This window comes from Alkaliphilus flagellatus, assembly GCF_018919215.1.
Classification (GTDB): Bacteria; Bacillota; Clostridia; order Peptostreptococcales; family Natronincolaceae; genus Alkaliphilus_B; species Alkaliphilus_B flagellatus.
In genome coordinates this window covers 1-104,832 of record NZ_JAHLQK010000007.1, presented here as the reverse complement: position 1 = coordinate 104,832, position 104,832 = coordinate 1, and the positions used below count along the sequence as shown (strand labels likewise).

At 32.0% G+C, this 104,832-nt stretch carries 101 protein-coding genes, 8 tRNA genes, 1 pseudogene and 4 riboswitches; of the genes and pseudogenes, 18 read left to right on the top strand and 92 right to left on the bottom strand.

All coding sequences use genetic code 11. The features are described from left to right. Positions 1-33: 33 nt before the first annotated feature. On the top strand, positions 34-492 hold the full coding sequence (locus KQI88_RS16885) for a hypothetical protein (RefSeq protein ID WP_216419391.1): 459 nt from the start codon (positions 34-36) through the stop codon (positions 490-492). Between the two features lie 230 nt (positions 493-722). Here KQI88_RS16885 and KQI88_RS16880 read toward each other — a convergent pair whose 3' ends face one another. Both KQI88_RS16880 and KQI88_RS16875 read right to left on the bottom strand, forming a co-directional pair. After that, complete coding sequence (locus tag KQI88_RS16880) at positions 723-932, bottom strand: hypothetical protein (RefSeq protein ID WP_216419389.1); 210 nt, start codon at positions 930-932, stop codon at positions 723-725. A gap of 232 nt (positions 933-1,164) precedes the next feature. Continuing rightward, a complete protein-coding gene (locus tag KQI88_RS16875) occupies positions 1,165-3,153 on the bottom strand; it encodes a methyl-accepting chemotaxis protein (protein ID WP_216419387.1) in 1,989 nt (662 codons plus the stop codon). 235 nt (positions 3,154-3,388) lie between these two features. On the opposite strand from KQI88_RS16875, the gene KQI88_RS16870 reads away from it, so the two are divergent. Continuing rightward, on the top strand, positions 3,389-3,658 hold the full coding sequence (locus tag KQI88_RS16870; protein ID WP_246579357.1) for a cysteine-rich small domain-containing protein: 270 nt from the start codon (positions 3,389-3,391) through the stop codon (positions 3,656-3,658). A 91-nt stretch (positions 3,659-3,749) separates the two neighbouring features. On the opposite strand, the gene KQI88_RS16865 is transcribed toward KQI88_RS16870, so the two are convergent. From KQI88_RS16865 to eutH, 16 genes are all read right to left on the bottom strand, one after another. Beyond that, positions 3,750-4,946 (bottom strand): sensor histidine kinase, encoded by a 1,197-nt coding sequence (locus KQI88_RS16865; protein WP_216419384.1) that lies wholly within the window; start codon positions 4,944-4,946, stop codon positions 3,750-3,752. A gap of 214 nt (positions 4,947-5,160) precedes the next feature. Continuing rightward, the gene (locus tag KQI88_RS16860; protein ID WP_216419382.1) at positions 5,161-5,802 is read right to left on the bottom strand and encodes a response regulator transcription factor; all 642 of its coding nucleotides are present in this window, start codon (positions 5,800-5,802) and stop codon (positions 5,161-5,163) included. Between the two features lie 177 nt (positions 5,803-5,979). After that, positions 5,980-6,720, bottom strand: a complete 741-nt coding sequence (locus KQI88_RS16855; RefSeq protein WP_216419380.1) for an AIR synthase related protein — start codon at positions 6,718-6,720, stop codon at positions 5,980-5,982. Between the two features lie 10 nt (positions 6,721-6,730). Next, the gene (locus KQI88_RS16850) at positions 6,731-7,243 is read right to left on the bottom strand and encodes an ECF transporter S component (RefSeq protein WP_216419378.1); all 513 of its coding nucleotides are present in this window, start codon (positions 7,241-7,243) and stop codon (positions 6,731-6,733) included. Positions 7,244-7,259: 16 nt separating this feature from the next. Next, positions 7,260-7,850 carry an alpha-ribazole phosphatase gene (gene cobC, locus KQI88_RS16845; protein WP_216419376.1) on the bottom strand — a complete coding sequence of 197 codons (591 nt, stop codon included), beginning with the start codon at positions 7,848-7,850 and terminating at the stop codon, positions 7,260-7,262. Between the two features lie 59 nt (positions 7,851-7,909). Then, the gene (cobS, locus tag KQI88_RS16840) at positions 7,910-8,644 is read right to left on the bottom strand and encodes an adenosylcobinamide-GDP ribazoletransferase (RefSeq protein WP_216419374.1); all 735 of its coding nucleotides are present in this window, start codon (positions 8,642-8,644) and stop codon (positions 7,910-7,912) included. Positions 8,645-8,651: 7 nt separating this feature from the next. Then, entirely contained in the window at positions 8,652-9,212 is a 561-nt protein-coding gene (cobU, locus tag KQI88_RS16835; RefSeq protein WP_216419372.1) for a bifunctional adenosylcobinamide kinase/adenosylcobinamide-phosphate guanylyltransferase, read from the bottom strand. 32 nt (positions 9,213-9,244) lie between these two features. Further along, a complete protein-coding gene (locus KQI88_RS16830) occupies positions 9,245-10,030 on the bottom strand; it encodes a heme ABC transporter ATP-binding protein (protein WP_216419370.1) in 786 nt (261 codons plus the stop codon). Between the two features lie 11 nt (positions 10,031-10,041). Beyond that, the gene (locus KQI88_RS16825) at positions 10,042-11,082 is read right to left on the bottom strand and encodes a FecCD family ABC transporter permease (RefSeq protein WP_216419369.1); all 1,041 of its coding nucleotides are present in this window, start codon (positions 11,080-11,082) and stop codon (positions 10,042-10,044) included. Between the two features lie 38 nt (positions 11,083-11,120). Continuing rightward, positions 11,121-12,362: a helical backbone metal receptor gene (locus KQI88_RS16820; protein ID WP_216419366.1), complete on the bottom strand. Its 1,242-nt coding sequence runs from the start codon at positions 12,360-12,362 to the stop codon at positions 11,121-11,123. A gap of 29 nt (positions 12,363-12,391) precedes the next feature. Further along, positions 12,392-13,432 carry a threonine-phosphate decarboxylase CobD gene (cobD, locus tag KQI88_RS16815; protein ID WP_216419365.1) on the bottom strand — a complete coding sequence of 347 codons (1,041 nt, stop codon included), beginning with the start codon at positions 13,430-13,432 and terminating at the stop codon, positions 12,392-12,394. A 46-nt stretch (positions 13,433-13,478) separates the two neighbouring features. After that, positions 13,479-14,429 carry an adenosylcobinamide-phosphate synthase CbiB gene (cbiB, locus tag KQI88_RS16810; RefSeq protein WP_216419362.1) on the bottom strand — a complete coding sequence of 317 codons (951 nt, stop codon included), beginning with the start codon at positions 14,427-14,429 and terminating at the stop codon, positions 13,479-13,481. Beyond that, positions 14,419-15,297 (bottom strand): cobyric acid synthase, encoded by an 879-nt coding sequence (locus tag KQI88_RS16805; protein WP_330656261.1) that lies wholly within the window; start codon positions 15,295-15,297, stop codon positions 14,419-14,421. The genes cbiB and KQI88_RS16805 overlap by 11 nt, the downstream gene beginning before the upstream one ends. 144 nt (positions 15,298-15,441) lie before the next feature. Further along, positions 15,442-15,620, bottom strand: a riboswitch (cobalamin riboswitch). Between the two features lie 149 nt (positions 15,621-15,769). Next, complete coding sequence (locus KQI88_RS16800; protein WP_216419360.1) at positions 15,770-16,480, bottom strand: ATP-binding cassette domain-containing protein; 711 nt, start codon at positions 16,478-16,480, stop codon at positions 15,770-15,772. Between the two features lie 2 nt (positions 16,481-16,482). Further along, positions 16,483-17,172, bottom strand: a complete 690-nt coding sequence (locus KQI88_RS16795) for an ABC transporter permease (RefSeq protein ID WP_216419358.1) — start codon at positions 17,170-17,172, stop codon at positions 16,483-16,485. A 25-nt stretch (positions 17,173-17,197) separates the two neighbouring features. Continuing rightward, positions 17,198-18,319, bottom strand: coding sequence for an ethanolamine utilization protein EutH (gene eutH, locus KQI88_RS16790; RefSeq protein WP_216419356.1), 1,122 nt, complete (start codon positions 18,317-18,319; stop codon positions 17,198-17,200). A 238-nt stretch (positions 18,320-18,557) separates the two neighbouring features. On the opposite strand from eutH, the gene KQI88_RS16785 reads away from it, so the two are divergent. Further along, complete coding sequence (locus KQI88_RS16785; RefSeq protein ID WP_216419354.1) at positions 18,558-19,286, top strand: N-acetylmuramoyl-L-alanine amidase family protein; 729 nt, start codon at positions 18,558-18,560, stop codon at positions 19,284-19,286. A 101-nt stretch (positions 19,287-19,387) separates the two neighbouring features. Here KQI88_RS16785 and KQI88_RS16780 read toward each other — a convergent pair whose 3' ends face one another. Both KQI88_RS16780 and KQI88_RS16775 read right to left on the bottom strand, forming a co-directional pair. Beyond that, complete coding sequence (locus KQI88_RS16780; protein ID WP_216419352.1) at positions 19,388-21,040, bottom strand: methyl-accepting chemotaxis protein; 1,653 nt, start codon at positions 21,038-21,040, stop codon at positions 19,388-19,390. A 144-nt stretch (positions 21,041-21,184) separates the two neighbouring features. Further along, complete coding sequence (locus tag KQI88_RS16775) at positions 21,185-22,042, bottom strand: Gmad2 immunoglobulin-like domain-containing protein (protein ID WP_216419351.1); 858 nt, start codon at positions 22,040-22,042, stop codon at positions 21,185-21,187. A gap of 267 nt (positions 22,043-22,309) precedes the next feature. Here KQI88_RS16775 and KQI88_RS16770 point away from each other — a divergent pair, with 267 nt between their 5' ends. Continuing rightward, the gene (locus tag KQI88_RS16770) at positions 22,310-23,131 is read left to right on the top strand and encodes a CsxC family protein (protein WP_216419348.1); all 822 of its coding nucleotides are present in this window, start codon (positions 22,310-22,312) and stop codon (positions 23,129-23,131) included. 150 nt (positions 23,132-23,281) lie between these two features. Here the strand turns inward: KQI88_RS16770 and mobB are convergent, their stop codons facing one another. The 17 genes and pseudogenes from mobB to KQI88_RS16690 all read right to left on the bottom strand — a co-directional run bounded on the left by mobB (position 23,282) and on the right by KQI88_RS16690 (position 38,955). Continuing rightward, positions 23,282-23,773 (bottom strand): molybdopterin-guanine dinucleotide biosynthesis protein B, encoded by a 492-nt coding sequence (gene mobB / locus KQI88_RS16765; protein ID WP_216419346.1) that lies wholly within the window; start codon positions 23,771-23,773, stop codon positions 23,282-23,284. Further along, positions 23,770-25,005 (bottom strand): molybdopterin molybdotransferase MoeA, encoded by a 1,236-nt coding sequence (locus KQI88_RS16760; protein WP_216419344.1) that lies wholly within the window; start codon positions 25,003-25,005, stop codon positions 23,770-23,772. Before KQI88_RS16760 ends, mobB begins: the two co-directional genes overlap by 4 nt. Before the next feature lie 86 nt (positions 25,006-25,091). Then, entirely contained in the window at positions 25,092-25,709 is a 618-nt protein-coding gene (locus KQI88_RS16755) for a molybdenum cofactor guanylyltransferase (protein ID WP_246579356.1), read from the bottom strand. 123 nt (positions 25,710-25,832) lie between these two features. Then, positions 25,833-26,003 carry a twin-arginine translocase TatA/TatE family subunit gene (locus KQI88_RS16750; protein ID WP_212375875.1) on the bottom strand — a complete coding sequence of 57 codons (171 nt, stop codon included), beginning with the start codon at positions 26,001-26,003 and terminating at the stop codon, positions 25,833-25,835. A gap of 37 nt (positions 26,004-26,040) precedes the next feature. Continuing rightward, positions 26,041-26,610, bottom strand: coding sequence for a 4Fe-4S dicluster domain-containing protein (locus KQI88_RS16745; RefSeq protein ID WP_216419340.1), 570 nt, complete (start codon positions 26,608-26,610; stop codon positions 26,041-26,043). 12 nt (positions 26,611-26,622) lie between these two features. Continuing rightward, positions 26,623-27,354 carry a TorD/DmsD family molecular chaperone gene (locus tag KQI88_RS16740; protein ID WP_216419339.1) on the bottom strand — a complete coding sequence of 244 codons (732 nt, stop codon included), beginning with the start codon at positions 27,352-27,354 and terminating at the stop codon, positions 26,623-26,625. Between the two features lie 19 nt (positions 27,355-27,373). Continuing rightward, positions 27,374-27,769, bottom strand: a complete 396-nt coding sequence (locus KQI88_RS18390) for a molybdopterin dinucleotide binding domain-containing protein (protein WP_281417671.1) — start codon at positions 27,767-27,769, stop codon at positions 27,374-27,376. Positions 27,770-28,405: 636 nt separating this feature from the next. After that, positions 28,406-29,590: pseudogene (locus KQI88_RS18385) on the bottom strand (molybdopterin-dependent oxidoreductase); the annotation flags it as partial. Between the two features lie 78 nt (positions 29,591-29,668). After that, on the bottom strand, positions 29,669-30,439 hold the full coding sequence (locus KQI88_RS16730; protein ID WP_216419324.1) for a twin-arginine translocation signal domain-containing protein: 771 nt from the start codon (positions 30,437-30,439) through the stop codon (positions 29,669-29,671). A gap of 277 nt (positions 30,440-30,716) precedes the next feature. Further along, entirely contained in the window at positions 30,717-32,039 is a 1,323-nt protein-coding gene (locus KQI88_RS16725; RefSeq protein WP_216419322.1) for a sigma-54-dependent transcriptional regulator, read from the bottom strand. Then, on the bottom strand, positions 32,026-33,780 hold the full coding sequence (locus KQI88_RS16720) for a sensor histidine kinase (RefSeq protein WP_216419320.1): 1,755 nt from the start codon (positions 33,778-33,780) through the stop codon (positions 32,026-32,028). The genes KQI88_RS16725 and KQI88_RS16720 overlap by 14 nt, the downstream gene beginning before the upstream one ends. Before the next feature lie 114 nt (positions 33,781-33,894). Beyond that, positions 33,895-34,920 carry an ABC transporter substrate-binding protein gene (locus KQI88_RS16715; RefSeq protein WP_216419319.1) on the bottom strand — a complete coding sequence of 342 codons (1,026 nt, stop codon included), beginning with the start codon at positions 34,918-34,920 and terminating at the stop codon, positions 33,895-33,897. Positions 34,921-35,176: 256 nt separating this feature from the next. Next, positions 35,177-35,608 (bottom strand): flavodoxin, encoded by a 432-nt coding sequence (locus KQI88_RS16710; protein ID WP_216419318.1) that lies wholly within the window; start codon positions 35,606-35,608, stop codon positions 35,177-35,179. Between the two features lie 103 nt (positions 35,609-35,711). After that, positions 35,712-36,302 carry a DUF3793 family protein gene (locus KQI88_RS16705; RefSeq protein WP_216419316.1) on the bottom strand — a complete coding sequence of 197 codons (591 nt, stop codon included), beginning with the start codon at positions 36,300-36,302 and terminating at the stop codon, positions 35,712-35,714. 212 nt (positions 36,303-36,514) lie between these two features. Continuing rightward, a complete protein-coding gene (locus tag KQI88_RS16700; protein ID WP_212375847.1) occupies positions 36,515-36,655 on the bottom strand; it encodes a FeoB-associated Cys-rich membrane protein in 141 nt (46 codons plus the stop codon). Next, positions 36,655-38,610, bottom strand: a complete 1,956-nt coding sequence (gene feoB, locus KQI88_RS16695; RefSeq protein ID WP_216419314.1) for a ferrous iron transport protein B — start codon at positions 38,608-38,610, stop codon at positions 36,655-36,657. Before feoB ends, KQI88_RS16700 begins: the two co-directional genes overlap by 1 nt. 129 nt (positions 38,611-38,739) lie before the next feature. Beyond that, a complete protein-coding gene (locus KQI88_RS16690; RefSeq protein WP_216419404.1) occupies positions 38,740-38,955 on the bottom strand; it encodes a FeoA family protein in 216 nt (71 codons plus the stop codon). Between the two features lie 259 nt (positions 38,956-39,214). Between KQI88_RS16690 and KQI88_RS18735 the strand changes: the two genes are divergently transcribed. Beyond that, a complete protein-coding gene (locus KQI88_RS18735; protein WP_216419312.1) occupies positions 39,215-39,382 on the top strand; it encodes a Spo0E family sporulation regulatory protein-aspartic acid phosphatase in 168 nt (55 codons plus the stop codon). 276 nt (positions 39,383-39,658) lie between these two features. Here KQI88_RS18735 and KQI88_RS16680 read toward each other — a convergent pair. The 21 genes from KQI88_RS16680 to KQI88_RS16580 form a co-directional block, all read right to left on the bottom strand. Further along, positions 39,659-39,735 (bottom strand) — tRNA-Arg (locus KQI88_RS16680). 292 nt (positions 39,736-40,027) lie between these two features. After that, positions 40,028-40,104, bottom strand: a tRNA-Arg gene (locus KQI88_RS16675). An 8-nt stretch (positions 40,105-40,112) separates the two neighbouring features. Further along, a tRNA-Gly gene (locus KQI88_RS16670) sits at positions 40,113-40,187 on the bottom strand. 3 nt (positions 40,188-40,190) lie between these two features. Next, positions 40,191-40,273: transfer RNA gene (locus KQI88_RS16665), tRNA-Leu, on the bottom strand. Positions 40,274-40,306: 33 nt separating this feature from the next. Continuing rightward, positions 40,307-40,383 (bottom strand) — tRNA-Gln (locus tag KQI88_RS16660). Between the two features lie 5 nt (positions 40,384-40,388). Beyond that, a tRNA-His gene (locus tag KQI88_RS16655) sits at positions 40,389-40,464 on the bottom strand. Positions 40,465-40,472: 8 nt separating this feature from the next. Next, positions 40,473-40,549: transfer RNA gene (locus tag KQI88_RS16650), tRNA-Arg, on the bottom strand. A gap of 8 nt (positions 40,550-40,557) precedes the next feature. After that, positions 40,558-40,631: transfer RNA gene (locus tag KQI88_RS16645), tRNA-Gly, on the bottom strand. 417 nt (positions 40,632-41,048) lie between these two features. Next, a complete protein-coding gene (locus tag KQI88_RS16640) occupies positions 41,049-41,522 on the bottom strand; it encodes a metallophosphoesterase (RefSeq protein WP_334300614.1) in 474 nt (157 codons plus the stop codon). After that, positions 41,515-42,147: an XTP/dITP diphosphatase gene (locus KQI88_RS18730; RefSeq protein WP_216419307.1), complete on the bottom strand. Its 633-nt coding sequence runs from the start codon at positions 42,145-42,147 to the stop codon at positions 41,515-41,517. The genes KQI88_RS16640 and KQI88_RS18730 overlap by 8 nt, the downstream gene beginning before the upstream one ends. Beyond that, positions 42,137-42,934 carry a ribonuclease PH gene (gene rph, locus KQI88_RS18725; protein ID WP_246579355.1) on the bottom strand — a complete coding sequence of 266 codons (798 nt, stop codon included), beginning with the start codon at positions 42,932-42,934 and terminating at the stop codon, positions 42,137-42,139. Before rph ends, KQI88_RS18730 begins: the two co-directional genes overlap by 11 nt. 145 nt (positions 42,935-43,079) lie before the next feature. Then, entirely contained in the window at positions 43,080-44,051 is a 972-nt protein-coding gene (locus KQI88_RS16625; protein WP_216419306.1) for a GerMN domain-containing protein, read from the bottom strand. A gap of 98 nt (positions 44,052-44,149) precedes the next feature. After that, the gene (locus tag KQI88_RS16620) at positions 44,150-44,671 is read right to left on the bottom strand and encodes a DUF2179 domain-containing protein (RefSeq protein WP_212375797.1); all 522 of its coding nucleotides are present in this window, start codon (positions 44,669-44,671) and stop codon (positions 44,150-44,152) included. Between the two features lie 161 nt (positions 44,672-44,832). Further along, positions 44,833-46,986, bottom strand: a complete 2,154-nt coding sequence (locus KQI88_RS16615; protein WP_216419304.1) for an N-acetylmuramoyl-L-alanine amidase family protein — start codon at positions 46,984-46,986, stop codon at positions 44,833-44,835. Between the two features lie 253 nt (positions 46,987-47,239). Continuing rightward, complete coding sequence (locus tag KQI88_RS16610; RefSeq protein ID WP_216419302.1) at positions 47,240-48,229, bottom strand: AIR synthase family protein; 990 nt, start codon at positions 48,227-48,229, stop codon at positions 47,240-47,242. 57 nt (positions 48,230-48,286) lie between these two features. Further along, on the bottom strand, positions 48,287-48,877 hold the full coding sequence (locus tag KQI88_RS16605) for a hypothetical protein (protein WP_216419300.1): 591 nt from the start codon (positions 48,875-48,877) through the stop codon (positions 48,287-48,289). Between the two features lie 145 nt (positions 48,878-49,022). Beyond that, positions 49,023-50,414, bottom strand: coding sequence for a dihydrolipoyl dehydrogenase (gene lpdA / locus KQI88_RS16600; RefSeq protein ID WP_216419297.1), 1,392 nt, complete (start codon positions 50,412-50,414; stop codon positions 49,023-49,025). A gap of 11 nt (positions 50,415-50,425) precedes the next feature. Then, a complete protein-coding gene (locus KQI88_RS16595) occupies positions 50,426-51,730 on the bottom strand; it encodes a dihydrolipoamide acetyltransferase family protein (protein WP_216419296.1) in 1,305 nt (434 codons plus the stop codon). 174 nt (positions 51,731-51,904) lie between these two features. Further along, the gene (locus KQI88_RS16590; RefSeq protein WP_216419294.1) at positions 51,905-52,876 is read right to left on the bottom strand and encodes an alpha-ketoacid dehydrogenase subunit beta; all 972 of its coding nucleotides are present in this window, start codon (positions 52,874-52,876) and stop codon (positions 51,905-51,907) included. Further along, positions 52,876-53,859: a pyruvate dehydrogenase (acetyl-transferring) E1 component subunit alpha gene (gene pdhA / locus KQI88_RS16585; RefSeq protein WP_281417668.1), complete on the bottom strand. Its 984-nt coding sequence runs from the start codon at positions 53,857-53,859 to the stop codon at positions 52,876-52,878. The genes KQI88_RS16590 and pdhA overlap by 1 nt, the downstream gene beginning before the upstream one ends. Positions 53,860-54,249: 390 nt before the next feature. Next, on the bottom strand, positions 54,250-56,202 hold the full coding sequence (locus KQI88_RS16580; RefSeq protein ID WP_216419292.1) for a sigma-54-dependent Fis family transcriptional regulator: 1,953 nt from the start codon (positions 56,200-56,202) through the stop codon (positions 54,250-54,252). Positions 56,203-56,378: 176 nt separating this feature from the next. Here KQI88_RS16580 and KQI88_RS16575 point away from each other — a divergent pair, with 176 nt between their 5' ends. Beyond that, positions 56,379-56,540: a hypothetical protein gene (locus KQI88_RS16575; protein WP_216419290.1), complete on the top strand. Its 162-nt coding sequence runs from the start codon at positions 56,379-56,381 to the stop codon at positions 56,538-56,540. Between the two features lie 114 nt (positions 56,541-56,654). Here the strand turns inward: KQI88_RS16575 and KQI88_RS16570 are convergent, their stop codons facing one another. The 8 genes from KQI88_RS16570 to gatC all read right to left on the bottom strand — a co-directional run bounded on the left by KQI88_RS16570 (position 56,655) and on the right by gatC (position 64,046). After that, positions 56,655-58,040 carry a hypothetical protein gene (locus tag KQI88_RS16570; RefSeq protein ID WP_216419288.1) on the bottom strand — a complete coding sequence of 462 codons (1,386 nt, stop codon included), beginning with the start codon at positions 58,038-58,040 and terminating at the stop codon, positions 56,655-56,657. Between the two features lie 243 nt (positions 58,041-58,283). Continuing rightward, complete coding sequence (locus KQI88_RS16565; RefSeq protein ID WP_216419286.1) at positions 58,284-58,646, bottom strand: spore coat protein; 363 nt, start codon at positions 58,644-58,646, stop codon at positions 58,284-58,286. Between the two features lie 160 nt (positions 58,647-58,806). Then, positions 58,807-59,022: a hypothetical protein gene (locus tag KQI88_RS16560; RefSeq protein ID WP_216419285.1), complete on the bottom strand. Its 216-nt coding sequence runs from the start codon at positions 59,020-59,022 to the stop codon at positions 58,807-58,809. Positions 59,023-59,213: 191 nt separating this feature from the next. Further along, on the bottom strand, positions 59,214-59,372 hold the full coding sequence (locus KQI88_RS16555) for a hypothetical protein (RefSeq protein WP_216419283.1): 159 nt from the start codon (positions 59,370-59,372) through the stop codon (positions 59,214-59,216). A 394-nt stretch (positions 59,373-59,766) separates the two neighbouring features. Then, the gene (locus KQI88_RS16550) at positions 59,767-60,738 is read right to left on the bottom strand and encodes an ABC transporter substrate-binding protein (RefSeq protein ID WP_216419281.1); all 972 of its coding nucleotides are present in this window, start codon (positions 60,736-60,738) and stop codon (positions 59,767-59,769) included. 127 nt (positions 60,739-60,865) lie between these two features. Then, on the bottom strand, positions 60,866-62,293 hold the full coding sequence (gene gatB, locus KQI88_RS16545; protein ID WP_216419279.1) for an Asp-tRNA(Asn)/Glu-tRNA(Gln) amidotransferase subunit GatB: 1,428 nt from the start codon (positions 62,291-62,293) through the stop codon (positions 60,866-60,868). A gap of 15 nt (positions 62,294-62,308) precedes the next feature. Continuing rightward, positions 62,309-63,769, bottom strand: coding sequence for an Asp-tRNA(Asn)/Glu-tRNA(Gln) amidotransferase subunit GatA (gene gatA / locus KQI88_RS16540; RefSeq protein ID WP_334300613.1), 1,461 nt, complete (start codon positions 63,767-63,769; stop codon positions 62,309-62,311). A 10-nt stretch (positions 63,770-63,779) separates the two neighbouring features. Further along, entirely contained in the window at positions 63,780-64,046 is a 267-nt protein-coding gene (gene gatC / locus KQI88_RS16535; RefSeq protein WP_216419275.1) for an Asp-tRNA(Asn)/Glu-tRNA(Gln) amidotransferase subunit GatC, read from the bottom strand. Positions 64,047-64,206: 160 nt separating this feature from the next. Between gatC and KQI88_RS16530 the strand changes: the two genes are divergently transcribed. After that, on the top strand, positions 64,207-64,602 hold the full coding sequence (locus KQI88_RS16530) for a rubrerythrin family protein (protein ID WP_216419273.1): 396 nt from the start codon (positions 64,207-64,209) through the stop codon (positions 64,600-64,602). Positions 64,603-64,635: 33 nt separating this feature from the next. On the opposite strand, the gene KQI88_RS16525 is transcribed toward KQI88_RS16530, so the two are convergent. The 9 genes from KQI88_RS16525 to KQI88_RS16485 form a co-directional block, all read right to left on the bottom strand. Beyond that, entirely contained in the window at positions 64,636-65,325 is a 690-nt protein-coding gene (locus tag KQI88_RS16525; RefSeq protein ID WP_216419271.1) for a TIGR01906 family membrane protein, read from the bottom strand. A 157-nt stretch (positions 65,326-65,482) separates the two neighbouring features. Next, positions 65,483-67,450 (bottom strand): NAD-dependent DNA ligase LigA, encoded by a 1,968-nt coding sequence (gene ligA / locus KQI88_RS16520; protein WP_216419397.1) that lies wholly within the window; start codon positions 67,448-67,450, stop codon positions 65,483-65,485. A gap of 89 nt (positions 67,451-67,539) precedes the next feature. Continuing rightward, positions 67,540-69,768 carry a DNA helicase PcrA gene (pcrA, locus tag KQI88_RS16515; RefSeq protein WP_216419269.1) on the bottom strand — a complete coding sequence of 743 codons (2,229 nt, stop codon included), beginning with the start codon at positions 69,766-69,768 and terminating at the stop codon, positions 67,540-67,542. 219 nt (positions 69,769-69,987) lie between these two features. Beyond that, on the bottom strand, positions 69,988-71,247 hold the full coding sequence (locus tag KQI88_RS16510; RefSeq protein ID WP_216419267.1) for an NAD(P)-dependent oxidoreductase: 1,260 nt from the start codon (positions 71,245-71,247) through the stop codon (positions 69,988-69,990). A 408-nt stretch (positions 71,248-71,655) separates the two neighbouring features. Beyond that, positions 71,656-71,847 carry a twin-arginine translocase TatA/TatE family subunit gene (locus KQI88_RS16505; protein WP_216419265.1) on the bottom strand — a complete coding sequence of 64 codons (192 nt, stop codon included), beginning with the start codon at positions 71,845-71,847 and terminating at the stop codon, positions 71,656-71,658. A gap of 507 nt (positions 71,848-72,354) precedes the next feature. Beyond that, the gene (gene fdhD, locus KQI88_RS16500; RefSeq protein ID WP_216419263.1) at positions 72,355-73,068 is read right to left on the bottom strand and encodes a formate dehydrogenase accessory sulfurtransferase FdhD; all 714 of its coding nucleotides are present in this window, start codon (positions 73,066-73,068) and stop codon (positions 72,355-72,357) included. A 328-nt stretch (positions 73,069-73,396) separates the two neighbouring features. Continuing rightward, positions 73,397-74,614 carry a dicarboxylate/amino acid:cation symporter gene (locus KQI88_RS16495; RefSeq protein WP_216419261.1) on the bottom strand — a complete coding sequence of 406 codons (1,218 nt, stop codon included), beginning with the start codon at positions 74,612-74,614 and terminating at the stop codon, positions 73,397-73,399. A gap of 377 nt (positions 74,615-74,991) precedes the next feature. After that, complete coding sequence (gene brnQ, locus KQI88_RS16490; RefSeq protein WP_246579354.1) at positions 74,992-76,299, bottom strand: branched-chain amino acid transport system II carrier protein; 1,308 nt, start codon at positions 76,297-76,299, stop codon at positions 74,992-74,994. 423 nt (positions 76,300-76,722) lie between these two features. After that, a complete protein-coding gene (locus tag KQI88_RS16485) occupies positions 76,723-76,905 on the bottom strand; it encodes a hypothetical protein (protein ID WP_216419258.1) in 183 nt (60 codons plus the stop codon). A 197-nt stretch (positions 76,906-77,102) separates the two neighbouring features. Between KQI88_RS16485 and dapG the strand changes: the two genes are divergently transcribed. The 4 genes from dapG (at position 77,103) to KQI88_RS16465 (ending at position 80,882) form a co-directional block, all read left to right on the top strand. Continuing rightward, positions 77,103-78,326, top strand: coding sequence for an aspartate kinase (gene dapG, locus KQI88_RS16480; protein WP_216419256.1), 1,224 nt, complete (start codon positions 77,103-77,105; stop codon positions 78,324-78,326). Between the two features lie 69 nt (positions 78,327-78,395). Next, a riboswitch (SAM riboswitch) is annotated at positions 78,396-78,499 on the top strand. A 92-nt stretch (positions 78,500-78,591) separates the two neighbouring features. Then, on the top strand, positions 78,592-79,389 hold the full coding sequence (locus KQI88_RS16475) for a methionine ABC transporter ATP-binding protein (RefSeq protein ID WP_216419254.1): 798 nt from the start codon (positions 78,592-78,594) through the stop codon (positions 79,387-79,389). Further along, the gene (locus KQI88_RS16470; RefSeq protein ID WP_216419252.1) at positions 79,389-80,039 is read left to right on the top strand and encodes a methionine ABC transporter permease; all 651 of its coding nucleotides are present in this window, start codon (positions 79,389-79,391) and stop codon (positions 80,037-80,039) included. The genes KQI88_RS16475 and KQI88_RS16470 overlap by 1 nt, the downstream gene beginning before the upstream one ends. A 6-nt stretch (positions 80,040-80,045) precedes the next feature. Next, positions 80,046-80,882: a MetQ/NlpA family ABC transporter substrate-binding protein gene (locus KQI88_RS16465; protein ID WP_216419250.1), complete on the top strand. Its 837-nt coding sequence runs from the start codon at positions 80,046-80,048 to the stop codon at positions 80,880-80,882. Positions 80,883-80,941: 59 nt separating this feature from the next. Here the strand turns inward: KQI88_RS16465 and KQI88_RS16460 are convergent, their stop codons facing one another. Then, positions 80,942-81,733 carry a methyl-accepting chemotaxis protein gene (locus KQI88_RS16460; RefSeq protein ID WP_216419248.1) on the bottom strand — a complete coding sequence of 264 codons (792 nt, stop codon included), beginning with the start codon at positions 81,731-81,733 and terminating at the stop codon, positions 80,942-80,944. Positions 81,734-81,915: 182 nt separating this feature from the next. On the opposite strand from KQI88_RS16460, the gene KQI88_RS16455 reads away from it, so the two are divergent. Further along, entirely contained in the window at positions 81,916-82,119 is a 204-nt protein-coding gene (locus KQI88_RS16455; RefSeq protein ID WP_216419246.1) for a hypothetical protein, read from the top strand. Positions 82,120-82,210: 91 nt separating this feature from the next. Here KQI88_RS16455 and purD read toward each other — a convergent pair whose 3' ends face one another. The 9 genes from purD to KQI88_RS16410 all read right to left on the bottom strand — a co-directional run bounded on the left by purD (position 82,211) and on the right by KQI88_RS16410 (position 93,418). Continuing rightward, positions 82,211-83,464 (bottom strand): phosphoribosylamine--glycine ligase, encoded by a 1,254-nt coding sequence (gene purD / locus KQI88_RS16450; RefSeq protein WP_216419244.1) that lies wholly within the window; start codon positions 83,462-83,464, stop codon positions 82,211-82,213. Between the two features lie 20 nt (positions 83,465-83,484). Next, a complete protein-coding gene (gene purH, locus KQI88_RS16445; protein ID WP_216419242.1) occupies positions 83,485-85,014 on the bottom strand; it encodes a bifunctional phosphoribosylaminoimidazolecarboxamide formyltransferase/IMP cyclohydrolase in 1,530 nt (509 codons plus the stop codon). A gap of 29 nt (positions 85,015-85,043) precedes the next feature. Then, a complete protein-coding gene (purN, locus tag KQI88_RS16440; RefSeq protein ID WP_216419240.1) occupies positions 85,044-85,667 on the bottom strand; it encodes a phosphoribosylglycinamide formyltransferase in 624 nt (207 codons plus the stop codon). Continuing rightward, on the bottom strand, positions 85,664-86,689 hold the full coding sequence (gene purM, locus KQI88_RS16435; RefSeq protein ID WP_216419238.1) for a phosphoribosylformylglycinamidine cyclo-ligase: 1,026 nt from the start codon (positions 86,687-86,689) through the stop codon (positions 85,664-85,666). The genes purN and purM overlap by 4 nt, the downstream gene beginning before the upstream one ends. A gap of 22 nt (positions 86,690-86,711) precedes the next feature. After that, a complete protein-coding gene (purF, locus tag KQI88_RS16430; RefSeq protein WP_216419236.1) occupies positions 86,712-88,109 on the bottom strand; it encodes an amidophosphoribosyltransferase in 1,398 nt (465 codons plus the stop codon). Further along, complete coding sequence (purL, locus tag KQI88_RS16425; RefSeq protein ID WP_216419234.1) at positions 88,076-90,268, bottom strand: phosphoribosylformylglycinamidine synthase subunit PurL; 2,193 nt, start codon at positions 90,266-90,268, stop codon at positions 88,076-88,078. Before purL ends, purF begins: the two co-directional genes overlap by 34 nt. Positions 90,269-90,296: 28 nt before the next feature. Then, the gene (gene purE, locus KQI88_RS16420; protein WP_216419232.1) at positions 90,297-90,803 is read right to left on the bottom strand and encodes a 5-(carboxyamino)imidazole ribonucleotide mutase; all 507 of its coding nucleotides are present in this window, start codon (positions 90,801-90,803) and stop codon (positions 90,297-90,299) included. Positions 90,804-90,813: 10 nt separating this feature from the next. Beyond that, positions 90,814-91,992, bottom strand: coding sequence for a 5-(carboxyamino)imidazole ribonucleotide synthase (locus KQI88_RS16415; RefSeq protein ID WP_216419230.1), 1,179 nt, complete (start codon positions 91,990-91,992; stop codon positions 90,814-90,816). A 67-nt stretch (positions 91,993-92,059) separates the two neighbouring features. Next, positions 92,060-93,418, bottom strand: coding sequence for an NCS2 family permease (locus KQI88_RS16410; protein WP_216419228.1), 1,359 nt, complete (start codon positions 93,416-93,418; stop codon positions 92,060-92,062). Between the two features lie 193 nt (positions 93,419-93,611). After that, positions 93,612-93,713: riboswitch (purine riboswitch) on the bottom strand. Between the two features lie 318 nt (positions 93,714-94,031). On the opposite strand from KQI88_RS16410, the gene KQI88_RS16405 reads away from it, so the two are divergent. Further along, entirely contained in the window at positions 94,032-94,520 is a 489-nt protein-coding gene (locus KQI88_RS16405; protein WP_216419227.1) for a DUF2975 domain-containing protein, read from the top strand. 14 nt (positions 94,521-94,534) lie between these two features. Then, positions 94,535-94,762 (top strand): helix-turn-helix domain-containing protein, encoded by a 228-nt coding sequence (locus KQI88_RS16400; RefSeq protein WP_216419225.1) that lies wholly within the window; start codon positions 94,535-94,537, stop codon positions 94,760-94,762. A gap of 116 nt (positions 94,763-94,878) precedes the next feature. On the opposite strand, the gene guaA is transcribed toward KQI88_RS16400, so the two are convergent. From guaA to KQI88_RS16385, 3 genes are all read right to left on the bottom strand, one after another. Beyond that, on the bottom strand, positions 94,879-96,411 hold the full coding sequence (guaA, locus tag KQI88_RS16395; protein WP_216419224.1) for a glutamine-hydrolyzing GMP synthase: 1,533 nt from the start codon (positions 96,409-96,411) through the stop codon (positions 94,879-94,881). A 16-nt stretch (positions 96,412-96,427) separates the two neighbouring features. Further along, a complete protein-coding gene (guaB, locus tag KQI88_RS16390; RefSeq protein ID WP_216419221.1) occupies positions 96,428-97,885 on the bottom strand; it encodes an IMP dehydrogenase in 1,458 nt (485 codons plus the stop codon). 204 nt (positions 97,886-98,089) lie between these two features. Continuing rightward, positions 98,090-98,191: riboswitch (purine riboswitch) on the bottom strand. Between the two features lie 129 nt (positions 98,192-98,320). Then, positions 98,321-99,415, bottom strand: a complete 1,095-nt coding sequence (locus KQI88_RS16385) for an aldo/keto reductase (RefSeq protein WP_216419219.1) — start codon at positions 99,413-99,415, stop codon at positions 98,321-98,323. A gap of 188 nt (positions 99,416-99,603) precedes the next feature. Here KQI88_RS16385 and KQI88_RS16380 point away from each other — a divergent pair, with 188 nt between their 5' ends. Both KQI88_RS16380 and KQI88_RS16375 read left to right on the top strand, forming a co-directional pair. Then, positions 99,604-99,846, top strand: a complete 243-nt coding sequence (locus tag KQI88_RS16380) for a hypothetical protein (protein ID WP_246579353.1) — start codon at positions 99,604-99,606, stop codon at positions 99,844-99,846. 47 nt (positions 99,847-99,893) lie between these two features. After that, positions 99,894-100,175 (top strand): spore coat protein, encoded by a 282-nt coding sequence (locus KQI88_RS16375; RefSeq protein WP_212375699.1) that lies wholly within the window; start codon positions 99,894-99,896, stop codon positions 100,173-100,175. Between the two features lie 213 nt (positions 100,176-100,388). On the opposite strand, the gene KQI88_RS16370 is transcribed toward KQI88_RS16375, so the two are convergent. Then, positions 100,389-100,913 (bottom strand): GNAT family N-acetyltransferase, encoded by a 525-nt coding sequence (locus KQI88_RS16370; protein ID WP_216419216.1) that lies wholly within the window; start codon positions 100,911-100,913, stop codon positions 100,389-100,391. 225 nt (positions 100,914-101,138) lie between these two features. After that, positions 101,139-101,966, bottom strand: a complete 828-nt coding sequence (locus KQI88_RS16365; protein WP_216419214.1) for an Mrp/NBP35 family ATP-binding protein — start codon at positions 101,964-101,966, stop codon at positions 101,139-101,141. A 189-nt stretch (positions 101,967-102,155) separates the two neighbouring features. Between KQI88_RS16365 and KQI88_RS16360 the strand changes: the two genes are divergently transcribed. After that, a complete protein-coding gene (locus tag KQI88_RS16360) occupies positions 102,156-102,530 on the top strand; it encodes a phage holin family protein (protein ID WP_216419212.1) in 375 nt (124 codons plus the stop codon). On the opposite strand, the gene cwlD is transcribed toward KQI88_RS16360, so the two are convergent. Next, a complete protein-coding gene (cwlD, locus tag KQI88_RS16355) occupies positions 102,508-103,227 on the bottom strand; it encodes an N-acetylmuramoyl-L-alanine amidase CwlD (protein WP_281417648.1) in 720 nt (239 codons plus the stop codon). The two genes, KQI88_RS16360 and cwlD, sit on opposite strands and share 23 nt — an antisense overlap. A gap of 163 nt (positions 103,228-103,390) precedes the next feature. Between cwlD and KQI88_RS16350 the strand changes: the two genes are divergently transcribed. Next, positions 103,391-103,615 (top strand): hypothetical protein, encoded by a 225-nt coding sequence (locus KQI88_RS16350; protein WP_216419210.1) that lies wholly within the window; start codon positions 103,391-103,393, stop codon positions 103,613-103,615. A 596-nt stretch (positions 103,616-104,211) separates the two neighbouring features. On the opposite strand, the gene KQI88_RS16345 is transcribed toward KQI88_RS16350, so the two are convergent. After that, on the bottom strand, positions 104,212-104,832 hold a 621-nt coding region (locus KQI88_RS16345; RefSeq protein WP_408629730.1), incomplete at its 5' end, for a CsxC family protein.

Genomic DNA, 104,832 nt, shown 5'->3' with positions numbered 1-104,832 from the left:
CAAACATTATTATTAATTAGAGGAGGGTTATTAATGCGTGAAGTAGAAACTTCTAAAATGTTAACACCTGAAATGATCGAAGCAGTAGCTGATAATTGGGATAAATTAAGAGAATTATTTAATTTTCAAGAAGAAATAATACCATTAAATCGTCATTGCAGATGTAAGCATCATAGAAAACATAAAGATTGTAAAGAATGTTGTTGTCCTGAGTTTTTAAAATTTAATTTCTGGTTTTCTGATGTGAAAATTGAAAATGAAAATGCTGAGTGTAAAGATGAAGACAAAGATCATAGATGTAAAGATGATGACAAACATCATAGATGTAAAGATGATGACAAACATCATAGATGTAAAGATGAACATAAACGTCATAGATGCGAAGATGACCACAGACATCATAGATGTGAAGACGAACGCAAACATCATAGATGTGAACATGAGAACAAACGTCATAAATGTAAACACCATAGATATAGCGACGAATATTAATCTGTACTAACTATTATATTTCAACTATCTATGAAATGTGATTACTTTATTATCGGAAAACTATAAAAATTAACTTATTTTGTTAATATATTGTTTGCTATAACTCCTGCTTTAAATATAATATATAGCCATAAACAATGTTCTGAATACTGTATTATTAGGACATATGCTTGTGGCAAGGAGTAAAAAAATGTTAGGGTAGCTTAAGCTACCCTTATTCATCTATCTTTTTAGCATCCAAAAAGCCCACGTCCACAAAATAGTACAACAAGTAATAGGAAGAAGAAAAGTAAGCTATCTCCTGATCCTTTAAAAATACCACAGTTACAGAAAATTATCACCAATATCAGGAAGAAGAAAAGCAAACTATTTCTATTCTTTCCAAAAATACCACCAATACCGCCGTCACAGCCTATACCATTTTCAATAATTTCACTCATATATTACACCTACCTTTTCGAATTTTAAATATTACTAAACACACAACTTTTTTATGTTTTAATGCTATAAGTAGTTATAATATATATTATGAAATTACATATAAACCGTTCTATATTTTTATATTAAAATATAAAAAAAACAATCCATAATTTTCAAAACATTATCAATATTAGTTAATAACCTTTTCCAATAAAAAATGCCTATATTTCAAAGAAATATAGGCATTTTTCCTTAAATATTAAATTTATTTACCAAATTTATCATTTCCTGAGCTAAATGACTTAACCCTTCACTAGAATTAGCTATTTCTTGAATAGAAGCACTTTGCTCTTCTGATGCAGCTGATACTTCCTCAGTACTAGCTGCATTTTCTTCAGCTATTTCAGATAAATGGTGTAGTATCGCAATAACATCATCTTGACTTTGATTTATTATTTCACTAGCATCATCTAACTGGTTAATCATTTCTTTTATTCTGTCCACAGCATGAGTGATTCCTAAAAATTTATTCTCTGTTTCTTTAAGACTTTTCTGTTGAATGTCTACTACTCTTATTACATCATTAATTGTGGATTCAGAATCCCCTGTACTTTGTTGAAGTTGACTAACTATATTCTCAATAACTATAGTAGATCTTTTGGATTCCTCTGCTAGCTTTCGAATTTCTTCAGCTACAACCGCAAATCCTCTTCCTGCCTCTCCTGCCCGAGCCGCCTCAATAGCTGCATTTAATGCTAGTAAGTTTGTCTGCTCTGCAATATTTTTGATTAGATTACTAGCATCATTAATTTTAGCAGAATTAAGTGTAGTATTTTTAATTTCTTCGTATACTTTTTTAATTCCTTGATCACTATCCTTAGTTCTTTCATTTAATTCTTCCATCAAAATATTCCCCTCATTTTTCAACACCAGTACCTCATCTGCGAAGGTATTTAGCTTGCGAACATGCTTTTGGTTCTCTTTTACCATTTTACCTAGAACCTTAGCATTATTGACCCCATTTTCAGTATCGCTGGCCTGTTCCTCTGCTGTACTAGAAATTTGCTCTACAGTTCTAGCTATTTCTTCGGAAACCATAGCAGATTCCTGAGTTGTTGCTGTTAACTGCTCAGAAGAGGAAGCAATTTGATGGGAAGCTTCTGTAACTTGACCAACAATCCGTCTTAAGTTTTCACTTGTAGACTGCATAGATCTTGCTAATATTCCTGTCTCATCTTTGTTTTTTAAATACTTTGCTGGTACATCTCTGCGAATATCTAGATTTGCAATTTCCTCAGCATATTTAGCTGCAAAAACTATAGGTTTAACAATTGTAGCACCTATTATGAATATTGCTATACCACCAAATACAGTAATTAAAAAAGATGTAATTAAAATTTGCATTCTCATTGGATTTATACTACTTAATATTTCACTTTCATATCCTCCGACTGCAACTAACCAGTCAGTATTCTCTATTGGAGACATTCCTATATAACGCCTATCTCCTAAAAATTCATATGTAACTATTTGTCGAGATGTCATATCCATGTCCTTCATAGCTAGACCAAGTTCTTTAAGATCCCCACCTGTTTCTATATCTTTAAATGCATTTCGCTGTTCCAGTACCAATTGCTGATTTTCATGGGCATACATCGTACCATCTTTACCTATAATATACGCATAACCTTTATTACCATATCCCATATCAGCAATATCATCGTTTAAAGCATTTGCAGGTTTTCTACCAATTAAAACTGCTACTATTTTGCCATCATGCTCTATTGGGGCTGCAAACATTAAAGCCATTTCATTGGTTACCCTACTTAATATTGGGTCTGAAACATTTGCTTCTCCTTGAAAAGCTTTTTTTACATAATCTCTATCACCTAACTGCGCTGTTGAACCATCACTATATAAAGTAGTCCCATCAGGATAAACGACTCCCAATGCTAAAAAATCAAAATATTCCATTTCATGCTTTAATGTTTCTTTTTGAATCTCCCACTGCATACCTTCTATTTCACTTTTTCTAGCAATTGACTTTAACTCTATTAACTGACTTTCAATTCTACTCTTTACTACTGCGGAAGCCGATGTCGCAAGGTCTATTACGGCGTGACTTGCTTCATTAACAATAGCTTTTGAAGCACTTGTATATGAAATACTCCCCAATACTGTAGATGTAATTAGTAATATTAATACAAAATAAACTATTAATTTTAGCTTTATACTTTTCATCATATCCATCTCCCATGTTAAAATCGATTATGTATATACAATCCAATATATATCCTAAATCCAATGTCTTAAACTAGTAAATAGAACTTTAGTTCTAATTTGCAATTTTAACTTATTTTAAAATCTTATATATTTTAAGACTCTTAAATAGCTTATTAGCAGGAATTACAAAGTATTTGAAGAATAATATTATTAGAGATTAATTACATAATATGATGAAACTAGAGGTGATATTTTGACTAATACAGAAAACTATAAATTTGTTCAAAATAGTAGATGCGAATTTTTCCCTTGTCATAATGTAAGTGATTTAACGAAATTCAACTGTTTATTTTGCTACTGTCCACTTTATATGTTAAAAGATAAATGTGGCGGTGGGTTTACATATACAGATAGTGGAATAAAAAATTGTACTAATTGTACTCTACCCCATAGTGAAGGCGGATATGATCACGTTATGTCTAAAATGAAGGAAGTTATTCGTATAGGGAGCGAGAAAGAATAAAAAAATGCTCTAATCTGGAACATGTGAATATACAAAACCAGAAAAGAGCATTTATTTTTATTTAAGCACCGATTTTTTATACTACTACTTGCTATATTTCACTACATTTAAAAATTACCGGATTCTCAATTGGTAAGTAAATTTCTATTTTAAACCCTTTACTAACACTAAAATCATAATTTATAAGTCCTCCAACTTCTGATATCCTATCTTCAATTCCTAATAATCCATTGCTTTTAACTAAATTTTCACATCCTAATCCATTGTCTTCAATGCTTATACGGACATTATCTTTATTTAAACCAACATTAATACTTATTCTATCAGATTGCCCATGTTTAATACTATTAGTTATGCCTTCTTTTATAGTCGTATAGATAATTCTATTATATTCTGCTTTCATTCCTTCAACTTCTTCATCTATATTAATATCAATCTTAACTGTTCCTGTACTTTCAATATTATCAGCCATTTTTTGTATTAGTTTAATTAATGTATTATTATCTTCCTTTAAGGTATATACAGCATCTCGTAAATTATTCATACACTCTTTAGTTAATATTTGAGATTTATTAATTAGTTCTTTAGTTTTTATATTATCAATGTCCAACATTTTATGTGCTACATCTAAATTCATATTTAATGCTATGAGGCTATGTCCTAAAGTATCATGAATTTCTTGAGCAACTCTATTTCTTTCTTTTGTTATAGTTAACTCTTTAATATTTTTAGATTGTTCATTTAATATATCATATGATTGCTTTAGCTTATCATGTAGTTTTTCAACCTTTCTCTTTTCTATAAATAGAGATTTATAAGAGTATATACTAAGACAATAAAACAATAAAAATGCAGACATGGCAAAAAAATCAAAGATAGTTTCTTTTAAATATTCTGGAATAGATATTGGGTTTATATTTGCATTTAATACGGCTCTTCCAAATAGAATCATTAGTATTTCTACTATTAATAGAAATAAAGGATATTTTCCACTATTAAAAAGTATTATTTCATAAATCACTACATACATATATATTTGTGTATATCCTCCAACTAAATAAGCTAAAGCTGCACTTAAAACAACAGATACTGTCAAAGAAATGTAGTATTCTTTATAGCTAGTCATCCCTCTAATTCGTATTCTATCATTTACAATAATTACTACATACAAACATAAATATAATATTAATATAGTGACATTATCTTTAAAACTAAATAATATATTTAATAAAATAAGTATTAGTATAAGCCATCTTATATAATATCTATATTTTTTTTCCTTAATCAACCAACTCTCTCCTTAAATATGTTTTTACTTTATTTACTTTATTTACTTTTTTATATAGCATACCTCTGTTATTAATACTATTAAATTTAAATAAATATAAACCAACCATAGAAATTAAAACTATTTGAAAAATTGTTACTAAAAGTAATATTTAAAACCTCCATCTAAGGTAACGTAACCATTTAGTAACGTCTTCTATGTGCCTAAAGTAATGTTATTTTTTCTTCATAAGTAATGCCAGTTGAGTTCTATCTCTAACATTAAGCTTATCTAAAATTCTAGTTAAGTGATTTTTAACAGTACCTTCTGTTATAAAAAGAATAGCACTTATCTCTTTATTACTTTTTCCATCTGCAACTAAACAAGATATCTCTATTTCTCGCTGAGTTAACGTAGTCAAACTGTTTATTTTTTCGTAGGATTTTGAAATATTTTCTATATCCCTTATAGCACTAACTACTTTTTTAGCCACATCCGGCTGTAAAAGAATGTTTCCCTCATATACAGTTCTTATTGCATTAACCAATTCCTCCGAACTTATATCCTTAAGTAAATATCCATCTGCCCCATTTTCTAGACCTTGAAATATATATTCATCTTCATTAAAGGTAGTAAGTATTAAAACTTTAACATCTGGATATTCTGTTTTGATTATTTTAGTAGATTCTACACCATTCATTATAGGCATACGAATATCCATTAGTATTAAATCAATTTCTTTTTTATTCATAACTTCTATAGCTTCCTTACCATTAGTAGCCTCTCCAACTACTAAAATATCTTTGTATAAACTTAGCATCATACTAAGTCCTTCTCTTATTAAATTTTGATCATCCACTATCAAAACTTTTATCATTTACTCATCCCCTTAACCTACTATCCCTTTAATTATTATTTATTGGTATTAATGACTCTCTACATATTTTTATTATAGACTAGGTTAATCAGAATTGTCTAACTGATTTATATCTCTGAAAAAGAAAACCAACCTCTAACGAAAAATCGAAAGAGGTTGGTTTGCATCAATATCAAGCTAAACAAAAATACCAATAAATTTAACCGGAATAGAGATAGATTTTTTTAAATCTTCGTAGCCTTCTCTATCAACGGCAAGGATAGCGCAGGTAGCAGGGCCTGCTGACTTATCTAGATTAATATCTGATTTATCGTATATGTTACAACTCAATCCGTTAGTATCTGCCATTTCTTTTAGTTCATAAGCTATTCCTTTAGATCCCACAGGTAAAATATCGTTTATATATGGTTTGTTAAGTAATTCTAATAATATAGGTATGGACATTGTTTCTCTTCCCTTATCATCCAATACCTCATGACCTACTTTTGGTATTCCTATAACAACTGCTAAATCTCTTTTTCTAGCCTTTTTCCGTCTCCAATTAGATTTTTCAATCGTTCCGATTATAGTAATACCCATAGAGGTTTGACATACAGGAATATTTTCCTCCGTACTTCCCGTTATTACAATATCATTTTGTAAGTTTAAAGGCTTTAATGCCTTTTTTATGCCCTTAATTATCTTTTGTCCTGTTTCCTCCATCTCCACGCCTAAAGTATTAACAATAGTAACGGGTGTAGCTCCTGTTGCTAAAAGCTCCATAAGTGCTACTTGGGTTGTAAAATATCCTACAGTTTCAGGGTCTGTCTTTACAACATCCATATCCTTGTCCCCAATACCACCAGAGGAATCACAGGAAATTACTATCCTATGATCTGGTGTAACATCAACTATTGTTAAATCTCTATATTTAACCATCTAAATTCACCTATCTTTTTTGTTTGTTTATTATCTTAAATATAACATAAGCAAGAATAATATTGGCTGATGAAGCTATAGTTAAAGGAATTACAAGAGCATTAAACATAGCAGTGCCATTAAATGGTAAACCTAACATCTTTGCAGTAATAGATGCAACAAAGGTTACAATAGGTCCATTTAATAATATAGCTACAATAGAAGCAATAACACCATTGCTTTTTCTGCCTAGGATTCCAAAGATATATGCAAATAACCCCATCTCCAGTGCAACAATTAAGTGCATTGGAACTGTTAATGGAAATCCACTAGTAATGGAAGTCAGTAAATGCCCTAGAGTAGCTACAAAACCACCAGCCATAGGACTTATAAATAAAGCAGCAAAATATCCTGGCATAGAATCGAAGGCTATTGTCCCCTGTATTTTAATCATGGCACCTATGGCTGAAAGTGCTATTAATAGTCCACTTCTTGTAACAACCCTAATATTATCTATGCTTATTTTTTCAGTATCACTCTTCATATGTATTCTCCTTTGCTTAAATATATGATGGAATTAATTTTCTTAAATAACCAAAGTTATCTGTATAATCGATCTCCACATAGCCACCAGGTGGACATTGAAAATGCCACATTTTTTTTAGTTCTAGGTCTAATAAATATGTAATAATAGACTGAATAACACCTCCATGGCTAACTATAATACAGGTTCCATCCTTTTCCTTAATGGAGTCAATAAAACTCTTTGCTCTATTTAGCACATCCTGTAGACATTCTCCTTCAGGTATTCTATAAGATTCATAATCATTAAGCCATGTTTTCCACTCATTTGGATAATTTTTTTCTATTTCCTTAGCAGTTTTTCCATCGAATACACCAAAGTTTATTTCCCTTAAATTATCATTAGCCACTACTTCCTTGCCAATTATTCTTGCAATTTCTTTAGCAGTCTCCATAGTTCTTCCTAAAGAACTTGCATAAATAGCATCTACTTTGTAGCACTTCAATTCTTCGGCTAATATTTTTATTTGCAATTTTCCCTTTTCTGTAAGGTCATAATTAGACCATCCACTATAGATTTTACCGATATTAGCCATTGTTTCGCCATGTCTAACTAAAATAAATTTCATAGGCGTATCCTCCTTTTATTTAAACAAAGACTTATTCCAGACAAATATTAAAGCTGTAGCTATCGGATAAAAATTTCTGCAATATAACAGAAAAACATGAACAAAGTCTGTGAAATTTCAACAATTGCACCTATAGTATCTCCAGTCATTCCACCAAGCTTCTTAGATATATTCTTTGTCAATATAATAACAGTGATAAAAGTTGCCAATAATGAAGCAATCATTGGAGAATCCCCTATTACAAATCCTAAAACAAGAGATAATACAATACCTAATAAACCTTCCTTAATTCCACAGTTTTCTATGAAAGCATTCCCCATACCTCCCTCTTTTCGTGCATAGCTACTAATACTAGCAGAAAGCAAGGCTGAGGCTCTTCCTACTATGGGAACAATTATTAAAAATATGTTTTTTATATAATATGATAGAGATAAATTTAATAATAATAACCAAAGAATACCTATAACTCCAAAGGTCCCAATTCTACTATCTTTCATAATATTTAGCATTTCTTCCTTTTTGCGATAGCTAAATATACCATCAAAAGTATCTGCCAAACCATCAATATGAAGTCCACCTGTTATAAATAAATATATGGTCCAAATAAATACTATTAAAACAAGTCGATGGAAATAATCTTCTAGTAAAGTTGGGACATACAGAAATATTCCTATCATCAATCCTATAATTGGTAATAGTTTTATTCCCTTTATAAAGTCTCTTTCATCATAGTCATAGGTATAATGAACAGGTATCCTTGTAAAAAATGTGATCATTAGCAATAAACTCTTCATAATTTCCTCACTTTATTTTTATTTCTATTCCACTAACTGTAAAATATACTTCCTTAGATTTATTGGCTATATATTGATTAACTCTTCCGGCTATATCTCTAAATATATTACCCATTCTATAGGAAGGCACAAGGCCCATACCTACTTCATTAGTAACTATAATAGCTGTTTTATTGTTATCCATAATTATATTTAACAATTCATCTACTTCTTTAAATATATCCTTTTCTAGTCTATCTACTTCTTCCATAGAACAATTATCAAAATCTAAATTACTTTCTAACATTAAATTTGTTACCATTAATGTCATACAATCCAAAAGAATTAGATCGCTTGCTTTAAAGCTTTCATCTTCTACAATTGCTGAAAAGTCCTTATATCGTTCTACAGTTGCCCAATTTTTCGGTCTATCTAATCTATGCTTTTTTATTCTATCCTTCATTCCTTCATCGAATGCTATGGCTGTTGCTATATATACTACATTTTCACCAAGCTCCAATGCCTTTTTTTCTGCTAGAGTGCTTTTCCCACTCCTTGCTCCCCCCGTAATTAATATTAAAGGCTTCATTTGTGTTCTCCTTGTCCTATATTTTTACCTGCTTATAAGCTAGTTCGTGGAACAATATATGGAAACTCATGTCCATCTCTATTTAATAGTTCTACCTTTATCTCATATACTTTTTCAATGTTTTCTACTGTTAGAACATTTTTAGGCTCATCCTGCGAAACTAATTTCCCCTTATTTAAAAGTAAAATATAATCGCTATATTGTCCTGCTAAATTTATATCATGTAATGTAGTAACAATTGTTATACCTTTTTCCTTATTTAGCTTCTTACAGACCTGAAGTATGTTTATTTGAAACTTTATATCTAAATTAGAAATAGGTTCGTCTAATATTAAAAGTTCTGGCTCTTGAGTTAATGCCCTAGCTATCATAACTCTCTGTCTTTCACCACCGCTTATTTCCCTTATATCCTTTTCCCTTAGATGCCATACGCCTGTATTTTTCATAGCTTCCTCGGCAGCTTGTATATCTTCACTTGTTTCGCCTTGAAGCTTTTTTATATATGGGAATCTTCCCATAAGTACAGTATCAAAAACTGAAAAGGAAAAGCCCACACTACTTGATTGATGTACAACCGCTACAGTCTTTGCAAACTCTTTATGCTTAAAACTACCTATTTTTCTATTTCTTAGAGATATTGTACCCTTTCTAGGACTTAAAAGTCCACATAGATTTTTAAGTAGTGTGGTTTTACCAGAGCCATTTGGCCCAAGTATGCTAACAAAGCTTCCATTCGGAACATTAAAATCTATATCCTCTAGCAGAGGTGCTTTATCATAACTAAATTCTATATTTTCCACATTTAAAATTGAATTCATTTTATCCCTCGCTACATCATGGTTTTGCTTCTTGCCTTCTTTAATAAATATAAAAAGAAAGGTCCTCCTAACACTGAGGTAATTACTCCGACAGGTAATTCTCGTCCTGGAACAATTGTCCTTGCTAAAGTATCACAAAGCAGTAAAAAAACACCTCCACCTATTGCAGATACTGGAATCAAGATTTTATGATCTGACCCAAATATTATACGAAAAAGATGGGGAACAATAATTCCTGCAAACCCAATAATACCACTAACCGAAACAGCTAATGCTGAAAGAAGAGATGCTACTACTAAAATTAATTTTTTAATTAACTCTACATTTACTCCCATGTTTTGTGCATCTTCCTCTCCCATAACTATGGCATTCATTTCTCTGGCTAAGGAAGATAGAAATAAAAGCCCTATTAGTACTGGGAATACAATTATAATAATTTGGTTCCAATTGGCACCATTAAAACTCCCCATGGTCCATGAAACTATGTTAGCTAGTTCATCCTGATTAAAAATCATCATAATAGAAATTCCTGATGATAATAAGGAACTCATAACAATACCTGCCAACAAAATAGAAGTAGTAGATATTTTATGTCCAATACGGGCCAAATTATAAACTATAGCTGTCGTTGCCAATGCTCCTAGAAATGCGACTATCGATGTAAAACCAAAACCTAATATTCCTTGATTTAATCCTAAGACAATACTAATTGTTGCTCCAAAAGCTGCCCCTGAGGATACCCCCATAACAAAGGGATCTGCCATTGGATTTTTAAAAATAGCTTGGTAGGAAGCCCCTACTGAAGCAAGTATAGCTCCCACCAATGAAGCTAATATAATTCTTGGAAGTCTTATATTTAGTACGATGAATATGTTTGACTCCTTTATGCCACTTAAATCAATTCTAGAGCTTAAAAAGCCAATACGACTTCCAATAATATTTATTGTATCCTTTACAGGAATTCTAACTGCCCCCAATGTTATTGCAATAATCATACATACAAATAAAGCTATTAATAATAGTATTATTTTAAATCCGTTTTTTTTCGACATTTATTATCCCTTACCTTAAATACTTTTGTCCAAGCTTATTAGAAATTTAATAGATTAGCTAAATTTCCATGGAACGCTCTAACTAAAATTTTAAGTCCTTCATCTATTAGTCTTGGAGATGGTCTACTAAATATATCCCTATCAACTGTTATATATCTCTTGTTTTTTATAGCCTTTAGTCCAGAATAATTAGGACTACTTGTCATAGTGTTATATCCATCAGCTGGTCCAAAAATAATATCTGGATTATTATCTACTAGCTTTTCTAAGCTATATTTCCAACCTGTAATATCATTGGCTACGTTAACTCCACCTGTAACTTTAATTACGTCTGCTATGAATGTATCTTTTCCTGCTGTATACTCTCCACTTTGTCCTGTGCCAACTACATAATATACCTTTGGCTTGTTTTTAATTCTTGTTGTAAGAGCCTCTACAGTATCAACCTTTGCCTTCATAGTAGAAACTAAAGCCCTAGCTTCGTAGTTTTTTCCTACAATAGCTCCCATTTTTAAAGTATAGTCATACATTTCATCTAATGTATTAGGAGAATTTTTAGCTACTACATTAATTCCTGCCTTTTCAAATTGCTTTAATACTTCCTCTTTATAGTGGGTACCTGCAATAACTAAGTCTGGTCCTATGGAAACAACAACCTCTGTGCTAGGATCTTTCATAGTTCCGACATCTTTAATTGACTTTGCTGCTGCTGGATAAGTACAATATTGGGTTCTACCTTTAATCATATTTCCTGCACCTATTGCAAATAATGTTTCTGTTACACTTGGTGCTAAAGATACTATAGTTTTTGGTGCCTTAGTTACTGTATATTTCTTTCCTTCACCTTCAAAGGTTATAGGATATGTTATTTCTTTAGTTTTACTAGCACTAATCCCTCTTGTATTATTATCCCACTTAATCTCATAACCAAGGGTTTCCATAATAAAACGTAGAGGAAGATATACTTCTTGTCCTTTTTTATAGGTTTTTACATCCAAAGTCATTTGAACTCCATTTACTTTAATACGGTTTGTGTCTATAGTAAACTCAAAAGTAACTTGGTTATTTTTAACTGTAGCAACATTATTTTTAATAGAAATATTCAGTCCTAATGTATTAAGACTTTTACCTGCAATATAGGTTCTTCCATTTGGGTTCTCCATAACAACAGACTTTTTACTTCCAGCCACTGTAAAATTACTTGTTGAAGCAAAACTTAAACTAGTAAGTAGCATAACTAGTATTAAAGTAAATGATGTAATTCTCAATACTTTCTTCATTAATTTTCCTCCTAAAAATATATTCAAATCTAAATCAGGTTATATAAACTATGTATTAATTTTTCATTTTCTTCCCTACTTCTTACGGCAAGACGTATAAATTGATCGTTTAGTCCTTTAAAATCGGTACATGTTCTAATATATATACCATAATTCAGTAGAGTACTTTTTACATTCTCCCCAGAAGAATTCTTTAGTTTACACAGAAAAAAGTTTCCTTCGCTAGGAAAAACATCTATATTATTAATTGAAGATAATCCATTTAATAAAAAGTTTTTTTCTTCTTCGTACCATTTCTGTGTACGATTAAAATAATTATTATCCTTAAGTAAAATATCCACTGCCTTTAGGGCCAAACTATTAATAGTCCATGGCTCTTTTATATAGTTAAGTTCTTTAACAATATCTGTGTCTCCAAGTCCATAGCCTAGTCTTAGCCCAGGTATTCCATAAGTTTTAGTCATAGATCTTAAAATAAAAATTGGATACTCTTCTACAAAGCTACTTAAAGAAAATTTTTCAGTAAAATCTATAAAGGACTCATCTATAAATAGATAGCAATTTTTCTCCTTAATAACTTCCAATAGTGGCATAAGTTCCTCTGGCTCATAAAATACACCTGTTGGGTTGTTTGGGTTACAAAGTACCACTACTTGGGGATTTAGATTTTCTATACTCACTAATAGTTCTGGCATATCTATGCGAAATCCAGCCTCTTCATATGTATAAAAATGAAAAATACTACTACCTGAAACTTGGAAAGCCCTTTCATACTCTGTAAAAGTTGGCTGTATCAACAAAACTTTAGATGCCTTTATAGCTCTAGCAAATAGATAAATAAGCTCCGTCGCACCATTTCCCAAAATTATTTTATCAGCTTCCTTGTCCAAATACTTAGATAAAGTTTCTTTAGCTGTTTTACCATCTATTTCTGGATACCGTATTAACATTGGTAGCTCCTTTTCTAGTTCTTTCATAAGCTTAGATGGTACCCCTAAAGGATTAATATTTACACTAAAGTCTATTACTTCTCTTTGTTTTTGACCAAAATATCCCCCATGCTTATTCAATTTTCTACCTCCACTTCTATACTATATGTACATACTATGTTTAGCTTTAAATATTCATTAAAATAAATCCTACTACCATTAAAAACTCTGCACCATACATAATTTTAATAGTGTTAATTATATGTTTCGCTGTTAAAGGCGTATCTTCATCGCCTATAGTTGGTTTATATACTCTTTGACCAAAGTATGTATTGGTTCCTCCAAGTTGTATTTTAAGTAGTCCTGCTACAGCCGACTCTGGATAGCCACAATTTGGACTTTTATGGTTTCTTCTATCTCTTATTAGAATTTTAAAGCCTTGCTTAACATCGTAACCTAGTAGTCCTCCCGCTAAGACCATAAAAAGACTACCAATACGAGCAGGAATATAATTGACTATGTCATCTAGTTTTGCAGATGCATAGCCTATTTCTATATAAGGCTCCTGTAAATATCCAACCATAGAGTCTAAAGTATTTATTACTTTATAGCCTAGAGCAAACTGTACTGGAACTCCGAAGTAAAATCCAATGCCCATATAAAACAGCGGAGCTAGTACTCCATCGATGGTGTTTTCTGCCACTGTTTCAACAACACCCCTTATTACTTCTTCAAAGTCTAATTGGGAAGTATCTCTTCCAACTAAATAGGATAGCATTTTTCGACTTTTTTCTATATCTTTTTTATACACTGACTTGTGTACCTTTTTTGCCTCCACATCTAAACATTTAGCAGCTATAGAAGTGTAGAGTAAATATATTGTAATTATGGTTTCAAATAATGGATGTATAAGCTGAGTTATTTTAAGTATTAATGTAGACACAGTCAAAACGGTAGTTAAAGATAGTAAAGCTAATATAAATCCTCCTATCTTTAAATTTAATCCGCTTTTTCTGATGATTTTTTCATATCTACTTATACTCAATCCTATCCACCTAATTGGATGAGGCCAATTTGGTGGATCACCTAATATAAAGTCTAATGCGACTACAATTAGTAATAAAATGCTACTGTCCATTATTAATCCCCATAATCCTTCTAATGTTTTCTATATCAATATTCTCTCTAACAGTAGTAGCCAGCTTATCATATTCTAATTCCTTTATTTTTTTATAATCTTCTGCACTGGATTTCTCTTTAATATCTTTTCTTCTACCGGCTGCCTCAGGATCAACCAAGCTATCTTCGTCTTCAATATTAATTTCAAAGTATGGAATTACACCTAAGCAGGGCTTGTTCACCAAATCCTCTAGCATTTTTATGCCTGGTTTTAAAATCTCCAAATCTCCTCTAAATTTGTTTATAATAAATCCTTTTATTCTATTTCGTTCTTCTTCATTAAGGAGCATAATAGTTCCATATATAGAAGCAAAAATTCCTCCCCTATCAATATCCCCGATAAGAATAACAGGAGCATCTACTAAGTTTGCTAACCCCATATTTACAATATCATTTTTACTTAAATTAATTTCTGCTGGACTTCCTGCACCTTCAATTACTAGAAGATCAAATTTACTACTTAAAACATCATATGCATTCTTTATTACCTTTTTTAGTTCTGTCTTTTTCTCTTGGTAAAGTGAAGCTGGCATATTACTAGTTAAAACCCCATTTATTATTACTTGGCTTTTTCTGTCACTGGTGGGCTTTAATAAGATAGGGTTCATTTCTACTGTAACTTCAATTCCAGCCGCTTCTGCCTGTATAGCTTGGGAACCTGCAATCTCTTTGCCATCTTTAGTTATAAATGAATTTGATGTCATATTTTGAGATTTAAAAGGTGCTACCGAAAAACCATCTTGCTTAAAAATTCTACATAGTGCAGCAGTTAGTATTGTTTTACCAACTGAAGAGGAAGTTCCTTGAAGCATAATATTTTTAGCCAATTTGACACCTCCTTTAGGATTTTATTTTTCTTTGGTCTTGGAAAATAAAAAAACACATAGAGCGTCTATGTGTTGAATTCATCAGATAAGGTAAAGTTAGATATGATTATATGATGAACCTTCCATACTTCCCTCCGAAGCTGTGATTCTTTCCTTTTCAAGGCAGGTCTCCTGACTTGCAGATCTATTTACTCTCTTCCCTTCCCAGTTTCCCAGTGGATACGAAGATTTCATACCTGCTCACAGTAGCGGGGGCTGTAGAGGAGTTCAACCTCTTTCCCTTTTAACTTTATAAACAAAGCACCTTGAAATTATTTAGTTTTATATTATACACTTATTATAGTTTAGTTATAATATCATTGTCAACCTAGTATAGATTTCTCAATTTGTACAACTCATACAACTTTCCATGTCATTGATTTATCTATTAAAAAAAGTTAAAAAGTACCAAGAGCTCAAGCCTTTGGTATTTTTATATTAATATTTCTCCTTCAATAAACTTTTTAGTCAAAGGATTATTACAATCGTTAAAAATATTATCTACTTCACCCATCTCTACAATTTGACCCTCATTCATAAAGGCCACCTCTTTACAAAGTCGTTTACTTTGTTGAAGATTATGGGTAATTATAATTACAGTAGACTTATTTTCTTGATGAAATTTCTTTATAGTTTCTTCCATAACTAAAACCGAGCTAGGATCAATATTAGCTGTAGGTTCGTCCAATAATAAAAGAGAAGGCTTAATTACAATTGCTCTAGCTAAAGCTACCTTTTGCGCTTCCCCTCCTGATAATGTCCATGCTTTTTGGTTCTGTAGATATTCAATATCCATAGACTTCATAACTTCCTTAACTCGTGTTAGTATATCATCCCTTTTCATGTTTCTTATAATTAAAGGATAAGCTATATTATTAAAAACCGTTGCTCTTAGTAAATATGGCTTTTGGAAAACCAATGTCATGTTTTGCTGTATTCTATGAGAAACCTTTTCACCATCATAATTAATAAAGCCTGAACTAGCATCTACTAGTCCAGCAATAATTTTAATTAATGTGCTCTTTCCCGCACCATTAGAACCAATAATCCCTAAAAAACTCCTCTTTTCTATTGTTAAACTATCAATATTAAGCACACATTGTCCTGCATAATTTTTCTGCAAGCCACTAATTTGTAAATTCATGCCTAATCCTCCTGTTGGAGTCTATATAATATGGAGTTAATAATAAATGATATTAATAATAGAACTATACCTATAGCTATAGCTGTTTCATAGTCTCCCATATTCCTTAACATCGCAATTGTAGTAGTCATAACCCTCGTATGTCCCTTTATATTACCACCTACAATCATTACAGCACCAACTTCTGATATGGCCCTACCATATCCTGTAACAATTGCAGAAAAAATGTTAACTCTAAGCTCTCTAATCAGTAGAATAAGGGTTTGTACTCTATTCGCTCCTAATGTATAGGCCAAATTTTGTATATCTTCACCCTTTTCCTTTGTTCCGTTATAGACAACTCCTGTAATAATAGGAGTTACTAAACAGACCTGTGCAACTATCATAGCCATCGGCGTAAACACTATACCTAAATTTCCTAGTGGTCCACTTCTTGATATCAATAAAAATACAACTAGTCCAACTATTACTGGAGGTAGGCTCATCATAGTATATAGACTACGTATTACCATTTTTTTTATAGGGAAAGATTTTATTCCCAAGAGTATGCCAATGGGAATCGCCAAAAAGCTCGAAATTAAAGTAGACGTTAAAGATACATAAAGTGATAATCCTATAATATTATATATTTCTTTATCAAAGGATAGTAATAAATTTATTGCATTTTTTAAACCTTCTACAATAACTAGCATACTACCTCCTCCACACAGATCACATTTATTCTATAGCTAACTCCAATATTTTTTCTTCCTCGTAATTAGATATATTTTTTTGATTTGGCTTTGTAATCAGATATGCTATAGTTATAGACCCTACACCACCAACAACTTTGCTTACAATAAAAGGTGTAAGCATAGACTTATCTATTCCTGCAACAAATCCCAGTTGTCCACCCAATACAAAGGCTCCACCTACCGCAAAGGCCGAAACCATTACCTTTCCTCTTTCGTGCATATCGTGCATATTAGCAAACCCCGGTATATTGTTTGCCAAGCTCATAATTAAAGCTGTTGTCGCCTTATCACATATGCCTAAAACATTACCCATTTTTGCCAAAGGCTTTTTAAATACATTAGTCATGACAAGCACCATAGGATAAGCCCCAGCTAAAATAATAGAAATACTTCCAACAATCTTAAGCCCTTCTTCAAAAGGCTCCATAGCTGTTATTATTATTTTTCCTGTTACATTTTGTATAATTGAAATTACAAGACCTAATGTCCCTAAGGTTACAATTGACTTACTAAACCAATAAAATCCTGTAATCATTTTTTGAGGCCATTTACTTAATCCTATCCCTAAAAGAAGTGCAATAAAAATAATAGGCAGAAGATTTTTAACTAATGTTGCTATTGGTAAGCCCATAGATATGCCCCCTGCGAATCCACTAATAGGAACAGTTAAAAGTCCTGCTAATATTCCCTTTGTAAAATAAGGATAATCTTGTTTCTGAATAAGTCCAGCCCCTATTGGTATAGTAAAAATAACAGCTGTACCTAAACTAGAAGCTAATATTAAACCTGCGAAAAGACCAATTTCCTGATTTTCAGCCATTTTTATCGCAGAAAGATATCCTCCCATATCAGAAGCTAAAATAGATGCAGGAAATATTGCAGGGTCTGCCCCTAAAAAAGAAAATATAGGTCCTACTATTTTTTCTAAGCTTGTAGATAATAGAGGTGCTATGGAGTAAATTCCTATAATTGATAAGGCTAAATTCCCCATTGCCATAAACCCTTCTTCAAACTTCTGCCCAAGCCCTAATTTATATCCAAATACCCTATCCAATGCTCCTAATCCCATAAAAACCATAAGAATATATAGTATTATATCATTCATTTTAGACTTATGCCCCTTCTATATATGTTCTTAATTTTTGCACATTTCAACCTTCCTTTACATCGTACAACAGGGCTATTTAAATTGTCAATCTTTTCATTAGTTATATAACTTAACCTTTAGATGCACTATGGGTTTTCTCCTAATAATGACTTAGTTAATTTTTGTTTTTAAATTCTATATGAATGTTTCTAAGAGTATAATGGATTATATGATTTTATTAAGAAGGTGATTTATTATGTTTAACAAAACAATTTTTCTAGTTATTAAAGTTAATAAAAAAATTGTAGCAGCAATTATTGCATTTATATTACTATTAATTCTTATTCCTCTTTTTATTTCAAACAATCCTATTGCTGTATTTAATACCAATAGAAAAATTATAGTGGTAGATCCAGGACATGGTGGTATAGATGGAGGATCTAGCAATGCAGGTCTGTTAGAAAAAACTGTAAATTTACAGGTTTCTTTGAAACTAAGAAAAATACTAAAGGATAAGGGTATAAATGTTGTTATGACAAGAAATTCTGATGTATCATTGGAGTCTAAAAGCAATTTAAAGTCTTCAAGATATAATAGAGACCTGCATGCTAGGAGAACAATTATAGATAGTAATAATTCTACAGCCTTCGTAAGTGTCCATATGGATTCATATAAAAAGTCCAGTGTAAGAGGTGTTAGAATATTCTATTACTCCGAATCAGAGGAAAGTAAACAACTAGCCCAAAGTATTTGTAATAGCGTAAACAAAATGGTTTTTAAGGACTTTTTAAATATAACAACTGTAAAGGCTGAAATAGCACCTGGTAATTATTATATATTGAGAACATCTAAATCTCCAGGAGTTATAATAGAAACTGGTTTTATAACAAATCCTATAGATAATAAGCTTATTCAAACTAAGGATTACCAACAAATCATGGCAAAAGCAATAGCAGAAGGCATTGTAGAATATATGTATAGGTAAAAGATTAAAAATTTTATGTTTTCTTAGACAATACAAGTTAGGCTGCCAGCAATTAATATTGCTAACAGCCTAAAATTATTTTTTACTATATACTGGTTAAATCACACTTTGAATTTTGAAACAACATCTTTCAACTTTCTTGATAATTCGTTTAGTGAAGCTATACTAGCTGAAACCTCTTCAAATGATGCAGTTTGCTCTTGAGCAGCGGCTGCGACATCTTGAGCATTATGCGAGTTATTTTCTACTACACCTAAAATTTTATTTGCAGAGTCATTGATTATATTAAAATTATTATATATAGACTTATTAATCTCATATATTTCCTTAGAGCTCTCATATGTATTATTAGACTTATCTACTATTTCATTTAGTTTATTTTGAACACTTTCCATACTTACTGCCTGAATATTTATCTTATCTGTCATTTCATCCATGTATTTTTTAACCTCTAATGTCTGTCCAGTAATATTACTGACAATTTCTATAATACTAACCGTAGATTTAGCTGTTTCCTCCGCTAACTTTTTAATTTCTTCTGCCACTACAGAAAATCCTTTACCAGCTTCCCCTGCTCGTGCTGCTTCAATAGATGCATTTAATGCTAATAGATTAGTCTGGTGTGAAATACTATTAATAATTGCTGATATTCCACTTATATCTTGGGAATATGTTTCAAGCAAATTCACTGTATCTGTTACCTTGTGGCTACTTTCAATAACCTTAGATAATTCTTTAACTTGATTTTTGATTGTTACATTACCATCTTGAGCTGCATCCTTTGATCCCTCAGATGCTTTTAATAGTTTTTCTGCATTACTAATTACTTGTTGAATATCTTTGCTCATTTCTTCAACCAGCTGAGTCAATGCTTTAGCCATGGTTTCTTGTTCAATACCACCATTAGATACATCCTGTACAGAAATAGCTATCATTTCAGTAGCTTTTGCAAGTTCATCACTAGTATTCGATATAGAGTCTAAAGAAGACACTAATGTATCAGATGAATTTGATATTAATATTACAATATTTTTTATATTGGATACAAATTGATTAAAATATTTTGTAAGCATACCTATCTCATCATTACTCTTTAGCTGAATACTCTTTGTGAGGTCTCCATCCCCAGAAGAAATATTTTTCAATTCCCCAGTAATCAAATTAATTGGTGATATTACACCTTTTAATATGATTATTGCAGAAAATACTGCTAAAATAATAAAGATTGCTAGAGCTCCACCACTAAAAGCTTTAGCCATGGTTACTTTTCTTTGAGATATTTCAGAATACCTATTAACCATTTCATTTATAGATACAACATATTCTTCAATATTTTCATTAATAATCTTTAAGGAACTTTTGTCTCCATTGTTAGCTATATTTAAGTAAGCTGGTCTAAATACTTTGACCCATTTTTCCTTAATACCATCTAACTCCATCTCTATATCTTCATTGTTTAGTTTTTTTAATCCCAACTCATTGTTACCTTGTGAAAGACCTTCTAAAGTGCTATCAAAAAATTCTATTACATTCATTAGTTGATCAAGTGTCTCTCCATCTGCCTTATCTTTCATAATAATACTGGAAGATAAATAGGCCATTCTATAGCTGGATGCACGCAATCTGCCAGAATAATTTATAAAATTCCCATCACTATCAATGGATGTAAATGCAAATATATTAATTCCAACTACCGAAACTGTTAAAAATGTTAATAATATGAATGCTATTAAAAGTTTAGTACGTATTTTCATATGATCCCGCCTTTTTATATTGTATAATTTTTATAAGAAATTTATTGTAATAGTCATTATATACCATGTTTGATTAATTCTAAAAGCATTCTTAAAAAATATTTTATTAAAAATAGCAGGTAAGATTACCTGCTATCTCTCTATTCATTTATCACTAAATTTAATAGAAACCCTGTCCCTTGCTACATATTCTCCTTCCTTTGCGGTATACTCTCCAATCTCTATGCTACCAGACTCACTATTAGACTTAGGATAAGCTATTTCAGTATCAAAATTTCCCCAATTAGGTCCACCGGCATCTGCCTGTAAATGCTCCTCGTAAATTACTTTATCATTATCATCTAAAACTCTTACAGAAAATGCACCTTCAAAGGCGACAATCTTACCTTTAATTCTTACTGGATTACTTATACTCTCATTTTCTTTAGGCAATTCAAGTTTTGCTAATATAAGTTTTTGTTTAGATTTAAGTACTTCTCCATCTTCTGTTCTTATTTCATATTGACCAACTGCATCTGAAGGAATTTCTAATATAACTGAAGGATATGTAATAGCTTGACTAACTATTGCCCCTTCTTTTGGCTCTACTATTTCAAATTTAATAACTCTATGATATTCTTCGCCTGAATAATCTGCTATATTAATAGAATAGCCTCCAGTAGGTCTCTCTTTAGAGTTTATTTTAATATAAGTGGCATCAGGGTGCTGAAAAACATAAGCACCTTCTATTTTATCAAATTCATGGAACCACTCTTTAGCAGCTTCTAATATTGACACTTCCTCTACTATTTTCATCTTGTCCTTTATATTTTCATCTATAGTATTTCTTGCTTCCATAGCTTCTTTATCCTTATCTATATTATTGTCAATTTTATCTTCTGGTTTTTCAGAAGGAGTAGGCCCTCTACTTATATTACAACCTGTTATAGTTATAGCTAATAACATACTCATTAAAAGTAAAGGAACTCTATTCTTAAAAATTCCTATTTTACTAACCTTCATCCATATCCACTTCCTTTTTATTTAGATTATATCAAAGTTTATTAAATCTAAAGCTAAGCCTATGTATAAAACTTATTCCCTTATATATTATACCCCTAATGTCATCTGTATAGCATTTAAATATTTATTAATTTTAATGATCTTCTCACCTGAAGATCATTAAAATTTTAAAAAATATTCACAAAAATACAATAACCGAATAAGATGTACTAGGAAAGAATATAGAATGTCTTCATATATCATAAAAATCAATAGGAGGAAATAAGTATGGATAATAGAGAGGTTTCTGTTAATAAAAAAGATATGTCAGCTTATTCTGTTAAATCTGATAATATTAATATACAAGAAAAATCAGAATGCAAATCCTTTTGCATTGATGTAAAAGCTGAAACATTAGGTGATTGTGACAATAACCCAGTATCACTATCTCCAATTACAACTGGTGCTGTAGCGAAGATACCAGTTGTTTTAGCTGAGTTAGCAGTTCGCTTTAATGTTACTTCATTAATTAATCTGCCTGAACCAGCAATGGAAATTAAAAATATTAAGAAAAAAATAAAAGTAACTCAATGTATGCTTATACAAGATACTGACATTTTATTTATTAAAGGATTTGTCCGTAAAAATATTGACTTTGCAACAAGAGATTGCTCAAGTCATAATGGAATATGCGGAGATATCCGTCATTGTACAGTGGATGTTCCTTTTGAATGTACAACAGTAGTTAAATTTAATGGCACAAATCCGGCACCTATTGTTAATAATACATCTAGTGAATTTGAATTTTTTAGAACAAACGAGCTACCAAATAGCTTTGCTGAAAAAGATAGATTGTTATCCGGAGATTTATCAGAATTTAATCAAATTAGTACTGAATTTTTCAACGAACTACCATTCTGCGAATTAATCAGTGCTAAAATCGTTGAGTTTGATGAATTTTTACACCGTGAACGTCCACATCATATGCACCTACCTGTAGGAGAAAAACTTTTTACAAAAATTGAAGAGAAAATGGTTATAACTCTTACTCTTAAAATCTTACAAAACAGACAGGTAGCAATTGGTGCTACTTCTACTAAAACTTGCTAGACCCTTTAAAAATAATGTACTCTAATTTATATTATGCTGTAAGTAAAAAAATGTGCTAAATAAAATATTAAATAATAAAACCTGTAATCATTAGGTCACAGGTTTTGTTTATTATTTGTTTATAATTATATGCTAACATCAAACTTTAAACTATTTTTTTAAAAACTTTCCTTCAATTAAATCCACCACTTCTTTCACCTGTTCAAAACTAAACTGAGGAATATCTTTATCAAATTGAACATCTGTAACAATTCCAAATAGCTCATCATCTTCACATAAAAGCTCATCTGCAGCTTCTTTTCTGTAGACCTCTAATTTTGGCTTGTTTTCTCTCTTATATCCTTCAGTAATTACAATATCAACATTACTAATTTTCTCAAGTACCTCATCTAGTGTGTATTCTACTTGTACCTTCTCAATCATAGCAAACTTTTCTGGTGATGAAATCATAACAATATCAGAACCAGCCTGTCCATGTTTCCACGTGTCCTTCCCCGGATGATCGATATCAAATCCATGAACATCATGCTTAATTGTAGCCACACGATAGCCCCGAGATTTTAATTCTCCAATAATATTACATAACACTGTAGTTTTACCTGTATTAGAATTCTTTCCTACTATTGAAAATACTGGTATCATTTTAACACCTCCGGATAATCTAATAATTGAACGATAATTTTTTGACCTTCTTTGTAGGGACCTGTTCCTGCTGGAATATAGAATAAAGAGTTAGTTCCAGATAGACTCGAAAGCACTCCCGAACTATGTTTACTAGGAAATTGTGTATAGTATTTTCCATCTCGATAATACGTGTTGGCACGCACAAAACGATTTTGATTACTTATTTTTGAAAAACCGCTTTCTAAAATAGACTCAACCTTCATGAGCTTATACTTTTCTCTGCCCATTTTCTTTAATACAATAGGCCTTACAAATTGCTCAAAAGTAATATATGCGGCAGCTGGATTACCTGAGAGTCCAAATAATAACTTATTTTCATATTTGGCAACAGCTATTGGTGTACCTGGTTTCATTCTTACTCTCCAAAACAACATTTCTGCTCCTACTTGTTGAAAGGCTTCCTTTACTAAGTCACAGTCTCCAACAGAAACCCCACCAGTTGTAATAATTATATCAGCCCAACTTAAAGCCGCTTTTAATTTTTCTTTAATAGCTTCTATTCCATCATCACAGATTCCTAACATCAATGGTTTGGCACCTATTTTTTTGATTTGAGCAGCGATAGTGTAAGAATTGCTATTTCGTATTTTTCCATCGGTCAGTACCTGCTGTATGTCCACTAGCTCATCTCCAGTAGAGAGGATTGCCACTCGAGGTTTACGATAGACTTGAACAAAACTTTTTCCTAAGGTTGCAAGGATACCTACTTCTGGTGCATCAATAAGCATTCCCTTTTTCATCACTACATCTCCAATTTTCATATCCTCTCCCAATTTGCTAATATTTGAGTTTGAACATAAAGGAGTGTATATTCTCACTTCTTTCTCAGTGAACTCAGTATCTTCAAAGCGAACTACAACATCAGCCCCTTCAGGAATTTTAGCTCCTGTCATAATTCTCATGGCCTCTCCTTTTTCTAGTTTCTGAGAAGAAACATGACCCGCTGGAATAAAATCAATTACTTGAAGTGTTACAGGTATTTCCTGTGAAGCTCCTTGTATATCCTCTGCTCGTACAGCATATCCATCAAGAGGAGATTTATCAAATGGTGGCATATTCATATCTGATATTATATCTTCTGCTAAAACGCTCCCTAGACTATCTAACAGTGGTACATGAATAGGCTCCGTCTGCTTATTTTCTTTTAAAAGTATATCTAGTGCTTCTTCTAAAGATATATTAGTTCTCATATTCATCCTCCTTAGTACTTTCCAAGATACTATTTGGGAAAAGTACAATTTTTCTGTCTTAATAACGTTTATTCTATATTCTCATTCTATAGGAAACCTATATACTGTTTTATATTTATATATTCTTGGTAGGTATTCATATTTAAAAAGCAACTATCTGTTATATTTAATCTATCTAAAATTTCGTCATTAATCTTCTTTACTTTAAGATTATCAAAGTAGTCAAATAAATCAATGATTTTATAATTCTTCGAGTCAATCAAAGTCCTAATAGACCTTAAGCAACTTTTATTATAAATTGCATGTAGTGGTTGATAATAGCCATTTATATAAGGAACAAGTATATCTTCATCTCCTATATTATCTATCATATAATTAATTAAGTCAGTATTTAAAAAAGGCATATCACAGGCCACAACAAATGCATAATTATTTTCAGCTTCAAAAATTCCAGTATATAGTCCGATTATTGATTTTTTTTCTCTTGATTCAAAGCAGTCCGGTACAAATCGTACATCTTTTAACATACTATATACTTTTGGTGTATTTGTAACTATAATAATCTCTTCAAATGTAGTTTTTAATATTTCTACTACTCTCTCTATTATTGTCTTGGACCCTAATTCTAGCAGAGCCTTGTTTTGTCCCATTCTGGTACTATTCCCACCTGCTAAAACCACTGCGGAAATCCTTTTTTTATCCATTTTTATCATCCATCTCTATATACATCATAATTTAAAATTCATAAATTTAAGATTAAATCTATACCATTTAATTATAACATTGGCAAAAAGGTGCTATTTATATATAGCACCTTTTTGCATTATTTACTTGTCATCTAACTGAACATCTTCCGAGGTTTTTTTCATATGAGTTTTAAACTCTCCTATAGCTTGTCCAAACATTTTTCCGATTTCCGGAAGTTTTGCCGGCCCAAATATAACAAGAGCAATAACTAAAATAACAATTAGTTCAGACGTTCCTAATTTTCCAAACATCCTATATCCTCCTCTTTAGCCATAGAGTTATGCTAATTTATTTATTTAGACTTCTATACTCATTAACCCCAATATAATATACATTAGCGCCTAACTTCTTTTCAGGCAATAGCACTTCATATTTATTTTCCTTCAGTAGTTTACTTACTAAACTATTGCTATCATTTAGATCCCCAAAGAATCTGGCTTGTGTTGGACATGTGGTAACACAGGCTGGCAATAATCCATGTTGTAATCTATGAGCGCAGAAATCACATTTATCTACTTTCTTAGCCTCTTCTTCCTTAATACGAGCACCATATGGACAAGCACCTATACAGGCAAAACATCCTATACACTTTTCTCTGTCCACAAAAACAATGCCCTCTTCATTTTTAGCAGTAGCTCCTACAGGACAAGCACTTACACAAGGAGTCTCATCGCAATGATTGCACAATTGAGGTACTTTTAAAGTATGTACCTCAGGATAAATACCTACCTCTTCTTCTATTACCCAAGATCTGTTACCTTCTTTAGTTACGTTGTTTTCAATTCTACAAGCAGCAGAACAGGCATGACACCCAACGCATTTTCTTACATCTATGACCATTCCCCATTTTCTACTCATTTCATTCACCTCCTAAATTACTCTAGCAGCTAAGTCCCACTTTATATAATCTCTTACAGTATTAATTACTTGTAAATAGAATGGGTTGCATTTTTCCTTAGCAATTTCACAGTATGACAATACAAATTTTTGTAAATGTTCCTCTAAAAACTGTTTCTGTAATTTATTCCACTTTTCTGCAGCTTCTTTTTCCTTCTCTACTTTAGGGTTATCTTCCAATGCTAACTCATTACAAATTGTCTCTTTATGACACAAATAAGCCATGAAAGCTAATTGGAATCCTATATGATCAGGAACTTTAGATTGTTTTAATCCTTCTTCAATATTTAAATCCCATGGATTAAATCTTACAGAATCATAACACATGGATACATGGTAGGTGGAGTTACTCCACAGACTACCATATTTCCATTTTGTATTTTTTCTCCCCTCTTTTATAACTGCATCTACAACGGCCGATTCATAGGGAGGAATATAATTCTTCGTTGAAGGAATAAAAAAGTGATCATAATATTGCTGCTGAAGAAATTTAATATGTTTATCATCGTCATCCACTAACTTATTTCGTCCTTGGGCTTCTTCTATCAATGGTTCAAAATCAACAGAAGATAGTACTTTACTAGCTTCTTGCAGCATTGACGGAATCCCTTGTACAGTATCTATAGTAGGTATCTGCAAATAGAATGAAGCAAATATCTCATATAACGCTGCTCTTTCAAAGGACTGTATTTGATTTTTATCCATTGTACTTTCCCCCTACTTTTTAGGATAGCGGAACAATTTTTGCTCTAATACCATTTCTATTATGTGTACCAGTTATAACTTCTGATAGTCCATATTTTCCTTTAACAGAGTTATCAATAAGGGCAAGAGGATTAGATGCGATTCCAGTAGCTCTAAGACTTTCTCCTGTGACTACCTTTCCATCTATAGTAGTATCTTTGCTACCATACTCCCATTTACCATATCCAAAGCTAATTCCCAAGCTTCCTCGAGCAACACCTTGTCTAACTTTTAATACTCCTTTAGCCTTATTGCTTGGTGTTTCTACCATTACTTCCTGTCCATCATTAAGCCCTAGTTCCTTAGCATCCGATGCATTAATTTCAATGTAATTTGTATCAGATAGAACTTGTAAAGTAGGACAGTTATTTAACATAGAAACCCCTCTAAGCTTAGCCTTAGATGAACATACTCTAAATGGATATTCTTCAGAAGGATAAGCCTTATCTACTAAAGTTCCATCCGCTAATGTCTCTGGTGTCCACACTGGTGCACCTTCATTATAAGCTCCAGTAATACTATTTCTACTATTAGCAAGATTTTCACTATAGAAGCAAACCTTAACTGGATCTCCATATTTCATAAATTCGCCGTCATGATAATTTGTGTCGGCCTCAAATCTTCCACCCTTAGCAATAATATTTTTAACAACAAACAACTCATCTGGTTTAATTGCTGCCTGCCAATCTGATGGAATAGAATCTAGACCCGTAATCTTATCATCTTCTTCGGTTATACCATTTACAGCATCACCATCATATGCCATATTGGCAATAGCCTTAATAAAATAGTCTTCTCTTGTATTTAAAGGCCACATTTTTCCATCAGCATCTTTAATAGCATTGTCACCAAAACCTGGCATACCTATTTTCTTAGCTACCTCAATTAAATAGGTTTCCATGCTAATTGGCTGTTTATTACTGCCTACCTTTGGAGTCATTGGCTCAATAATTGGATATCTAACAGCTGTCATTTTTGTATTAATATTAGCTCTTACTGGAACCATAGCCCATTGCTCATAAATAGATGTATCTGGAACAATATAATCTGCATAAGCGGTAGTTTCACCCATTACTATATCAACACTAATAATTAGAGGTATATTAGATGTTTTCTTAAGTTCCTCCAGCATAGACTCTTGATATAAAGATGGTGTTCCGTATATTGGATTTGCAAAACAGTTTACAAGTATTTTACATTGGTAAGGATACTTATTTAGTGCAGAGAACATTGCTTGTCCATCTAAAGACATACCATTTGTATGCCATGGCAATTTAGAAGGATAAGGTTTTTTACCTTGAGCTACCTTGTTCTTATACTCTGTTGTATTTTCATAATGGAATTGTTCTCTACTTATCTTAACTCCTGATGGTTTAATTTGACCTTCAAATGCTGCTAAATCGTATTTAGGTCCATCCGCAAAGGCTTTGAAAGATGGTCCGTTTCCTGCCATACCACCCTTCATATTATAAGCTCCCATTAATGCTGGCAATATCCATAAAGCAACTGTAAAAGGTAAGGCATTAACTGAGTTTGTTCCACCAAGGGTATCTACTGCAACCTTATGACCATGGCTTGTAAACTCCTTAGCAATTTCTGCTATTTGATTAGCAGATATACCACAAATTTCGGCATACTCCTCTATAGAATGTCTGCTAACTCCTTGCTTTAACAAATATAAGGAAGTAGCTACTTTAATAGTACCTGTTTTTCCTTGAACTTCTCCACTATAAAGTAAATGACCAGCTATAGCTTTGCTGTGAAGCTCTGGTTTTCCAGTTTTTTTATCAATTACAAAGAATCCTTCTCCCTCTAGACCCAAATCTTCAGGTTTAAGGAATTTTCTATTGTTTGGATGTTTTTCATCCACTATTACTAAATGGGTAGCATTAGTATAGCTTTTAAATCCTATAGCTTTAGCTGCTTCTTCATTTGGACATTCTAAGAATTTGCCGTCAAACTTTTCATTATCAAATATCCAGCGCATCATTCCTAATACTAGGGCACCATCTGTAGAAGGCTTAATCGGTATCCATTTTGTTTTTCCAGGAATATCTGTACCCCCTTGCATAAACGGATCAATTACTGCCAACTTTAATTTGTTTTCCATGACTCCCTTTACTGTTTTTCGTGCTAAAGCTTGGAAGCTCATACCACTATGTCCCGGATATGCTCCTTGATACAGACAGAATTCTGCATCTTGAAGGTCTGGTTTATATACTCCACCAGGACCATTATCATATAAAACCTGCCACGCAGGTCTCCATGCGCCACCTCACGTTCCTGTGTGGCCATAGAAATTGGTTGATCCAAAACTATTTAATACAAATCTTTGAGCAAAGTTAATCCGTCCATAGGAACCACCGCTAATCCAAACTAAACCATTGCTCTTTGGTCCCATTTCTGGGGAATCAGGATTAATTAATTCATCTTGACTATATATTTTTCTAAACCCTTCAACTACAGTATCATCACCTAACTCGGTGAAGATTTTGCCACCTTCTACGGTCTCTTCAATAAGCTGTTCCCAAGAAATTGGTTTCCATTTTCCACTTCCTCTTTCTCCAGCTCTTTTTAGTGGTGTTGTAATCCTCATTGGATCATATACCTGTTCAAAAGTAGAGTTTCCTCTAGCACAAACTGTAGCTCTATTAGTAAGTCCTTTATCACCATGTAAGCTGAAAGCCTGATAGGATTCCTTTATCGTTGTGTCATAAGGAAGTGCTGGCTCTGCACATTTAGGATGATATGGATTACCAGTAAGCTTCATAATTCTTCCAGTCTTCTTATCAATCTTAGCTCTAACTCCACAGGAGCTATAACACCCCATGCATACGCTGCTTTTAACTAAAATATCAGAGTTTATTTTAACCTCTCCACTTTGTAAATCTACTGTTGCCTCCACCGCTTGTCCTAAAGTTTCAGGCATATCTGGAAACCCATCAATAGAAACATCGGTTTCTTTACTACATCCAGTTACTCCTAGACCTAAAGCGGTTGCACCTACAGTAAGTGCTGAAAGCTTTAAAAACGTCCTTCGTTTCAACTTTATCACCTCGACATTGATATATTATCATAACCATACATTGTTAAATAATATGCAACCTCTATGCCAACTTTAAAAGATATATTTTCCTATAATAATCCCTTTCAAAACCTCGAACTCCAATGTTGATTTTTAGACAAAATCAGATAAAATTAGACTTATTTCTTTAATATCTATTATATAATAAAACCAATACTTATTATGTCATAATGACAAAGTACCCTGCCAAAATGACAGAGTACTCTACCGAAACGACAAGAGGCAGATCCAATCTAGCTTATTGTCGTAGTTCATATTCGTCAATTTTCCTATATAAGGTTCTTAATCCAATCTTTAATATTTTTGCTGCTTCAGTTTTATTCCATCCTGTTTTCTCAAGAACTTGACCTATATGTTCCTTCTCTATATCCTCTAAAGCTAGACTTTTAACATTATTTTTACCATAAACTTCTCCAGCGAAAAAATCCTGAGGCATTAACTCTTTTCCCTTTGATAGTAGAATTCCTCTCTCAATCAAATTTGCTAACTCCCTTACATTACCAGGAAAATTATAGTTCAATAAAAATATCTCTGTTTCTTTACTTAACTTTTTCTTAGTATTACTCTGCCTTAAGAAATGTTCAGCTAATAATAAGGCATCTCGCCCTCTCTCCCGTAGTGGAGGAACGCTTAATGTTACAACACTCAATCTATAATATAAATCTTCTCGAAATCGCCCCTCTTCTATCGCTTGTTCTAAATTAATATTAGTTGCGGCTACAACCCTTACATTTGTCTTTTTTGTTACCGTTCCACCTACTGGTCTAAATTCTCCTGTATCTAGAAACCTCAACAACTTAACCTGTAGAGAAGCCTCCATATCTCCAATTTCATCTAAGAATAAAGTCCCCTCATTTGCTAATTCAACTAACCCTTTCTTATTCACCTGAGCACCAGTAAAAGCTCCCTTTACATGTCCAAATAGTTCACTTTCCAATAATTGATTAGGAATAGCACTGGCATTTATAGGTACAAAGGGGTGATGGGCACGGCAACTACTATAATGTAAAGCATTGGCAACCAGCTCTTTCCCAGTACCACTTTCACCTAAAATAAGAACTGGCAATGGACTATCAGATACCCTGTTAATCATATATTTCAAATTAATAATAACATCGCTATTCCCTATTATCTCACGTTTTCTATTTGTTCTTTGAATAGTTTCAATTAGGTTGCTACTATACTCCTGCAATTTCTTCCTATCTATTGCCTTTTGTAAAATTAGCTCCAGTTCAATAGGCTTAATTGGTTTTGTTAAGTAATCATAAGCACCCTTTTTCATTGCTTCAATCGCAGTATCTACAGTTGCATAGCCAGTAAGCATAATTATTTCCAGATTAGGCTGAATTTTCTTAGCCTTTTCTAATAACTCCAGTCCATCCATGCCACTCATCATTATGTCAAACAGAGCCACATCAAATTCAGTCTCCTCAATAATATTTAGTGCTTTTAAACTACAATTAGAAACCTCTACTGAGTAACCTTTTCTAGTTAGCCTTTGTTGTAATAATGTAATAAATTTTTCTTCATCATCTACTAGTAAAACCCTAAATGGTCTCATTTTTTATCACCTCAGCTGCTATAGGTAACCAAACATTGGCCTTTGTACCTACTTCTTTCTTGTTTTCCAAACTAATAATGCCTCCCATTCTTTCTACAATAACTTGACTAATGGCAAGACCTAGACCTGTACCTTTTCCAACAGGTTTAGTAGTATAAAACGGATCGAAAACATGCTTTAAATTTTGTTCTAAAATTCCTTCTCCTGTGTCAACTACTTCTATACCAATTAATTTTCCTTCATATATTAGCCTAATGGTTAACACACCTCCACCAGGCATTGCATCCAAAGCATTAGTAACTAAATTTAATATAACTTGCTGTAACTGGGATTCATCTACAAAAACATAAGGTAGGGGCTCCTCCCATTGTAAATCCACTTCTATATTTTGTTTATTAATAGGGTATTTAACTAACTTCAATACTTCGTTTACTATATGAGGAATATATACTTCTTTGTCCTGTGATTCTACTTCCCTAGAATAGTTTAACAAACTTTGAGTTATATCCGTACATCGGTGTATTTGTTCTCTTATACTTAGTAAATATTCCTTAAATACCCCTTCTTCTTTAAGCTCATCTATATTTTCTGTTTCTAAACGTTCTAATAAATCATCAGCATAAAACCCTAAATTGTTCATAGGATTATTAATTTCATGAGCTACACCTGCGGCTAAAAGTCCTACAGCAGCTCTTTTTTCAGCTTGAATTGCTACTTTCTCATTGTCACGCTTTTTCTTAATTTCCCCAATCATTTCATTAAATGCCTCTATTACTAATCCTAATTCATCATTTGACTGTTTAGGAATTTGATAATCTAGGTCTCCTCTTTTAACAGAAGCCACACCTGTAGCTAATTCCTCTACTGGTCTAATAAACTGAAATATAAAAAATAATCCTAAACCTGTAATTGTGAGAATAATAAGAAACAAAACTAAATTTAATTGAGAAAGCATTGTACTAAGGGTAGCATAGGCGTTTACTAGAGGTTGCTCTACTACTACACCCCAACCAACCATCGGGATTAATCCATACACACCTAAAACATCTTCCCCTGTATAAGATTTATAGGTTATTGGATTAAATTCCAGCGTCTTAAAATGACTTCCATCATCAGTTTTACTTTTTAGTAAATTTTCTACTCCCTTGCTTTTAAATACATCCTGTCTTCTCAACACCTGACTATAGTCAGAATGTCCTATTAATTCTCCTTTTTCATCAACCAGCATAATATAACTTCCATCTGAAATCTCTATAGATGATATTTCCTGCATTACTTGTCTTAAACTAATTTTAGCAATAAATCCTCCTCTAAAATCTTCATTAATACCTCCAACAGGTACTCCTAAATCAAAAACAATTTGATTATCTATATCTATTTTAGGACTTCCGATAAAAAAATTTCCTTGTTTAAGTTTTCGAAACTGAGCTTCCTCAGATATTAATTTTAGGTCTTTAGAAGAAATAGCATATCTCTTTGAAACCTTTACTACTTCCTCGCCATGGGATGATACCATTACAATTTCCTCTAAATGTGGAAAGTTTTTTAATACACCATAAAGAAGATTTTCCTTTTGTTTTACATCATCCCCATCAAAGACTTCAGAATTAGTTAGAGAAATAGTTTCTAGAGAAGTTTGTAAAGTTTTGACCAAATCAGAAACTGCATAGGAAACTCTAGATGCAGTTAAAGCATGCTGTTTGTGAATAGATGCTTCTACCTCTTTTTTGATAATTTTCATATTATAAAAACCTAAGAATAATAAAGGAATTATCGAAATAATTATCATCATAAGCATCAGTCTTAATTTGATGCTATTATACCAATAACTTCTAGTTTGTTTTTTCATAATAAATTACCTTTCGCTGTTGTGTACAAAGTGGTCTACAAATGGCATTTTCGTGGTTTCAATATCTACCCCCAATTGCCTAGCTGTGTCTACATTAATATATAGTTCTAGCCTCTCTGGAGATTCTATTGGTATTATCCTAGGATCTTGTCCTTTTAGCATATTCGCCACTATTCTGGCAGCCTGTACCCCTTCATTCTGACTAGTACTTCCATAAAAGGCCAACACACCTTTCTCTACCTGTCGATCAGTAATTCCCATAACCGGCACTTGATTTTCAAGAGTAATTTCAACTATCGAATCTAGCATAGATTCAAATAACAAACTACACATTAGCATTACACCATCTACATAGTCACTTTTTTCATTTAAAACTTCGACGACCTCTTTCTGGTTAGTTACAGGAACAATATGCAATTGTATACTTAATTTTTCAGCAGCATCATATAAAAATTCAGAGCTGGGTCCAAATGGTGTTGTTTCTGGATTATATAAGACTAATACCTTTTCAGTGTCTGGAACTAACCTTTTTAAAAATTCGAGTCGTTTTCCTGATAATTGAACATAATGACTATCTACTCCAGTAATATTACAGGCAGTAGAAATATTACCTTCCACAAAACCAAGCTCTACAGTACATCCAACGCCAATAAATGCTACTGGAATTTCTTTGTTTATTTCTTTGTTCATAGTAGCTTTTTTTGCTGCAGCAGTTTCAGAAGTGCCTGTAGTCACAATTGTATCTACTCCAACATCCACTAGTTCTTGTGCTAGCTGATCTAAGATTTCAACATCTCCTGAAGCATTCTTTATAATAATATCTACATTATCCTCTGAGAAACCGTATTGTTTTAATCCTTCATACATTCCTTCTACTTTAACTAGTCTTTCATCAGTAACGGTCAATACACCTATTTTATAGACTTTATGTTCTTTTTCTTCAGCATTTATTTGTATATACGTAGAATAATAAAATATCAAGATAGCTATGCAAATTATAAATAAAGACACGAATATTATTCTTTTCTTCATTAGTCAATCTCCCTTTATACAAACAATCTGTCATTTTTTTAATTTGTTTCGTGACACTAATACTTGAATATTTTATTCAATGTTTCAATATATACTTATATTCTATAATAATATAGGTAAGAGGGCAATAAAGTTTGTTATTTCCCAAACATCTTGTAATAAAAATAAAACCTGTATTCCTACGGATACAGGTTTTATACAAATAAATCTTATTCTAATATAAGATTTATTCTCTATATTATTAAGTTCACAAAGTCTAATACTTAGCTAAGTTTTCTCCTAGCTGCTTGCACTTGTTTAATCCGTCTTCTTCTGGAGTTAAGTTAATAATAAGTCCTTCCGCTATTACATTAGCTCCATATCCCTTCATTCTTTCTTCCCAATTTTTCATCCATTCTCCATCTCCCCAGTCATAGGAACCAAAAACAACAACAGGCTTTCCTTTGATTTTTTCATTATTTAATGATTCTACAAATGGCTCCATTTCACTATCTTCTAACTCTTCTGCTCCCATAGATGGGCATCCTAAAGCTACAGCATCTGCATCGAAAACATCTTCTGAAGATGCTTCGCTAACATTCTTTAAGATTACATCTATGCCCTCTACTTTAGCACCTTCTGCAATTGCTTCAGCCATTTTCTCTGTATTACCTGTACCACTCCAATAAATAACAGTTACTTTTTTCATTTTAAATAAGCCTCCTCTTATATTATATATTGCTAAATATGTAACTTTCATAAATACAGAATTTAAACCATTAATTCAAACATACTTTTAAAATCAGCTTTTATTATGCTGACTGTACAATCATTTCAGGTGAGCTTTTTTCCAACATCCTACGTATTTGTTGTTTTGCATTATTAAATTTTACGTACTTTTCATCAGATAATCTGCTATCTCCATATACATTCCAGCCATTTATTTTAGTAAGTTTTAAAGAAGGATGACCCATAAATCCGATAACATCTTTTAAAGGATATCCTAAAAAAATACCAATTTCATGGGGTATGCTATCTTCTTCTATTTTTTTTATTAAATGTCCTAAATAGTTGTCTAAAGAATATTCCTCTCCATATCCCAACTTTTTTAAAAACACTAAGTTCCTTAAATCTAACAAGGTCGAATCTAATAGCTTATTATTATAAAATAGTATCTTTTTGCATCCATTAAAAGCTACAAATTCCTTATAGGATACTTTATTACACTTACTAAAAATATCTTTAATTCTCCTAAGTTCTAAATTATCTTTTTTAGGAAAACTAACAATTTCTGCAGGTTTCTCTCCTAATAAAACAGGTCCTAGAAGTTGAACAATCCATTTTTCAAATCCATCGTTCTGATCTTCATTGAAAAACAAGCAATTTTTATTACACTCTAACATTTACTCACCTTCACTTCTATAATTGATAATGATTGTTATTATCAGTATAAATGACAGAAATATATTTGTCAATAATTTATTATCTTTTGCTTTATAATAAAAAAAGCTTCCATCACAGTAAGCTATATATTTAAAAAAATCTCGAAATTATATAGAAAAAGAGACTATGAATCAAATTTTTGATCCATAGCCCCTTTTTTTCTAGATATTAATTAATATTTGTTACATTTGCTTTTATCAGAACAACTACTTCCACAACTACACTTATTATTTTTAGCGTCATTATATACTTTTCTTAAAGCAAATATTAAAATACCTCCAAAAATTAAACCAACTATTATATTTCCTGACATTATACCTCAACTCCTAATTCAGCACGTTTGGAATCCGTTTTTCTAATAGTTATAATAAGATAAATTGCAACAATAACAGCTATAATTATAGCTGGTACGAACCCTACTGCTGGCGTTCCATACACGATTAAAGAGCCAACTTGAGTCACTAACATAGCTAAAGTATAGCCTACAGCAAATTGGAAAGCTAACGCTCTAAACAGCCATTTTTTAGAACCCAGTTCCGAATTCATGGCCCCAATTGCTGCAAAACAAGGCGGAGTAAATAGATTAAACACAAGATAAGCAAATGCTGTTACAGGTGTGAAAAATTCTGTTAAAGCACCTCCAGGTAAATGCAGAGCCTCTTCTGAAGCTACAGCTAAAAGCACTGCAAATGTAGCAACAACATTTTCTTTCGCAATAAAACCTGTTATTGAGGCTGCCGCAAGTTGCCATCCAACAAATCCAAGTGGAATTAAAATAGGAGCAATTAATGTTCCAATGGAAGCAAGTATACTTAAGCTTTGATCTTCTACTGGTTTAAGTCCCCAACTATATGCTTGTGCAAACCATACAAGTGTATTACATACAAGTATAATAGTTGTGGCTTTATAAATAAAAGCCTTTGCTTTGTCTATCATTTGTAGAAAAGCATATTTTAAACTAGGTAATTTATATTCTGGAAGCTCCATAATAAATTGAGATGTATTCTCCCACACGAAAATTTTCTTTAATAAAAGTCCACCAACTATAATCATTCCAATAGCAATAATATACATACTAGGTCCAATCCAAATATTCTCTGGGAAAAATACTGCTGCAAAAAGAGCTATAATTGGAAGTTTAGCACCACAAGGTACAAAAGGAGTAAGAATTGTAGTCATTCTTCTTTCATTAACATCTTCAATTGTTCTTGTTGCCATAACACCAGGAATGGCACAACCAGAACCTACGATCATTGGTATAATAGATTTACCAGACAATCCGATTTTTTTGAAGAATCGATCCATTACTACTGCTACCCTAGCCATATATCCACAATCTTCAAGTAGTGATAGGCAAAAAAACAATACCATAACTAGAGGTAAAAAGCCTATAACAGCTCCGACGCCGCCAATAGCACCGTCTACAATAAGAGCTTGCAACAGTGGACTAACTCCCAGTCCTTCTAACAAACCATTTGCTACATCTGGTACTATTTCTCCAAATAGGGTCTCATTAAAATACTCTGATAAATATCCACCAAGTCCTTCTATAGAAAATGAAAATACTGCCCACATTATCAAGAAAAATATCGGTAACCCTAACCATTTATGTGCTACAATTCTATCAACTTTGTCAGAGAAACTAACTTCTCTAGCATCTCTTTTTTTAACTTGGCATTTTCTAATAATTTCATCTACAAATTTTTGTCGTGCGGTATCAGGATCTTTGGAATCTTTACCTACAAAATTAGGTTCAATTTGAGGTTTCTTTTCCTTACCAAGTTTAATAGCTTCACTAATTAAATTTAATAATCCATTTTCTGATGTAGCAGTAGTAGCCACAACTTTACAATTTAAAGCTTTACTTAAAGCATTTTGATCTACAACATCTCCTCTTTTAGATACAATATCACTCTTATTAAGAGCAATAATGACAGGAATCCCTAATTCCAAAAGCTGAGTTGTAAAGAATAAGCTTCTACTAACGTTAGCTCCATCGACAATATTAATAATTACATCTGGCTCTTCTCCTAAGATAAAGTCTCTAGTAATTGCTTCTTCACCAGTAAATGGTGAAATAGAGTATGTACCCGGGAGGTCAACAATTCTTACATCAACTCCATCTGGATTATACTTTTTCTTAAGATCTGACTCTTTTTTTGCTACGGTAACACCAGGCCAGTTCCCTACAGACTCCGCCTTCCCTGTAATTGCATTATACAATGTAGTTTTCCCTGAATTAGGATTACCCGTTAATGCTATTTTCATAGTGAATCCCCCTCATTATAAAAGTTTGTTTAATATTAATAATCATTATCAATAACAAAACAAATATAATATGCTATGATACATAGCATATCTATGATGCAATATTTGATACAAAACTAAACATTAAGTTTATGCTTCTAATACAATATATTTTGCCATATTTTCATCAAGTGCATATCTGCTATCTTTAATATTAACTATATAATTCCCTGCAAGTTTAGAAATAAGAGTAATCTCTTCTCCTTCAAAACATCCTAAAGTAAAAAGAAACTTTTTTATGTTTTCTTTACCTTCTACTTGTTTAATATTAAAGGTCTGACCGATCTTTGCTTTTGATAATAACATCACAATCTCGTCCCTTCTTACATTATATACTCATCTCGCTCTTATTGATAAAGAATATCATATTCAAATAGAATTGTCAATAGATCAAATTTAGAAATTGAATCAGCATAAATATTAGTTCATTTATATCCATTTTCTACTGTGGCCTAAGTATTTTTTAGTTTTTTATTTATATTCCTATATTTTACCTTATTTCTACTGTAAAATTTCCATAGTACAACAGGTTAAATGTAATAATTATCGAAAAGGGGTATGTATTTTGTGTAACAAAACTAAGTTGCTAGAATTAATCAATGAAATAGAAATTGTTAAGGTTGAGCTACATAACTTGATATGTAAAAAACAATACAATCTCACTGATTCAGAGGTAGTTAAACTGAGCGAATTACTTGATCAACTTTTGTCTCAGTATCACAATATAAAATAATAATTAATTAAGCATGTTTAACCTGTTGTGCTTATTATAAGCACAATACCCCTAATCTGAATCAGCATTAAAGGTTTTATGAAATGGTAATAAAATGACTACTAATAAATTAGTAGTCATTCTTAAAGGACTTTATACCGACTCTCATATGGGTGACCTTTTAATTCATACATAAATTCTGGATTAGAAGATCATTGCCTGGTCGTACCTGTTCAAATTGAGTTCCCTGCCGCTGGGCATAAAAAATATCAGCACCCTATGGATGCTGATATTTTTTGGCACGCCCTGCAGGATTCGAACCTGCGACCAACTGATTCGAAGTCAGCTACTCTATCCAGCTGAGCTAAGGGCGCATGTATTTAGATTATAAAATAGATACCTTCTAAATATAACATACTCTAATATTTTTTGCAATATACGTATTTTTCATTTTGTATAAGACACAGTAGTGTATATATAGTTGGAACTTTTATCATAAGACACATCATGTCAGCTCATATTAACTTACCTCTACACTTATTCTAATTGCTATATCTTTTTCTAGTGCAATATTTCTTGTACCGATTTATAATACTAGAAATACATAAATATATATTATCAAAAACAAAAAAGTTAGATTAGTTATCTTAATCTAACTTTTTACTTTGGCGTACCTACAGGGATTCGAACCCCGGACACATGGCTTAGAAGGCCATTGCTCTATCCTGCTGAGCTATAGATACCTATTTATTGGAGCGGAAGACGGGACTCGAACCCGCGACCCTCGCCTTGGCAAGGCGATGCTCTACCACTGAGCCACTTCCGCATGTGGTGCAGGTGAAGGGAGTCGAACCCCCACGGTTACCCGCTAGATCCTAAGTCTAGTGCGTCTGCCAATTCCGCCACACCTGCGTGTCTACGGCCTACCCGTAGAAAATATTAAGTTGGCTGGGATAGCAGGACTCGAACCTGCGAAATGACGGAGTCAAAGTCCGTTGCCTTACCGACTTGGCTATATCCCAACATTTGGGGTGGATGATGGGAGTCGAACCCACGAGTGCAGGAGCCACAATCCTGTGTCTTAACCACTTGACTACATCCACCATAAAAATGGCGTACCTACAGGGATTCGAACCCCGGACACATGGCTTAGAAGGCCATTGCTCTATCCTGCTGAGCTATAGGTACATGTTTAATGGAGCGGGTGAAGGGAATCGAACCCTCGCGATCAGCTTGGAAGGCTGACGTTCTACCATTGAACTACACCCGCATATTTAATTAATGTCTTAACATTTAATAATGTTACCATATAATCATTATTATGTCAAGTACTTATTAGTTATTAACTAAAGAAAAGTCGTATTGTGCTATCCTATCGACTTCTGGCGGACTTAAAATTCATACTGAACTTCCAAGTGCTCAGAATATAGCTACCATCCTAGAAGGTTCATTTAGCGACGAAATCTAGTATACATAATTTAAGATTAAACTTCAATCCATATAAATCTTCCTTATTAAAGATGTACATAAAATACAAAAGTTATACTTTGTTTTTCAAGGTTTTTCTTATTATTTCTCAAAAACTAATATTTAATAATTTTCATCAGATATCTAGCAATTTTACAGCTTTATATTATACTATATTTTTTATAGTACAAAGAGAAGGCAAACCGCCTTCCCCCTGAAACTATATATTAATAAAGTCCACCTTTATATTTTCTTCAATAGTAATAATACAGCAACTTTTTTCTGATCCACCTCTAGGCAAACTAGTACTGCCTGGATTAAGTAATACCATACCTTCTTCTACTGCATAAAATGGTATATGACTATGACCAAATATAACTATATCCGCATCATTTTGTTTACCTGCATAGAAGATTACATTTATATTCATTTTTACTCCATAATTATGACCATGGGTAATAAAAATTTTTTTACCATCTATTAATTCAATTCGTTCTTCTATGCCCCCTATGTCACAATTACCAGAAACTGCTACTACTTTAATATTATAATTTTTTTCTATATACTTTGCATCTTTATAGTTGTCTCCTGCATGGATAATTAAATCTACATCTTTTAAATGTTCCATGGCTAAATCAATATATTTACACATTCCATGACTATCACTAATTACACCTATTTTCAACCTACTCACCTTCTAATCGTGTTTTTAGCTCCTCTTTTAACTTTTCTAGAGCAATAGCACGATGGCTAATCTTATTTTTCCTTTCTTCTCCTAGTTCTGCGAATGTCTTACCATATTCCTCTATTATAAACAAAGGATCATAACCAAAACCAGACGTACCTTTTGGCTCGAAACCAATTACACCAGAACACTCTCCTCTTAAAACAACAATATCTCCGTTAGGAAATACAGCCGCCATGGCACAAACGAATCTAGCTTTCCTCTTCTCTAACGGAATATCTTTAAGTAGTTTAAGAAGCTTATCATTATTTTCCTTATCAGTTGCATGCTCTCCAGCAAATCGAGCTGAATATATTCCAGGCTGGTTATTTAATATATCAACCTCTAATCCAGAATCATCTGCAAGGGCTAGTTTTCCCGTTTTCTCCATAACTGTTTTTGCCTTAATTAGTGCATTTTCTTCAAATGTATTACCATCTTCTATTATTTCTAGTCCATCTAATCCAACATCCTTCATAGAAAGAACCTCTAATTGAAAATCTTTTAAAATTACACCTATTTCCTCTAACTTATGTTTATTTCCTGTTGCAATTACTGCTTGATATACAGTTTTAAACCCTTCTCTACTTTTCATTGTTGCCTCCATTATGTGCATCTTTCTCTTCAGTTTTATTTTCTTTAATTTTGCCAACTTCCTCAGCTATAGTACCTAAAACCTCTTTTTGAAGTCTAATTAGCTCAGTATTTCCTTTTTCACCAAGTCTTAATAACTCCATTAAATCTTCCCTACTAAAGGGTGATTCTTCTCCTGTCCCTTGAACCTCAACAAATTCCCCTCTATCTGTCATTACTATATTCATATCTACCTTAGCAGTCGAATCTTCTGTATAACATAAATCTAGCATAGTCTGCCCTTCTATTATACCTACACTAACAGCAGATACAAAGTTACTAACTGGTATGTATTTTAATGTTCCTTCTTCTTTAAGCTTATTTAAAGCATCCACTAATGCCACAAAAGATCCGGTAATTGAAGCTGTGCGGGTACCACCATCGGCTTGTATTACATCGCAGTCTATCCATATAGTTCTTTCTCCAATAGAATCTAAATCGACTACAGAACGTAATGCTCTACCTATTAATCTTTGAATTTCTTGGGTTCTTCCTTCTACTTTTCCTCTACTTGATTCCCTTACCTTTCTACTTTGTGTAGAACTAGGTAACATAGAGTACTCTGCTGTTATCCAGCCTTTTCCCGTATTTTTCAAAAAAGGAGGCACACGATCTTCGATAGTAGCTGTACAAATTACCTTTGTTTCCCCCATTTCTACTAATACCGAACCTTGGGCATATTTTGTATAATTCCTTGTAAATTTTACAGGTCTTAACTCGTCATAGCTTCTTCCATTATTTCTATTCAAAGATCATCTTCCTTCCCTCAAGTTATATGTATTTATAAAATGTTTTTCATATAATATTGTATCATAGTTTGCCTTTTATATACAAAAAATCATCTTTGATGATTTCAATAGTACAATAAAAAACCGAGATATTATCTCGGTTCAATTAATGTTTATTTGAATAGGTTGGTAGATTTAAGCTTACATCTGGATTTAACTTTATTTCCTTTCCTCCAGATAAAATACGAATCTGAGAAATTGAAGGTTCTATTTCTCTTAATGTAAGACCTAATTCGTAGATCATTGATTGTTGATGTGCTTTGTTATTAGGCATATTTTCAATTTCTTTACTTAAATCAATGTATGCAACTCCATCTTTTACATAAACATCATTTAACATTACACCTGCTGGTAATTCACTATACAGTCCAGTGTTTTCAGGTGCACCTTCAATTAATGCTGTTAAAACACTTTTAATATCTGCCTTTATTGCACTAACTCCTTTAGTTACTGGAATATAAAAAGAGTCTTCACCGTTGGTAGTAGTTTTGTAATATACTACAACTGGTACCTCTTCTTCTTGTAACTCTAAGCTCAAGTTAATGTTTTCTCTTTCTAGAGGAGTTTTAACTTTTGTGCCAAAGGAAAGCTTACTAATTTCCTTGCCATCTACCAATAACTGAACTTTATCAATTGCTTCAAATTCAGTTAATGTGTATACAAGTGATTGAACTATAGTCTTTTCATCAATTTCAGTATCATAGGATAGAATATTATCATTGAAATCTACTTTAGCTAATCCTTCGTTTATTGACATTCCTATTACTTCTGTTCCAGTAGGCAACACTGGTAATAATCCTACGGTAGCTAAGTCATCTCTAACTCCTGGCTCATCTACTAGTAGGCTTACAGCGGCCTTTGCAATTCCATCTTCCCAGGGTATCTTTTTCATAACTGGAACTATAATCCCTTTTTGATCTCGATAATAAAGAACGGTTTCTCTTAATCCATCTTCTTCTAGTACACCTGTATCAATAACTAAACTAACATCTTTGTCTTTTCTAAAAACTCCACAAGCAGTTAATAAAAATACGGATAAAACTATAAGCAAAATAGCTAACCACCGCAAAGATCTCATATACTCCGTCCCCCAATCATATAATTCCTTTATACTTTCCACGTGTTAGAAGAAAGTCTTATATTGCAATTATATTATAGAGGACTCTTAACTATTCATTATTTCTTCTTCAAACCTGCAAAATATCCACCACGAATAGCACGAGCATCGGTTACTGTAACAAAAGCTTTTTTATCGTGGTTATCTACTACATTATATAGTTTGGATAAATGTTTTCTTTGTAGGGATACATTTAAAAGGTGTCTTATGCCCTCTCGTCCATAGCCTTCTATTACTGTAACTCCAAAACCATTATCTCTTAGTTTTTCAACTAATTGTGTAACCTCATAGTCTGAAATTACTTGTACAATAATATTTCCTAGGGCCATTTTCTCTTCTAGAAAAATACCTACATAGTTACCTGTAGCAAAACCTGAGGCATACGCAAGCACATTTAATGGATTATCCATACCACTAAGTACCTTTCCTATTGCCAACACATAAATGGTTACCTCGACAAATCCAATACATGCAGCGATTACCCGTTTTCCCCTTACTACCATAATCATACGAATAGTAGCCATACTCACATCAGTTAATCGTGCTAAAAAAATTAATAAATAACCCAAAACAGCTTCCATATTTTCCCCTCCAAAACATTTCCTTTTAATAATTATTATACCTCAAATTTGTTTTTAATCATCTAATATTATTTATTAATATTTCAGAATTATTAACTAGAAGTTTAACACTTAATATCAAAATAGAATAGAGACTAAAAATAGTCTCTATTCTTTAATATTTATCTTGTTTCTTCAAAATATCTAACAGTTGCTTTAAACATTGCTTCTGCAACTTGTTGACGATACTCGCTTGTTGCAAGCTTTGCCTCATCTCCAGCATTTGTTAAAAAACCTGTTTCTGTTAATACTGCTGGCATTGTTGTATTTCTAAGTACAGACAGGTTATTTGGCTTTGCCCCTCTACTGTTTATATCTAAATTCTTAATCATTTCGGATTGAAATACCTCTGCAAGCTTTTTACCCCTTATATCACTGGGATGATAAAAATTTTCAAGCCCATTAGCTGTAGGTACCTTTTCTGCAGCATTTGCGTGAATACTAATGAATATATCTGCATTCAAACTATTTGCCACATCTGCACGATCTTGTAGTTCTAACTTGGTGTTAGGGGTTAGGTTATCTACACGGGTCATATAAGTTCTAAAGCCGGCTTCTGTCAATAATTTATTAAGTCTTGTAGATATATCCAATACAACTTCTGATTCATGCATCTTAAGTATTGAAGAAGTAGTACCCGGGTCTCTACCCCCATGTCCAGGATCAATAACAACAAGCATTTCTCTGTATTTAGCATTTTTATTATTTAATTCTAATACTAAATCTTGACTTTGTTCAGATGAAAGTAACTTATGTTCTACAGAATCTTGTAATTCTAATTTTACATTGTAATTACTTTGGCTTAAGTCTTCTGATATATTAATCGACTTTATAATATGGTCATTAATATTAAGACTTGCCAGTTCAAGCTCAATATCTTTTTTAGGAACTGTTACCTCTATTAAATTCGATGCTAATTGACGTCCTATACTATATCTAGTAACCGTTGAACCCTTTAGTGTAAATCTTGAAGTTGTCCATCCAGTTTCCTCATACTTTATTGCTTTAAAAGGTTCGCCCTCTAAATGTAAATATAATTTATTACCATTCACTTCTGCATAAGCTTCATTATAACCACTATTTTCTTGAAAATCTATTACTACACGTACATTTTTCTCATTTGTACCGTTATTTTCTGGTGTATGCTCAGAAACCCTAATTGTCTTTGCTACTTTACCATCTATGTTTATAAGATTATTTTTAAAGTTACTATGTAGCACTCCACCTTTAATGTCTACTACTAAACGTTCTGGGTCACTTAACTGCATTATACTATAATCAGCGACAGAATCTCCTTCAATAACAATAACTTCTTTTGTATTCATAATTTCTTTTTTTACATTACGAATATAATTAGTAAAGTTTATTACAATTTCTCCACTTTTCTCATCAAAGCTTATTTCATGTTCAGTTGACTTTCCTAACTCCATTACAACTCGAGTTACAAATGGATCATTTTGAAATTGTGATACTCTAACACCTTTTATTACCTCACTATTGCTTTGAATATGTAAAGTTCCATTACTCTCTAGCTTATTCCTGTCACTCAAATTTAATTTTGCATTATTTAGATCAATTACTAGCCTTTCAGGATTTGCTAACTTAAACTGTTTGTAATCAATTTGTTTTGATGTTTTAATACGAATTTGAGGTATAGATCCATTCATTTCAACTCTAACATCTGTAACGTCTGCAACATTTTCTTGTGGAGGCTGTGGATTGATGATAGGTTCTTCTTCAGTTTCTTTTTCAGGCACTTTAGGCATGTCTATTGAAGCAGTTACAGTTTTTTCATCCCAACCTACACTAAGTCCAAGCTCATCTGCAAAAAAACGAACCGGTACCATAGTTCTACTGTTATCTCCTATTGCAAGAAGCTTTGCAGGAATATTGTCTGGAAGTCTTTTTTGAACACCATTAACTAAAGCTACAGGGCTATCAATTTTTAAAAGTATTTCCTTATCTTTAGTCTTAACTTTTACTTCTTGTTTAGCTTCATCCCACCCAATATCAGCATTTAGCTTGTCCCCTAAATGTTCTATAATAACTCTTAATGGTACTAAAGTTCTTTCTTGATTATTTAGTGGGTAAATTATAGGAGGCACATCTGCAGATTTTACTGTTTTGCCATCTATTTTAAGATTTACTACTTGATAGTTTTTCCCTATACCATTTTCTTTTAATAAAATCTTATTCAAAGATCCATCTGCAAAAGAAACTGTAAGAGAAGTAATTAAAATTATTAGAACTAATATACTCGGAATTAATTTTCTCATTGGTCCCCTCCTATTTTTTATTAACAATTTGAACACTAGCCCACTCAATAATATTAATTTCTATTACCAATGGCTTCCTTTACTATTATTTATATCATTATGTAAAATCTTATGTCAATGAATATGGTAAATTGTAATTAATATGTAATAATACTATAGTTTTTGACGAATAAAATGGAAAAAAATTGCATATAATAAAAAATTGCGCGCAAAAAAAGAAGGACTTATGCCCTTCCCTATAATTAATAGTATACTAACTTTCAAATGCTTTATATAACTCATCTACATATGGAGGTTCTAAATCTATTAGTTTATCTCCTTTTATAACTATACGTCCTTCTTTTATAACTTTTCCAATCTCTGTTATATCCATGCCTTTACTATTAAAAGCCTCAACCATCAAATCCTTCTTATCTTGAGAAATAGTAATAACCATAACTCCACTAGAAATTAATCTCATTGGATTAATTGAAAACAACTTACATATTTGCATTGTTTCTTCCCTTATATTTATATTATCCTCATATACTTCTATACCTAATCCTGATGCTTCTGCTAATTCCCATAGAGCACCAAAAATTCCACCCTCAGTAACATCGTGCATACTATGCACTCCTACACTGCTAGCCAGAATTCCTTCTTTAACTACACTTATATCTTTAGAAAATTCCTGAGCAGATTTAATTATATCGTAACTAACTTTGTCTTTTAATTTTTCTTCTAAATCTCTAGCTATTATAGCTACCCCTTCTAGTCCTACGTGTTTAGTCATAAACACTGCATCTCCAATTTTTGCACCTTCAGAAAGCACTAATTTATTTTTAGCCTGTCTGCCTATAGCTGTAGCACTAATTATCATTCGGTTAACAGCATCAGTAATTTCTGTATGGCCTCCGATTATTTCTACATTAATAGAAGCAGCAGCTTTATTTGCCTCTGCCATAACATAACTTAAATCTTCTTTAGTTGTATTCGGCGGTGCCATAATAGTCAACATTATTCCAAGTGGCTCGACACCACTAGAAGCTATATCATTGCAGGAAATATGTATTGCCAAACTACCAATGTCCTTAATAGCTCCAGTAATTGGATCGGTGCTCATTACACAAACATAATCACCAAAATCTACTACTGCACAATCCTCACCAATATTAGGTCTAACCAACACTTCAGATCGTCTATGTTTAATATTAGAAAAAATTACTTCCTTTAACACTTCTGTAGGTATTTTGCCTATTTCCATCTGTATTTGCATCCCCTATCCTTACTTGTTTATGCAAATATTATATCATAAAATGTCTTATTTACCTTTACAAAATACTTTCTTCCACTCATTAAATTCCATAACCTTATGATCAGAAACTATATATAATATTTCAATATCTTTAGGATCAATAGAATGTAATATTAAAACTTCTGCATCATAGCCTTCCTTTAAATCCATCCGTTTATTTAAGTTATCTTCAAAACTTAATGATGTTTCCCAATATTCTTCTATTAGACGTTTACCTTCCTGTTTCATATATTCCTCGGCTCCATTTAAGAATTCTACTTCTTGTAAAACAAAGGGTTCATATGTTTGATTTGCTCTATTTTCGTTAGCAATCCAACATCTTGATGGATCTATAGTTAATGCCATTACAACATTATGAGAGTAAAAATTAGGATGATCACGATAATTCATTGTTGCAAATATGGATTTTTTTCTTTTTACCCAAGATGGTATATGTGATGGCTTTAAGCTATCAATAAAGCAATGAAAGTCATAATATTTATCTCCATAAGTGACTTTATCATCATATTTAATTCCATTTAATAAAATTTGCTTTAAATCATTAATTGGTGCAATATGATAAATCTTACCAGTTTTTAAATAATCATCAAAGAACATATATTTTCCTCCTTATCCAATATAGTTATAACCAAGTGGAGTTTTTATATGTATAGTTTGCAGAAAAATGCCACCTTCTTCATCTAAGAAAGTGGCATTTAAACAAAATTTTAAAATACAATTTTCTACTATATTAATTTTCATACTAAATATTTGGTAAATGTATAGCATTCCCATTTACTGCATGTGCAGCTTCACAAAGGCTTTCACTAACAGTAGGATGAGCATGAATTGTAGATATAATCTCATCCACTGTTGTCTCAAGTCTTATTGCTAATGCTCCTACTGCTATTAACTCTGTAGCATTAGGACCTGCTATATGAAGTCCAAGTATTTCATCTGTACTACTATCTACCACATATTTAACTAATCCATTTACATCTCCCATAATAAGAGATTTTCCATTTGCATATAAGGGGAATGTTCCAATTTTAACGTTATATCCTTTGTTTAAAGCTTGTTTTTCTGTTAATCCAACAGATGCAATTTCTGGCTTTGTATAAACACAATATGGTATTGTTTTAAAATCAATTGGTGTGAATATTCCCATAATATTTTCAGCAGCAATGATACCATGAGCTGATGCTACATGGGCAAGTAATGCTCCACCTACACAATCTCCTATAGCATATATGTTTTCTACATTAGTTTTCATACTCTTATCTACTTCTATAGCTCCTTTTTCAATCTTTACACCTATAGCTTCTAATCCTATACCTTCAATATTAGGTCTTCTTCCTGTAGACATTAAAACCTTATCTGACGCTATATGTTTATTTCCCGAAGGCGTAGCTATGATAACCTTTAACTTATTTTCTTCTTTCTCAATTTTTTCTGCCTTTGTACTAGTATATATATCAATATTAGATTCAATCAACTGTGACTTTAAGCAGTTAACAATATCTTCATCCATATTTGAAACTATATTAGGAAGCATTTCCACTATTGTAACTTTTGAGCCTAGATTAGAATAAATATTAGCAAATTCTACTCCTATTACCCCGCCGCCTATTATGCACATGCTTTTAGGAATATTATCTAAGGATAGAGCTTCTGTACTAGTAAGTACGCCTTCTAATTCTACACCTCCTATTGGTATTTTTACAGGGCTTGAACCTGTGGCAATAACAGCCTTATCAAAATTAACTAAAGATTTATCATTATTATTTGATATAACTTCTATCTGATTTTTAGATACAAATTGGCCTTTTCCTTTTATAATCCTTATCTTATTTGACTCTAATAAAGTATTTACTCCATCTACTAATTGGGTTACAACCATATCTTTTCTGTTCTGTACAGTGTTCCAATTTATTTTCAAATTATCCATATCAAAACCTAGATCAGCAGATTCTTTATTTAAAAGTCTATAAATCTCTGTAGAGTGGAGAAGTACCTTTGTTGGTATACAACCTACATTTAGACAAGTTCCTCCCATATTATCTTGCTCTACAATAGTAACTTCTGCTCCTAATTGGGCTGCCTTAATAGCACAAACGTATCCTCCGGGTCCTCCTCCTAAAACAACTATCTTCATTTTTTCACCTCCTAAAGTAGCATCATCGATGGGCTTTCTATATATTGTTTTAATTTAGCTAAAAATTGAGCAGCTACTGCACCGTCTATATTTCTATGGTCTGCTGTAAGTGATAGATTCATTAAAGGTTTTTTTACTACATTTCCATTTTCTAATGCAAGGGTTTCTACTATAGCATTTACTCCAAGTATAGCTGACTCTGGTTGATTGATTATAGGAGTAAAGGATTCTACACCAAACATTCCTATATTAGTGATAGTAAAAGTACCATCACTAAGCTCATCAGATGCTAATTGATTATTTTTAGCTTTATACGCGAGATCTTTTATTTCATCTGAAATTTCCTTTAATCCTTTAATATGACTATGTTTAACCACAGGTACTATTAATCCATCCTCTAGTGCAACTGCTACCCCCATATTTACATAGTTTCTAAGTATAATTTCCTCTCCATCTATAGAACTATTGATTAATGGGAATTCCAATAAAAGCTTAGATACTATCTTTACTATTAAATCTGTAAATGTAACATTTGCAACAGACTTTAATTCATTTTTTAATTCTTTAAGCTTACTTACATCAACTCTTATATCATAATTTACCACTGGTGATGTATTCCAACTATAAGTCATTCTTTCTGCAATTACTTTTCTCATTGTACTCATTGGAATTCTTTTATCTATAGGATTAGCCTTTTCATTAAGTCTTCTATAATTATCAAACTTATATATATCTTCTTTTCTAATTCTGCCATCTTTATTGATTATTGTTGGATCTATACCTAGTTCTTTAGCTGTTTTAGTTGCTGCTGGAGTTATCTTTATCTTACTTATTTCATCTATAAATTTGTCTACATCCTTTAAAACTATTCTTCCATCTGGCCCTGTGCCTATAATTTCTGATGGGTCTATACCATTTTCTATAGCTAATTTTTTAGCAACTGGTGATATTTTTATATTTCTATCAATTTTCTTAGCTACCTCTTTAGTTTTAACATCTAAATTATCCTCTTTCTTTTTCTCTACAGTAGAGGTATCCTCTCCTCCTGTTTCCGATAAAAGAGCAGATATATCTTCATTAGCATCTGCAATTATGGCTATTGCTTGTAGGCACGGCACGTCTTGTCCACTTTGAACTATTATCTTTCTTAAAACTCCGCTGTCTTTAGCTTCTATATCATTAGTAAGTTTATCTGTTTCCACAGAAAATAATTTCTCTCCTTCTTTTACTTGGTCATTTTCATTTTTATACCATTTAACAATTTTCCCTTTTGTCATTGTTAACCCAAGTTTGGGCATAGTTATAATTTTTGCCATTTAGCTTCCTCCCAATTATATATTATCTTTGAAAAAATCCACTTTTTTAAGCCGACTCTAAGGTTTTCTTATATTTACAAGGTAGAAAAACCTATGGATGCTGGATTTGCAATTATTCCTATGCTATTCATATACTCACCTCGTATAAGAGGCAACTTAAGTTACCTCTCTTAGTTAAAACATCTTTTTAATAGCATTTACTATATCTTGGGAATCTGGTATTACATAGTCCTCAAGCTTTGGAGAGAATGGTATCGGTGTATCTAAACTGCATATTCTAGTTATAGGTGCATCTAGATAATCAAAAAATTCCTCAGCTATAATAGCGGAAATTTCTCCTGCATAGCTTCCACGTTTTGTTTCTTCTGTAACTATTGCAACTTTATTAGTTTTCTCTATAGATTTAAATATGGTTTCTTTATCAAGAGGATATAATGTTCTAGGGTCTATTACTTCAACATCTATACCATCTTTTGCTAATACTTCAGCCGCATTTAATGCTTCATGGACCATTTTCCCTGTTGCTATTATAGTAATATCATTACCTTCTCTTTTTACATCTGCTAATCCTAAAGGAATAGGTTTTATATTTTCATCCACTTCCCCTTCTAAAGCATAAAGAACTTTATGCTCTACAAACATTACTGGGTTATCTTCATCTATAGCACTTATCATTAATCCCAGAGCATCATTTGGAGTTGAAGGATAAACAACTTTTAATCCAGGTATATGAGTTAACCATGCCTCTAAGGACTGGGAATGTTGAGCTGCTGCTCGTGTGCCTGCTCCAGCAGGTAATCTAACAACCATTGGTAGGGATATCTTTCCGCCAACCATATATCTCATTTTAGCTGCTTGATTAACTAACTGATCCATACCTACAGTAAGGAAGTCAATAAACATTAACTCTGCTATAGGTTTTAATCCAGTAGCTGCAGCCCCTACTGCACAACCAATAATAACACCTTCAGATATAGGAGTATCTCTAACCCTTTCATCTCCAAATTCACTATGCAAACTACCTGTAACTCCAAAGCATCCTCCAAAGGCACCTACGTCTTCTCCAAATATAAGAACATTTGGATCTTCTTTCATTTTAATTCTCATACCTTCTCTAATAGCTTCTGCATAAGTCATTTTTTTCATTACGCTCTTACCTCCTCTACTATATCCGTATAAATATCTTCAACAGCAGATTCTAAAGTTGGCTCTGGACTGTCTTCAGCAAATTTTATAGCTTCCATAATTTTCTTATTTACATCTTCATTAATTTTTTGAAGTTCTTCTTCACTTAATATTTTATTTTCTATTAAATGATTAACTAATCTGGGAATAGGATCTTTTGCTAACCATTCTTCTTGTTCTTCTGTAGCTTTGTAATTCCCAGGATCTCCTTCAAAATGTCCTCTATATCTATAGGTTTTGCATTCTATAAGTGTTGGACCTTGACCATTTCTAGCTCTGTTTATTGCTTCATTTGCAGCCTCATATACTGCGAACACATCATTTCCATCTACAATAACACCTGGCACATTATATGCTACAGCTCTATCTGCAACATCCTGTATAGCTTGATGCTTTGATTGATGCATAGATATTCCATATAAGTTATTCTCACATACAAAGACCACTGGGAGCTTCCAAACACTTGCTAAGTTTAAAGACTCGTGAAATGTACCTTGGTTAGTAGAAGCATCTCCAAAGAAACATATACAAACTTGATCAGTTTCTCTATATTTTGCACTTAAACCTGCTCCTACTGCAATGTTATGACCTGCTCCAACTATACCGTTTGCACCAAGAATACCTTTAGTAGCATCAGCTATATGCATTGAGCCTCCTTTACCTTTACAATAACCAGTTGCTTTTCCAAACAATTCAGCCATCATATATTTTAAATCTCCGCCCTTGGCCAAAATATGTCCATGGCCTCTATGAGTACTAGTAATATAATCATCATCTCTCAAGCTTGCACAAGCTCCTGTAGCTACTGCTTCTTCACCTAGGTATAAGTGAACAAAACCTGGTATACTTCCTTCAGCAAATAAATTCATCGCCTTGGTTTCAAATTCTCTAATTTCTTTCATAGTTTTATACATATTTATTATTTGATCATTTGATAACTTCAAGAAAATCCCTCCCTGTAATATTAATCCATGTTTACCTCTTCTAAGTCACATAAGTAGCTTTTAGATATGTTATGTAGTGCCGTCTTTTCTTCTAGGCAATTCATATCTCGACCATAAATATCTAGACCTATATCAAATCACAAAGTAAATATTTTCATGTAATCTTTACCACTTCCCTTCTACATTTATATCTATTTGAATCTGTCCAATAATAATATCAGCAATTAACATGCCAAGTTAATTGACTTTTTTAAAAATTTTTTATTTTTATCTATTGCTATGATTTCAACAATTATTGAATATAATAAAAAAGAATCTTTGTTTTAAATAAAAAAATATTCCCTTAATTGGGAATATTTTTTCTCGTTTCCGGGAATCTCTTCCCATATATTATATTTTCTTATATAAATTCATATCTATATTATGTTCTTTAATTTTTCTATATATGGAGGATTTACTTATATTTAATATATTACTTGCTTCTATAGCATGTCCTCTAGTTTTAATTAATGCCCTTATTATTATTTCTCTTTCTTGGTCTTTAATAGATAAGTTATTTCCATCTAAAATGATTTGCTCCACTTCAATACTTCTATTTAGTATATCATCTGGTAAATGCTCCTTAGTAATCAAGGTTTCTTCAGATAGGTAATAAGCTCTTTCAATAATATTTTCTAGTTCTCTAACATTGCCTTTCCACTTATATACCCTTGCGTAATCTAAAAATTCACTGCTCATCCTCTTATTAGTGGAATAAATAGTGTTTAATCTATCTAAAAAGTAGTTGGCACATATTTCAATATCCTCTGTTCTTTCCCTGAGAGGAGGTATATTTATCTTAAGAACATTTAGTCTATAATACAGATCTTCTCTAAAATTCTTCTTTTTAACTTCCTCATATAAATTCCGATTAGTTGCACCTATTACTCTCACATCTAACTTAGTATCATACTTTCCACCAATTCTAGTAACGGTAAAACTATCTAAAACCCTTAATAGTTTAGCCTGTAAGTCTAAGGGGATCTCACCTATTTCATCTAGAAATATGGTACCTCCATTTGCTAGCTCAAATTTTCCTGGTTTTCCTTCTTTTGCAGCTCCTGTAAAAGCACCTCTCTCATATCCAAATAATTCGCTTTCAACTAACTCTCTAGGTAAAGATGCACAATTTACTGCAACAAATGGCCCTTCACTTCGATTACTATAATTATGTATTGAATGGGCAAATAGTTCTTTTCCTGTGCCACTTTCTCCTTCTATTAGAATACATCCTTTTGTCTTAGAAAATTTCTGAGCTTCTCTTATTATTTTTTTCATTTTTTCATCAATAGTCAAAATATTCCCAAAAGAATAAGTAGCTTTATTTCCAGTTAGTAAATTTACTGTATGATGTATGTATTCTACTTCTTTAAATATGATAGCTATACCGATTAATATTCCGTTACTTATTGCTGGTGTTATTTTAGCACTACATTGAATTCTCTTTTCATTAATAAAAAAATTGCAATCCATATTTTCTAAAATCATTTTATTGTCCTTAAATATATCTTTAAATTCTATGTCTTTAATCACGTGTCTAATATCTATATTTTTGGCAACTTCTCTTTTTAAATTTAGTATATCCTCAGCTATACGATTCATTTTATTTATCTTGTAGGATTTATCTACTATAATCATACCATCTGATATTGACTCAATAGTAGTGTCTATTAATTCGTGAGATCTTAAAAGTGATATTTCATTTTCTATTGAAAATGCTGCTGCTACAACAATTCCTAATGTATGCTTATGAGCTTTGTCACATCTACCTGACATATCTAAAGATCCAATTATGTTTCCCTTGTCATCATGAATAGGAGAAGCAGAACACGTCCATGCATGATGATACTCACAATAGTGTTCGGCTCCTATTGTTTGTATTGCTTTATCTTCTTTTATACACAATCCTATTGCATTTGTCCCTACAGCCTCTTCCGACCATATTGAACCTATACTAAAATTAAATAGATTAGCTTCTTTTTTTATATTTTCTTCTCCTATAGTTTCTATAATAAGTCCCTCTTTATCTGTGAGAACTAAAACAAACCCAGAACCTAATACTAAGGTATGTAGATTTTTCATAATAGGCCTTGCAATTTTCAACAATTCTATATTTTTATTTAATATATTTTCTAATTGTTTATCGTTCACTCTTTTTCCATATCCATTATTATAATCAATACCTGCTTTTTTGCACCTTTCCCAAGACTCTCTTATTATAGGGTTTACAATTCCAGTTATTTGCCCATTATAAGTATAATCATTCCATGCATCTTTTATTTCATTTATAAAATTATCATCCATATTATCAATTTCCCACCTTTTATAGTATTAGATTAAAAATCTATCCCCTACTTAATTTAAGTATAGTATATTTAATAAAAAAAATGAAGGTAACAACACCCTTCTTTCAAATAACAATAATTGCATGGCATTTTAAAACTTATTTTAGACAAAATATATATTAGGAGGTGGTTTTTGTGACTATGATACAATGTGTTAGTCCTTGTGTTTATGAAAAGGAAGGCGAATGTACTTTAACCCATGTAACCTCGGTATCAAACACACAAGAACAAGGTTGTGCGTATTTTAAAAACAAAAAGGAGGGTGGGATAAAAAAATCTAATATTAGTTATTATTAGTGTTTTTTATACTTATTATGTTTAAAGTTTTCTCATGTTATAACAATTATTTAAAACAAAGCTCACCCGTAAAAATTATTACTGGTGAGCTTTGTTTATTTTGTTCTTATACTATTAGATTAAAAACATAGCTACAATAGTGGTAACAATTAATCCTATCATTACGGGGACAAGATTTCTACGTGCTAATTCCATAGGTGATACATTACAAATAGCTGCTGCAGGAATTAAGCTCCAAGGTATTATAGTTCCTCCTCCAACCCAAATTGATCCTATTTGACCTAAAGCTGCTAATACAGCTATACTTCCATTTACTGCTGTACCAAATACCTTAGCTACTGCTCCTGCTAATGATAAACCAGAAAAACCAGATCCATCAAGTCCAGTAAGGCCACCTATACCCATTTCCATAATAGCAACTGTAGGTCTATTCATCGGTGCTACTGAAGCTAGAGCTGTACCAAGGTCAGCTAAAATGCCTTGGGATGCTGCCGGTAGTGCTCCTGCTCCCATTACTTGAGAAAAAGATCCCATATCTCCCATGTAGAAAAATGCAGCTATTGGAATAATAGGTCCAAATATCTCTATACCAAATACAAATCCTGCTTTAATGTAGTCGGTAATTTGTTCTAAAGCCTTAGATTTATATTCTAAGAAACATAAAACTACTAATATTAAGACTGCTGTTCCGCCTATTAGAGCTGTGGCATCTCCACCCCTTAGCTCAAACATAAACATAGCTAAAATATTTAATCCGAAAGCAATAGGAACCATAAAAGCTGCAATCTTTGCAACTGGCCGCACTTCCTTTTCATTGACATCACTTTCTTTAATCATTGCATTGTCAAGTTTTAGAGTACCATTCTTCATATCTCTTTTTAATAAAATATAGGCTACAGTAATAGTAACAACTGCCATAACTACGAATAAAGGTATACCTTTGCTCGTAAGTTCTGCTACATTTACTCCTGCAGTGCTTGCAGTTATTGTAGGTGCTCCTTGAATAACAAGGTCACTTGATAAAGCTAGTCCATGGCCAAATAAATTAATAGCTACAGCAGCCCCAATTGCAGGTAATCCTACCTTTAAAGCTACTGGTAGTAATACTGCTCCTACCAATGCAGTAGCAGGAGAAGGCCAGAAAAACCAGGATACAAGAAGCATTACAATTCCAATAAACCAAAAAGCTTGATTTGGTGTTTTTATTAGTTTTGTCAATGGCCTAATCATTAATTGGTTTGCTCCTATATCTTCTAGTAATCTAGACATGGATACAATTACAGAAATAATAAATATAATTCCTAGTAATTCCACCCCTGCAACAACAAAGGAATTAAATATACCTCCCGCGGCTCCTACAATACCCTTTTTAGAAGCTAACCCCATTAAAAATATTCCTATAACACATGGTATTAACGTATCCCTTCTCATAATCATTACTGCTAGAACAATTATAACCACTATTACATAAATCCAGTGTACTAAGGTTAATTCAACCATAATGTGTCCTCCTTTCAACTATTATAAATTTTTAAAAAATCCCCCTATTAGTTCATATTATGAATATGAAAGCATATAATAAAAAGATTAATAAAAAATAAAATATACTCTTAAAGCTATGATATTAACGTTTAGGAGCTTTAGTTACAATAAATTAAAATAAAAAAATAGGGTAAAGCATAAGCTACCCCACCATTTTATTTCAGCCTTTCATTTAGAAACTCTCACCGTGACATAATTTGATTAAATAATTCTACATAAAGGTACTCTAACTAGAACTAGACGGTCAGTTGCATTTTCCACACTAAATACTAAGAACACATTTTGACCTACTACAAACGCACAAATAGGCTCCTCTTCTATTCCTGGAATTGAAGTAGGGAGTGTATCAACTATTTGGCAACGCATAACTCCTGTTGCTATTAGTACTGTTGCTTGAGTCGCTGTTATTTCTCTTATAATCACTTCTTCCCTCAATTTACCCATAACGTCCATTTCAACTTCAATAAGCCAGAAAAACCTTCCTTCTATCTGAGCTACACATGTTGCACCTATACTAATTAGATCATCACACCTTTGTGTATTAATTTCTTGGCTATAATTCATTATGTTCGCCTTCCCTATTTTTATATTAGAAAAGTGGCTTACTACTTTACTCCTTTTCTAATACAAGTATATTACAGACTGGCAAAAGTGTTACTACGAAATAGATCTAAAAAAAGAGGGTAAAGCCTAAGCTCTACCCCAATTCTGTTAATCTGTCTTTTTAGAAGAAGAAACCTCCACGTCCACATCCACAAAATAGTACAACAAGTAATAAGAAGAAGAAAAGTAGACTATCTCCTGATCCCTTAAAAATACCACAGTTACAGAAAATTATCACCAATATCAAGAAGAAGAAAAGTAAACTACTTTGCTTTCCTCCAAACAAACCACCAAATCCACCGCCACAACCTGTATTATTTCCAATAATTTCACTCATATATTACACCTACCCTTTCAAATTTTAAATATTACTAAATGCACAACTTCTTTTATCTTTTAAGGCTATACTTAGTTGTAATATATATTATGAAATTACATATAAATTGTTCTATATTTCACCATGAAAAAAATAAAAATAGGGGTATTTCTACCCCAATTCTACTAGTTCTATCTTTTATAATTACAAAACTAACATCCACACCCACATCTACGTTCACGTCCAAATATTCCGAATACGAAACATAATATAATAATTAAAAAGATGAAAAAGAAGAAATTATTTCCAAATCCTCCAAAAATACCATCGAAACCTCCAAAACAGCCTTTATTTTCAACAATTCCGCTCATACATTACACCCACCTTTTAAGATTTTAATTACTGCTAAGCATAGAACTTTTTTATTTCTGTTCTAAAATTATTAGTAGTTGTAATATATTATGAAGTTACCTAGAAATTGTGATATCTTTATACAAAAACAAAAAACAGGGTAAAGCCTAAGCCCTCCCCTAATTCTGTTTCCTTTATCTTTTACAACCCCAAAATCCACGTCAACATCTACATTCACGTCGACATGCACAACATAATATAATAATTAAAAAGATGAAAGAAAGCATATATTTCACCTACCTTTTTGAAACCGAGTAGCCAGTAATCTATAAGTTGCTTCATCTATAGTTGTAATATATATTATAAACTAATAGGGGGTTGGTGATTGTTAATTATTCTAAGTTTTGAAGCACTTTAATACCTAACATAGCTCCATTTAAGATGATATGTTAGGGGAGTAGGCAATACAAAAACCCTATTGATAGAAGGTTTAATAATACCTATTCTAAAGTGCTCTTCTTTTTGACCTGACTTCATTTCAAATTCTTGTAATTTTATTGAAGAATCTAATTGCCCTTCTTCAACAATATAAAAACCAGGTGATTTTTCAATATTTGTCTTGTAATTTTTAGAAACCTCAATAATATCTAATTCTCCTCTTTGAAATGCTTCAAATATTCTTATGTCTTCACTAATTATTAAAAAATCAAGTTTTTCTACAACTACATTATCTGCATCCCAATATGTTGCATTTTTAGAGAGAGTAATCCTATCATAGTCTAGCCATTCTTCTATATGAAATGGACCTGATGAAATATATCTATTATGATCTTTATCAAAAATTGTATCATCCATATTACTATTTTCATAATTAATAGGAAAGAAAACTGGATAAATTAATTTATATAAAAAGTTTGGATCTGGCTCTTCTAGTTCTACCTCAAATACTAAGGCATCTACAATATTAATACCTAATTCTTCTGGTCCTACTTCTTCGTTCACATATTGTTTTGCATTTTTTATGCTATGTAATAATTGTCCGTAGGGTGCTTCTTCTTTTAAATCTAGTGCCCTTTTCCAGCTATAATAAAAATCTTCAGTTGTAATAGGAGTTCCATCAGACCAATAGGCCTCTCGCAGCTTAAATCTATAAACTAATCCATCATTTTCTACTTCATAGGACTTTCCCAGTCCTTCACCAAATACGTATTCTCCATCTTGTGAAATTCCTAAGATTCCATCTTGAAGATTACATATTAAAGTTAAATCTTCAGGTAATGATGCTTTTTGAGGGTCTAATGTTCTTGGATTTTTTTCCAATTGGACTCTTATCCTCTGCTCATTATCAATGACTATGTCTTCATAATATTTTTTAGATGAAAGCATATATAAAACCCCTATAAGTATACAAGATAATATTATTATAATAATTAAAGCTATAACCCATCTTTTCACTTTCTAATCGCTCCTGTAGAAATTTTTTCAAACTATTCCATATTATCAGAGGTTTTATTTATTCTTCTAGTAGTTTTTTTAGCACCTTATTAATAAGTTGAGGGTTTCCTTTGCCTTTTAAAGCCTTCATACTTTGACCCACTAAATACCCAAAAGCTCTGTCTTTACCATTTCTATAATCATACACCGACTGAGGATTTTCTCTTAATATTCCTCGGAGCACTTCATCAATAACTTTGATATCTTCTATTTGTATCCACCCATTTTTCTCTGCAATAATCTTTGGTTTCCCTTCACCATTAATCATCTCTATAAATACCTTTTTTCCAATGAAGTTATTAATTACTCCTTTATCAATTAGATCTAATAGTTCGGCCAAGTCCTTAGGTGTAAATATTAGCTGACTAATATCCATTTCCTCTTCCTTTAACCTCCTTAAAAGCTCTGTCATAATCCAATTGCTTAGTTTTTTAGGGCTATTATAATAGGACATAGTTTCTTCAAAAAAATTAGCTAGTTCTAAGAAAGAAGTTAAAATATTAATATCGTATTCTGGTAATTTAAAGATAGTTGCCCATCTCTCCCTTTTATCCCTAGGAAGTTCTGGTAAGGTCTCTTTAATTTTATTTATTTCATCTTCGCTAAGTGCAATATTCATAATGTCTGGCTCTAGAAAGTATCTATAGTCATCTTCAGTTTCCTTAGATCTCATAGATATAGTCATATTTGCTATATCATCCCAGCGTCTTGTTTCTTTAGAAGTATTTTTATCCTCTTGTAAAAGCAATCTATGTCGATTTTCTTCAAACTCTATTGCCTTAACTACAGATTTAAAAGAGTTAAGGTTTTTCAATTCAGTTATATTAGAAAAGGACTTTCCATTCTCAGTTGCAACGTTAATATTAACATCACAACGAAGCGAACCCTCTTCCATTTTTACATCTGAGATTCCAATGTATTTTAAAATATCCCTCAAGCTTTCTAGAAACTCCTTAGTTTCCTCTGCACTGCTTAAATCGGGCTCTGTAACAATTTCTATTAAAGGTACCCCACTCCGATTATAGTCAAGTAATGTTACATCTTCATTAGTATGCAAGGATTTTCCTGTATCTTCTTCTATATGAATTCTCTTTATACCTATCTTTTTTATATTTTTCCCTTGTCCAATTTTTAAAAAACCATTTTTGCATAGGGGTTTGTCGTATTGGGTAATTTGATATCCCTTTACTAGATCTGGATAAAAATAATTTTTTCGATCCATCTTACTTTCTCTAGCAATATTGCAATTTAGAGCAAGTCCTGCCTTAACTGCATAATCTACTACCTTTTTATTAAGTGTGGGGAGACTACCTGGCATTCCAATACAAATAGGACAACATTGACTATTTGCTGTACTACCAAAGTCTGTACTACAGCTACAAAATATTTTAGATTTTGTGGAAAGCTCAACATGAATTTCTAATCCAATAATTGTTCTTGTATTCATTTTATCACCTCTATCCTATAGGCTTAGTTTATGATTTAAACTAGTATTTCTTTCAAAAGCCCTAGCTACTCTTAGAAGAGTCTCTTCGTCAAAATCCTTCCCCATTAACTGCATTCCTATAGGTAAGCCTTTATCAAAACCACAAGGAATAGATATTGCGGGAATACCTGCTAAATTAGCAGCTACTGTGTATCCATCTAGTTTTTCTCTTGCTAGAGGTTTTTCCTGACTCGAACCTAGCTCAAAAGCAGTAGTAGCTGAAGTAGGCATAAGCACAACATCATAGTTAGAAAATATATTATTAAAATCTAGTTTGATTAATTTCCTTACTTCATTAGCCTTCTGATAGTATTCCTTATATTTATCACCACTTAGCCAATGTGTCCCTAGCACAATTCTTCTTTTAACCTCTGGTCCGAAGCCTTCACTCCTTGTATACTTAACTAATTCTTCTATGTTTGTGTAGTTTAAAGCCCTATGTCCATATCTAATTCCATCAAAACGTGCCAAAGCAAGACTAACCTCAGACTGAGATATTATATAATAAACTGCCATGGCATATTTTGTATTTGGTAATGATACTTCCTCACAGACAGCACCTAAATTTTCAAATACCTGGATGGCTTCAATTAGGGCCTTTCTAACAGGTTCACTTAAATTTTCATCAAAGTATTCTCTAGGTATAGCAATTCTTAATCCTTTTATTCCCTCATTTAAGGTTTTCAAATAATCTATCTTATCTCTTTTAATAGAAGTTCCATCCTTAGAATCATACCCTGTAATAGCATTTAAAACTAGAGCACAGTCAGTTACATCCTTTGTAATAGGACCTATATGATCCAAAGAATTAGCCATAGCAACTAATCCATATCTAGATACTAATCCGTATGTAGGCTTTAAGCCTACTACACCACAAAAAGCCGCAGGCTGTCTAATTGATCCTCCTGTATCTGAGCCCAAAGCAAAAAAAGCCTCGCCTGCTGCCACAGCAGATGCTGACCCTCCGCTAGATCCACCTGGTACTTTACTTATATCCCAAGGATTTTTAGTTGTTTTATAAAATGAGTTTTCCGTAGATGATCCCATAGCAAACTCATCCATATTAGTTTTACCTAGCATAACTCCATCTTCCATCAAGAGTTTTTCATAAACTGTAGCGCTGTAGGGCGGTATAAAATTATGTAGCATTTTAGAAGCACATGTTGTTAATATTTCTTCTGTGCAAATATTATCTTTAATTGCCATAGGTATACCACCTAACTCTCCTATAGCTTTATTATTAGCGATCTTTTTATCTATTTCATTAGCCTTGCAAAAGGCTATGTCTTCAGTCAAAGTTAAATAAGATTGTACTTTATCTTCAACACTATCTATTCTCTTTAAGGTACTTTCAAGTACCTCCACAGCTTTTATTTCTTTTTTTTCTATTTTATTCTTTATTTCATACATACTAAGGTTGTAGAGTTCCAATTTCATTCACCTCCTATTAATCTAAAATATTAGGGATCAGAAAGTATCCATCTTTTTTGCTAGATGCATTTCCAAGAATACTCTCTCTATTAAAAGAGCTCTCTACCTTATCTTCCCTTAAAACTGCAAACTCTTTATTAAAATTATTATCTAGATTTTCTATTTTTGCATCTATTTCTTTTAATATTTCAACATAATTTAAAATATCTCCCATATGTTCTCTAAGTGCTTCCTTTTCACCTTCACTAAAGGTAAGTTTAGCAAGACTAATAATACTATCCATTTCTCATCCTCCATAATATCCTCTTTTAACTGATTATATATAATTTGAAATATTTTTACCACCATTCATAGTATTCCTAGTTAGTTTTTCTCTACTATTTTAAGTTAATTCTTAATATGTTAGAATGAACTAGATAATGATTTTTTGGGGGTGTTTATTAGTGGATATTAAAGGAAGTAAAACAGAAAAAAACCTGTGGACAGCCTTTTCTGGCGAAAGCCAAGCAAGAAATAAATATATATATTTTGCTAAAGTAGCTGAAAATGAAGGATATAATAATGTTGCCTCGGTTTTTGAAAGAACAGCTAATCAAGAAGAAGAACACGCAAGAGTAATTCTTACATTTTTAGATGGTATAAAGGATACAAAATCAAACTTAAAACGATCTATTCAGACTGAAAACTATGAAGCAGATACAATGTATAAAGAATATGAAAAAGTTGCATTAGAAGAAGGTTTTACAGAAATAGCAGCTTTTTTTAGAGAAGTGGCCAAAATAGAAAAAGAACATGAAAGAAAACTTTCTCAATTACTTAAAGATATATTAGATAAATAAGTTTTTAAAATAAAAGCAAAACACAATATGGGCCTAGCTACCATATTGTGTTTTGTTTCTTTTAATAGAATATAATCCTAATAGTCCTAATATTGTTAAAGAACCTACAAAGTATATAATTATCTTAACAGCAGTATCATAGAAAAATGCTTCTGGAACCATTTGTATAAGTACATCTGTATTTGGATTTAATAGCCATAGATCATTAGTAAAAAATATAAGATGGAAATAAGTAAAGTATTTATAAAAATCAATTGCCATTAATATTAATAGAGTGGCTAAAATGACTATATTGCAAATTGCAGTATATAGCAAAGTTTTAGAAAGACCCTTTCTCCAATACTTATCATTTCTAATAATAAAAAAAGAAATTATAATTATTAAAGGAATACTAATATTACGAATAAGCCTTCCCTTCATAAAAAGCTCCTTAACATCTACCATATGAAGCTTTTCCCTATTTCCAAATACTTCTCTTTCCTCGCCCTTAATAACTGCTCTAGTATCTAATTCCTCTTTGTCATCCTTTAAGTATTTTAACAGATCATCTATCGTATATTCAAGGTTTTCCATATCCATACTTGTAGCTTCTGTAATGTTATATTTATCAAAGGATTTTCTGTAGTGGGTTAAATTAAACGCAACAATTTCTATAGAAGTAAGTAATAATATTATAGATAATAGAATTCCCAAGATAATATAACCTAATTTTTTAAACAACATCAAGCTATTCACCTCTTTTTAGCATTATCCTCTGTTTTTCCTTATTAATTATATCATCTTTTTTAAATTGTTATTATCTATATTTACTAACAGAGTACAGTTTTTATGATGATCCATATTATAAAGTAAACAAAGGCTAATTGATTCCTTAATGTCGTTAAATTATTTCCTCAAATTCTTTTTCGGAAATAATTTTTAAATTAGTATCTACTCCAGATTCGATAATTTCTCTAGCCTTATCTAACTTAGATCCTGCTGCTTCACCAGCCAATACAAAATCTGTATTTTTACTAACACTACTTGCTACTTTAGCCCCTAGTTTTTCAAATAGTTCCTTAATTTCTTTACGTCCATATTTCTCTAGTGTTCCCGTAACTACAACTGTCTTACCTGAAAAAATACTTTCTTTCTTTTCTCCTTCTTCATATTTAGGACTAACTCCTTCACCCAATAGCTTTTCTATACTCTTTTTAATCTCTTCATCATGGAAGAAATCAATTATACTTTGTGCAACTATATCCCCAACATCTGGCAGGGTTATAAGCTCATCAAACTTAGATTCTTCTATAGCCTTAAAAGACTTGTAATGTTTTGCCAGATCCATCGCCGTTTTTCTACCTACATTAGGAATACCTAGAGCAAATATAAAAGCATCTAGTTTACAATTCTTACTATTTTCAATTGCATCTAAAAGATTGCGGGCTTTTTTATCTCCAAAACGTGATAATTTAATTAAGTCCTCATATTTAATCTCATATAAATCCGCAATATCTCTTAAATCTAACTCTTCAAAAAGCTGTTCTGCTGTTTTTTCACTAAAGCCTATTATATCCATAGCATCACGGCTAGCATAATGAACAATTCTAGACACTAACTGAGGTTTACAGGATAGTGAATTAGGACAGAAGATATGGGCTCCCTTTTCAAGCACTTCACTATGACATGCAGGGCAGTACTCAGGCTTTTCAATATCTACTGCATTTTCACAGGTTTCTTCAATAGCACCCATTATTTCTGGTATTACATCGTTTGATCTTCTAAGCCAAACATCACAGCCTATTTTAACCCCTTTACGCTGAATATCATCCCAGTTGTTTAATGTTGCACGACTAACAGTAACCCCACCGATATCTACTGCCTCTAAAACTGCTGATGGTGTTAGTTTTCCCGTTCTACCCACCTGCCAAATTACATCTTTTAGCTGAGTCGTAACTTCTTCTGCTTCAAACTTAAAAGCCATAGCCCAACGTGGAAACTTCTGAGTATAACCTAACTGTCTTCTAGTTTCTATACTGTTAATCTTAATAACTAATCCATCCGTTAAAAAGTCAAAATTCTTTAGTTCTTCTTTGATTTTATTAATTTCATCTATAACCTCATTAATATTATCAAACTTCTTTACATATTTACTTACAGGGAATCTATTATTCTTTAAAAAATCTATTATTTCCATATGAGTATTAAACTCTATCCCCTCATAGTAACCAACATTATAGCAGAATGCATCTAACTTTCTTGTTGCTGTTACCTTAGGATCAAGATTCCTAAGGGCTCCCGCCGCCGCATTTCTAGCATTCTTCAAAGGCTCTGGTGCTATTTTGTTATATTCTTGAAGTACAGAAAGACCCATTAGTCCTTCTCCTTGTACTTCAATTTTTTCTTTATATGGTATTGTAAGAGGGATAGATTTTATTGTTTTCACCTGCTCTAAAATACCTTCACCAACAATACCATTACCTCTAGTGGCAGCCTGCACTAGTTGTCCACCTTCATATGTCAGGTTTAATGTCAGTCCATCAAACTTGAACTCCATAACATATTCTATAGGTAATAGGCTGTTTTGAAGCAATCTTTTTACTCTAATATCCCAGGAAATTAGCTCTTCTGGTGTTTTACATTTATCTAGGCTCCATAATGGTGCTAAATGTTCATGGGTTGTAAAACCTTTTAATACTTCTCCCCCTACTCTAATTGTTGGTGAATCTGGAAGTACTGTATTTGTTTTTTTCTCCAAGACTACTAGCTGATCATACAGTTCATCATATTCCTTATCACTAACTATAGGGTCATCTAAAACATAATATCGATAACTATACTCGTTTAACTTATCTACTAGCTTTCTCATTTCATCCAATAGACTCGCTCCTTCACACTATTTTAAAAACTTATCTCATAGCTGAGAGTTCTAAAACTCCATTTAAATTGAGTCTTAGCTTATCCTATTATTTCCATTTGAATAAAAGTCGATGCAATCTTTTTAATACCTGCATTTGGGAAAGCTATTGTAAGCATTTCTCCTGCAACAGAAACAACTGTTCCTACGCCAAATTTAGGATGCTTAATTTTACTTCCCGCCTTTACTTGATTTAGGTCAACACTACTTATAGTCTCTTTCTTTTGATGCATCATAGCTCCAGTAAATAGTGGAGAAGTTTGCATCTCTATTAAATCCTTCTTCCTGTTATAAGGCTTATCCATATGAATAAGTCCCTCTGGAATTTCACCTAAAAATCTTGAAATAGCATTTGCACTAGTTCTCCCATATAATGTTCTAGTCATAGCATGGCTCATATATAGTTTTTCCCTAGCTCTCGTAATACCTACATAGCATAATCTTCTTTCTTCTTCTTCATTATTTTCTTGTAAAGACATAGATGATGGAAATATTCCTTCCTCCATACCTGGTATGAAAACTACTGGAAACTCTAAACCCTTAGCGCTGTGCAGTGTCATTAAAACTACTGTATTTTCGTCATCATCATCTCCGTCCATAGTAGTTTCGAGAGATGTTCTTGCTAAAAATTCCTCTAGAGTTTTTACTTCTGCATTTTCATCAAAGTCCTTTGTTAAAGATAAAAACTCCTGAAGGTTTTCGATCCTGCTTTCTGCCTCTACCTTATCTTCTGCCATTAAGGCTTCTATATAACCAGTACCTTCATATATTTCCTTTACTATATCTGTAACTGTCATTTCATCACGTTTTTCTCTTAGTGACATTATAAGATTCGTAAACTTACCTGTCTGAACTTTAACTCTAGTAGATTGATCTGGCATCTTATCTACATCTAAAAGCGCACTGAAAAAGCTTTCTCCCCTTACATCTGCATATTCATCAAACTTATCTATACTTTTAAGACCAATTCCTCTTTTAGGTACATTTATAATTCGCTTAACACTTACATCATCTACCGGATTTTCAATAGTTCGTAGATAAGCCAAAATATCTTTAATCTCCTTGCGATCATAGAAACGAGTACCACTGTAAATTTTATATGGTATTCCCTTCTTCATTAGCATTTCCTCTATTGCACGAGATTGAGCGTTAGTACGATATAGTACTGCAAACTGTGAGTAGGGCCTATTTTCTTCATCATTAAGCTTTTCAATAGTAGATGCTATAAAACTTGATTCGTCATATTCGTTATTTGCACGATAATATTGTATAATTTCTCCATCTTTATTATCTGTCCACAATTTTTTTGATTTTCTATCTGTATTATTGGCTACTACCATATTAGCAGCATCTAAAATACTTTTTGTTGAACGGTAGTTTTGTTCTAGCTTAACAACCTGAGTGTTTGGAAAATCCTTTTCAAATCCTAAAATATTTCTTATATCCGCGCCTCTCCAGCCATATATGGACTGGTCATCATCCCCAACTACACATAGGTTTCCATGACTTCTAGCTAATAAACTAATTAAAGTATATTGGGCCATATTAGTATCTTGAAACTCATCTACTAATATGTACTTAAACTTGTTTTGATAATAATGTAAAACTGTAGGGTTAGTTTGAAAAAGTTGTACAGTTTTCATAATTAGATCATCAAAATCTAGAGCATTATTACTTCTTAGCCTATTTTGGTACATTTTATATAGTTCAGCAACCTTCTGATTTTTAAAATCATTTCCAAACTCAGATAAGTACTCACCTGGACTAATTAATTGATCTTTAGCTCTTCCTATTTCATTTAAAACCATTCTAGGCTGGAACATTTTTTCATCTAAATTTAGCTTCTTTAAGCACTCCTTCATAACAACCTGTTGATCTGTAGTATCATAAATAACAAAATTTTTCTCGTAGCCAAGCTTATCTATTTCCATACGCAAAATACGCACACAGGAAGAGTGAAAGGTACTTACCCATAAGTCCCTATAGTAGTCTCCTAATAGATCTTCTACCCTTTCCTTCATTTCCTTCGCTGCTTTATTAGTAAATGTAATTGCTAAAATATTATAAGGCGATATCCCTTTTTCCTCTACTAAATATGCTATACGATGTGTAAGTACCCTTGTCTTTCCAGAACCAGCTCCAGCCAATACCAATACAGGACCTTCGGTAGTAAGTACAGCTTTTTTTTGCATTGTATTTAAATGATTATATCTAGATTCATTTTTATGTCCTAAACCTGAATTTTCTATTAAAATATCTTTATTAACCATAGCTATTTCACCCTTCGTATATACTTGAGGAGATTACATAATTAAGAACAAAATTTCAAATATGATACTTCCTCAATTATTTCTTTTCTAAAATAGTATACCATATTTAAGTATTAAATTTGAAAATGAGTTTTATGTAAGTAAAATAAATGTAATTTCTATAAATTTTGTTTATGCTATTTAGAAAATAAAAAGAGCAACTTTTAAAGTTGCCCTCAATTAATCTACTTTATTAACTTGATTTTCATACTTCTCCGTAACATATTTATCTATAGCCTTAGCTACCTGTTTTGAATATTTAACCGCCCCTACAACAGTTCCTGCTCCAGTAACTACATCACCAGATGCAAAAACTCCTTCTTTAGTAGTTCTACCATCTTCATCTACTATTGGTAGACCTTTTTCATTTACTTCTATTCCCTTTGTTGTAGATATTATATTAGTTCTAGGTCCTTGACTAACAGCAGCTATAATAGAGTCACACTCAAATAGCTCCTTCGAATCATCTACTGCAATATACCTTTCTCCATCTTCATCGGATACTATCTTTGATTTAATATATACTATACCCTCTTTTGTAACTTCAACAGGGTTTTTGTATAATTCGAATTTAACTCCATCTAGCTTGGCATACTCTATTTCATGTTTTGTAGCCGTCATATTTTCGAAGCCGCCCCTAAACATTATAGTCACTTCCTTAGAGCCTTTTCTGATTGCTGTTCTTGCCACATCCATTGCCACATTCCCAGCGCCAATAATGCATACCTTATTTCCTAATTTATATGCACCAGGTTCTCTTAAATAATCAATTGCATAGTGAACATGTCCTAAGCTTTCTCCCTTAATATTTAACTTATTAGGTTTCCATAAACCTGTAGCAATAAATAAGGCATCAAATCCATCTCTAAAAAGTTCTTCTATAGTTATTACAGAGCCTACTAATATGTTAGGTCTAATTATAACCCCTAGCTCCTCTAGTCTATTTTTTATTTTGTCTAAAACATCCTTAGGCAATCTAAACTCTGGAATTCCATATCGTAACATTCCACCTATATCATTTTTAGCCTCAAATATAGTAATGTTATATCCCTCTAAGGCTAGTAATAGTGCTATAGTAATACCTGCTGGTCCAGAGCCTATTATTCCAATATTGCCTTCTCGTTTTACCTTTGGCTTTAGATCTATCAATTTTAAAGTATAGTTAGAAATATAATTTTCTATATTGCTTATTTTAACTGAACTTGACTTTATTCCTAATACACAATTACCTTCACATTGATTTTCATGGGGACATACTACAGAGCATATTACGGATAATGGATTATTCTCAAACAACATTTCTCCAGCCTTATTGATATTTCCCTGTAAAAGCAAATTAATCATATCTTTTATAGGTGTACCTATAGGACATCCCTTTTGACATCCAGGATTTTTACATTGTAAACATTTTTTTGCCATATCTAATACATGTTCTGCCATAACATCGACTCTCCTGCTACTTATTATAATTTCAGTAAATTACATCTATTGCTATATACATCATACATTATACATTAGATGATTCAACCTGTCTATTACAATAGCATTGTAATACCAAGTGAAACAGTAGTTGTAAATAGTGATATAGTTACATGCGACATTAATGTTAGAGATGATGTTAAAATCGTAGAAGTACCATGCTACACTTTAGCTAATGAGATTAACGATCCAAAAGGTATAAACATTATAATTGCAGAAGTTACAGCTAAAGTTACTGGAGACCTTACAGAAGAAGAAGGGCTAAAAGACATGAATGATATGTTTAGAAAAAAAGGAAAAGAAAAAAACATTTTTAAATTCCAATTAATATTTAAAGCCCTAGATATATCTAAGGCTTTAAAATTAGTTTTATTTATCTTTCTTATCTTCTACATCTACACTTTCTTTAACATCTTCTGTAATTCTGTTAGCATGTGATTTAAACTCATTTAACCCTTTACCCATTGCTTTACCAAGTTCTGGCAGCTTTGCAGGTCCAAATATAACTAGGGCTATACCAAGTATTAAAATAAGCTCTCCAGTTCCTAATCTTCCAAACATAAAAACACCTCCCTACCAATATTTTGCTACAAAACTTAGTACTTTTTGTAGTATATACTTACTATTATCGTAATAATTTTAGCTTTGCACGTTCTTCCGCTACATCTTCCATGCTTAATTTTTCTAAAGTAGCTCCAATGGATGCTACTGTTTTTTCATCCCAACCAATCTCTTTATAGAACATAGTAAGAGCCGTTTGAATGTTTAGTCCTTTCTCGATCTAAAAATCTTTTTTATACATCCATTTTATTTACTTGTATTTTTTGTTAAAAAATTAACTTTTCATTTCTAGATACTTTTATTTTTTTATGATAGTACAAGTTTCTACTTAAATAATAACATATATTTACGCAAAGCAACAGTATTTAATATTATTATTTTAACCTTTCGAGAATTTTCTTAATATATGGTACATAGGTTATAAATTTACACTAGGTCACTATTTATCAAAAAACTTTAGTAGAATAGTTGTCAAAAATATTATACGCATAACAATTCAGAACCTAACTAAAATTGTACTCTTTGACTATTGGTATATACAGTCATATTTGGTCTCATTGCCCTACCTACTACAGTTATATTACATCTATCTGCAATATCAACTGCAAGGGTTGTAGGGTTACTTAGAGAACATATAATTGGAACATTAGAGTTAACTGCTTTATACACCATATCTGCTGAAATTCTTCCAGTAGTAATAATCATAGATTTTGTAAGATCTATATCTCTAATTAAAGCATATCCAGTAACCTTATCCTGTGAGTTGTGCCTAGCTACGTCCTCTCTTGTAACGAAGAAGTCACCACTTATTAAAGCTGAAGAATGTATTCCTCCATGCTCCATATATTTTTTAGATTCCATTATCATTCTTTTAAAGCTGAGCTTAATTTCATCTGTGCTCACTTTATGGTCCGAATGTATTTTAGGCAGATCTTTTAGTTTTTCAGAAATATCCGTACCTCCACTACAACCTGTTACTATAATCTGCTTTAGTTTATTTCCATTTAAATTGGCATTTGGTGCATTAATATATATTTCGCGCTCATCATCACATGCCATAATAATTAAAATGTCCTTCATGCTTTTTACTACTCCAGAGTTAACTAAATGGCCTGCTGCAAGGTCCTTTAAATCTTCTGGCGTACACATTAATGTTACAAAGTTTGTTCCATTTACATATATAGTTATTGGGTATTCTTCAGATAAATTCAATGTATTCATTACACACTCACCTCCTAAGTTTACAGTATTTATTTTTAAAGTACTTCTTCCTATTCTGCTAAAGTATTAGCATATTCAATTTTGTTCTCCCCTTATTTCCTTTGAAAAATTAATTTTTATTTCTGCTATTTATTGCTTTTTTAATAATAATATATCTTTATAAATAATAGCATATCTTTATAGACAACAAAAGCATATTTCGACATTTTTTCAACATAACTTTTAACTAATAAATCCTATGAAATAGCAAAAAGAAAGAGATAAAGACTCTTTCTTTTTGTTATCACGATACATGATTTATATATTATAATTAAAGTTTATACTTCATTTATACTATATTAGAACAAGGCACATCTATTTCATTCTCAGATGCAGCTACTACAACTGCAGCCGAAGTGTCTCCAACAACATTTATACAAGTTCTTGCCATATCTAAAACTCTATCGATACCAGCTATTAAAGCAATACCCTCCAGTGGCAATCCTACAGAGTTAAGAACTATCGTTAGCATAATCATTCCAGCTCCAGGTACTCCTGCAGTACCGATTGAGCCTAATGTAGCAGTAAGAACTATTGTTACTAACTGAGGCATAGTCAAAGTAATCCCATATGCTTGAGCAACAAATAAAGCGCAAACTCCTTGATAGAGTGCAGTTCCATCCATATTTATTGTAGCACCAAGTGGAAGAACAAAACTTGCTATTTTATCAGATACTCCAAGGTTTTCTTTAACAGATTTTATAGTTATAGGCAATGTTCCTGAACTACTACTTGTTGTGAAAGCTGTAACAGCAGCTGGCATAACCCCTTTGAAGAAAGTAATAGGATTCATTTTACCAAGCAGTTTTACTGCTGGTGCATATACAACTAATGCATGCACTATACATCCTATATAAACGGCAGCAATTACTTTAATAAGTGGTAGTAAAACCGCTGGACCGTTGCTAGCTACAACTGGTGCCATAAGACCAAACACACCATAAGGTGCGAGTTCCATAATAAAAGCTGTTATTTTGTACATAATTTCAGCTAGACTATCAAAGAAATTAAGAAATGGTCTTCCTTTTTCTTCTGGTAAACTAGTTAAACCTATTCCAAGAAATAATGCAAATGTTATAATTTGTAGCATATTTCCTTCTACTAAACCTTTCAGCGGATTTGACGGTATAATATTAAGAAAAGTATCTACAAGTGATGGTGCTTCTTGCTGAGCCACTTCAACTCCTACTGGTATAGTAAGTCCAGCTCCTGGCTGAAGTACTCCTCCTAAAAACAACCCTATAACTATGGCAATAGCAGTTGTTAATAAGTAATATACCATAGTTTTACCACCTATTCTTCCTAAAGTTTTTGCATCTCCTGTACTTGCAGCCCCTACTATTAGAGATGAGAAAACAAGCGGTACTATAATCATTTTAATAAGGTTTAAAAATAATGTTCCTATCGGAGCAACAAAGGTTTTTATTAGTTCAGGACTTCCAGTAAATAATAAGCCAACAATAATACCAGCTAATAAACCTAATAAGATTTTTGTTGTTAATTTCAATTAAACTCCCTCCTTTAAATTTAATCTCTTCATTATATTTAACATATTATATTATTATCAAAATTATGAGTGTATTTAGAATAGTTAAAATATTAATCAGTTGATATTGTACTTATTCATAATTTTTTATTATTATAGCACAATATACTTACTTTGTGCAATAACACAAATTAACATATTCATTTTTTTCAAAAAATTGTTTGATACTATTGCATCAACTCCTGTAATAGTGGGTCACTGATTAAAATTTTTCTAACCTTTTACTTATTTAAAAGCCCTTAAGGATTACAAAATATACTTTATCTTATAAAAAAATAAAAATGATGACAGCACTTAATGTGACTACCACCATCATATATTTTTACTATACTGTTATGTTATTTCTCTGTATAAGCTTGTCCACTTAAAAGTTCTGATGCTTTAAAGAAAACCATTAACAATATTCCCACTACAATAGTAGGTACTACCCAAGCAAAACCTTGATCTGCTAACGGTAGGGCCGCTAACACTTTCTTTGCACCTGGTATTGCAACATTGTATCCTACAAGGACTTCTAACACACTAACTACTAATGCAGTGTATACAACACCAGAATATATTGCTTTATGTTGTATATATTTATCTAAGAATGTAACCATTATCAGTGCAATAACAACAGGATAAAGAACAACTAATAGTGGCTCAGCTAAACTAGTAATTTCATCTACCCCAGCATTAGATATTACCATGCTAATTATTGCCGTCAAAATACAGACCAACTTATAGCTTAACTTATTTTTAGTTAATTTACTGAAGTATTCTCCTGTTGCAGCGGTTAATCCAATAGAGGTTGTTAAACATGCAAGTCCTACAGCTATTCCTAATAGTATTTTACCAACGTTACCAAGTATGCTTTCTGTTATTCCAATTATTAATTGAGCTCTAGATATATCACTTGGAAAACTTGTAGCTGTTGCACCAAGGTAAGCTAACCCTCCATAAATAACTCCAAGTCCAATAGTAGCAACTATACCTGCCTTAATAGTTAAGCTAGATACATCCCTAGGATTTTTATATCCCTTAGCCATAATAGATCCTACAATAATAGATCCTAATACTGTAGATGCTAAGGCATCCATAGTTTGGTATCCTTCTTTAAATCCTGTAGCAAATGGTGTAGCTATTTGACTTGCTCCTATTGTACCTATAGGTGAAATAATACCTTTAATAATAATCACTAGTAAAGTTACAAACAATGCTGGTGTCAGTATCTTACCTATATTATCAATTAATGAACTTGGTCTTAATACAAAAAATAGAACTATTGCAAAATAAATTATTGAAAATACTACACTATTCATATTTGGAAAGAATGGGAGTATTCCCATTTCAAAAGTAGTGGCACTAGTTCTTGGAATAGCTAAAAATGGACCTATTGCCAATGTAACTATTATAGTTATTACAACTCCAAAGCTTTGATTTACCCTTGATCCTAACACCTCTAAATTTCCACCAAACTTAGCTACTGCAATAATTCCTACCAGTGGTAATCCTACACCTGTTAAAAGAAATCCTACGATTGAAGAAATTACCTGAGTTCCTGTCTGTTGCCCTAATGATGGAGGAAATATTAAGTTACCCGCTCCAAAAAACATCGCAAATAGTGCAAAACCTACAACCAAGATATCCTGCCTCTTATTATTCATCATCTCGTCTCCTTTGTTAAACAATTCTCAATCTTATGTTTATTAGATTTTGTATAAAATCATTATAACATCAATTTTCGTATGTTTAAAGACATTATGAAATAATCAAAAAAGGAAAAATTGTTAGAATTTTAATATCTTTTCTAATATATTGTTAAATCTGTAAACATATATAATTTTGAAAAAATCAAAAACTTTGTTATATTTTTAACTTTCTTAATCTTATTTATTGCGCAATAAGTATTAGTTTTCACGAAATAAAGAAGGGGTATCCCTCCCCTTCTTTATTTACCGTAATATAAACTTAGCTAACTAACAGCTCCAAAGTCCTCTTCCACCAAATAATATTTTTAACTTTCTAATCTATAATATGTTTTCTAATAGAACAGGTTATTATTTAACCATTGTTAGACTAAATAATAATTAAAATCTACAAATTCTATTACCACAAAACAATACGACTAGTAAAAGGAAGAAGAATAATAGGCTATCTCCACTATCTTTGAAAATACCACAGTTACAGAATATAACCACTAGTATTAAAAAGAAGAATAATAAGCTGCTTTCTCGACCAAAAATATTTGATAATACACCTGCTTCACTCATACTTAGCACCTCACCTTTCAATTTAATATCTTTTATTTCTCACTTCATATTATGAAATAGCAATAGAATTGTGCTTTTTTATGATAAGTTTTTTCTATTTTATTTACTTAAATTGAAAGATAAACATTTATATTTCTCCAGCATAATGTAATGTATGATTGAATGTTTATGAAATTTGAAAATCAGAGGTGTTGTTTATGAAAATAGTAGTCCAAAAATTCGGAGGAACATCATTATCTACTAAAGATAGAAGAGCAATGGTAATAAGCAAAATACTAAAATGTAAAGAAGCAGGCAAATCTGTTGTAGTAGTTCTTTCTGCAATGGGCAGAAAAGGAGAACCTTATGCAACTGATACTTTAAAGGATTTAATATCCTCTACTTGCCCAGGACACAGTCTAAAAACCCTAGATTTACTAATGTCCTGTGGAGAAATAATATCTTCATCATTAATAGGTGCACAATTAGAAGCAATGGGAGAAAAAGTTGTGATACTTACAGGTCCCCAAGCTGGTATTTTGACCGACTCTGTTTTTGGTAATGCAGAAATTCTAGCTATAGACAACAAACAAATACTTTCGCATCTTAGTAATGGTGCTATAGTAATAGTCACAGGATTTCAAGGTGCTACTGAGCTAGGTGAGATTACAACATTAGGTCGTGGCGGTAGTGATACAACAGCTGCTGCCTTAGGGGTTGCACTTAATGCAGAAAGTGTAGATATCTATACAGATGTTGATGGTATTATGACTGCTGATCCTAATATTGTTCCTAATGCAAAAATTATAGATGAAATTAATTATGAAGAAGTATTTCAAATGGCAGACAAAGGTGCTCAAGTTATCCATCCTAGAGCGGTAGAAATCTCGAAAAAAGGAAACCTTACTATAAAAATCAAAAATACAATGTCATCTCACCCAGGAACTAAAATTCATTATTATACACATACAGGCAAAGAACTATACTCCACTCGACCTAATAAGGGAAAACTATTGACAGCAATTACAAGCAAAAATCATATTTCTCAAGTTTCTATTACCATGGATGATAGTTTACAAGGTGATAGCATATTATTTTCCTCTTTAGCTGATGCTAATATAAGTATCGATATGATAAATTTTTTTATAGATAAAAAAGTTTTTACTATAGATGAAAACCAAATAGATTTAACAAAAAGATTAATGGATAAATTTCAATTCAAATATAATATTTTAAATGCCTGTAGCAAAGTTACAATTATTGGTAGTAGGATTACTGGTATTCCTGGTGTAATGGCAACTATAGTTACAGCCCTATCTAAAGAAAATATTAGAATACTACAAAGTTCAGATTCTCATGCTACTATTTCCTGTCTAATTAAAGAAGAGGATGCAAATAAGGCTGTAAACCTACTACATGATGCTTTTAATCTAAATCAATAATTTTTAAAAAATACTTGACATTAATTAAAAAGGGCAATATAATAAACTTTAAATTAAATAATACGAAAACTCTTATCCAGAGAGGTGGAGGGACTGGCCCGATGAAACCCGGCAACCACGACTTTAGTCGAAGGTGCTAATTCCAGCAACACAATTGTGTTGAGAGATGAGAGAGGAATCCTAATTTTATTATGTTATTAGTTAACCTCTTTCATTTTGAAAGAGGTTTTTTTATTTCTTTAAAATACTTTTATGAGGTGATTTTATGATAAATCTAAACAATATTACAAAGATATATGAGGCTAAGGAAGGTAATGTTTTGGCCATTAAAAATATTTCTTTAAATATCAAAAAGGGTGAAATATACGGGATAATGGGAGTTAGTGGTGCTGGAAAGTCTACACTTATTCGTTGTATAAATTTGTTAGAAAAACCAACTTATGGAGAGGTATGGGTTAATAATGTTAATTTAACCAATCTATCTACATCTCTACTTAGAGAGGAAAGAAAGAATATAGGTATGATTTTTCAACACTACAATCTATTAAGTAGCAGAAATGTTTTTGATAATATAGCATATCCCTTAGAATTAGCTGGTGTTAAAAAACAAGAGCGAAACAAACGAATAGAGGAATTGCTTAATTTGGTAGATCTCGCCGATAAGAAAAACCATTATCCGTCTCAGCTTAGCGGTGGTCAAAGGCAGCGTATAGCAATAGCTAGGGCACTTGCAACAAATCCACAAATACTTTTAAGTGATGAGTCTACTTCTGCCCTAGACCCAATTACTAGTAGAAGCATTCTAGAATTATTAAAGGAAATAAATGGAAGATTAGGTGTGACTATAGTGTTAATAACCCATCAAATGGAAGTTATAGAGCAAATATGTCATAGAGTTGCAGTATTACAAGACGGAAGTATAGTGGAGGAAGGCCCTGTAAACAAAGTGTTTTCATCTCCACAAAATCCATATACAAGGCTTTTATTAGATAAAAATGATAGTAATACTTATATTAAAGAATCTATTAAATTATTTAAAACAAAAAAGGTAGGTGTTTTATAGTGTCAAGACTTATTACATTAATTGTACCTGCATTTAAACAAACCCTTTTTATGGTTTCAATTACAACATTATTTGCAGTATTAATAGGTACTCCTATTGGAGTTTTGTTAGTTTCCACAAGAAAAAAACACATTTTAGAAAATAATATTTTACATCGAACCCTTTCTTATATAGTAAACTTTGGACGTTCTTTTCCATTTATTATATTAATGATTTCTATTATACCCTTTACTAGGCTAATAGTTGGTACATCTATAGGCACAAAGGCAGCTATAGTACCTTTGACAGTAGCCACTATACCGTTTTATGCAAGGGTTATCGAAAATGCACTACTAGAAGTTAATTGGGGAATTATTGAGGCATCTCAGGCAATGGGGGCTACCCCTATTCAAATAATATGTAAGGTTTTAATTCCAGAGAGCATGCCAGCCATTGTTTTAGGTATTACAATTACCCTTGTCAACGTTATAGGGTATTCCGCCATGGCAGGAGCAGTAGGAGGAGGTGGACTAGGAGATTTAGCAATTAGGTATGGATATCATAGATTTGATAAGGAAATTATGATTTGGACCGTATTACTATTGATAGTAATAGTTCAAATCATACAATTTAGCGGCAACTTTATATCAAAACAAATTAATAGGAGGTAATTAAAAATGAAAAAAAATATTGTACTATCTATTGTAGGAATTATTATTTTATCTTTAATACTAAGTAGCTGTGGAAAAGCTCCAGCTAACAATACTGCTTCAAATAACGAAGAAGAAACTACAGCTAATGTATTAAATATTGGTGCTACCCCTGAACCCCATGCAGAAATATTAAAAATTGTTCAACCTATACTAGAGAAAGAGGGTGTTGAACTTAAAATTGTGGAATTTACTGACTATGTGCTTCCAAATTTAGCTCTTAACGACAAGGAAATCGACGCTAACTTTTTTCAACACGCTCCTTACATGGACTCCTTTGTTAATAGCCATAATATTAAACTAGAAGCAGCTACTAAAGTTCATATTGAGCCTCTAGGACTTTACTCTAAAAAGTTAGATAAAATTGAAGATCTTAAGAATGGAGCTAAAATTGCAATTCCTAATGACCCTACTAATGGAGGTAGAGCTTTACTTCTTCTTGAGAAATATGGAATTATTAAATTAGACGAAAATGCAGGTTTAGAAGCAACAGAAAATGATATTGTTGATAATCCAAAAAACCTATCTTTCATTGCTCTAGATGCTCCACAACTACCAGTATCTTTAGGTGATACAGATGCTGCAATTATAAATACCAATTATGCTTTAGAAGCTAATTTAAATCCTCTTAATGATGCATTAATTTTGGAAGATGAGGATTCTCCTTATGCCAACATATTAGCCATTAGATCAGAAAGTGCTAATGATGAAAGCATACAGAAACTAGTAAAGGCTCTTAACTCACCTGAAGTAAAGAACTTTATTAATGAAAAATATAAGGGTGCAATTATTCCTGCATTTTAGGTAACTTAAATAAAAAAATGATGGTATAGTATACCATCATTTTTTTATTTATCTACACCTTATTTTAAAGAAGCAGCGAGCTCTGCAACTGCTGTTTGTAATTCTGCTCCCATTTGATGTTGGTTTTGAGATATAGTATTAAGCTGCTCAATTTCCGTATTAATAGAAAATACTTCGTCACTAATCTTGCTTAATATTTCTGCTATTTTCTTTGTAAAGTCTTCACTATTAGTCGCAAGTTTTTGTACCTCTTTAGCAACAATAGAAAATCCTCTTCCATGTTCTCCGGCTCTAGCAGCTTCAATGGACGCATTTAACCCTAAAATATTTGTCTGTTGAGTAATTTTATTCATAAATTGAATAATCTTGTCTGTCTCTTTTACATGCTGTATAGTTCTATCAGCAAAGTCATTTAATGTATTACTAAGTGTAGTAGTCTGGGAAATACTCTCATGCATTTTCATTACGCTACTTGATGTTACATTACTAATATTTCTTATTTCGTTCATTTGCATTTCCAATTGGCCAGTAAGCTTTTCCTCATTGCCTACAAGAATGGTCATTAATTTAGCTGCTTGACTGCGAATAATTTCTGCATTATGGACATTGTGCATATTAATTTCATCAGCTACCTTGTTACTTCCAGTTACTTCGATAATTAAGTCAACTCTTTTTGATAGTATTTCTTGAATGCTGTCAGTATAATATACTCCTAAATTTTTCGCCAACTGAATTCCAGGAGCATTTTCATCTATGTCTACTATACCAGCAATTTCAATTTCCTGCATTTTCATAAGAGTACTTAAAATCGAACGTCCTCCTTGACCACCACCAATAATTGCTATTCTCATAACTTTCTCCCCCACATTTTATATTAAAAAATATTACATATTGACAATAAGTATCCTTTCATAATTATTAGACATTTTTCTTAGAATTCCTCTAAATTTTTTGTAATTTTTTCATTTTTATTTTTATTATATTTTACACATACTAATTATGATCAGCCTAAATATACAAGGATGTGATAATTATGAAAAAAAGAAAGTATTATAACAATCCTAAAGATCTAATTAATGAAACATATAATGCAGATGCATTTAAAGTAATAGAAAAAACAATTAATCCATTAGTAATGCCACTAGATATGGTAAAAGATATTGATGCTTTGGATTCTAAGCATTTTTATCAAGAAGAATGGGATAAGATTATTGGTGGTATAAACAAACAACATTAAGCCATAATTTAAGAAAATGGATATCCAACATATACCGTAAAAAATATGTTAGATATCCATTTTAAAATTGTTTAAAGTTATGGCATTTTAACTATTTAATTCCTATATCTTTACGATAAAAACTTCCTTTAAATCTAATTTTATCTATATTAGCATAAACTTTTTCTCTAGCCTCTTGTATATTTTTATCTATACCTACTACACCTAAAACTCTACCACCCTTTGTCACAATTTTATTTTCATTTTCTATTGTGCCAGAATGAAATATTAATAGTTCATTCTCGATTGCATCTAAACCTGTAATCTCTAATCCATTTTCATATTTATTTGGATATCCTCCAGAGGCTAGTATAACACAAACCACTCCATCTTCACTCCATTGAATATCTGTATCTTTTAATTTTCTATCTATTATATTATCAAATATTTCTATTAAATCAGTTTTTAATCTAGGCAGTACTACTTGTGTTTCAGGATCTCCAAAACGCACATTATATTCTAAAACCTTTGGACCATCTTCTGTAATCATAAGTCCTATAAAAATAATCCCTCTATAATCCATTTTCTCCTGTTGTATACCAATTAATGTAGGATATAAAATTTCTTTCTCTACCTGTTTTGCAATTTCTTCTGTATACACATAGTTAGGAGAATAAGTACCCATTCCCCCAGTATTCGGTCCATTATCCCCATCAAAAGCTCTTTTATGATCTTGGCTACTTACCATAGGAATAATGGTATGTCCATCTACAAAACATAATATAGAAGTCTCTGTACCCTTTAAAAACTCTTCTATAACTATACTTTTACCAGCATCTCCTAATATTTTGTCATCTAATAATTGTTTTATCACCCTTAAGGCTTCTTCTTTATTTTCGCAAATAAATACTCCCTTACCTGCTGCCAACCCATCAGCCTTAACTACTACAGGATAGGAATATCCTTCTATAACTAGTTTTGCTTCTTCAAAGGTGGTAACTTCATGATACTGTGCTGTAGGAATATCATATTTTTTCATAAAATCCTTAGCAAAGGCTTTACTTCCTTCAAGTTGTGCCGCCTGCTTAGTTGGACCTATAACTTTTAAATTATTTTGCCTAAAAGTGTCGACTATGCCTTCTACTAAAGGCTCTTCTGGTCCTACTATAATCAGATCAATATTCATTTCAAGAGAAAATTCTACAAGTTTATCTATATTATTAGAAGAAATATCAACATTTTTAGCAATTTTACCTATACCAGCATTTCCAGGAGCACAAAAAATTTCTGTAACTAGAGGGCTTTGGCTTAGTTTCCAAACCATAGCGTGTTCTCTGCCACCACCACCTATTACTAATAGCTTCATCTTCCCACCCCTTTTTCAAATTAATGTTTAAAATGTCTCATTCCCGTAAACACCATAGAAATACCGTGTTCATTACAAGCTTCAATAGATGTATTATCTTTAATAGATCCGCCAGGTTGAATAATAGCACTAACTCCTGCCTTTGCTGCCTCATCTACACAATCTCTAAATGGAAAGAAAGCATCTGATGCTAAAACACTTCCTTCAAGAGAGTGGGCACTATTTCCAATAGCGTTTTGCAATGCCCAAATTCGACTTGTCTGACCTGGTCCTATAGCTAATGTTTGTTTGTTTTTTACTAAGACAATAGCATTTGATTTTACATGTTTTACTATCTTAAAGGCGAATACCAAGTCTTGATGTTCTTCTTCATTTGGGGCTGTATTGGTTACTACTTTTAGTTCCTTTATTAGGGTATTATTCTCTTCCTGCACTAAAATACCACCCTGTACTTTCTTTATCTGCCATTGTTCTTTAGAATGACTACATATATTTTCTATTTTAATTAAACGAAGATTTTTTTTCTCTTCAAATACTTTTAATGCTTCTTCTGTAAAATCTGGGGCGATAACTACTTCGAGAAAAATTTCCTTCATAGAGTCAGCTATTTTTTTTGTAATAGGCCTGTTGGCTGCAATAATACCACCAAATATTGAAAGTGGATCGGCACTGTAGGCCTTCTCCCAAGCTTCGTCAATATCTTTACCAGATGCTACGCCACAAGGATTGGTATGCTTTACTGCCACTACTGTTGGCTCTTCGAATTCCTTTAACAACTCTAATGCCCCGTTTGCGTCATTAATATTATTAAAGGATAGCTCCTTACCTTGAATCTGAATTCCATCTACTAATGTAGCTTTGTTATTACCCACTTCTTTATAAAATGCTGCCATTTGATGTGGATTTTCTCCATAACGCAGATCTTGTACTTTTTCATAAGTTAAAGTCAAATATTCAGGAAATATGTCAGATTTTTTTCGCAAATAATTAGCTATTAAGCTATCATAATGTGCTGTATGCTCAAATACTTTTAACGCAAGATTATATCTTGTTTCTGTGCTAGTATTCCCCTTGTTTTTTATTTCTTCAATGATCACATCATAATCCATTGGATCTATTACTACAGTCACATCATTATAGTTTTTTGCTGCTGCCCTCAACATTGTAGGGCCTCCAATATCTATGTTTTCAATTGCTTCCTCTAACTGTACACCTTCTTTTAAAATTGTCTCTTTAAAGGGATATAGGTTAATTATAACTAAATCTATAGATCTAATATTTAAGTTTTCTAGTGTCTGCATATGCTCATTATTACTTCTAATAGCTAGTATTCCACCATGTACTGAAGGATGTAAGGTTTTTACCCTTCCATCTAGGCATTCTGGAAAGCCTGTTATATCTGAAACATCCTTTACTTCAACTTTTGCTTCTCTTAATAGCTTTGCTGTACCACCTGTTGAAAGTATTTCTATATTTAAGTCTACAAGTTTTTTTGCTAATTCCACAATTCCTTCTTTATTAGAAACGCTTATTAAAGCTCGTTTTATCATTTTATCCACCCCTCAGTTTTATAAGAAGTTTACAATACATTAACTCGATTATCGCTAATTCTTAATCTATCATCTATAAACAATCTAACCGCTAATGGTAAAATTTCATGCTCTACCTTTAATACCTTTTTCTGTAGACTTTCTACCGTATCATTGAAATCCACCTTTACATCTTTTTGAATAATTATAGGTCCCCCGTCCATTTCTTTATTAACAAAATGCACTGTTGCTCCCGTAACTTTTACCCCTCTCCTAATTGCCTCTTGATGAACTTTTTCTCCATAAAATCCTTTTCCACAAAAGCTTGGTATTAAAGATGGATGTATATTAATAATACGATTTTCATATTTTTTAATAACTTCTATAGGAACGAAAGCTAAGTATCCTGCTAGAACTATTAACTCAACCTTTGCTTCTTCTAAAGTGTTAATTAAGTTTTGTTCATACTCCGAATCTGATTTATATTGTTTTCTATTAATAACTATACTTTTAATCCCACCTCTTTTAGCTCTAGTTAATCCGTAAGCATCCTCTCTATTAGAAACTACTAATACAATTTCTCCACCTACACTTTTATTGTGAACTTCATCAATTAGAGACTGCAGATTTGTACCCCCACCAGAAATCATAACAGCAATTTTTATATTCTTCATAAAATCACCTGTTTGTTCCCTTTAACTATTTCACCTATTTCTTTCACATCTTCGCCACTAGCTTTTAATATTTCCATTGACCTTTGAGCATCCTCTTGAGAAACAACTATTGCCATTCCCACTCCCATATTAAATGTGCTAAACATTTCTTTATAGCTAATATTTCCTTTTTGTTGTATGAATTTAAATATAGGAGGTATTTGCCAGGATTTTATGTCAATTTTTGCATCTACATTTTCCGGCAATATACGCGGAATATTTTCATAAAAACCCCCACCTGTAATATGACAAATACCTTTGACATTTATGTCCTTAATTAGACTTAAAATTGGTTTTACATATATTTTAGTAGGTGTAAGTAACACTTCACCTAAGGTTTCTCCAAATTCTTCGACATAATCTGTAGTTTTCATGTCCAAAATATCAAAGATAAGCTTTCTAACTAATGAATAACCATTGCTATGAATACCACTAGATGGTAAAGCTAAAATAATATCCCCAGCTTCTATATTTTTCCCTGTAATTATATTAGGCTTATCAACAATACCAACAGCAAAACCTGCTAAGTCGTATTCATCTTCCTTATATAAACCGGGCATTTCTGCTGTTTCTCCCCCTATTAATGCACTACCAGCTAGCTTACATCCTTCAGCAATTCCGCCTACAATCTGTGCTATCTTTTCCCCTACCAACTTTCCTGTTGCAATATAGTCTAGAAAAAACAAAGGTTTTCCACCTTGGCATAAAATATCATTAACGCACATTGCCACACAGTCCTGTCCAATAGTATCGTGCTTATCCATCATAAATGCTAGCTTTAGCTTTGTCCCTACTCCATCAGTTCCAGATACTAAAACTGGCTCTTTGTAGTCATTAATATTTAAGGAGAATAATCCTCCAAAACCACCGAGATCTGCTAAAACATTGGAGTTAAAGGTACTCTTAACATGATCCTTCATTAGCTTAACAGCCCTTTGTCCCTCATCAACATCTACACCAGCACTTTTATAAGTTATATCCATCATCCTTACCTCCCAATAGACATCAAATCTTTATAGGATAATCTCCATTAAAGCAAGCAGTACAAAAATTCTCCTTAGTTAATCCTGTCGATTCCACTAAACCATCTAGGCTTATATAACCTAGACTATCTGCTTCTACTATTTGCCTTATTTCTTCAATAGATTTAGTTGCTCCCAGTAACTTACTAGCATCTGGAGTATCTATACCAAAATAACAGCTATAAGCAACAGGTGGAGAGCTTATTCTAAGATGAACTTCTTTAGCTCCTGCACTTCTTAAATCTGCCACAATTTTTCTGCTAGTAGTACCTCTTACGATGGAGTCATCAACCAAAACAACTTTTTTCCCCTTAATGTTTTGTCCTAAAGGACTCAGCTTTAATCTTAAGGCCCTTTCCCTAGATGACTGATCTGGCTCTATAAAAGTTCTACCTACATAACGATTTTTAAACAATCCTTCTCCAAATGGAATACCTAGCTCTTCGGCATATCCTAAGGCTACAGGAATAGATGAGTCTGGTACGGCTATTACCATATCCACATCTATAGGATGCTCCTTTGCTAATATCCTACCTGCATTTTTTCTTGCCTCGTATACGTTAACACCATCAATTAAACTATCTGGCCTTGCAAAATAAACATATTCAAATATGCAAGAGGCTCTTTTTTCTTTTTTAGTATAGTAGGTTGAAGTAATTCCTTCTTTATTAATAGTTATAATTTCACCAGGTTTTACATCTCTAATTAAGGTTGCACCTACAGCATCAAGAGCGCAACTTTCAGAAGCCAATACATAACCGTCATCTAGCTTACCTAAACACAGGGGTCTTAAGCCATAGGGATCTCTGATTCCGATAAGTTCTTCTTCTGTCATAATTACTAGTGCATAGGCACCTTTAATTGAATCCATAGTTTTTTCTATAGAACTTAAAATATCCTCATCACTATATTTAGAGAGTAGTTTAATGATTACTTCACTGTCAATTGAGGTTTTAAAAACCTCCCCAGCATCTTCCAATATTTTTTTTACTTCTTTTGCATTAACTAGGCTTCCATTATGAGCCACTGAAATACTACTCTCCCCTATTTTAGCAATAAGGGGTTGAGCATTTTCCACTTTACTTCCACCGGCAGTTCCGTATCTTACATGGCCTATACTTATATGTCCACCTAACTGGCTTAATATTTTATCGTCAAATACTTCTGATACAAGGCCCATTTGTTTATAATGATAACTCCTCTGTCCATCATTACTTGCAATACCCGCACTTTCCTGTCCTCTGTGTTGCAGAGCATAAAGTCCATAGAAAAGCAATTTAGAGGCATTATCTTCATTCCACTTATACATGCCTATAATACCGCATTCTTCACCTAACTTATCATTATTTATTTCATTAAAAGTTCGAAGGTATCTTTCCATGTTTTTTTCATCCCCTCTATTGGCAGATTAATTATCTCTTCTCCACTTATACTAATTTTAAAGTTTTCTCCTCCAATAGTTCCTAATACTGTGCTTGGTATTTTATTTTCAACTATAAGCTCTTTTATAGTATTTAGATTTTCAGGTCTTACACTTATAATAAATCTTGATTGGCTTTCACCAAATAAAGCAATATCTTTTCTGACCTCACTATCTAATTTAACTTCTACTCCCATTTCATTTTCCATTGCGCATTCTGCTAGTGCTACTGCTAAACCACCTTCTGCTACATCCTGGACAGATTGTAACAGTTTATTATCATTTGCATCTAATATAAGCTTGTGTAATCTTCTTTCCAGTGCAAAATTAACATCTGAAATTTTACCCTTTTCAAGTCCATGTATCTCTGCTAAATATTCACTTCCTCCTAATTCCTCTTTGGTTTTTCCTAGAAGAATTACTACATCACCATCTTCTTTAAAGTTCATAGTAATAGATTTATTTATATCTTCTATTAATCCGATCATTCCAATAATAGGTGTAGGATAAATACTTCCTGTTTCCGTTTCATTATAAAGACTAACATTTCCACCTACAACTGGAGTATCTAGTTCACGACAAGCTTCGCCTATGCCTAATGCACTCTCCCTTAACTGCCAAAATCCGTCTTTTGTCTCTGGATTTCCAAAGTTAAGTCCATCTGTTACAGCTAAAGGTTTAGCACCGCTACATACAAGGTTTCTTGATGCTTCTACCACCGCAATTTTACTACCTTCTCTAGGATCTAAATAACAATAGCGACTATTACAATCTGTAGTTAAAGCAATTCCCTTATTAGTTCCCTTAATTCTAATAACCGATGCTGTCGATCCAGCCTTTACCTCTACTTGTTCAGTATCATTAATATTAAACTGTTTATGCATCCAATCTCTACTTGCAATATTAGGAGAAGCTAAAAGCTTTAATAATACATCATTATAATTTTCCGGCTCCTTTATTTCGTCAAGATTAATATTTCTAACTTCATCAATATATTTAGGTGTTTCAAAATCACTATCATATTTTGGTGCTCCAGAAGAATCTAAGCTAGCAGCAGGTACTTGGCCTACTATTTTATCTCCTTCTTTTATGGTTAGCATATTATCATCAGTTACTTTACCTATGATAACTGAATGAAGCCCCCATTTTTCTACAATTTTATTAACTTCTTCTTCTCTACCTTTTTCAACTATTAAAAGCATTCTCTCTTGGGATTCTGAGATCATAACTTCTACTGGTAACATTCCTTCTACCCTTCTAGGCACTTTAAGAACATCTATTTCCATACCACCTTCACCACGGGTAGCTGTTTCACAGCTTGCTGATGTAAGTCCTGCAGCTCCTAAGTCTTGTAGCCCTACTATACAACCAGTATCTAATAGCTCAAGGGAAGCTTCTAGTAATTTCTTTCCTATTTCAGGATTCCCTATTGGACATACACCTTCTGTTTGGTTTTCTAATCCTGCTGATGCAAAGCTAGCACCACCAATACCATCTCTTCCTGTTGCAGCTCCTAGATACATTATAGAGTTGCCAACTCCCGAAGCGTTAGCACGATGTATTTTATCGTGATTTATTAATCCGATACACATAGCATTTACCAATGGGTTTCCTTGGTAAGAATCATTAAAGTATATTTCTCCACCAACTGCTGGTACATCTACACCATCACAATAGTCCGCCATTCCTTCAAATACTTTTTCTACTAAAAATTTAGTTCTATCATCTGTTTTTATATCTCCAAATCTTAATGAGTTTAATAAAGCAATAGGTCTTGCTCCCATAGCATATATGTCTCTTAAAATTCCCCCTACTCCTGTAGCAGCCCCTTGGTAAGGTTCTATTGCGGAAGGATGGTTATGGCTTTCTATTTTCATAGCAATTGCCATATTGTCTCCTATATCCACTATTCCAGCATTTTCTCCTGGCCCTTGCAGTACTATTTCACTTGAAGTTGGAAAATGTTTAAATAAAACTCTTGAATGTTTATAACTACAATGTTCTGACCACATAGCACTGTATAGATTTAATTCCAGTTCATTAGGTTCTCTTCCTAAAATTTTTACTATTCTTTCGTATTCTGTCTTTTTTAATCCTAAAGTCTCATATTTATTTTCCATTGTTTTTCCCCCTATTCAATAATTTTAATTAATAGTTTTTATATCCAATTTCTTCAAGCTTTTTTGCCTTTTCTTCAACTGCTTTAGTTAAGTTTGATTTATAATTAATTAATTTTTTTCTTACATTTTCATCTACGATGCTAATGATTTGAGCCGCCAATATACCAGCATTTGCTCCCCCGTTTATTCCTACTGTTGCCACAGGAACTCCAGATGGCATTTGTACTATAGAATATAAAGAATCTATTCCATCTAAGGCTTTACTTTTAATAGGTACTCCTATTACCGGTATATGAGTAATTGAGGCTACCATACCTGGTAGGTGGGCTGCGCCTCCTGCTCCCGCTATAATAACCTTAATTCCTCTATCTGCTGCACCTTTTGCGAAACTAAACATTCTCTCTGGAGTACGGTGAGCAGAAACTATAGTAAGTTCATATAAAACACCTAGCTTGTCTAATATTTCCGCTGCATTCTTCATAATAGGAAGATCAGAGTCGCTTCCCATAATAATACTAACAATTGGATTTTTCATAATATCACTCCTAGCAACTAGTTATTTTAAGTGTATTCCTTATAATTTCAGCTCGTTCTAATATTTCTTCAATACCTTCACCTAGCAAAGTGACATGTCCCATTTTTCTTAAAGGCTTTGTATACTCTTTTCCATAGAAATGCACATACACATCTTGCTTCTCAAAGGTGCTTGTTAAACCTTGAATTACAGCCTTACCCTCTATACCTTCTTCTCCTAAAAGATTAATCATTACACTCGGCTTAATTAAGTAAGGAGTTGCCAAAGGGTATCCTAAAATAGCTCTTAAATGCTGTTCAAATTGGGATATATTACATCCTTCTAAGGTATAATGGCCAGAATTATGAACTCTTGGTGCTATTTCATTAATTAATACTTCTTTATTTTTATCTATAAACATCTCTATACAAAATACTCCTGCACCATCTAACTTTTCCATTATATTTAGTGCCAAGTTTTCTGCCTTACTTACTACGTCATCCATAAATCGCGCTGGCACTATAGTAGTTCTTAATATATTGTCTTCATGAATATTTTCAGATAATGGATAGATTTTGATTTCTCCTGTAGTACTACGTGCCGCAATTACTGAAATTTCACTAGTAAATGAAATATACTTTTCAACCATAAGTTCTCTATCCTCAACTTTTAACAATTTGTAGGCAGCTTCAATGTCTTCAACCTTTCTAATAAGCTTATTACCTTTTCCGTCATAACCACCATAACAACTTTTTAAAACTACTGGCAGACCTTCTTTAGCAATATAACTTTTAATATCATCTATAGTATTTACCTTCTCAAATGGTGTAGTTGCAATATTATGACCTTTTAAAAATTGCTTTTGTCTATATTTATTTTGAATCATTTTTAATGTGCTAGGTGAAGGTTCGATTTTATAACCCTTATCCTTAAGCTCAATTAATATGTTTGCATTTATATGCTCCAGCTCATAAGTTACTATATGGCATTTTACTGCCAGTTCTTCAATTTTAGAAGCATCATAATAATCTCCAACTATTTGTTCATCGGCTATAGATGAGGCAGGACAACTTTCATTAGGGTCTAGGATAATAAACTGTATTCCAAGTTTTTTGCCTTCTAAAATCATCATCTTACCTAATTGTCCTCCGCCAATAATTCCTATTTTTATTCTATTTATTCCATAATTTATATCTTTATCCAAAACCATCGCCCCTTTGACCTAATTTTGGTTTTTTTAAAGCAGCTAAGAAATTTCTTAGCTGCTTATGTCTTGCCTAGTGAGGTAATATTGTAAATCTAAGGATAAACAATAATGCCAATATATACACTGTAGGATGAACTTCTTTTGATTTGCCAGTCGCTATTTTCATTATAGGATAGAATATTAATCCTGCAGCAATTCCATTAGCTATACTATAGGTAAATGGCATAATTGCAATTGTAAAGAAAGCTGGCAGAGCTTCTGAAAAGTCATCAAAATTAACTTGTTTAACCGCTCCCATCATTAAAACACCAACTATAATTAAAGCTGGAGCAGTAGCCTGTGCAGGTACCATTAAAGCAAATGGTGCTAAAAATACTGAGAATAAGAATAATAGTCCTGATGTTACAGCTGTTAAACCTGTTTTTCCTCCCTCTGCGACACCTGCTGCTGACTCAACAAAGGTTGTAACTGTAGATGTACCTAAAATAGCCCCTGCAGAAGTTGCTACAGCGTCTGCTAATAGAGCTTTATTCATACTAGGAAGCTTTCCGTTTTCGTCTAACATTCCAGCCTTAGTAGCTGTACCAATTAAAGTTCCAATAGTATCAAACATATCTACTAAACTGAATGAAATAACTACTGTTGCTACACTTGCTAAAGCACCTACAAAGCTTGCTTCACCAATTTTCAATAGTCCTCTAAAGTCCATTTGCATAAATGTAGGACTTAAATCAAAATTAAATGATGTATTTATAGTTGTATTAGTTACTCCCATAGGAATACCTATAAGAGTGGTAGTAACTATACCAATTAAAATAGCACCTTTTACATTTTTAACCATCAATACACCTGTAATCACTAAGCCTATAACAGCCAAAATAACAGGAGCACTGTTAAAACGACTAAATGCTAAAAATGTATTTGGATCTGCTACAATAATTCCTGAATTTGTGAATCCAAGCAATGCGATAAATAGTCCAATACCTCCACTGATAGCATGTTTTAAAGATGCTGGAATTGCATCTATAATAGATTCTCTTGCACCAGTAACAGTTAATACTATAAATAAAATTCCTGAAATAAAGATTGCAGCTAAACCTTGTTGCCATGTATATCCTAAACTCATTACAACTCCATATGTGAAGAAAGCATTAAGTCCCATTCCAGGTGCCTGTGCAAATGGAATATTAGCATAAAGTCCCATAATAAGTGTTCCAAGTGCAGCGGATAAACATGTTGCTAAAAATACTGCGTTATAATCCATTCCTGCCTTTGAAAGTACATCTGGATTTACAAATAAAATATAGGCCATAGTAATGAAAGTAGTAATACCAGCAATAATTTCAGTTTTTACATCAGTTTTGTTTTCTGATAGTCTAAAATACCTATCTAAGGCTGATGTTGATGCATTGGTGTTTTTTGTACTCATTTTTTAGTCCTCCTTAAGTAAAATAAATTCATGAATATTTATGATTGCCTTATTAAAATAAATAAATTAAACCCGAACAGATAGGTTACAAGGAATGAAACCTATCCGTCCGGGTTTTTATCCCATCGGTGTAGCATATAACATGCTTGTACCGCTCGGACCAGCACTAATATCATATTATATTAGTCGGAACCCTAGGTACACTTTCATTCATAGTCGAATAATTTACGGTTATTCGGTAGAGACTGCTAAACCATATTATTAGCATTATATAAATTTAAAATTTATATTCAGTTTTTCTAACACTTCTTAACTACATCTTAATAATAACAGAGATACCTTTTATGGTCAATAGGATTTTCGAACATTTTTATATTTTTTTTATTTTAAATATGCTAGTTTCCGAACTATGCAATATATAATCCTGTTTAATGTTCGGAATTATTCCTATTTCATTTCATAATATATTTTTTCACCATAAAAAACAAAATACTATTCATGATATGTTTTTGTGTATTTATTGTTTTATTTGAAATATTTATTGACAAACAATAAATATTTTATTAAAATAACTATAGAATTAATAGAAAAAAGAAAGTTGAGGTTAATTAAAGTGAAAAAAAATGTTAGTTCTAAAATGCTAAATATCATTGTAACACTCGGCATAACTCTTACTCTCTTAGCACTTCTAGCTACTCCCTTAGTCTTAACAGCTTTTTTTAAAAGCGCACTTTCAGTACTAAATCAGGACTTGGTAATGACTATAACTATTTGTATATATATATGTGCAGCACCTTATATGATAGCTTTATTCAATTTAAAAAAGCTTTCTAAACTAGTGGTAAAAAATAATCCTTTTTCACCTGATACCGCTAAGTCACTAAAGATTATTTCTTTATGTGCTTTTAGCGAAATACTATTATTTAATGGCTGTTCAATATATCTTATGTATTATCATGACATATTTTTATATGCATTATCTATTATCCCTATGATTTTAGTTACATTTATCTCTTTAGCTATAGGCTTTTTAAGCTTAACTTTATCACATTTATTTGATCAAGCTACAAGAATTAAAGATGAAAATGATAAAACTATATAAAAAGGATGACTGTTATGGCGATTATAGTAAATCTAGATGTAATGATGGCAAAAAGGAAAATTAGCTCTACTGAGCTTTCTAAGAAATTAGGTATAACTATGGCTAATCTTTCAATTCTAAAAACTAATAAAGCTAAAGCTATACGTTTCTCTACACTTGAAGCATTATGCAGAATTTTAGACTGTCAACCTGGTGATATTTTGGAATATGTAGAAGATGTAGAAGATGAGGATAACATTTAAAATACCTATAAAAGTAGCTATGACCTTGTTTTAATTAACAAGTATCATAACTACTTAATTTTTTTATTAAATTCTCTTTAATCTATTAGAAACATTGGTTTTTCATCTATCTACTTTTATTCCCACTCAACTGTAGCTGGTGGTTTAGAGGTAATATCATAAACTATCCTATTAACCCCTTCAACTTCATTAACGATTCGTCTTGACATGTTCTCTAAAACTTCATAAGGAATTCGTGCCCAGTCAGCTGTCATAGCATCGGAGCTTGTAATAGCACGAATTCCAATTGTATGAGAATAAGTTCTCTCATCACCCATAACACCAACACTCTTAATATTAGGTAATACAGCAAAGTATTGCCATATTTCACGATCTAATCCTGCTTTTTTAATCTCATCCCGAACGATAGCATCAGCTTCACTCACAATGTTCAGTTTTTCTTCTGTTATCTCTCCTAATACCCTTACGGCTAGTCCTGGTCCTGGGAAAGGTTGTCTCCATACAATTTCTTCTGGTACGCTTAATTCTGTACCTACCATTCTAACTTCATCTTTAAAAAGGAATTTAAAAGGCTCAATCAACTCAAACTTCATATCTTCTGGTAAGCCACCAACATTATGATGACTTTTAATAACTGATGCTGTTTCTGTTCCACTCTCAATAATATCTGGATATAGAGTACCTTGAACTAAGAAGTCAAAATCTCCAAGTTTTTGAGATTCTTCTTCAAAAACACGGATAAATAACTCTCCAATATACTTTCTCTTTGTTTCTGGATCTGTTATACCTTTTAGTTTTTCTAAGAATCTATCCTTTGCATTAACACGAATAAAATTCATTTTAAATTGATTTTTAAAGATGTCTTCAACCCAATCCCCTTCATTTTTTCGAAGTAATCCATGATCTACAAATACACATGTTAAGTTATCACCGATTGCCTTATGAACAAGGACAGCTGCTACAGAAGAATCTACCCCACCAGATAAAGCACATAGAACTTTTCTATTTCCTACTAACTTTCTGATATCTTCTACTTCTTTTTCTATATAATTTCCCATTGTCCAATCTCCTTGGCAATTACAGATTTCATATAGAAAGTTCTTTATAATATCTTTCCCTTTTTCTGTATGCTCTACTTCTGGATGGAATTGTACTGCGTAAAGTCCTTTTTCTTGATTTTCCATTGCAGCTACAGGACAATCTGAAGTTGTAGCACTAATTCTAAAATCAGAAGGTGCCGCTTCAATAAAATCAGTGTGACTCATCCAACAAATAGAGTCTTGCGGAATTCCTTTAAATAACTTAGAGTCTTTATTCATTTGTAAAGCAGTTTTTCCATACTCTCTATTTTTAGCACGATTTACTTTTCCACCTAATGTATGAGCCATTAGTTGTCCACCATAGCAAATTCCTAAAATTGGAATTCCTAATTTGAAAATTTCTTTATCACATTGAGGAGCTTTTTCTCCATATACACTTGATGGCCCTCCAGTAAAGATTAATCCTTTTGGATCTTTAGCTTTAATTTCTTCAGCACTTATTTTATAAGGAACAACTTCACAATAAATATTATGTTCCCTTACTCTACGTGCAATTAATTGATTATACTGACCGCCAAAATCTAATATTAATATTAATTCCTGTTTCATATAGGTCACCTCTTTCTTATTCGCTGATACTATAGTTAGGTGCTTCTTTTGTAATTATTATATCATGTGGATGACTTTCACGAAGGCCAGCTCCAGTAATACGTATAAATTTACCATTTTCCTGTAGGTCTTTTGTAGTTGCAGTTCCACAATAGCCCATGCTTGCTCTTAATCCACCCATTAATTGATAAATAGTTTCCTTAACATATCCTTTATAAGGCACCTTACCTTCTACACCTTCTGGTACTAACTTTTTATTATCTTGTTGGAAGTAACGATCCTTACTTCCCTTTTCCATAGATGCAATAGAACCCATACCTCTGTATACTTTAAAGCTTCTACCATTAAATATAATAGTTTCTCCTGGGCTCTCTTCTGTTCCAGCAAATAAAGAACCTATCATAACAGCACTTGCGCCAGCTGCAATTGCCTTTGGAATATCTCCTGAATACTTAATACCACCATCTGCAATAACTGGGATACCATATTCCTTTGCTACCTTTGCACAGTCATAAACAGCAGTAACCTGTGGTACACCTATTCCAGCAACTATCCTAGTTGTACAAATAGAACCTGGTCCAATACCTACTTTTATAGCGTCAACCCCAGCTTCAATTAGCTCTCTAGCTGCTTCTCCTGTTGCTATATTTCCAGCAATAATTTGAAGATCTTTATACTTTTCTTTAACTTTTTTAACTGTTTCAATTACTCCTTTAGAATGTCCGTGGGCAGTATCTATAACTATAACATCTACTTTAGCCTTGTATAATGCTTCTACTCTATCCATAATATCATTTGAAACTCCAACCGCAGCCCCTGCTAATAGTCGTCCGCTGCTATCTTTTGCAGAATTTGGATATTGAATTGCCTTTTCTATATCTTTAATTGTAATTAATCCCTTTAACATTCCATTTCCATCTACAATAGGTAGCTTTTCAATTTTATGTGCCATTAGAATTTTTTGTGCTTCATCCATAGAGATTCCTTCTCTTGCAGTAATTAGATTGTCCTTTGTCATAGCATCACTAATTTTCTTTTTATGATTTGTTTCAAAACGAATATCTCTATTAGTAATAATCCCTACCAGTTTACCTTCTTCTGTAATTGGCACTCCAGAAATTCTATATCTTGCCATTAATTTTAAAGCATCTTCTATTATATGATCTGGAGATAAAAAGAATGGATCTACAATGACACCGTGCTCACTTCTTTTAACTTTATCTACCTCTAGTGCTTGCTCTTCTATAGACATGTTCTTATGGATAATTCCAATTCCGCCTTCTCTTGCCATAGAAATAGCCATCTTTGCCTCTGTTACCGTGTCCATTCCTGCACTCATAAGTGGAATATTAAGTTTTATTTTTTTAGTTAAATATGTTGAAACATCTACTTGGTTTGGCAATACCTCAGACTTTGATGGAATTAGTAATACGTCATCAAAGGTTATTCCTTCTTTTACAATTTTATCTTCCATAATTCTCTCCTCCATTCTATTATTTTCATCTTTTATATAAAAATAAATTTTAAACACAAAAACCCATATAATAATTTCTCTCTATAGATATAACCTTAGAGTGAAATTATTATACGGGTTTGATAAAACTAATATTGATTATATTAATATATAGGATTAATAAATAAAACCTATATTGCATATAAACAAATAGACTTAGCTTTTCAGTATAATAATTCCACTCATAGTCGAATGATTATCGGTCATTCGGTAGATACTTCCGAACCATATTATCGGTATTATATGAGTGATATTTTTTAAAAAATATTCTACAAAATATGAAGTTTTTTACTGTCTAATAAGATTGTTTCATAATAAAATATCAAATTATAATTCTCTTGTCAAGTGCTTTGCTTTATGATTGTTTTTTCTAAATATTCGATCTTTGTTGTAATGTCAATATTTTAAAGCTATCTTCTTTAATCTCTCAATAATAGGAAGTTTTTGTGTACAAAGAGTCTCACAAAGACCACATGCTATACAATCGGTAGCTGTACTGACTCCCTCTTTTAAAACACCTTGATCCTTAAACCAATTAATACGTTTCTTAGTTTCGTTTTCATCCTTTAATAAAGAAAGATTATAGGCTTCCATATAGGAAGGTATTTTTATCTTTTGAGGGCATTTACTACAATAGCCACAAGTAGTACATAGTAAGTTCATACTGTCTGTAATTCGACTTTTAATTTCTTTTAGTTTTTCATCTGAAACTATAAGTGGATAATCTGCTACCTTTACATTTTCCTCTACTTCTTCAATAGTTTTCATGCCAGCTAACACTACTGTAATCCCTTTCTGTGCTGCATTAAATCTTAGTGCTGCTTGAGACACTGTTTCATCTTGTCTTTCTCTAATAAAATCGAAATAATCTCTATGCTGAGGAATTAATCCTCCACCTTGAGGATTCATTGTAACTACACCTAAATTATGTTCAAATGCAGCTTCTACCCCTTCCTGCCTATAGGGATGGTTTACTAAATTATAACCTAAAAGTACACCTTCAAACACATTATCCTCAATAATTTTACGTATATCCTCACCCTTACAATGGGTCGAAAATACCAAATGCTCAATTAGTCCCTCTTCCTTGGCCTTTAGAGCACCTTCATATGGTCCTCCCGGAGCCATTATATGATGGTATTGATCTAAATCCATAACGCACCACATATGAAAGAAATTAATTTTTTCTATATCCATGATTTTAAGTGAGTTTTCTATTCTCCAGCGAACTTGATCCGCAGTTTTTTCCTTATTTATACTACTTTTTGTAGATACATAATATTGTCCAGGCATATTTTTAAATGCCTGTCCGAATATTGCCTCACTTCTATCGTCACAATAGCCTGGAGCAGTATCAAAATAGTTAATCCCTAGGGCGTTAGCTCTTCTAACTACCTCTGCGCTATAGTCATTATCTTCCCCAAAACGCATTCCACCAAATCCAATAACCGAGACCCTTTTCCTTGTCTTACCATATTCACGATAAATCATTAAATCTCCCCCTAATTTATTTACTACATAAATAATATTATATAATATTTCAAATTATTTTTCTATTTTTTGTAATGCAAATAATAATTTACCACAACTGTATTGTTTTCCAGCTATATGTTTTTAATTTTTTCAAATAATAATATTGGAATACAATAAATTTACTTTATAAGGAGGTAATCGATAAGATGACAAATACTATGCAAGATCAAATGAATACTCCAGTAGGACAAGGAAGTAAAAAGCTTGATTCTGATAATTTAAAGGTACTAGAGGATCAGTTAAATCATGAATCTCTAATGACAAAAAAATGTACCAACTATGCTAGCTATTGTACTGATACTGAACTGAAAAATCTTTGTCAACAAGCATCTCAAAAGCATAAGCAACACTATAATGAGCTATTAAATTACTTGAATTCTCACCAATAGTTAATATGAATAATATAAATTATATAATATATTAAGGAGGTTTTTTTATGCAAATGAATCATCCAACATTTACAGAAAAAGAATTGATGAATGACTTGTTAACTTCCGAAAAACAAGTAACTTCTGCATATAACGTAGGAATAACCGAAGCATCTTGCACTAATTTAAGACAGCATTTAACTAAATGTTTAACAGACACACAAGAAATTCAATACCAAATATTTAATGCAATGAAGCAAAGAGGATGGTATCAAACTAAGCCAGCTCAAAGCCAAGATGTTCAAAGCGCAAAAACAAAATATAACCAAATGAAAAGTGAACTTCAATAATATTAAAATAGGGTAGAACCTCCTACCCTATTTATTATTTATACTTTCTTTTATCTAAATAATAATATAAATATAGTCCTATTAGTAATATTCTAAATATTATTGACGAAAACATTGTAATAACAAATATTACTTAAATTAATTTTATTAAAATGGTCTACTAATATCTTTCCTTTACTTCTTTCCTAATAAAAAAACAAATAAATTCTGAACTTAATCGATTAATAATCCCATTAACAAAGAATCATAAAATATCCCATTAAGTAAAAAATCCCTTTTTAATATACCCTCCTGAACAAATCCAAGCTTATTATACAAATTGATACCACGTACATTATCTGTTCTAACTCTTAGATTTATTTTTCTAATTTTTCCCGTTGTTTTGCTCCACTCAATTAAATATTTTATAAGCTCTTCTCCTATTCCTTTACCCCAATGTTCTTTAACAACAGATACTCCAAATTCACCTACATGAGTATTTCTTAATCTGGAACCACCAGTAAAGTTTAAATTGCCAATAATTTTTCCATCAACTTCAGCAATAATAAACAGGGCATTATCTTTTTTTAATATATTTTCAATCATATCTTCTTCTTGTTTAGCAGTTATTCCAAATTCACCTACACCAAATGTTAAAAAATCTGATTCACCACCAATAACATTTAAGTACTCAATTAATGCTGGAGCATCTGATTTTAAAGCCCTTCTGATAATACATTTATCATTTATTTCTTTCATAACCAATCCTCTCCTTGATTTAGCAATATACCTTGTTTTTATATAAATAGTAATGAAGTTTTTTAACAAAGTAATTTTTTCATCTTCATAGTACTTAATATATTATATTTATTCATTTTTTTGTAAATACCTTTTAAATTTTATATTTTTCTTTATACTAAAAATAAAATACCTAGGGTTTATCATATAATTAAACTATCTAGGCATTTTATTTGTACAATATTTTTATTTTAATTTTTTAACTAATTTATCTGCTATTTCATCAAAAATGGTGTTTTTATATTCAAACACTCTACCACGATCTGATAGTTCTACAAACTCTTTTTCAATTGAAATATTCCCTAAAAAATCGATTCCAAGCTCATTTGCTACCTCTTCTGTTTTTCCTTTTCCAAATAAATAGTATGGTTCTGGATATGATGGGGGCTGTACATAGCTCATATTTTCTATTAAACCTATAACCGGTATATTCATTTTTTCTGCCATATTAATACCCTTAGTTACAATCATAGATACAAGACTTTGAGGTGATGTTACCATTACAATACCCTCTATAGGAATAGACTGCATTACTGTAAGGGCCACATCTCCTGTACCTGGTGGGAAATCAATTAGCAGATAGTCCAGTTCTCCCCATGAAACATCTGTCCAAAATTGTTTTACTACACCACCAACTACAGGACCTCTCCAAATTACAGGTTCTGTTTCATTTGGTAGCAACAAGTTCATCGACATTACCTTTACACCATTTTCTGCTACAATAGGTACAATACTCTGATCTAATTGTTTCGCGGGTCCTTTTAGTCCAAATAGCTTTGGAATACTAGGTCCTGTTATGTCACCATCTAAAATACCTACTAAATATCCTTTTTTTGCTAAGCTTGATGCCAGCATTGATGTAACTGATGATTTACCAACTCCTCCTTTACCACTCATAATACCAATAACATTTTTTATTCTGCTAAATTCATTTTCTTTTTCTGGCACAATACAACTATTAGAAGTGCATTTGCCTTCAACACTATGGGAGCATCCATTACATTTATCACTCATCTTTAGTTCCTCCAATACAAATAAATTCTGCTATAATTTCAGTATATCCATAAGAAACAAGTTAATTCAACACAATATTAATGATTTAAATAAGAAGATATTCTATTATAAGAATAAATTTAATCAATTCTACAGATAATTATATTAGGCTACAAGCTAACTATAATTATTTTGTAAAGGAGTGTTTATATGTCTGAAGAACAAAACAACAACAACAGAACACAACATGCTGATGGTTGGGGAAGTTTAATATTGAGAGTTATACTTTCCGCCATAGTCCTATCAGTTGCCGCATTCCTTACTCCAGGTTTTACTATTCGCGGCATTTGGGCAGTATTGCTAGCAGCTGTAGTTATTTCAGTTGTTGATTATTTAATTCAAAGAGTAACAGGCCTACATGCTTCACCTTTTGGTAGAGGATTTTCTGGTTTTATTATAGCGGCAATTGTGCTTTATGGAACCCAATTTTTGATACCTACTATGAGAGTCACAATGTGGGGAGCTATTTTGGGTGCAATTGCAATAGGTATAATAGATATGATTATCCCTGGACAGACATTTTAAAATATCTTTGAAGTCCTACATAAATAGACCATGCAATTTTTTGCTGGTAATGTGGGTCGTTTAGTTTTTGCTCTTCTTGAGGGTTAGACAAAAAACCACATTCTATTAGAACTGTGGGGATGTCTAACTCTTTTATTATATAAACAGAATCATTTTGTAAAGGTACCCTCTTATTGTCATTGTCTAATACCCTAACCAATTCTTCCTGAATCATATTAGCCAATTGCCTTCCACTCTCATTATTCTTTGGATAGAAGGTTTGAGCACCATAGTACTTAGATTGCGTAAAACTATTTACGTGAATAGATAAAAAAACATGTGGTTCATTTTCTATTACAATATTTTTCCTGTTTGTTAAGTCTATGCTTTTCATTTTTCTATTGCTACCATCATCTATATATAAATCAATATCCTCTTCTCTAGTCATAATTACAATAGAACCACTTTGTTCTAAATATTCACGTAGATATAATGAAATTGCTAAATTAATTTCCTTCTCATGCTTACCATTATGTCCTAATTTACCAGGGTCGAACCCACCATGCCCAGGGTCTATAACTATTACTTTAGCTGTTGTAGGAATACTATATGTCTCTATAGTTTTATAATAATTAAATGATGCAATTAATACTGTGATTGAAATCAATAATAGGCAAATTCTAATTATCCAATATTTACGTACAATAATTAATCTCAACTTATAATTCCTCCTTCCCTTGCTTTATCTTTATTGCTTATTATTATATGAATTGTATAGGTTGTTTCACTACATAATTAATTATTCATTCATGTATAATTAATTAATAATTTAGTAGTTTAAGGGGAAAATATATTTGAAAATATACGTTAGGAGGATATAAATGGAAAATAATAAAGATAAAGAACATGTAATAGATCAGATGAATCAATTAAAGATGCACAATGATAAGATTAAAGAGTGCTTGTCAGCAATACAATTGTTAATGGTAGATAACAATAATAGTCGCATTAAAGATGAATCTGTAACAAATGAACTTGATAATTTATCAAAACAAGTAAATTCTATATCTACATCAATTAATACTATTGAAAGAAGTTTAAGCTAATATATTTCGACATATTTATTTATAATATGATTATTTCCTGGGAAATCTTCATTTTTTCATTCGAAAATTACAACTTACAATGAAAAAGTTTGTATATTATTAATCAACATTTGGCTAATACTCTGGAATAAAATATAAAAACAAAGAAATCCCTCAAACATCAGTGTTTGAGGGATTTTGTATTTTATAAATATTATCTCTTTGAGGATTTTATGGGTTGAATCTTAAATTTGCAAATTCTTCACCCTTATTTGTTAGTTGCAAATTAATTATGAGAAGATTTTTGTAAAGTCTTATAAAGCTCTAAATTCAATTTTAAGCAGTTTCATCCCCGAAATTATGTAATTTATAAACACCTATAAAATAATTGAATACAAACTAATCTGATGTGTTGTTTAATTAATACATTAAATCTTATTTATAATTTTCTATTTTTTTGTTTTTTAATATATTTTCAACAAATCCTTCACACATTTTTATATGCAACATAGTATGGAAGTACAATATATTTTTCTCTAGTGCTCTTTTTTATATAAGAATAAAATAGGGTATGCAGCTTTACATACCCTATTAGTAAAATGTTATTCTTGATATGTTTAGTAAACCCTAGGACATTCTTGTTCTATTGGGCAAACTCTATGACGTTCTTGTTCTCTTGGACACTCTCTAGGACATTCTTGTTCTGTTGGGCACTCTCTACTAGTTCGACCAATTGCAACCTGTCTATTTTGTAAAAGTTTAAGTGTAAGAGCTATAACCATTTTTTCTTCAATTTTTGTGAATACTTTTTCTCCTACAGGTAGATCTGTATGCTTTGGACGTTCACGATGTAAAAACTCGTCGAACTCAACAATTTTAGCACTTATTAATTCACAAAATACTAGTTCATTAAAAAATTCTGTGCTGATTTGATTAAACTCTGATAAATCTCCTGATAATAGTCTATCTTTTTCAGCAAAATCATTTGATAATTCTTTTGATGTAAAAAATTCAAATTCATTTGATGTATTAGTAATAAGAGGTGCTGGACATGTACCATTAAATCTAACTACTGTTGTACATTCAAAAGGAACATCTACTGTACAGTGACGAATATCTCCACACATTCCATGATGACTTGAGCATTCTCTTGTTGCGAATTCAATATTTTTACGAACAAATCCTTTAATAAATAAAATGTCAGTACCTTGTATAAGCATACATTGAACTACTTTTAC

Excerpts from the sequence above, each read along its gene's own strand:
- KQI88_RS18390 (WP_281417671.1), bottom strand. The coding sequence starts at position 27,769 with ATGTTAAATAACTGTCCTACTTTACAAGTTCTATCTGATACAAATTAC.
- purD (WP_216419244.1), bottom strand. The coding sequence starts at position 83,464 with ATGAAGCTATTAGTAATAGGTGGTGGTGGCAGAGAACACGCTATGGTT.
- KQI88_RS16565 (WP_216419286.1), bottom strand. The coding sequence starts at position 58,646 with ATGAATTATAGCCAAGAAATTAATACACAAAGGTGTGATGATCTAATT.
- KQI88_RS16485 (WP_216419258.1), bottom strand. The coding sequence starts at position 76,905 with ATGAGTGAAGCAGGTGTATTATCAAATATTTTTGGTCGAGAAAGCAGC.
- KQI88_RS16830 (WP_216419370.1), bottom strand. The coding sequence starts at position 10,030 with ATGAATTCAATTTTAAATGTGGAAAATATAGAATTTAGTTATGATAAA.
- KQI88_RS16350 (WP_216419210.1), top strand. The coding sequence starts at position 103,391 with ATGGAAAATAATAAAGATAAAGAACATGTAATAGATCAGATGAATCAA.
- KQI88_RS16715 (WP_216419319.1), bottom strand. The coding sequence starts at position 34,920 with ATGAAGAAAAGAATAATATTCGTGTCTTTATTTATAATTTGCATAGCT.
- KQI88_RS16475 (WP_216419254.1), top strand. The coding sequence starts at position 78,592 with ATGATAAATCTAAACAATATTACAAAGATATATGAGGCTAAGGAAGGT.
- KQI88_RS16505 (WP_216419265.1), bottom strand. The coding sequence starts at position 71,847 with ATGTTTGGAAGATTAGGAACTGGAGAGCTTATTTTAATACTTGGTATA.
- KQI88_RS16375 (WP_212375699.1), top strand. The coding sequence starts at position 99,894 with ATGCAAATGAATCATCCAACATTTACAGAAAAAGAATTGATGAATGAC.
- cbiB (WP_216419362.1), bottom strand. The coding sequence starts at position 14,429 with ATGGACAGTAGCATTTTATTACTAATTGTAGTCGCATTAGACTTTATA.
- purF (WP_216419236.1), bottom strand. The coding sequence starts at position 88,109 with ATGGAAAGATACCTTCGAACTTTTAATGAAATAAATAATGATAAGTTA.
- cobU (WP_216419372.1), bottom strand. The coding sequence starts at position 9,212 with ATGAAGCCTTTAATATTAATTACGGGGGGAGCAAGGAGTGGGAAAAGC.
- KQI88_RS16725 (WP_216419322.1), bottom strand. The coding sequence starts at position 32,039 with ATGAGACCATTTAGGGTTTTACTAGTAGATGATGAAGAAAAATTTATT.
- KQI88_RS16705 (WP_216419316.1), bottom strand. The coding sequence starts at position 36,302 with ATGTTAGAGTGTAATAAAAATTGCTTGTTTTTCAATGAAGATCAGAAC.
- KQI88_RS16740 (WP_216419339.1), bottom strand. The coding sequence starts at position 27,354 with ATGGATAAAAATCAAATACAGTCCTTTGAAAGAGCAGCGTTATATGAG.
- KQI88_RS16415 (WP_216419230.1), bottom strand. The coding sequence starts at position 91,992 with ATGGTTTTGGATAAAGATATAAATTATGGAATAAATAGAATAAAAATA.
- dapG (WP_216419256.1), top strand. The coding sequence starts at position 77,103 with ATGAAAATAGTAGTCCAAAAATTCGGAGGAACATCATTATCTACTAAA.
- purE (WP_216419232.1), bottom strand. The coding sequence starts at position 90,803 with ATGAAAAATCCAATTGTTAGTATTATTATGGGAAGCGACTCTGATCTT.
- KQI88_RS16460 (WP_216419248.1), bottom strand. The coding sequence starts at position 81,733 with ATGAGAATAGCAATTATTGGTGGTGGTCAAGGAGGACGTTCGATTTTA.
- KQI88_RS16560 (WP_216419285.1), bottom strand. The coding sequence starts at position 59,022 with ATGAGTGAAATTATTGGAAATAATACAGGTTGTGGCGGTGGATTTGGT.
- KQI88_RS16380 (WP_246579353.1), top strand. The coding sequence starts at position 99,604 with ATGACAAATACTATGCAAGATCAAATGAATACTCCAGTAGGACAAGGA.
- KQI88_RS16605 (WP_216419300.1), bottom strand. The coding sequence starts at position 48,877 with ATGTTCTTTGATGATTATTTAAAAACTGGTAAGATTTATCATATTGCA.
- KQI88_RS16615 (WP_216419304.1), bottom strand. The coding sequence starts at position 46,986 with ATGAGAAAATTAATTCCGAGTATATTAGTTCTAATAATTTTAATTACT.
- KQI88_RS16800 (WP_216419360.1), bottom strand. The coding sequence starts at position 16,480 with ATGAATTTACAAATTAGTGGCTTGCAGAAAAATTATGCAGGACAATGT.
- KQI88_RS16625 (WP_216419306.1), bottom strand. The coding sequence starts at position 44,051 with ATGAGATCTTTGCGGTGGTTAGCTATTTTGCTTATAGTTTTATCCGTA.
- KQI88_RS16385 (WP_216419219.1), bottom strand. The coding sequence starts at position 99,415 with ATGATTTATCGTGAATATGGTAAGACAAGGAAAAGGGTCTCGGTTATT.
- cobC (WP_216419376.1), bottom strand. The coding sequence starts at position 7,850 with ATGAAATTTATTTTAGTTAGACATGGCGAAACAATGGCTAATATCGGT.
- KQI88_RS16880 (WP_216419389.1), bottom strand. The coding sequence starts at position 932 with ATGAGTGAAATTATTGAAAATGGTATAGGCTGTGACGGCGGTATTGGT.
- purH (WP_216419242.1), bottom strand. The coding sequence starts at position 85,014 with ATGATAAAACGAGCTTTAATAAGCGTTTCTAATAAAGAAGGAATTGTG.
- KQI88_RS18730 (WP_216419307.1), bottom strand. The coding sequence starts at position 42,147 with ATGAAAAGTAGAGAAGGGTTTAAAACTGTATATCAAGCAGTAATTGCA.
- KQI88_RS16370 (WP_216419216.1), bottom strand. The coding sequence starts at position 100,913 with ATGAAAGAAATAAATGATAAATGTATTATCAGAAGGGCTTTAAAATCA.
- ligA (WP_216419397.1), bottom strand. The coding sequence starts at position 67,450 with ATGAGAAAGCTAGTAGATAAGTTAAACGAGTATAGTTATCGATATTAT.
- KQI88_RS16710 (WP_216419318.1), bottom strand. The coding sequence starts at position 35,608 with ATGAAAAAAGTAACTGTTATTTATTGGAGTGGTACAGGTAATACAGAG.
- KQI88_RS16850 (WP_216419378.1), bottom strand. The coding sequence starts at position 7,243 with ATGAAGAGTGATACTGAAAAAATAAGCATAGATAATATTAGGGTTGTT.
- KQI88_RS16570 (WP_216419288.1), bottom strand. The coding sequence starts at position 58,040 with ATGGTTGAATTAACCTTAGTACACTGGATTTATGTAATAGTGGTTATA.
- KQI88_RS16700 (WP_212375847.1), bottom strand. The coding sequence starts at position 36,655 with ATGTCAGGAAATATAATAGTTGGTTTAATTTTTGGAGGTATTTTAATA.
- pcrA (WP_216419269.1), bottom strand. The coding sequence starts at position 69,768 with ATGGTTAATAAAGATATTTTAATAGAAAATTCAGGTTTAGGACATAAA.
- KQI88_RS16410 (WP_216419228.1), bottom strand. The coding sequence starts at position 93,418 with ATGAGTACAAAAAACACCAATGCATCAACATCAGCCTTAGATAGGTAT.
- KQI88_RS16775 (WP_216419351.1), bottom strand. The coding sequence starts at position 22,042 with ATGAAGGTTAGTAAAATAGGAATTTTTAAGAATAGAGTTCCTTTACTT.
- KQI88_RS16855 (WP_216419380.1), bottom strand. The coding sequence starts at position 6,720 with ATGGTTAAATATAGAGATTTAACAATAGTTGATGTTACACCAGATCAT.
- KQI88_RS16820 (WP_216419366.1), bottom strand. The coding sequence starts at position 12,362 with ATGAAGAAAGTATTGAGAATTACATCATTTACTTTAATACTAGTTATG.
- gatC (WP_216419275.1), bottom strand. The coding sequence starts at position 64,046 with ATGGATAGTATTATTAGTCTTGCTAAACTTACCTTTAGTGAAGGTGAA.
- KQI88_RS16780 (WP_216419352.1), bottom strand. The coding sequence starts at position 21,040 with ATGAAAATACGTACTAAACTTTTAATAGCATTCATATTATTAACATTT.
- purL (WP_216419234.1), bottom strand. The coding sequence starts at position 90,268 with ATGGAAAATAAATATGAGACTTTAGGATTAAAAAAGACAGAATACGAA.
- gatA (WP_334300613.1), bottom strand. The coding sequence starts at position 63,769 with ATGAAATTGGAACTCTACAACCTTAGTATGTATGAAATAAAGAATAAA.
- KQI88_RS16690 (WP_216419404.1), bottom strand. The coding sequence starts at position 38,955 with ATGTTATTATCAAAAGCAAAGATCGGTCAGACCTTTAATATTAAACAA.
- mobB (WP_216419346.1), bottom strand. The coding sequence starts at position 23,773 with ATGATACCAGTATTTTCAATAGTAGGAAAGAATTCTAATACAGGTAAA.
- guaA (WP_216419224.1), bottom strand. The coding sequence starts at position 96,411 with ATGAAACAGGAATTAATATTAATATTAGATTTTGGCGGTCAGTATAAT.
- KQI88_RS16525 (WP_216419271.1), bottom strand. The coding sequence starts at position 65,325 with ATGTTGTTTAAAAAATTAGGTTATATTATCTTGGGAATTCTATTATCT.
- KQI88_RS16620 (WP_212375797.1), bottom strand. The coding sequence starts at position 44,671 with ATGGAAGCTGTTTTGGGTTATTTATTAATTTTTTTAGCACGATTAACT.
- KQI88_RS16885 (WP_216419391.1), top strand. The coding sequence starts at position 34 with ATGCGTGAAGTAGAAACTTCTAAAATGTTAACACCTGAAATGATCGAA.
- KQI88_RS16610 (WP_216419302.1), bottom strand. The coding sequence starts at position 48,229 with ATGGAAATAGGCAAAATACCTACAGAAGTGTTAAAGGAAGTAATTTTT.
- KQI88_RS16795 (WP_216419358.1), bottom strand. The coding sequence starts at position 17,172 with ATGCTAGTTATTGTAGAAGGTTTAAAAAATGCAATAAATTTATTACTA.
- KQI88_RS16550 (WP_216419281.1), bottom strand. The coding sequence starts at position 60,738 with ATGCTTTCATCTAAAAAATATTATGAAGACATAGTCATTGATAATGAG.
- brnQ (WP_246579354.1), bottom strand. The coding sequence starts at position 76,299 with ATGAATAATAAGAGGCAGGATATCTTGGTTGTAGGTTTTGCACTATTT.
- KQI88_RS16455 (WP_216419246.1), top strand. The coding sequence starts at position 81,916 with ATGAAAAAAAGAAAGTATTATAACAATCCTAAAGATCTAATTAATGAA.
- KQI88_RS16720 (WP_216419320.1), bottom strand. The coding sequence starts at position 33,780 with ATGAAAATTATCAAAAAAGAGGTAGAAGCATCTATTCACAAACAGCAT.
- KQI88_RS16760 (WP_216419344.1), bottom strand. The coding sequence starts at position 25,005 with ATGAGAACTAATATATCTTTAGAAGAAGCACTAGATATACTTTTAAAA.
- KQI88_RS16860 (WP_216419382.1), bottom strand. The coding sequence starts at position 5,802 with ATGATAAAAGTTTTGATAGTGGATGATCAAAATTTAATAAGAGAAGGA.
- KQI88_RS16770 (WP_216419348.1), top strand. The coding sequence starts at position 22,310 with ATGGATAATAGAGAGGTTTCTGTTAATAAAAAAGATATGTCAGCTTAT.
- lpdA (WP_216419297.1), bottom strand. The coding sequence starts at position 50,414 with ATGAAGATAGTTGTTTTAGGAGGAGGACCCGGAGGATACGTTTGTGCT.
- cobS (WP_216419374.1), bottom strand. The coding sequence starts at position 8,644 with ATGAAGAGTTTATTGCTAATGATCACATTTTTTACAAGGATACCTGTT.
- guaB (WP_216419221.1), bottom strand. The coding sequence starts at position 97,885 with ATGGAAGATAAAATTGTAAAAGAAGGAATAACCTTTGATGACGTATTA.
- KQI88_RS16555 (WP_216419283.1), bottom strand. The coding sequence starts at position 59,372 with ATGAGCGGAATTGTTGAAAATAAAGGCTGTTTTGGAGGTTTCGATGGT.
- KQI88_RS16750 (WP_212375875.1), bottom strand. The coding sequence starts at position 26,003 with ATGTTTGGAAAATTAGGAACGTCTGAACTAATTGTTATTTTAGTTATT.
- purN (WP_216419240.1), bottom strand. The coding sequence starts at position 85,667 with ATGAAGAATATAAAAATTGCTGTTATGATTTCTGGTGGGGGTACAAAT.
- KQI88_RS16360 (WP_216419212.1), top strand. The coding sequence starts at position 102,156 with ATGTCTGAAGAACAAAACAACAACAACAGAACACAACATGCTGATGGT.
- KQI88_RS16745 (WP_216419340.1), bottom strand. The coding sequence starts at position 26,610 with ATGAGTAGAAAATGGGGAATGGTCATAGATGTAAGAAAATGCGTTGGG.
- KQI88_RS16595 (WP_216419296.1), bottom strand. The coding sequence starts at position 51,730 with ATGGCAAAAATTATAACTATGCCCAAACTTGGGTTAACAATGACAAAA.
- KQI88_RS16510 (WP_216419267.1), bottom strand. The coding sequence starts at position 71,247 with ATGGCAGAACATGTATTAGATATGGCAAAAAAATGTTTACAATGTAAA.
- KQI88_RS16590 (WP_216419294.1), bottom strand. The coding sequence starts at position 52,876 with ATGAAAAAAATGACTTATGCAGAAGCTATTAGAGAAGGTATGAGAATT.
- KQI88_RS16365 (WP_216419214.1), bottom strand. The coding sequence starts at position 101,966 with ATGAGTGATAAATGTAATGGATGCTCCCATAGTGTTGAAGGCAAATGC.
- KQI88_RS16755 (WP_246579356.1), bottom strand. The coding sequence starts at position 25,709 with ATGGATAAAAAAAGGATTTCCGCAGTGGTTTTAGCAGGTGGGAATAGT.
- purM (WP_216419238.1), bottom strand. The coding sequence starts at position 86,689 with ATGGATATAACTTATAAAAGTGCTGGTGTAGATGTTGATGAGGGACAA.
- KQI88_RS16825 (WP_216419369.1), bottom strand. The coding sequence starts at position 11,082 with ATGTCGAAAAAAAACGGATTTAAAATAATACTATTATTAATAGCTTTA.
- gatB (WP_216419279.1), bottom strand. The coding sequence starts at position 62,293 with ATGAATACAAGAACAATTATTGGATTAGAAATTCATGTTGAGCTTTCC.
- feoB (WP_216419314.1), bottom strand. The coding sequence starts at position 38,610 with ATGAAAATAGCATTAACGGGTAATCCTAATTCAGGGAAAACTACATTG.
- eutH (WP_216419356.1), bottom strand. The coding sequence starts at position 18,319 with ATGAATGATATAATACTATATATTCTTATGGTTTTTATGGGATTAGGA.
- KQI88_RS16465 (WP_216419250.1), top strand. The coding sequence starts at position 80,046 with ATGAAAAAAAATATTGTACTATCTATTGTAGGAATTATTATTTTATCT.
- fdhD (WP_216419263.1), bottom strand. The coding sequence starts at position 73,068 with ATGAATACATTGAATTTATCTGAAGAATACCCAATAACTATATATGTA.
- KQI88_RS16875 (WP_216419387.1), bottom strand. The coding sequence starts at position 3,153 with ATGAAAAGTATAAAGCTAAAATTAATAGTTTATTTTGTATTAATATTA.
- KQI88_RS16400 (WP_216419225.1), top strand. The coding sequence starts at position 94,535 with ATGGCGATTATAGTAAATCTAGATGTAATGATGGCAAAAAGGAAAATT.
- KQI88_RS16580 (WP_216419292.1), bottom strand. The coding sequence starts at position 56,202 with ATGGATGATAATTTTATAAATGAAATAAAAGATGCATGGAATGATTAT.
- KQI88_RS16785 (WP_216419354.1), top strand. The coding sequence starts at position 18,558 with ATGTTTAACAAAACAATTTTTCTAGTTATTAAAGTTAATAAAAAAATT.